The 115,343-nt window shown below is 61.1% G+C and carries 94 protein-coding genes and 3 pseudogenes (1 of these 97 running past the window's edge); 34 read left to right on the top strand and 63 right to left on the bottom strand.

Annotated features, from left to right (window positions below; translation table 11 throughout):
* The 4 genes from NZ585_10630 to NZ585_10645 form a co-directional block, all read left to right on the top strand.
* On the top strand, nucleotides 1-1,373 hold a 1,373-nt coding region (locus NZ585_10630; protein MCS7080484.1), incomplete at its 5' end, for a hypothetical protein.
* On the top strand, nucleotides 1,367-1,900 hold the full coding sequence (locus NZ585_10635) for a hypothetical protein (protein ID MCS7080485.1): 534 nt from the start codon (nucleotides 1,367-1,369) through the stop codon (nucleotides 1,898-1,900). The genes NZ585_10630 and NZ585_10635, both read left to right, overlap by 7 nt.
* Nucleotides 1,901-1,942: 42 nt before the next feature.
* A complete protein-coding gene (locus NZ585_10640) occupies nucleotides 1,943-2,719 on the top strand; it encodes a hypothetical protein (protein MCS7080486.1) in 777 nt (258 codons plus the stop codon).
* Nucleotides 2,720-2,947: 228 nt separating this feature from the next.
* On the top strand, nucleotides 2,948-3,958 hold the full coding sequence (locus NZ585_10645; protein MCS7080487.1) for a formylglycine-generating enzyme family protein: 1,011 nt from the start codon (nucleotides 2,948-2,950) through the stop codon (nucleotides 3,956-3,958).
* Nucleotides 3,959-4,228: 270 nt separating this feature from the next.
* Here NZ585_10645 and NZ585_10650 read toward each other — a convergent pair whose 3' ends face one another.
* The 4 genes from NZ585_10650 to NZ585_10665 form a co-directional block, all read right to left on the bottom strand.
* Nucleotides 4,229-6,724 carry a prolyl oligopeptidase family serine peptidase gene (locus NZ585_10650; protein ID MCS7080488.1) on the bottom strand — a complete coding sequence of 832 codons (2,496 nt, stop codon included), beginning with the start codon at nucleotides 6,722-6,724 and terminating at the stop codon, nucleotides 4,229-4,231.
* Between the two features lie 30 nt (nucleotides 6,725-6,754).
* On the bottom strand, nucleotides 6,755-7,183 hold the full coding sequence (locus NZ585_10655) for a VOC family protein (protein MCS7080489.1): 429 nt from the start codon (nucleotides 7,181-7,183) through the stop codon (nucleotides 6,755-6,757).
* A 166-nt stretch (nucleotides 7,184-7,349) separates the two neighbouring features.
* The gene (locus NZ585_10660) at nucleotides 7,350-8,129 is read right to left on the bottom strand and encodes a hypothetical protein (GenBank protein ID MCS7080490.1); all 780 of its coding nucleotides are present in this window, start codon (nucleotides 8,127-8,129) and stop codon (nucleotides 7,350-7,352) included.
* Nucleotides 8,130-8,336: 207 nt separating this feature from the next.
* A complete protein-coding gene (locus NZ585_10665; protein MCS7080491.1) occupies nucleotides 8,337-8,813 on the bottom strand; it encodes a hypothetical protein in 477 nt (158 codons plus the stop codon).
* A gap of 530 nt (nucleotides 8,814-9,343) precedes the next feature.
* On the opposite strand from NZ585_10665, the gene NZ585_10670 reads away from it, so the two are divergent.
* Genes NZ585_10670 through NZ585_10680 form a run of 3 tightly spaced genes read left to right on the top strand, consistent with a single transcriptional unit; the run spans nucleotide 9,344 to nucleotide 14,151 of the window.
* The gene (locus NZ585_10670) at nucleotides 9,344-12,334 is read left to right on the top strand and encodes a sigma 54-interacting transcriptional regulator (GenBank protein ID MCS7080492.1); all 2,991 of its coding nucleotides are present in this window, start codon (nucleotides 9,344-9,346) and stop codon (nucleotides 12,332-12,334) included.
* Nucleotides 12,335-12,361: 27 nt separating this feature from the next.
* Entirely contained in the window at nucleotides 12,362-13,150 is a 789-nt protein-coding gene (gene rfbF / locus NZ585_10675; GenBank protein ID MCS7080493.1) for a glucose-1-phosphate cytidylyltransferase, read from the top strand.
* Complete coding sequence (locus NZ585_10680; GenBank protein MCS7080494.1) at nucleotides 13,135-14,151, top strand: GDP-mannose 4,6-dehydratase; 1,017 nt, start codon at nucleotides 13,135-13,137, stop codon at nucleotides 14,149-14,151. Before rfbF ends, NZ585_10680 begins: the two co-directional genes overlap by 16 nt.
* Before the next feature lie 168 nt (nucleotides 14,152-14,319).
* Here the strand turns inward: NZ585_10680 and NZ585_10685 are convergent, their stop codons facing one another.
* From NZ585_10685 to NZ585_10700, 4 genes are read right to left on the bottom strand one after another with little or no spacing between them, the layout of a single operon-like run.
* Nucleotides 14,320-15,864, bottom strand: a complete 1,545-nt coding sequence (locus NZ585_10685) for an ATP-binding protein (protein ID MCS7080495.1) — start codon at nucleotides 15,862-15,864, stop codon at nucleotides 14,320-14,322.
* A 59-nt stretch (nucleotides 15,865-15,923) separates the two neighbouring features.
* Nucleotides 15,924-17,480 (bottom strand): OmpA family protein, encoded by a 1,557-nt coding sequence (locus tag NZ585_10690; GenBank protein ID MCS7080496.1) that lies wholly within the window; start codon nucleotides 17,478-17,480, stop codon nucleotides 15,924-15,926.
* Between the two features lie 9 nt (nucleotides 17,481-17,489).
* Nucleotides 17,490-18,494: a VWA domain-containing protein gene (locus tag NZ585_10695; GenBank protein MCS7080497.1), complete on the bottom strand. Its 1,005-nt coding sequence runs from the start codon at nucleotides 18,492-18,494 to the stop codon at nucleotides 17,490-17,492.
* Between the two features lie 12 nt (nucleotides 18,495-18,506).
* The gene (locus NZ585_10700) at nucleotides 18,507-19,118 is read right to left on the bottom strand and encodes a DUF1517 domain-containing protein (protein MCS7080498.1); all 612 of its coding nucleotides are present in this window, start codon (nucleotides 19,116-19,118) and stop codon (nucleotides 18,507-18,509) included.
* A 368-nt stretch (nucleotides 19,119-19,486) separates the two neighbouring features.
* On the opposite strand from NZ585_10700, the gene NZ585_10705 reads away from it, so the two are divergent.
* Complete coding sequence (locus tag NZ585_10705; GenBank protein MCS7080499.1) at nucleotides 19,487-21,316, top strand: DNA/RNA non-specific endonuclease; 1,830 nt, start codon at nucleotides 19,487-19,489, stop codon at nucleotides 21,314-21,316.
* Nucleotides 21,317-21,524: 208 nt separating this feature from the next.
* Here NZ585_10705 and NZ585_10710 read toward each other — a convergent pair whose 3' ends face one another.
* The 7 genes and pseudogenes from NZ585_10710 to NZ585_10740 form a co-directional block, all read right to left on the bottom strand.
* Nucleotides 21,525-22,568 (bottom strand): 2-oxoacid:ferredoxin oxidoreductase subunit beta, encoded by a 1,044-nt coding sequence (locus NZ585_10710; protein MCS7080500.1) that lies wholly within the window; start codon nucleotides 22,566-22,568, stop codon nucleotides 21,525-21,527.
* A gap of 63 nt (nucleotides 22,569-22,631) precedes the next feature.
* The gene (locus NZ585_10715) at nucleotides 22,632-24,485 is read right to left on the bottom strand and encodes a 2-oxoacid:acceptor oxidoreductase subunit alpha (GenBank protein ID MCS7080501.1); all 1,854 of its coding nucleotides are present in this window, start codon (nucleotides 24,483-24,485) and stop codon (nucleotides 22,632-22,634) included.
* Nucleotides 24,486-24,604: 119 nt separating this feature from the next.
* Nucleotides 24,605-25,072, bottom strand: a complete 468-nt coding sequence (locus tag NZ585_10720) for a CBS domain-containing protein (GenBank protein MCS7080502.1) — start codon at nucleotides 25,070-25,072, stop codon at nucleotides 24,605-24,607.
* A gap of 167 nt (nucleotides 25,073-25,239) precedes the next feature.
* The gene (locus NZ585_10725) at nucleotides 25,240-25,779 is read right to left on the bottom strand and encodes a hypothetical protein (protein MCS7080503.1); all 540 of its coding nucleotides are present in this window, start codon (nucleotides 25,777-25,779) and stop codon (nucleotides 25,240-25,242) included.
* Between the two features lie 124 nt (nucleotides 25,780-25,903).
* The gene (locus NZ585_10730; protein ID MCS7080504.1) at nucleotides 25,904-27,013 is read right to left on the bottom strand and encodes a hypothetical protein; all 1,110 of its coding nucleotides are present in this window, start codon (nucleotides 27,011-27,013) and stop codon (nucleotides 25,904-25,906) included.
* Nucleotides 27,014-27,109: 96 nt separating this feature from the next.
* Complete coding sequence (locus NZ585_10735) at nucleotides 27,110-27,559, bottom strand: hotdog fold thioesterase (GenBank protein ID MCS7080505.1); 450 nt, start codon at nucleotides 27,557-27,559, stop codon at nucleotides 27,110-27,112.
* Nucleotides 27,560-27,666: 107 nt separating this feature from the next.
* Nucleotides 27,667-28,803: pseudogene (locus NZ585_10740) on the bottom strand (hydroxymethylglutaryl-CoA reductase).
* A gap of 366 nt (nucleotides 28,804-29,169) precedes the next feature.
* On the opposite strand from NZ585_10740, the gene NZ585_10745 reads away from it, so the two are divergent.
* The 5 genes from NZ585_10745 to NZ585_10765 are packed head-to-tail and all read left to right on the top strand — an operon-like array spanning nucleotide 29,170 to nucleotide 33,823.
* Nucleotides 29,170-30,156, top strand: coding sequence for a hypothetical protein (locus NZ585_10745; protein MCS7080506.1), 987 nt, complete (start codon nucleotides 29,170-29,172; stop codon nucleotides 30,154-30,156).
* A gap of 59 nt (nucleotides 30,157-30,215) precedes the next feature.
* Entirely contained in the window at nucleotides 30,216-30,956 is a 741-nt protein-coding gene (rnc, locus tag NZ585_10750) for a ribonuclease III (GenBank protein MCS7080507.1), read from the top strand.
* Nucleotides 30,943-32,262 carry an AsmA-like C-terminal region-containing protein gene (locus NZ585_10755; protein ID MCS7080508.1) on the top strand — a complete coding sequence of 440 codons (1,320 nt, stop codon included), beginning with the start codon at nucleotides 30,943-30,945 and terminating at the stop codon, nucleotides 32,260-32,262. The genes rnc and NZ585_10755 overlap by 14 nt, the downstream gene beginning before the upstream one ends.
* 8 nt (nucleotides 32,263-32,270) lie before the next feature.
* Complete coding sequence (locus NZ585_10760; protein MCS7080509.1) at nucleotides 32,271-32,894, top strand: methyltransferase domain-containing protein; 624 nt, start codon at nucleotides 32,271-32,273, stop codon at nucleotides 32,892-32,894.
* Nucleotides 32,891-33,823: an SDR family oxidoreductase gene (locus NZ585_10765; protein ID MCS7080510.1), complete on the top strand. Its 933-nt coding sequence runs from the start codon at nucleotides 32,891-32,893 to the stop codon at nucleotides 33,821-33,823. The genes NZ585_10760 and NZ585_10765 overlap by 4 nt, the downstream gene beginning before the upstream one ends.
* On the opposite strand, the gene NZ585_10770 is transcribed toward NZ585_10765, so the two are convergent.
* The 4 genes from NZ585_10770 to NZ585_10785 all read right to left on the bottom strand — a co-directional run bounded on the left by NZ585_10770 (nucleotide 33,810) and on the right by NZ585_10785 (nucleotide 37,792).
* On the bottom strand, nucleotides 33,810-34,979 hold the full coding sequence (locus tag NZ585_10770; GenBank protein ID MCS7080511.1) for a hypothetical protein: 1,170 nt from the start codon (nucleotides 34,977-34,979) through the stop codon (nucleotides 33,810-33,812). The genes NZ585_10765 and NZ585_10770 overlap by 14 nt on opposite strands.
* A gap of 105 nt (nucleotides 34,980-35,084) precedes the next feature.
* Nucleotides 35,085-37,286, bottom strand: a complete 2,202-nt coding sequence (feoB, locus tag NZ585_10775; GenBank protein MCS7080512.1) for a ferrous iron transport protein B — start codon at nucleotides 37,284-37,286, stop codon at nucleotides 35,085-35,087.
* Nucleotides 37,287-37,295: 9 nt separating this feature from the next.
* Nucleotides 37,296-37,520, bottom strand: a complete 225-nt coding sequence (locus NZ585_10780; protein MCS7080513.1) for a ferrous iron transport protein A — start codon at nucleotides 37,518-37,520, stop codon at nucleotides 37,296-37,298.
* Nucleotides 37,517-37,792, bottom strand: a complete 276-nt coding sequence (locus NZ585_10785; protein ID MCS7080514.1) for a ferrous iron transport protein A — start codon at nucleotides 37,790-37,792, stop codon at nucleotides 37,517-37,519. Before NZ585_10785 ends, NZ585_10780 begins: the two co-directional genes overlap by 4 nt.
* Nucleotides 37,793-38,023: 231 nt before the next feature.
* Here NZ585_10785 and NZ585_10790 point away from each other — a divergent pair, with 231 nt between their 5' ends.
* Nucleotides 38,024-38,368: a DUF190 domain-containing protein gene (locus NZ585_10790; protein ID MCS7080515.1), complete on the top strand. Its 345-nt coding sequence runs from the start codon at nucleotides 38,024-38,026 to the stop codon at nucleotides 38,366-38,368.
* 5 nt (nucleotides 38,369-38,373) lie between these two features.
* Here the strand turns inward: NZ585_10790 and NZ585_10795 are convergent, their stop codons facing one another.
* The 5 genes from NZ585_10795 to NZ585_10815 all read right to left on the bottom strand — a co-directional run bounded on the left by NZ585_10795 (nucleotide 38,374) and on the right by NZ585_10815 (nucleotide 44,299).
* A complete protein-coding gene (locus NZ585_10795; GenBank protein ID MCS7080516.1) occupies nucleotides 38,374-39,753 on the bottom strand; it encodes an ATP-binding protein in 1,380 nt (459 codons plus the stop codon).
* Between the two features lie 6 nt (nucleotides 39,754-39,759).
* Nucleotides 39,760-40,467, bottom strand: a complete 708-nt coding sequence (locus tag NZ585_10800) for a response regulator transcription factor (protein ID MCS7080517.1) — start codon at nucleotides 40,465-40,467, stop codon at nucleotides 39,760-39,762.
* Between the two features lie 17 nt (nucleotides 40,468-40,484).
* Nucleotides 40,485-41,543: a ferrochelatase gene (hemH, locus tag NZ585_10805; protein MCS7080518.1), complete on the bottom strand. Its 1,059-nt coding sequence runs from the start codon at nucleotides 41,541-41,543 to the stop codon at nucleotides 40,485-40,487.
* A 114-nt stretch (nucleotides 41,544-41,657) separates the two neighbouring features.
* The gene (locus NZ585_10810) at nucleotides 41,658-43,169 is read right to left on the bottom strand and encodes an aldehyde dehydrogenase family protein (GenBank protein MCS7080519.1); all 1,512 of its coding nucleotides are present in this window, start codon (nucleotides 43,167-43,169) and stop codon (nucleotides 41,658-41,660) included.
* A gap of 98 nt (nucleotides 43,170-43,267) precedes the next feature.
* Nucleotides 43,268-44,299 carry an alpha/beta fold hydrolase gene (locus NZ585_10815; GenBank protein ID MCS7080520.1) on the bottom strand — a complete coding sequence of 344 codons (1,032 nt, stop codon included), beginning with the start codon at nucleotides 44,297-44,299 and terminating at the stop codon, nucleotides 43,268-43,270.
* Nucleotides 44,300-44,747: 448 nt separating this feature from the next.
* Here NZ585_10815 and NZ585_10820 point away from each other — a divergent pair, with 448 nt between their 5' ends.
* The 3 genes from NZ585_10820 to NZ585_10830 are packed head-to-tail and all read left to right on the top strand — an operon-like array spanning nucleotide 44,748 to nucleotide 46,569.
* Nucleotides 44,748-45,266, top strand: a complete 519-nt coding sequence (locus tag NZ585_10820; protein ID MCS7080521.1) for a hypothetical protein — start codon at nucleotides 44,748-44,750, stop codon at nucleotides 45,264-45,266.
* A 13-nt stretch (nucleotides 45,267-45,279) separates the two neighbouring features.
* Nucleotides 45,280-46,410, top strand: coding sequence for a DUF3810 domain-containing protein (locus NZ585_10825; GenBank protein ID MCS7080522.1), 1,131 nt, complete (start codon nucleotides 45,280-45,282; stop codon nucleotides 46,408-46,410).
* A gap of 36 nt (nucleotides 46,411-46,446) precedes the next feature.
* A complete protein-coding gene (locus tag NZ585_10830; protein MCS7080523.1) occupies nucleotides 46,447-46,569 on the top strand; it encodes a hypothetical protein in 123 nt (40 codons plus the stop codon).
* Between the two features lie 43 nt (nucleotides 46,570-46,612).
* On the opposite strand, the gene NZ585_10835 is transcribed toward NZ585_10830, so the two are convergent.
* From NZ585_10835 to NZ585_10885, 11 genes are all read right to left on the bottom strand, one after another.
* The gene (locus NZ585_10835; protein ID MCS7080524.1) at nucleotides 46,613-47,752 is read right to left on the bottom strand and encodes a 5-(carboxyamino)imidazole ribonucleotide synthase; all 1,140 of its coding nucleotides are present in this window, start codon (nucleotides 47,750-47,752) and stop codon (nucleotides 46,613-46,615) included.
* Between the two features lie 17 nt (nucleotides 47,753-47,769).
* On the bottom strand, nucleotides 47,770-48,399 hold the full coding sequence (locus NZ585_10840) for a metallophosphatase domain-containing protein (GenBank protein ID MCS7080525.1): 630 nt from the start codon (nucleotides 48,397-48,399) through the stop codon (nucleotides 47,770-47,772).
* 160 nt (nucleotides 48,400-48,559) lie between these two features.
* On the bottom strand, nucleotides 48,560-49,978 hold the full coding sequence (locus NZ585_10845) for a B12-binding domain-containing radical SAM protein (protein MCS7080526.1): 1,419 nt from the start codon (nucleotides 49,976-49,978) through the stop codon (nucleotides 48,560-48,562).
* Between the two features lie 63 nt (nucleotides 49,979-50,041).
* Nucleotides 50,042-51,427, bottom strand: coding sequence for a B12-binding domain-containing radical SAM protein (locus NZ585_10850; protein ID MCS7080527.1), 1,386 nt, complete (start codon nucleotides 51,425-51,427; stop codon nucleotides 50,042-50,044).
* A 53-nt stretch (nucleotides 51,428-51,480) separates the two neighbouring features.
* Complete coding sequence (locus NZ585_10855) at nucleotides 51,481-52,188, bottom strand: hypothetical protein (protein MCS7080528.1); 708 nt, start codon at nucleotides 52,186-52,188, stop codon at nucleotides 51,481-51,483.
* 20 nt (nucleotides 52,189-52,208) lie between these two features.
* Nucleotides 52,209-52,703 (bottom strand): 2-vinyl bacteriochlorophyllide hydratase, encoded by a 495-nt coding sequence (bchF, locus tag NZ585_10860; GenBank protein MCS7080529.1) that lies wholly within the window; start codon nucleotides 52,701-52,703, stop codon nucleotides 52,209-52,211.
* Between the two features lie 36 nt (nucleotides 52,704-52,739).
* A complete protein-coding gene (locus NZ585_10865) occupies nucleotides 52,740-54,032 on the bottom strand; it encodes a Coenzyme F420 hydrogenase/dehydrogenase, beta subunit C-terminal domain (protein MCS7080530.1) in 1,293 nt (430 codons plus the stop codon).
* Between the two features lie 97 nt (nucleotides 54,033-54,129).
* Nucleotides 54,130-55,008 (bottom strand): ferredoxin:protochlorophyllide reductase (ATP-dependent) iron-sulfur ATP-binding protein, encoded by an 879-nt coding sequence (bchL, locus tag NZ585_10870; protein ID MCS7080531.1) that lies wholly within the window; start codon nucleotides 55,006-55,008, stop codon nucleotides 54,130-54,132.
* Nucleotides 55,009-55,096: 88 nt separating this feature from the next.
* Entirely contained in the window at nucleotides 55,097-56,407 is a 1,311-nt protein-coding gene (hemA, locus tag NZ585_10875) for a glutamyl-tRNA reductase (protein ID MCS7080532.1), read from the bottom strand.
* 53 nt (nucleotides 56,408-56,460) lie between these two features.
* A complete protein-coding gene (locus NZ585_10880) occupies nucleotides 56,461-60,288 on the bottom strand; it encodes a magnesium chelatase subunit H (protein MCS7080533.1) in 3,828 nt (1,275 codons plus the stop codon).
* Nucleotides 60,289-60,511: 223 nt separating this feature from the next.
* Nucleotides 60,512-61,504 carry a hypothetical protein gene (locus NZ585_10885; GenBank protein MCS7080534.1) on the bottom strand — a complete coding sequence of 331 codons (993 nt, stop codon included), beginning with the start codon at nucleotides 61,502-61,504 and terminating at the stop codon, nucleotides 60,512-60,514.
* A gap of 93 nt (nucleotides 61,505-61,597) precedes the next feature.
* Here NZ585_10885 and NZ585_10890 point away from each other — a divergent pair, with 93 nt between their 5' ends.
* Complete coding sequence (locus NZ585_10890; protein ID MCS7080535.1) at nucleotides 61,598-62,044, top strand: hypothetical protein; 447 nt, start codon at nucleotides 61,598-61,600, stop codon at nucleotides 62,042-62,044.
* 30 nt (nucleotides 62,045-62,074) lie between these two features.
* Here NZ585_10890 and NZ585_10895 read toward each other — a convergent pair whose 3' ends face one another.
* A complete protein-coding gene (locus NZ585_10895; protein ID MCS7080536.1) occupies nucleotides 62,075-62,782 on the bottom strand; it encodes an SDR family oxidoreductase in 708 nt (235 codons plus the stop codon).
* 193 nt (nucleotides 62,783-62,975) lie between these two features.
* Here NZ585_10895 and NZ585_10900 point away from each other — a divergent pair, with 193 nt between their 5' ends.
* Nucleotides 62,976-63,317 carry a type B 50S ribosomal protein L31 gene (locus tag NZ585_10900; GenBank protein ID MCS7080537.1) on the top strand — a complete coding sequence of 114 codons (342 nt, stop codon included), beginning with the start codon at nucleotides 62,976-62,978 and terminating at the stop codon, nucleotides 63,315-63,317.
* A 72-nt stretch (nucleotides 63,318-63,389) separates the two neighbouring features.
* A complete protein-coding gene (rpsN, locus tag NZ585_10905; GenBank protein MCS7080538.1) occupies nucleotides 63,390-63,695 on the top strand; it encodes a 30S ribosomal protein S14 in 306 nt (101 codons plus the stop codon).
* Between the two features lie 99 nt (nucleotides 63,696-63,794).
* Here the strand turns inward: rpsN and NZ585_10910 are convergent, their stop codons facing one another.
* From NZ585_10910 to NZ585_10930, 5 genes are all read right to left on the bottom strand, one after another.
* On the bottom strand, nucleotides 63,795-65,096 hold the full coding sequence (locus NZ585_10910; protein ID MCS7080539.1) for a tetratricopeptide repeat protein: 1,302 nt from the start codon (nucleotides 65,094-65,096) through the stop codon (nucleotides 63,795-63,797).
* A 30-nt stretch (nucleotides 65,097-65,126) separates the two neighbouring features.
* Complete coding sequence (locus tag NZ585_10915; protein MCS7080540.1) at nucleotides 65,127-65,996, bottom strand: formylglycine-generating enzyme family protein; 870 nt, start codon at nucleotides 65,994-65,996, stop codon at nucleotides 65,127-65,129.
* A 74-nt stretch (nucleotides 65,997-66,070) separates the two neighbouring features.
* Nucleotides 66,071-66,718, bottom strand: a complete 648-nt coding sequence (gene sctL, locus NZ585_10920) for a type III secretion system stator protein SctL (protein ID MCS7080541.1) — start codon at nucleotides 66,716-66,718, stop codon at nucleotides 66,071-66,073.
* A gap of 15 nt (nucleotides 66,719-66,733) precedes the next feature.
* Nucleotides 66,734-67,720, bottom strand: a complete 987-nt coding sequence (locus NZ585_10925; GenBank protein MCS7080542.1) for a hypothetical protein — start codon at nucleotides 67,718-67,720, stop codon at nucleotides 66,734-66,736.
* A 180-nt stretch (nucleotides 67,721-67,900) separates the two neighbouring features.
* Nucleotides 67,901-69,205 carry a dicarboxylate/amino acid:cation symporter gene (locus NZ585_10930; GenBank protein MCS7080543.1) on the bottom strand — a complete coding sequence of 435 codons (1,305 nt, stop codon included), beginning with the start codon at nucleotides 69,203-69,205 and terminating at the stop codon, nucleotides 67,901-67,903.
* Between the two features lie 194 nt (nucleotides 69,206-69,399).
* Here NZ585_10930 and NZ585_10935 point away from each other — a divergent pair, with 194 nt between their 5' ends.
* Both NZ585_10935 and NZ585_10940 read left to right on the top strand, forming a co-directional pair.
* A complete protein-coding gene (locus NZ585_10935) occupies nucleotides 69,400-69,918 on the top strand; it encodes a tetratricopeptide repeat protein (protein ID MCS7080544.1) in 519 nt (172 codons plus the stop codon).
* Complete coding sequence (locus tag NZ585_10940) at nucleotides 69,915-70,838, top strand: flippase-like domain-containing protein (protein MCS7080545.1); 924 nt, start codon at nucleotides 69,915-69,917, stop codon at nucleotides 70,836-70,838. Before NZ585_10935 ends, NZ585_10940 begins: the two co-directional genes overlap by 4 nt.
* Nucleotides 70,839-70,876: 38 nt before the next feature.
* On the opposite strand, the gene NZ585_10945 is transcribed toward NZ585_10940, so the two are convergent.
* Complete coding sequence (locus tag NZ585_10945; GenBank protein ID MCS7080546.1) at nucleotides 70,877-71,062, bottom strand: hypothetical protein; 186 nt, start codon at nucleotides 71,060-71,062, stop codon at nucleotides 70,877-70,879.
* Between the two features lie 496 nt (nucleotides 71,063-71,558).
* On the opposite strand from NZ585_10945, the gene NZ585_10950 reads away from it, so the two are divergent.
* Nucleotides 71,559-73,358 carry a M14 family metallopeptidase gene (locus NZ585_10950; protein ID MCS7080547.1) on the top strand — a complete coding sequence of 600 codons (1,800 nt, stop codon included), beginning with the start codon at nucleotides 71,559-71,561 and terminating at the stop codon, nucleotides 73,356-73,358.
* Nucleotides 73,359-73,363: 5 nt separating this feature from the next.
* Here NZ585_10950 and NZ585_10955 read toward each other — a convergent pair whose 3' ends face one another.
* The 3 genes from NZ585_10955 to NZ585_10965 form a co-directional block, all read right to left on the bottom strand.
* Nucleotides 73,364-73,660, bottom strand: a complete 297-nt coding sequence (locus NZ585_10955) for a hypothetical protein (protein MCS7080548.1) — start codon at nucleotides 73,658-73,660, stop codon at nucleotides 73,364-73,366.
* Between the two features lie 218 nt (nucleotides 73,661-73,878).
* Nucleotides 73,879-74,754, bottom strand: a complete 876-nt coding sequence (locus NZ585_10960; GenBank protein MCS7080549.1) for a Uma2 family endonuclease — start codon at nucleotides 74,752-74,754, stop codon at nucleotides 73,879-73,881.
* Between the two features lie 593 nt (nucleotides 74,755-75,347).
* On the bottom strand, nucleotides 75,348-76,388 hold the full coding sequence (locus NZ585_10965) for an aldo/keto reductase (GenBank protein ID MCS7080550.1): 1,041 nt from the start codon (nucleotides 76,386-76,388) through the stop codon (nucleotides 75,348-75,350).
* 225 nt (nucleotides 76,389-76,613) lie between these two features.
* Between NZ585_10965 and NZ585_10970 the strand changes: the two genes are divergently transcribed.
* Nucleotides 76,614-77,570 carry a universal stress protein gene (locus NZ585_10970; GenBank protein ID MCS7080551.1) on the top strand — a complete coding sequence of 319 codons (957 nt, stop codon included), beginning with the start codon at nucleotides 76,614-76,616 and terminating at the stop codon, nucleotides 77,568-77,570.
* A gap of 9 nt (nucleotides 77,571-77,579) precedes the next feature.
* On the opposite strand, the gene tsaE is transcribed toward NZ585_10970, so the two are convergent.
* The 9 genes from tsaE to NZ585_11015 all read right to left on the bottom strand — a co-directional run bounded on the left by tsaE (nucleotide 77,580) and on the right by NZ585_11015 (nucleotide 88,902).
* A complete protein-coding gene (gene tsaE, locus NZ585_10975) occupies nucleotides 77,580-78,080 on the bottom strand; it encodes a tRNA (adenosine(37)-N6)-threonylcarbamoyltransferase complex ATPase subunit type 1 TsaE (protein ID MCS7080552.1) in 501 nt (166 codons plus the stop codon).
* Between the two features lie 86 nt (nucleotides 78,081-78,166).
* On the bottom strand, nucleotides 78,167-80,290 hold the full coding sequence (locus tag NZ585_10980) for an OmpA family protein (protein MCS7080553.1): 2,124 nt from the start codon (nucleotides 80,288-80,290) through the stop codon (nucleotides 78,167-78,169).
* A 235-nt stretch (nucleotides 80,291-80,525) separates the two neighbouring features.
* Nucleotides 80,526-81,806, bottom strand: coding sequence for a Glu/Leu/Phe/Val dehydrogenase (locus NZ585_10985; protein ID MCS7080554.1), 1,281 nt, complete (start codon nucleotides 81,804-81,806; stop codon nucleotides 80,526-80,528).
* A gap of 35 nt (nucleotides 81,807-81,841) precedes the next feature.
* Nucleotides 81,842-82,684 carry an ATP-dependent sacrificial sulfur transferase LarE gene (larE, locus tag NZ585_10990; protein MCS7080555.1) on the bottom strand — a complete coding sequence of 281 codons (843 nt, stop codon included), beginning with the start codon at nucleotides 82,682-82,684 and terminating at the stop codon, nucleotides 81,842-81,844.
* Nucleotides 82,685-82,793: 109 nt separating this feature from the next.
* A complete protein-coding gene (locus NZ585_10995) occupies nucleotides 82,794-83,891 on the bottom strand; it encodes a glycosyltransferase (protein MCS7080556.1) in 1,098 nt (365 codons plus the stop codon).
* Nucleotides 83,888-84,841, bottom strand: coding sequence for an NAD(P)-dependent oxidoreductase (locus NZ585_11000; GenBank protein MCS7080557.1), 954 nt, complete (start codon nucleotides 84,839-84,841; stop codon nucleotides 83,888-83,890). The genes NZ585_10995 and NZ585_11000 overlap by 4 nt, the downstream gene beginning before the upstream one ends.
* The gene (locus NZ585_11005) at nucleotides 84,834-85,283 is read right to left on the bottom strand and encodes a dTDP-4-dehydrorhamnose 3,5-epimerase family protein (GenBank protein ID MCS7080558.1); all 450 of its coding nucleotides are present in this window, start codon (nucleotides 85,281-85,283) and stop codon (nucleotides 84,834-84,836) included. Before NZ585_11005 ends, NZ585_11000 begins: the two co-directional genes overlap by 8 nt.
* A 238-nt stretch (nucleotides 85,284-85,521) precedes the next feature.
* Complete coding sequence (sctV, locus tag NZ585_11010; GenBank protein ID MCS7080559.1) at nucleotides 85,522-87,675, bottom strand: type III secretion system export apparatus subunit SctV; 2,154 nt, start codon at nucleotides 87,673-87,675, stop codon at nucleotides 85,522-85,524.
* 39 nt (nucleotides 87,676-87,714) lie between these two features.
* Nucleotides 87,715-88,902: an FHA domain-containing protein gene (locus NZ585_11015; GenBank protein ID MCS7080560.1), complete on the bottom strand. Its 1,188-nt coding sequence runs from the start codon at nucleotides 88,900-88,902 to the stop codon at nucleotides 87,715-87,717.
* A gap of 354 nt (nucleotides 88,903-89,256) precedes the next feature.
* Here NZ585_11015 and NZ585_11020 point away from each other — a divergent pair, with 354 nt between their 5' ends.
* The 4 genes from NZ585_11020 to NZ585_11035 are packed head-to-tail and all read left to right on the top strand — an operon-like array spanning nucleotide 89,257 to nucleotide 91,170.
* On the top strand, nucleotides 89,257-89,715 hold the full coding sequence (locus NZ585_11020; GenBank protein MCS7080561.1) for a tetratricopeptide repeat protein: 459 nt from the start codon (nucleotides 89,257-89,259) through the stop codon (nucleotides 89,713-89,715).
* Nucleotides 89,716-89,758: 43 nt separating this feature from the next.
* Nucleotides 89,759-89,977: a hypothetical protein gene (locus tag NZ585_11025; protein ID MCS7080562.1), complete on the top strand. Its 219-nt coding sequence runs from the start codon at nucleotides 89,759-89,761 to the stop codon at nucleotides 89,975-89,977.
* A 46-nt stretch (nucleotides 89,978-90,023) separates the two neighbouring features.
* A complete protein-coding gene (locus tag NZ585_11030) occupies nucleotides 90,024-90,722 on the top strand; it encodes a hypothetical protein (protein MCS7080563.1) in 699 nt (232 codons plus the stop codon).
* A 37-nt stretch (nucleotides 90,723-90,759) separates the two neighbouring features.
* The gene (locus NZ585_11035) at nucleotides 90,760-91,170 is read left to right on the top strand and encodes a hypothetical protein (protein ID MCS7080564.1); all 411 of its coding nucleotides are present in this window, start codon (nucleotides 90,760-90,762) and stop codon (nucleotides 91,168-91,170) included.
* 148 nt (nucleotides 91,171-91,318) lie between these two features.
* Here the strand turns inward: NZ585_11035 and NZ585_11040 are convergent, their stop codons facing one another.
* The gene (locus NZ585_11040; GenBank protein ID MCS7080565.1) at nucleotides 91,319-92,527 is read right to left on the bottom strand and encodes a lysine N(6)-hydroxylase/L-ornithine N(5)-oxygenase family protein; all 1,209 of its coding nucleotides are present in this window, start codon (nucleotides 92,525-92,527) and stop codon (nucleotides 91,319-91,321) included.
* A gap of 194 nt (nucleotides 92,528-92,721) precedes the next feature.
* On the opposite strand from NZ585_11040, the gene NZ585_11045 reads away from it, so the two are divergent.
* Entirely contained in the window at nucleotides 92,722-96,057 is a 3,336-nt protein-coding gene (locus tag NZ585_11045) for a TonB-dependent receptor (GenBank protein ID MCS7080566.1), read from the top strand.
* A 166-nt stretch (nucleotides 96,058-96,223) separates the two neighbouring features.
* Here the strand turns inward: NZ585_11045 and NZ585_11050 are convergent, their stop codons facing one another.
* Complete coding sequence (locus NZ585_11050; protein MCS7080567.1) at nucleotides 96,224-97,114, bottom strand: dienelactone hydrolase family protein; 891 nt, start codon at nucleotides 97,112-97,114, stop codon at nucleotides 96,224-96,226.
* 185 nt (nucleotides 97,115-97,299) lie between these two features.
* Between NZ585_11050 and NZ585_11055 the strand changes: the two are divergent.
* A pseudogene (locus tag NZ585_11055) lies at nucleotides 97,300-99,699 on the top strand (zinc-binding dehydrogenase).
* 281 nt (nucleotides 99,700-99,980) lie between these two features.
* On the opposite strand, the pseudogene NZ585_11060 reads toward NZ585_11055, so the two are convergent.
* Nucleotides 99,981-100,847, bottom strand: a pseudogene (locus NZ585_11060) (ferredoxin--NADP(+) reductase).
* A 282-nt stretch (nucleotides 100,848-101,129) separates the two neighbouring features.
* On the opposite strand from NZ585_11060, the gene NZ585_11065 reads away from it, so the two are divergent.
* Nucleotides 101,130-102,308 (top strand): hypothetical protein, encoded by a 1,179-nt coding sequence (locus tag NZ585_11065; protein MCS7080568.1) that lies wholly within the window; start codon nucleotides 101,130-101,132, stop codon nucleotides 102,306-102,308.
* Between the two features lie 85 nt (nucleotides 102,309-102,393).
* Nucleotides 102,394-105,444: a TonB-dependent receptor gene (locus NZ585_11070; protein ID MCS7080569.1), complete on the top strand. Its 3,051-nt coding sequence runs from the start codon at nucleotides 102,394-102,396 to the stop codon at nucleotides 105,442-105,444.
* Nucleotides 105,445-105,574: 130 nt separating this feature from the next.
* On the opposite strand, the gene NZ585_11075 is transcribed toward NZ585_11070, so the two are convergent.
* Genes NZ585_11075 through NZ585_11085 form a run of 3 tightly spaced genes read right to left on the bottom strand, consistent with a single transcriptional unit; the run spans nucleotide 105,575 to nucleotide 108,268 of the window.
* Nucleotides 105,575-106,423: a ParB/RepB/Spo0J family partition protein gene (locus NZ585_11075; protein ID MCS7080570.1), complete on the bottom strand. Its 849-nt coding sequence runs from the start codon at nucleotides 106,421-106,423 to the stop codon at nucleotides 105,575-105,577.
* A gap of 19 nt (nucleotides 106,424-106,442) precedes the next feature.
* On the bottom strand, nucleotides 106,443-107,231 hold the full coding sequence (locus tag NZ585_11080) for a ParA family protein (protein MCS7080571.1): 789 nt from the start codon (nucleotides 107,229-107,231) through the stop codon (nucleotides 106,443-106,445).
* On the bottom strand, nucleotides 107,231-108,268 hold the full coding sequence (locus NZ585_11085; protein MCS7080572.1) for a nicotinamidase: 1,038 nt from the start codon (nucleotides 108,266-108,268) through the stop codon (nucleotides 107,231-107,233). Before NZ585_11085 ends, NZ585_11080 begins: the two co-directional genes overlap by 1 nt.
* A 169-nt stretch (nucleotides 108,269-108,437) precedes the next feature.
* On the opposite strand from NZ585_11085, the gene NZ585_11090 reads away from it, so the two are divergent.
* The gene (locus tag NZ585_11090; GenBank protein ID MCS7080573.1) at nucleotides 108,438-111,851 is read left to right on the top strand and encodes an ATP-binding protein; all 3,414 of its coding nucleotides are present in this window, start codon (nucleotides 108,438-108,440) and stop codon (nucleotides 111,849-111,851) included.
* A gap of 79 nt (nucleotides 111,852-111,930) precedes the next feature.
* Entirely contained in the window at nucleotides 111,931-112,830 is a 900-nt protein-coding gene (locus tag NZ585_11095; protein MCS7080574.1) for an aldo/keto reductase, read from the top strand.
* A 68-nt stretch (nucleotides 112,831-112,898) separates the two neighbouring features.
* Here the strand turns inward: NZ585_11095 and NZ585_11100 are convergent, their stop codons facing one another.
* The 3 genes from NZ585_11100 to NZ585_11110 all read right to left on the bottom strand — a co-directional run.
* A complete protein-coding gene (locus NZ585_11100; GenBank protein MCS7080575.1) occupies nucleotides 112,899-113,066 on the bottom strand; it encodes a hypothetical protein in 168 nt (55 codons plus the stop codon).
* 124 nt (nucleotides 113,067-113,190) lie between these two features.
* Nucleotides 113,191-114,624 (bottom strand): AarF/UbiB family protein, encoded by a 1,434-nt coding sequence (locus NZ585_11105; GenBank protein ID MCS7080576.1) that lies wholly within the window; start codon nucleotides 114,622-114,624, stop codon nucleotides 113,191-113,193.
* Between the two features lie 27 nt (nucleotides 114,625-114,651).
* Nucleotides 114,652-115,343, bottom strand: partial view of an META domain-containing protein gene (locus NZ585_11110; protein ID MCS7080577.1) — the 3' portion only. The gene runs 292 nt beyond the window's last position; 692 of the gene's 984 nt are visible here — the last part of the coding sequence; its start codon lies beyond the right edge, outside the window; it ends in the stop codon at nucleotides 114,652-114,654.

Genomic DNA, 115,343 nt, shown 5'->3' on the forward strand with positions numbered 1-115,343 from the left:
ACCGGCGGTTGAGGGCGCTGGTCAACGAGGGGGTTGGGGGCGAGTTGCTGAGTCGGCACGAGTACACGTACGAGGCGGAGGGGAACATCACGAGCTGGACGCGGCGGCTGGGAAGCGCGCCGGCGCGGGTGGAGACGTACAGTTACGACAACGCCGACCAGTTGGTTGGGGCGGTGTTGAAGGAAGGGGCGACGACGGTCAGAGAGGTGGGGTACGGGTACGACGCGGCGGGGAATCGGACGAGCGAGACGTTGGCGGTCGGCAGCGGGAGCGGGCCGGCGACGGACTACGAGCGTGTGGAGTGGGACGCGGCGCAGCGGGTGACGGCGATCATCAAGGGCGGACGGCGGAGCGAGTTCGGCTATGACGGGCTTGGGCGGCGCGTGCGCATAGTGGAGAAGGACGGGGCGACGGTCATCAGCGACCGGCGGTACGTGTGGGATGGGGCGGAGGTGGTGGAGGAGCGGGATGGGACAAGTACGGGCGTGGTGACGAAGCGGTACTTTGGGAGCGGGGTCAGGGATGGGAATGAGACGTATTTCTACACGCGGGATCACTTGGGGAGCGTGCGGGAGGTCATTGACGGGAACGGGAATCTTGCGGCGCGGTACGACTACGACCCGTGGGGTCGGCCGACGCAAGTGGCGGGGAGTTACCGGGCGGATTGGGGGTATGCCGGGTATTGGGCGCACCGTCCGAGCGGGTTGAACCTGACGTGGTATCGGGCGTACGACGCGGAGGTGGGACGATGGCTGAGCCGTGACCCGATTGGGGAAACCGGCGGGCTGAATTTGTATGAGTATGTTGGGAACAATCCAGTAAGAAGCAAGGATAGATTAGGTCTTCAGCGATCTCCAGCAGGTCCTAGACCAAATTCTTATATTTATCCGTTTACTATGCCGGATTCTCCGTTTTATCCGCCCCCTCCCCGTCAGTCGTGGCCGCATCCCGAATGTCGTAATCTTTGCCAGGATCAAGCAGGTAGATATTGTGACTGTCATACAATGGTCACTGTTTCAATATGGAATGATGTAAGGGGAATACCGCCACACACGTATTTGCAGACTCCGTACAGAACAGTTGGTCATTATCCTTGGACTCGTGGAAATCCAATTGATAGTGGGAGATTAGTTAACGATTCAGGTCATTTTGGAGGGACTGGGCAAAGCTACAAGGTCTGTCCGCAGACGATGCAGGCTTTAGAGTTTTCAATTAACCAGCATGCAAATGATAACTATGATGTTACCAATCTGATCGGTAGGAATTGTACTGGATGGGCCTGTGAAAGACTAGCAGATGCAGGGTTGCCACCTCCTATCTGGGGGTGGTTGCCAGGCTCTTACACAAACCCGTGGAGAAATTGGCAATGGTAACGCGCTTTGTGAAAAAAAGTCTAACTGTTCCAAGAATAGTATGTTTGGCACTAATAGTAGCACTTTTATTGCTCTACATGTATAGTCAATATAACTCTAATCCATACTGGCTTGGAGAATACAGAGTTAATTTCGTTGAGAGCGCCTTAGTTTATCTGAATAACCTTGAGGATTTAGAAATCACGGTGGATGTTATAAGTGGGGATAAGGTTAATTTATGCAAGTCTTGTGATATAACTACCTTGATGGATGGAAAAATCACGAGATTAAGGGAACGAAAAATAGATACAAGAAATAAATACTTACTAGCTACGCTTGTGGATAAAGGTAGCAAAGGTCATATATGTGTATGCGATGTTTTAGTGTTAGACGGACAACTCAAAGGAAGTGTAATACATATAAGAGATGGAATGTATCCTAGCGAGGGGAATTATAGAATCTTTCAAGCAATCTACGAGATACCGGAATCAGTTGAAATAGCGGAGCAAAGATTGCCGGTGAAAATTGTTGGGTGGTTTGCGAAATAATACGGTTGGTGGTGGAGGTGACTAGCGGCATGGTGGGGCAGAGTGGAGATTGTGGAGGAGCGGGATGGGGTCAACACGGGCGTGGTGACGAAGCGGTACTTTGGGAGCGGGGTGGAAGACGGGAGCGAGAAGTATTTTTACACGCGGGATCACCTGGGGAGCATTCGGGAAGTCATTGACGGGAATGGGAATTTGGCGGCGCGGTACGACTACGACCCGTGGGGGCGGCCGACGCAAGCGGCGGGGAGTTACCGAGCCGACTTCGGCTACGGGGGCTACTGGCGACACGGGGGCAGCGGGTTGGCGCTGACGGACTATCGGGCATACGACGCGGAGGTGGGGCGGTGGCTAAGCCGCGACCCGATTGAGGAGTGGGGCGGGCTGCATCTGTATGCCTATGTGGGAAGCAATCCTGTGCGGCGGGTAGACCCGACGGGGCTGGCGTGCGGTCCGGGCGGGCTGGGAGACAAGCTGGTGCCGGATTTGGTCTTTGAGCCGTACTGCGATTTCCATGATCAGTGTTACCAGTACCATTTGTTGTCGCGTCGGGACTGCGACAAGAAGTTGTGCGAGGGGATGAAATGCCACTGCCGGCACTACCCGACGGATGTGCGCAAGGGGGCGTGCTATGTGGCGGCGTGGGTGTACTGCTGGGCGGTGCAGTGGTTTGGCGGTCGGGCGTACGACAACCGAAAAAACCAAGAGAACTGGAAGCCGGAGAACTGGCCTGACAAGTACAGAAAGCCGTCGGGAGGGTCGGACACCTGCCCGGCGCCGCCGTCCGTGCCGGAGGAATGTCGGAAGTTCTTGGATCGCTAGGGCAGTTTCCGCGCAAGTGGCGCGTACCCTGCGTGAGCCGGGTCAACGGTTTGGCAGGCTAAGTTTTCTTGGAAAGTGTACTAGCTTGTTCCACGGTCTCGGAAACCGTCTGAGCGTGGTCGCCGCCGGCGGCGCTGCCGCGTCAGGGGTGCTGGATGGCGCGTCCACTCCCAGAGGTTGAGAAGACAGGTGATAAGACGAAGGCGCGTGCGCGAAAGGAGGTGGGCAATGACAGTCCGGAACGGCGTGCGATGGGGTTGCTGGGTGGCGGTGCTGTGGCTGACCGGACCGTGGCTGTGGGTCGGCGGCGGCGCGGCGGCGGACAGTTCACCGGCTGCGCCGCGACCGATACAGCTGGAGAAGCTGACATACGAGGTGGTGACGCTGGACGACGCAGGGCGCGAGGTGCGGCGGGAGCGGAAATGGAACTGGGGGTTTCGGGAGGCGCTGGGCAACGGGGTGACGTTGGAGATGCTGCTCATACCGGGCGGAGAGTTTGTGATGGGGGATGGGATTGACACCGTGCCGTTTCCGTTTCCGTGTCACAAGGTGCGGGTGAAGGCGTTTTTTCTGGGGCGGTATGAGGTGACGGAGCGGCAGTGGCGGGAAGTGGCTGGGTGGGGGCGCGTGGAGCGTGGGTTGCCGCGTCGGCCTGGGGCGTGGTTGCCGTTTGGGAGTCGGCACGACGAGTGGCCGGTGCGGCGGGTGACGTGGGAGGAGAGTATGGAGTTTTGTGAGCGGCTGAGGCGGGCGACGGGGCGGGGATATCGGCTGCCGAGCGAGGCGGAGTGGGAGTATGCGTGTCGGGCTGGGACGACGACGGCGTTTCACTTTGGGAACAGCATCAACCATTGTGTGGCGCGGTTTAGGCTGCGGGGCTGTGGGCGGGGGGCGTACGGGGAAGGGGAGTTTGAGGCGCGGCCGGCGGCGGTGGGGAGTCACGGCGTGGCGAACGAGTGGGGGTTGGCGGACATGCACGGGAATGTGGAGGAGTGGTGTGAGGATATTGAGCACTTGGGCTACGAGGGCGCGCCGACGGATGGGCGGGCGTGGGTGGAGATTGTCCGGCCATGTAACGAGAGAAAACGGATTTCTCGGGGCGGCAGTTGGCTGTCATTGGCGATTCAGTGTCGCTCAGCGGGACGTGGGAGCGCGTACAGCAACCGTCGGGAGAAGGACACTGGGTTGCGGGTGGCGATGGACGTGCCGGTGGGTTTGGCGTTGCCGCCGCGGCCGTGAGGGGGTGTGCGCCGGCGTTGCTGTATCCGAGCGGGCAGAAGACGCAGATGAGTTACGCGGACAACGCGGGCGACCGGCGGTTGAGGGCGCTGGTCAACGTGGGGGTTGGGGCGAGTTGCTGAGTCGGCGCGAATACACGTACGAGGCGGAGGGAAACATCACGAGTTGGACGCGGCGGTTGGGAAGCGCGCCGGCGCGGCAAGCCGGGCGGCGAAGACGCGACGGCTTCGGCTTCACCGCCGCATACGCCTACACCCTCGTTGACACGCCCTACCGTTCACCCCTACGCGAGCCGGAAGCCGCCTTCTCCGCTTCAAGCGGCTTGGCGTTTTTGACGTGTTCTTCCAGCCACGTGTACGTCTCCCAGAGCATGTGCAGAATGGATTCCCGCGCCCGGTAGCTGTGGCGCTCATGCGGCAGCATCACCAACCGAACCGTCCCACCGAGACCTTTTATCGCCTGAAAGAGCCGTTCGCTCTGGATGGGAAACGTGCCGGCGTTATCGTCCGCCTCGCCATGGATGAGCAGCAACGGCGCACGAATCTGGTCGGCGTAGTTGAACGGCGACATGCGCTGGTAAACCTCGCGCGCCTGCCAGTAGGTGCGCTCCTCAGCCTGAAAGCCGAACGGCGTGAGCGTCCGATTGTAAGCGCCGCTGCGGGCGACACCGGCGCGGAACAGACGCGAATGCGCCAGCAAGTTGGCCGTCATAAACGCCCCATACGAGTGACCGCCGACGGCGACCCGGTTCGGATCGGCGACGCCGCGCCGAACACACTCGTCAATCGCCGCCTGTGCCGACGCCACCAACTGCTCAATGTAGGTGTCATTCGGCTCGCGTCCGTTTTCGCCGATGATGGGAAATGAGGGGTTGTCAAGGACGGCGTACCCCTGCGTCAACAAAAACAACGGCCCCCAGTAGCTCACCCGAACAAAGCGATACGGCGACCCCTGCACCTGTCCAGCGGCAGCCGCGCTGACAAACTCCTGTGGATACGCCCATATCATCAACGGCAGCGGCCCGTCGCGCTTGGCGTCATAACCGGGCGGCAGATAGAGCGTCGCCGTCAGGTCAACGCCGTCTGCGCGCTTGTAGCGAATCTGTTCCTTCTGGACGCCAATCAACTGCGGCGTTGGATGCGGGAAGTTCGTCAGCGCCGTCAGCTTGCCCGTCGCCAAGTCACGAATGAAGTAGTTCGGCGGTTCGGTCGGCGATTCCCGCGTCAATAACACCCGCTTAGCTTCCGAGTCGAGCAATGCTACAGGTTCTTCGTAGTAGGGCGCTTCCGATCGCCAGAGGCGAGTGGTCTGCCCCGTCCCGACATCGAAGCGATCTAGGAACGGCCGGTCACCTTCCGGCGACGCGCCTTCGCCCGCAAGATAGAGCGTCTTGCCGCCGTCAGGCGACAGAAGCCGCACCGTGCCGTCCGGCGCAACGTACGTCAGGAAGTTGCCGGGATCGCTATAGCGATCTTCCCCAGAGCGTTCGTGAACCAGCGTCGGCTGGGCGGCAGGCGCGTCAGGCTGGAAGCGCCACGTCCGCCGCATGCGCGTCTTCCGCCAGCCTTCATAAGCCAGCGCCAGCTGTCCCGTTCCCCACTGGACACCGCCGAACCGGTACGCAAAGCCGATGGACGGTTGTGGCTCGCCGGTGAACGGTGCGGACAGGAAAAAGAGCCGGTCGCGGATGTCGGCCTTGACGTTCGGATCGCCGCCGTCCTGCGCTTCCACCCAAACGAGCGTCGCCGGAGCGTCGCTCCGCCACTGGACGCTGCGCGGCCCTTTGGCTACGGCGTCAAAGCTTGTGGGGATGTCGTCGCGCAGCGGAAGGTCGGCGATCTCGCGGACGACCCGGCCGCGCTCATCCCACACCTGAATGCGGGTTGGAAAATACGTGGCCGGTAACGTGTACGAGTAGGGGCGATGCAGCGCCTGCACCAACAAGTACCGCCCGTCGGGCGATGGGGCGGCGTTCTGGATCACCGCCGGTCGGCCGATGGGCGTGGCGCGGCCGGTCAAGTCAACCTGAACGAGTTGCGCCGTAAGGTAATAATCGAACAACGCCTCGTCGTACGGATTGCGCAGGAGGTCCTGAAACGTCCGGGCGGGTGTAGCGCGACCGCGATTTTCCTGCACGATGGGGCCGTCCGGGACGGGCGGCGGCGACGGCGGAGCACCGCGTCCCGCCGGTACGACGCGGCACAGCAGCGACCGACCGGTGGGAAACCACTGGAGTGGGCGTCCGACGACGGCGTTGAGCCGCAGGTCGCCCAGTCGCCGCGCGGCGGCTTTTTCAACGTCCAGCAGCCACAACTCAATACGGTCGCCCGCCGTATGGGTGAACGCCACGTGGCGCTCATCCGGCGACCAACTCAGATCGCCCAACCGCGTCGGCGTCGGAAGGCCGGTGACAGGACGTTTGGTTCCGTCGGCAAGCCGGAGGAGCGTGAGGCCGGTGAGGTACGCCGGTTGACTGGGGCCGTTAGTCCGTGGGTTGAGGCGGACGCCGCCCAGTCGGAGTTCGGGTTGGGCGACTTCGGCGATTGGCGGCAGCGCCGGGCGCTCCGCAAGCAACAACCACGTCCGCTGCGGACTCACCAGCGCCGCCGGCGGTAGTGGAGCGTCCACCAGATCAGCGATGGGCTTCGGCGGCGTCCGATAGGAAGTTTGCGCCACAACGAACGGCGCAAGGTCGCCGCTCAACCAGATTGCTAAAAGCAAAAAGCCGATGTGGAGGCAACGACGCGAAGTTGCGCAAAAGGTCATAAGCAACGGGTGTTAGAAAACTTTACAAAGTCAGGCGTCGCCGACGGCCGCAAGTTCAGCGCAACCGAAAATGGCTTCAGGGTGGGTGTAGTGTTTGAACTCCAGCAGGTTTCCAGACGGGTCTTCAAGGAAAAACGTCCGGTGTTCGGTCGGCTCGCCGGGGAAGCGGATACGCGGTCGCTGACGGAAACGCAGTCCGTGGGCCTCGGCGCGCGCCGCCACTGCAGCCCAATCTGCCTCGTCAGCGAACACCATCCCGAAGTGACGAGGGTAAATCCCGGTCTGCGGCGGCGGCGGCTCACTCACAAGGTGGGCGACAATCTGGTGGCCGAAGAAATTCAGAATCAGTGCGCGGTTTGAGGCTCGACCGGACGTGCAACCCAACCCTTCAACATAGAACCGGCGGGTGGCGTCAAGGTCGGTGACAGGGAAAGCAAGATGAAAGCAGGAAATCGCCATAACACACGACAAAGCCGCTCAGGGCGGAACAATTTTGAGCAGCTTGCTGTGTGGGTCAAGGGACGACGCCCCAGCGACGCAGCCGTACTAGCAAGGGACTAGTGTGACCCACTTCCCTTCCAGAAACATTCAGCTCGTCGCAGGGACGGGGTTTTGAAGCGATTTCTTAGCGCCTTCCGTCGGGCTTGAAACCAAAAGTCTTGAGTGTAGCGCGGGCGATCTCACGGGCGGCGCGGCGGGTTTCCGGCGTCCCGTTGGCTTTGGCGTCGGCGTCAAAAGCGACCATCAAACCGGTAAACAGAACGCAGGTGTCATAGAGCGCAGTTTGCTCTTCGGGCGTCCGGCGGGTGACATCCGAGCCGGTGGTCAAAAATTCGTGCACTGTGTCAAGCACGTAGTAGGATTCCTCCTCGGTCAGCTCACGTCCCCGTTCAATCCCCAACGCCGCGCCGATGGCGAGGCCGACAGCGTACGTCAGGTTGTTCCGCCGGAATTCGGGACTGTTTTCCAGTTCGTTAAAGAGCGTCTGACCGAACTCCCGGAGCGGCGCACGATGGCTAGGGTCGTGCGCCAGCGCCGCAAATTGGTCGGCGACGCTCTGGCGGCGACGCGGACGAAAATCAGTGGCGGAATAATCGCGCGGCGTCGTTGCAGGTGTTGGCTGTCCAGCTCGTGGCGAGGCAGTTCCTGGCGACCGCCGCGCTGCCGGCGGCGACGTGCGCCGTCGTCTTTGCCGATTATCTAACTCCAGTGGAATATATTGAAGCGCCGCGTTCTGCTGCGCCTGCGACAAGATAAAACTGGCGTTCGCCAGCGCCATGGTGTCGTACTCCATGCCGGGCGACAGATAGTTCTGGTATTGCCCATAGGCTTCGTCAGAGCCGCCAATCATACAAAGCACAGCCAAGCCAAGATGGAACAGGAACAAGCGAAGGAAACGGCGCATGGGCATCCTCTCTGGCAACAGGATTGCGTGTCAAGTTCGTGACAGTCGCCATTCGGCATTCGTCCGATGGTGCAGCGATGGAGAACACTACACGTTGCCGCTGCCAGAGCGAAAGTCCTGCCGACCATCATTCGGCGCAGATTTGAATAGTTCTGAAAAACGACAAAAACCAGCTTCAGGAAACAGCCGTCGTGCACGCCCAACGCCCTAACGACTTGGCCCTGTCCACTCCACGACTTCGACCGCTGGCTCGGCCGGTGGAGCGAAATCACCGGGGTCGGCGATGATCACGCCGAGGCCGCCGTCGGGAAACCGCTCCATCATCTGGGCAATGTCCGGCAACGGCTCAGGGCTTTGCTCAGTGACCAGACTGGCAAGCGCATTCCCAGCCGTTTCCATCCAGACGTGAACTTCTTCGCCGTTGAGCTTCATCCGACCGACATAAGCGTAAGCCGACTTAACAGTGTAGGTTCGGCTGTACCACAGTCTTGCGGTTGCTCCATCAGCCGTCGCAGTGTAACCGGCGAAGTGATACGCCACAGCTTCGGCTACGTGGACGGCTTCAAGAAGGGGGGCAGTCAGAGCCGGCGTCTCCTGAGCCAACCCAGCGCCCTTGAGCGTTATCGCTTTTGTCTGCGCCGGATGACGTGGTGTCCGACGCTTGATGCTCCGACGCTGAACCACTCGATAACCTTTCAGCTGGCGCGCTTGGCGTCTTACCCGGTGCGCTTGACGTCGGAGACCGCGCTGAGCGGTTTTCGACTTGGAAACAGGCAGCTTGGAAGAGCGTGGCGCTTTCGCGCCATCGCCGTTTGCTGAGCCAGCGGAGCGTGACGATTCACTGCCAAAAGCAACACCGCCGAGCAGCCCCAAGCCGACCAACGTGATCAAGAGTATCAGACCGTGAAAGAAGCGCCTCATCGTGATAAGCTTTGGGACATCGGTAAGTACGTAAAATCAAACCAATGGCATCACCGGTTTATTGCGAATCAAGTCCCGTGCCAGACCTTTGCGCCACCCTCTCGGTTCCGCCGAGAAACGACAAAGCATTTGCAAGGAAGATGTTAGAAAAGGCGTAACAGGTGTTTTCACGGTGGTCGGACCGCCCTCTGCGTCTTTGGCGAGGCTGCCGGGTGACAACTTCCCCGACGAGTGACAGTCGGGCCGACATGGATTTCCTGTGTGAAACGGGCTGAGGTAGGGTGTCCGTAGCCATGCGTTACTTTGATACACAACCGGCGGATGATCTCTCCGCTATGGGGCGCGTCACTCAAAACATCGGGGATGTCTCGGGACGCGATCCGCTGGCTGCACTCAAGGAACTCGAAGATCTACTTTCCATTTCACTGCCGCCGTTGGACGCACTACGGCGCTGTCAAATCGCTGAACAGTGGGAGGTACTGGGCAACTACAGCGCCGCCGAGCAACGGCTGGCGGAAATCAACCTTGACGGGCTTCCTGACGACATCGCTGCCCAAGTCCTGCTCCGCAAAGCCAGCCTGTGCCGGTGGGTCAATGACGCGCCACAGGCGATTTATTTGGCCAAACAGGCGCTGGAGTTAGCCAAGCGGGCCAATGACGATGAGTGCGCGGGCGAAGCGGCATCCGTGATTGGTTATGCGTACTGGCTGTTGGACGAGTACGAAATGGCCTACGACGCGCTGCGGCAAGCGGTTGAAACGCTCGGCAAAACGAGAAACCTACGCGCCTTCGCGCAGGCGTGCTGGGCGCTGACCTATGTCTGCAACCTGCTGGGACGCACCGCCGAAGCGCAGGAGGTCTCAGAACGCGGGATTGTCGCCCTGACCAATTCTCCCAAAGCCGACTCCATTTTTGGGCAGACCTTGCTCGGTCATTTGCGCGCCAGTCAGGCGGTGATTGCCTTCGAGTGCGGCAATGTCGAGCTTGCTCTCCTAATCCACGAGCGGGCGTTAGACCACTGGATGTCCACCAATGACCCGCGCTTGCTGGCGAACGGCTACCGCAACGTCGCCGAGATTCACTTTGCGACCGGCAACTGGGATCAAGCGGAAGCCCTACTTGAACAAGCCGCATACTTAGTCAGCGACAGTGATCCGGCTATTCGCTGCTCCACGCTAGTGACGCTGAGCCGTTTGGCGGCGCGGCGCGGCAAGTTTTCCGACGCCCGGCTGTCCTTAGCCGACGCCAACATGCTGGCCTCGCAGTCCGGTAGCCGGAGTCTGCTCGCCGAATGCTGTGACGCGCTGGGTGAAACCGATTTCCTTGAACAGCACTATGCCGACGCGGAGCGGAACTTCGCCGAGGCGCGTGATCTGTTCATCAAGATGAACCGCCCCACACGAGTAGCGTACGCAAATCTCCGGCTGGCTGAAACCCGTCTGGCGCAGGGTGACATCGCCGGGGCGCAAGGCTTCTACGAGGTGGCGTGTGACTTGGCGGCGCGCATGTCGAATGCGCTCCTCACAGCGCATGTTGAGCGCATCAGCGGCAAAATCGCCTTGGCGCAAGGGGACATCCACACTGGTCTTTCCCTGCTCATGCGCAGCGTCAGCTGCTTCGAGTCATTGAACTTCGCCTGGCAGGCGGCGTTAGCCTACTTTGACGCGGGGACGGTCACCGACAAAGAGATTCCAGCGGCGCGTCAGCGTGAATGGCTGGAAACCGCCATCAACATCTTCCGTCACCTTGGCACGGCTCCACACCTGATGGCGGCGGAGGCGGCGCTCGTCGAGCTCAACCGCCGAACGCCGGTGACGCTGCAAGACCTACCGGGATTAAACACAGCGCAGGTCGAACGCCTGACAGCCGCCACTGTGTCAACGGAATCCGTCGCGCGGGAACTAGCTGCCATTATTGACAGCTACAAGGTGGCGGTTGCGCTTTTCGCCGAAAACGTGGATGGCGATGTGCTAGCCATTACCTCGCGCGGCCTTGAAAGTGAGACGGTCCAGGACCTCGGCATGCTGTTGCGCCGCCGCCTCCGCAACCCCGACAGTTCCCAGAGCGATACCATCCGTTTTGAGCGTCTGTGGCATGCCGAAAATCATCTGTCGCCCCACCGGCCACGCAGCCTATGGATTCACCTCGGCAGCCTCAAACCGGACATTGAGCCCCTTATCCATTCGCTGCTGCGAGTCGCCGGCATCGCGCTGGAACTGTGCCATCTGCGGGCGGCAGTTGAAGAACTCGCCACAGCCCAAAAAGCAAGCGAGGTTCGGGCGGACGACGCCGTTTTGGCTGAACTGGGACTAGTCGGGGCGTCGCCCGCCATGCGGGACATCGCAGAACGTATTCTCCGCATTCGGGACTCCTCCGTGACCGTTCTCATCACGGGTGAATCCGGTACCGGGAAGGAAGTCGTCGCCCGCGCCATTCACCGCGCTTCGAGCCGCCGCAACAAGCCTTTTGTCGCCTTCAACTGCGCGGCCGTCCCGGAAGAACTCTTGGAAAGTCAACTGTTTGGACACAAGAAGGGCGCGTTTACCGGTGCGGATAAGGACGCACTGGGTGTCATTCGCGCCGCCGACGGCGGCACGCTGTTTCTGGACGAAATCGGAGAACTGCCGCTTCACTTACAACCGAAGCTCCTGCGCTTCCTACAGGAACGCGAAGTGCATCCAGTAGGCGCGGATCGCGCCGTCACAGTTGACGTCCGTATCATTGCCGCCACCAACCGCGATTTGGCGCGCGAAGTCGCCGCCCGTAGGTTTCGCGAAGACCTGTTTCACCGGCTCAACGTGTTGAACATCAACCTGCCGCCGCTGCGCGAACGCCGGGCCGACATTCCTGTACTGGCGCAGGCTTTCCTTCAAGAAGCCATGGAGCGCAACCACAAAACCGTCACGTTGTCGGAAGCGGCGCTCACGGCGCTGACACTCCACGATTGGCCCGGCAATGTTCGGCAACTACAAAACGAGATCGAGCGCGTCGTCGCACTAGCGGACGACCAAGCCATCCTAACGCCTTCAGCCTTCAACTTCTCCGTTGAAGCTCTGAGTGCTCCCAGCGCGCGGACGGACGACGCCATTTTTCCGGAAGGTAAGATTCCACCAAAACTCGCCGACGCCGTCGCTATGCTCGAACGTCATCTCATTGCTGAAAGCCTCAAACGTCACGCTGGCAATGTCACGCGCGCGGCGCAGGAGCTTGGCATCAGCCGACCGAGCCTTTACGCCAAATGTAAAACCTACGGCATCACTATCAGCAAGGCCGTCGGCGGCTGAAAGCGCCACAACGCTACGAGGACTGTCATGAAAGTTGCCATTTTGTGCGGTGGACGGGGAACTCGGTTGCGGGAGGTCAGTGAGACCATTCCAAAACCGATGGTTCCGGTGGGCGAACATCCCATCCTTTGGCATGTCATGAAACTTTACGCTGCACATGGCCTTACGGAGTTTGTTTTGCTGCTCGGCTACAAGGGGGTGGTGATTCGGGAATACTTCCTCAACTTTGCCGCCTACGAGACCGACGTAACGGTCAACTTGGCGGCGACCGATGAACGGCGACTCACCTTTCACGGCCTGCCGACCGAACCCTGGCAGGTGACGCTGGTCAACACCGGGGAAGACACCTTGACCGGCGGGCGCATCCGCCGGGCGCGGCGGTATCTCGAAGCAGACGAACTGTTCTGCCTGACCTACGGCGACGGCGTCGGCGATATTGACATCACAGCGCTGCTGGCGTTTCACCGGCGGCATGGACGGCTGGCGACAGTCACGGCGGTGCGTCCGCCGGGCCGGTTCGGCGAACTCGTTGTTGATGACGGCCATCACGTGCGTGTGTTTAATGAAAAGCCGCAGGTGAGCGGCGGTTATATCAACGGCGGCTTCTTCGTCTTTCACCGCGATGTAATTGAACGGTACTTCCCTGACCGCGACGACCTCATGCTGGAGAAAGAACCGCTCGAAGCCCTCGCGCGCGACGGTGAACTCATGGCTTTCCGGCATGAAGGTTTCTGGCAGCCAATGGACACGCCGCGCGAGTTTCAACTCCTAAACGAGCTTTGGAGGAGCGGTCGCGCTCCATGGAAAGTCTGGTGAACTTCTGGCGCGGCAGGCGCGTGTTTGTAACAGGCGCAACGGGACTCGTCGGCGCCTGGCTCGTCAAAGCCCTCATCGCCGCCGACGCGCAAGTGGTCGCGCTGGTGCGCGACGCCGACCCGCAATCCGAGTTGTTCCGTTCCGGCGACATCCAGCGCATCGCCGTCGTCAACGGCCGGCTGGAGGACTTCTCGACCATTGAGCGCGCCGTCAACGACCACGAACCGGACACGGTGTTTCATTTGGCGGCGCAAACCATCGTCGGCGCTGCGCACCGCAACCCATTGGAGAATTTCGAGTCGAACATTCGCGGCACGTACCATGTGCTGGAAGCGTGTCGGCGCAGCCAAGCCTTTGTACAGCGGGTTGTGGTGGCGTCAAGCGACAAGGCGTACGGAACGGCGGCGACGCTGCCCTACGTCGAGACCATGCCGCTTCAGGGGCGCCATCCGTATGAAGTCGCTAAGAGCTGCGCCGACTTGATTGCGGCGGCTTATCATCACACGTATGGGTTGCCGGTCGCCGTAGCGCGGTGCGGCAACATTTACGGTGGGGGCGATTTGAACTGGAGTCGAATTGTGCCGGGCACGATTCGGTCCTTGTGGCGCGGTGAACGTCCCATCATCCGCAGTGACGGGACGTTTGTCCGCGATTACCTCTATGTTGAAGATGTCGTTGACGCCTACCTGCGGCTGGCGGTTTACCTTGACCGTCCCGGCGTCGCCGGCGAAGCGTTCAACTTCAGCCCCGAACGTCCATTGACGGTGCTGGAACTGGTGGAGCGCATTCAATCCCTAATGAATTGCCGCCATCTTTTGCCTGACATTCGGAACACGGCCGTCGGCGAAATTCATTCGCAGTATCTAGACGCCTCAAAAGCGCGCGCCCTCTTGGACTGGACGCCCCAGCGAACGCTAGACGAGGGCCTGCAAGCGACCATCGCCTGGTATTGCGCTTTCCTCGATGATAACGAAAAAACGGCGCGCAGGCCGCCATCGTAGGCGACCGTCGTAGGCTTTCCGGGAAGCGAGAAGCCGTGTGCAGCCTGAGGGCAAGTTTTCTCGCCGCCTTAAGCGATACACATACGACGTATGGACTTCCGGCGCACTTCCCGTGGATGCGACGCCGTGCCACGTCCCGTGTGTAGCTCGTTTCCATGGCTTGTTGTGTCAGTCGGCCGCACACTGCCAACCGACAACCTGCCGCCTACTGCGGCTGAACTCAACGCCAATCAGCCAAATCGTTGCTTCAGGCGCGCGATATTTCGCCGCGTAGTCGCGCGCCTGCAACTGCGCCAACGCCGCGCCGGTCGGCGCGTCGCCATCCACCACTTTGAACTCAAACAAATACACCTGTGAACCGACGCGCACCGCCAAATCACATTGGCCGTGCTGGGAAACGTCCTCAGCCGTCATGTCAAAGCCCAGCGCTGCCAAGTAACTGTAAAAAACGCCGGCGTAGTAGCCTTCGTACTGCGCAATTGGGTTGGAGCGGTACCAGTCATGCGGAATGCCTGCGTACAGACGCTCGATGTGTCGGCGCAGGGCTTCAACGTCACCCATTGCCAGCGCACGATGGAGGTTCAACCCCGACTGCATGGCGGCGGCAGCGTCCGGCAGCCACGCTGTCAGCAAGGCGCGGTTGAGCGCACTGCGGACTTCTTGGTTCGGCACGGACAGCCAGTACGCATCGCGCCCACCGACACGCTCCCGCTCCCGAATCGTTAGGTAGCCGGTTTGCCACAACAGGGCTTCCGGGCGGATCACGTCAACGTCAAAGGCCGACAGGAGTTCATCATCCCCGAACATGCGTTCCAGTTGTGGGGTAAACAAGCGCCGCGCCTTGAGCCATTCCACCAGAAACGTGGGCGTGCCGGTCTCAAACCACCACGCGCGAAAATCGCGCGTCCGAAACAGCAGCAATAGGTCATAGGGGTTGTAAACCGGCTCACCCAACCACCGATAGCCGTTGTACCAGCGCCGGATGTCGGCGCGCGCCAAACCGTCCAACTCCGGCGCAAACGTTCCCTCTACCTCGTTTTCGGTGTAGCCGCACAGCGTCGCGTAGTCCGGGTCAAGCGTCAGGTCGTAGAGGTTGTTGAGGCCCGAAAACAAGCTGACCTTGCTGAACTTCGAGACCCCGGTCAAAAACACGAACCGCAAATGCGCGTCCTGCGCCTTGAGTACGGAGTAGAAATCACGCAAGCCGTCGCGGAGCGCGCGCGCCGTCTCCGGAACGGTCAGGTTGTCAAGCATCGGCTTGTCGTACTCATCCACCAAGACCACTGCTCGTGCGCCATGCTTGGCGGCCGCCTTGGTGATCAAGTCGCCGAACCGTCCGGCAATGGTGCGCGCCGTAGCCGTAACGCCAAGGCGGGCGGCGTTGGCGTCCAGAATGTCCTGAATGCGCTCGTCAAGCTCGTCACGGGAGGCGAAGCCCCCCTCGGCGAAACTGATGCGAATGATGGGGTACGGCCGGCTCCAATCCCAGCGACAAGCGAGGTCGAGGCCCTCGAAAAGCGCGCGGTTGGCGGCGAAGGCTTCGGCCAACGTGTCTAGAAAGAGCGATTTCCCAAAGCGGCGCGGGCGGGCGAGGAAATAATACTTGCCTTCCTCAGCCAGCTTGGCGACAAAGCGGGTTTTGTCCACGTAGTAGTAGCCTTCTTCGCGGATCTCGCGGAACGTCTGGATGCCGATAGGCAGCTTCTTTCGCATGGCGCCCCGACTGTTCACGAAGGCGAAACCGTGCGCCGCCGCGTCCCACGACGGCGTTGCTACGGCGCCGCCGTCGCGCCTTCGAGGTCGGACGGTGGCGGCAAAATCAACTCGACCCGCCGGTTGGCTTGGCGTCCACGCGGCGTCGTATTTGGCTGCCGTGGGTTGGCGTTGCCCATAGCAAAGGCTTGGACGCGGTCGGCCGGAATGCCGCGCGCCGTCAGATAGCCCAACACCAACTGTCCGCGCTCACGGCAGAAATCCTGACGACTTTGCTCCGTGCCGGTATTGTCGGTGTAGGCCTCAATCCGTACCGCCGCTTCCGTCAGCCGCAAAAACTCCACCAACCGATCCAGTTTCGCCATAGCGGTCGGCGTCAGCGCCATGGGTTGGCGCGGGGTGCTAATAAAGTCCCCGTCCGGCAGCGTGAGCACTGAACCGCGCGCTTCAAAGCGGGCGTCCACAAAGAGCCGCGCCAGTTCTTCGCGCAGCGCTTTGATGCGCGCCTCGCGCGTCGCCGCCTGCGCCCGATCTAGTTCGGCGCGCAGCCGCCGGATTTCCTCGCGCAGGCTCGCCGTATTGGCGTCGCCCTGCGTCTTGTCGGCGACCAGCCGGTTGTAGTCGTCGCGGAGGCGTTCGCGTTCAGCTTCGACTTCACGGCGCAATCGGCGTTCGGTTTCTAGTTGCGCCTGGAGCGCCGGAATCCGGTTGACCTGATCCTGCAACTCGGCGATGACATCATCTTTCGCCGCCACCTCACGCCGCCGGCGTTCCGCCGCCATGCGCCCGACGGCGATGCGCCGGGCGCGTTCGGCCAGACGGATCGCCGTGTCGGCCGTTTCGGCCGCTTCGTCGCGCCGGCCGCGCCGGTAAAGGTCTTCGGCCGCCGCAAAGGCGTCGCCGGCCGCCGCCATCAACTGTGGCGCAAACGTGTCAGCTTCGTAGTAACGCGCAATGTCGCGCGCCCGCTGCGCCTGCAACAGTTCCGGCGGATAGCGCGGATCGCGGCCGGCTGCCGGCGGTTCGGGACTCACAATGCGGTTTTCCACATCGGCGTCGCCCGAAAAATCAATCTCGTTGTCGGCGATAAAGACTTGTCCAGTGCGAACTTCCGCATTCGCCGCTACAACCAGACGCGATGGCGACGCCACCAAGTAGTGTGGTTCAGCCGTGACAATCAGGCTGAAGTTGCGGTGGCGCGTCGTCGTACTGATTTCCGAGCCGAACCAGCCGTCGAGCGTATCGCTCTGCCGCTTGCGATACTCACCCAAATTGTCGCAGATACCTTCCGGCGTCACGGCCCACATTACGTAGGTCGCCGCCATTGGTCCGACCGTCGCCGGACGCGGTAGGCGCTTGAGCGTCAGGGAAATCTTCGTGATGCTGCTGCGCCGTTCAATGACCGCCTCACCGCTCACATTCGCTCCGAACCGCTCCGTACCGACCATTGGCACGCGCACTTCGCGGTCAAAGGGGTAGCGAATGGTCACGGTGCGAAAGGTGACATCGCTGCGCGGGACAGGCGGCGGTTGTTGCCCGAACGCCGTGCTGCCCCCCGCCGAACCGATCACCGCCAAACTTGCTAAAATCGCCAAAGAATCACGTACGACACGCATAGGGTTGTTCTACTCGGAAGAGTACTCGGTTTGGGAAAAGACCCGCAGACGCCGGTCGCGCGGACGTACCTCCACGGTGCGTTGTCCGGCGGCGGCGGGCGGCCCGGTCGGGCGATACAGCGCGATGTACTGCCCGCTGAGGTCGTCCACGATGCGCTTGAAGCTTTGTTCCAGTTCGGCTTCGTCGGTGGGGACGAACATTTTGCCGCCGGTCAGCGCACAGAGATGCTCTAGCGCGTCACGATCCACAGCGCCGAAGCGGAAGCGGTCGCCCATCCCCAAGGCATAGACGACGATACCGCGACGCCGCAGATTAGTCGCCACACGCTCTAGGGTTAGTTGACTGGCGGTGTCGCGTCCATCAGTCAGGACGCAGATCGCCCGCCGGATGGCGCGGCGGATGCCGCCGCTGTTGATGACGCGCCGCGCTGTCGGCCCATCGAGCGTCTCGCGCGCTGTGATGTCCAGCGCGTCGTAGAGCGCCGTCCCCAGCGGCGGCGTGGCGTTGTCTTCGTCGCGGAAGCGTTGTTCGCGCTCAATGCGGCCCAGCGCGGTTTTGAGCGACTTCAGGTGACTGGTTAACCCGTTGACCAGTTCCACTTCGCCGCCGAAGGTCAGCAGCGCGCCGTAGTCCCGGCCGGGACGGAAAAACGCATCGAAAAAGACATCCACCGCCCGCTTTTCGACCGGCAGCAGCGACGCTTGGCTGTCGCTTACGTCAATCAGGACGGCCAGCATCAACGGCAGGTCGTTGCTGGTGCGGAACAGGTCTATCGTCTGGCGGCGGCCGTCTTCGTAAATCTCGAAATCCTCCGCACGTAGGTTCGATACAATCCGACCGCGTTCATCCACAACGCTGAACACGACGCCGCGCGAATCGGCGACAATGGCAATATCGTCGCCGGCGCCGGGCAAGGTTGGCGGCGTTGTGCGCGGACGGCCGCCGTCTTGAGCAACACCAGGCGTTACCATCAGCGCCGCCGTCAGCCATGCCACAACATGCAGGCGCTTCATACCCTCATCACCTCACATAATCACCCGCAGATGACTCCACCCGCCAGTGAGCAAATCCTCCTCCGAAAGACCGTCTTCGGGGCTGCCCGGCATCACGAACACGGCGTCGGCGAGAATCGTCTCCGGGTTGACATACAGGATGCCGTTGACCAGCGACCGCAGGGTTTCCCGTTGCCAGTAGCGTCGCTCGTCGGTGACAGCCTCGCCGGGCGGGTATGGGACGCTCAATAGCAGCAAAACAGTTGCCGCTACGTAGTCCTTGCGATTGGAAAGCCGGCGCATGTAATCCACCTCATCTCCGACCTCCTCCTCTTCGGTCGCCGAGGACGCCGACAACTCCGCCGACCATTCTTCAAACATCTGTCGTGCTTCCTCACCGGCGACATACTCCCAGTAGGCATGTGTCCAGTAGGGTTCCTGTTCCAGCAACAGCGCCACGATGCGCTTGAGATACCGCTGTTTGGCGGCGGCATCCTGCAGATCGCCGTCCGGGTCAGCGACGACTGTCGCCAGTCGCCGGCGCAGTGTATCTTCACCAAAGGCTCGAATCACAAGCTGAACGCCGAACAGGTAAACTTCCTCGTCCTTGAGGAAGAGTTTGGCAAACCACGACCGACGCGACATCGGCGTTTACCTCGCCACCGAAGATTTGGCTGCGCCGCCGTCGTTTTGGCGGTCGGTTGCATATACCACACTTTGTGTTCCAATCGGCGCGCGCCTGTCGCCGTTGGCGCGGTAGTGTATCAGCCGTGTTTCAGCAAAGCTAAAACGCAACGTAGCAGGCAGCCTTCGTTAATGTCGTATTTACATCGAAAGGCCAAGGCTAACTTTTTCGAGACCAAGGCTTTATTCGGCGCAACATACTCTGAACAGACGCGATAACATGGCGTGGAAAGCCTGCTAACCAACGATGTTCTGGCGGGCGACCGGCATACGCCGGTAGGTATTTTTCTTGATATGCGAAAGGCATTTGCGCGCTTTGAAAGGATGTTATGACACGCATTGGTAATCCCTTCGCCGCTTTGATTTCCCGCCTCCAACGGGCGCGGGTGGAAGATCAATCCATCGCCCCACGAGCGCGTACACAATCACCGCCTCCTGCGCCGGTTGAGACGACCAACCAGCGCCCCTCCGCTTTCAGTTTGGCTTCACTGGACGCCGCGCACACGGCGCGTGTCGGTTTCAACCAGGCTGACCGGCTACGCGCTAGTTTGTTTGCGATGTTTCGTCAGTCCGCCACGCCGACGGCGGCGAATGCGACGATGACGGCTGCGATGGCCGGCCTGACGCAGACTGTCACCGGCTCGGCCTCCCCTAACGCCGCCATCCGGGATTTTCAGACCACCACTTCCACCATCACGATTAACGACGACTTGAAAACGACCGGCGTCCGGGTGGATGTCAACATCAGCCACACCTATGCAAGTGATCTAGTCGTCAAACTGCGTTCCCCTGAAGGCAAGGAAGTCACGCTTCGCAACCGCGAAGGGGGGCGCGGCGACGGTATGGTCAGCTTCACCGCCAATCCGGCCGACTTCAACGGCGTCTCGACCAAGGGCAACTGGACGCTTATCGTCGAGGATCGCGCCGGCGGCGATGTTGGGACGCTGCGCAACTGGTCGCTGGCCCTGACAGGAACTCGCCCGGCGCCGGAGCCGCCGCCTGCACCGCCGGCCAACGGCGTCCGCACCGTCACACAGACCGCGACACCCAACGCCGCCATTCGGGATTTCCAAACCACCACGTCAAGCATTGTCATCAACGATGACATCAAAGCGACCGGTGTGCGCGTGGATGTCAACATTGCGCACACCTACGCGAGCGACTTGGTGGTCAAACTTCGGTCGCCGCAAGGCCAGGAAGTGACGTTGCGCAACCGTGAGGGCGGACGCGGCAACGGGACAGTGAGCTTCACCGCCAATCCGGCCGACTTCAACGGCATTGACGCCAAGGGCGAATGGACGCTCATCGTCGAAGACCGTGAGCGCGCAGATGTCGGCACACTCCGCAGTTGGTCGCTTTCAGTGACGGGGACGGATCGGACGCCGCCGCCGGCCCCGCCGCGTCCGACGCCGCCGCCCGACAACAGCCCCCTCCTACTCGGCAATCCGTCGAACGCCACGCCGGATGTCCGCAATGAAAACAACTACCTTATTGTTCGCGATCAGTTCACGGCCTCGTACAACCGTGCCGACGCCAAGCCCAACTGGGTTGCGTGGCATACCGACCAGTCGCACCTAGGACGCGAAAGCCGAGGCAAGTTTGATGAAAGAAGCACGGACAACCAACTCCCTGAAGGTTGGCGACGTGTGACGGCGTTTGACTACACAGGCAGCGGCTACGACCGCGGCCACCACCTGCCGAGCGCTGACCGGACGGCCAACCGCCAAATGAACGACGGCACGTTCCTGATGACAAACGTGCTTCCGCAAGCGCCAGACAACAATCAAGGGCCGTGGGAGCGGATGGAGCGGTACGTCCGCGACCAGATTCGCCAGAACGACATGGAAGCCTATACAGTGATGGGCAGCTACGGTGAAATCGGACGTATTCCAGGCCAGGGTGGGGACGCCAACATCGCCATCCCCGAACGGGTCTGGAAGATAGTCGTCCTGATTCCACGCGGCGACAACGATCTTGCGCGCATCAACAAGGATACCCAAGTCATCGCCGTGGACATGCCCAACCGGCAGGGCATTCGCAACGACAACTGGGAAAACTACCGCGTATCGGTCGCTGACATCGAACGCGCCACCGGGCACCGCTTCTTCACCAACCTGCCGCCCGAAGTCCAAGCGGCGCTGCGTGAGAAGGGCCGGTAGGTTCGTGCGTCATCGTCAAGGGGCGGCGTTGACGCAAACGCCGGGGTCAGGCCGAGTTGACACGGCCGCGACGCCAGAGCGTACGCCGCGCTGCGCCTTGACAGAAAACGCCTCAAGAGATTCCGCTGGAAAGAATCAGAAGCCCGCCTTCCGGCGGGCTTCCAACTTTCGCTGCGCCGTCTTTTCGGCGCAACGCAAGCGCGGCCGTTTACTCAACCACCCACGTGTCGCCGCTGTTGAGGAGCTTTTCTAGGTCGCCGCGTCCACCTGCCATCGCCGTCTCGATCTGCTGCGCCATCAAGTCCTCAAACGTTGGCCTGACGACATTCCGAAACACGCCCATCGGCACGGGGAACTCCGGGAAATCCATCTGCGTCAGCAGATACGCCAGCGTTGGGTCTTCGGCATGCTCGTCGTGAACGAGCAAATCATCCACCGTGATACCGTTTTCCCCAATCGTGACGACCTCCGGCTTGATGCCGTTGAGTCGAATGCCCTTGTTCCGATCCTTGCCGAAAATCATCGGCTTGCCATGCTCCAAGTAGAGCATGTTGTCGGCGCGCACTTCCTTGTCGCTGATATGCTTGTACGCACCGTCGTTGAAGATGTTGCAGTTCTGATAAATCTCGATGAACGACACGCCCTTGTGCCGCGCCGCCCGCTCGATGGTCGCCGCAAGGTGCTTGGTGTCCACGTCAATCGAGCGCGCCACAAAAGTCGCCTCAGAGGCAATGGCAACGCAGAGCGGATTGATTGGCCGCTCAATACTGCCCATCGGACTTGACTTCGTTTTCTTGCCGAACTCCGAAGTCGGCGAGTACTGTCCCTTCGTTAGGCCGTAAATGCGGTTGTTGAACAACAGCACATTCACGTCCAAGTTGCGGCGCATGATGTGGATGAAGTGATTGCCGCCGATGGAGAGGCCGTCGCCGTCGCCAGTAATGACCCATACCGACAGATTCGGGTTGGCGACCTTGATGCCGGTGGCGATCGTCGGCGCACGGCCGTGAATGGTGTGAAAACCGTAGGTGTTCATGTAGTACGGGAAGCGGCTCGAACAACCGATGCCCGACACAAACACGAGGTTCTCACGTGGGATATTGAGCTTGGGGAGCACCGACTGCACCTGAAAGAGAATCGAGTAGTCCCCGCAGCCCGGACACCAACGAACTTCCTGATCCGAGATGAAGTCCGTCCGTTGGAGATTGAGCGGCGTCTCAGATGCGCCGGCGATTTTGAGTGGTTCGGTCATGGTTGTGTCATCCTGTCGCAGCCGCGCGGGGGCGGCGCGGCGCGTGAAATACTGTTATCAATGTCATAGCAACGCCTTGCAGTGTGCCACCAGTTCGGAAATTTTGAACGGCTTGCCGGCCACCTTGTTGATGCTCACGCTGTCCACCAAGAACTTGCCGCGAATCAGCAGGTTGAGCTGCCCAAGGTTGAGCTCGGCGACGGCGACCCGCTTGAATCGTTTGAGCACGTCGCCCAGATTGCGGGGGAAGGGATTCAAGTAGCGCAAGTGAACATTGGACACCCGATACCCCTGCCGGCGCAGCTCCTCGGTCGCCGTCGCAATTGCGCCGTACGTGCCGCCCCATCCCACCACCAGCAGATCGCCTTCTGGGTCGCCCTCTACCACAGCGTCGGGGATGAAATTCGCAATGCGGGCGATTTTTTCGGCGCGCAGCCGCACCATAAAATCGTGGTTCGCCGGATCATAGCTGACGTTCCCCGTGCGGTGTTGTTTTTCAAGACCGCCAATGCGGTGTTCAAGACCTGGTGTTCCCGGTATCGCCCAGGGACGCGCCAAGGTCTGCTCATCCCGCTCATAGGGCAGAAAGCCCTTTGGGTCCTGCCGCAGCGCCACCTTCATCGCCGGTAGCTCCGAAAGCTGCGGAATCCGCCACGGCTCGGCGCCGTTGGCAATGTAGCCGTCTGAAAGATAGAAAACCGGCGTCATAAACGTGACCGCCAGCCGGACAGCCTCCACCGCCATGTAGAAGCAATCGCTGGGTGAAGATGGGGCAACCACGGCGACAGGACACTCGCCGTTGCGGCCATAGAGCGCCTGAAGCAGGTCCGCCTGCTCGGTTTTGGTCGGCAACCCTGTGGATGGACCGCCCCGTTGAACGTTGATAATCACTACCGGCAGTTCAGTCATGACCGCCAAGCCGATAGCTTCGCTTTTGAGGCAGACGCCGGGACCGCTCGTGCCCGTCAGGCCGATATGTCCAGCAAAAGCCGCGCCAATCGCAGCCCCCATCGCGGCGATTTCATCCTCGGCCTGAAAGGATTTGATGCCGAAGTTCTTCAGCCGCGATAACTCGTGTAGAATGTCCGAGGCCGGCGTAATCGGGTAGCTGCCGTAAAACAGCGGCCGCCCCGCCAACTCCGCCGCTGTGACAAACCCCAACGCCGTCGCTTCGTTGCCGGTGATTTTGCGGTACTTACCCGGCGGCAGATTCGCCTTCCGCACCCGATAGTGCGTCGTGAAAATCTCCGTCGTGTCCGCGTAGTCGAAACCAGCCTTAAGCGCTCGCCGGTTCGCTTCGGCGATTTCCGGCTTGGCCGCAAACTTCTGCTCAATCCACCGATAGGTCGGCTCCAACGGCCGGTCAAACAACGCAAAAACAATCCCCAGCGCAAAGAAGTTCTTACAACGTTCCTTGTTGCGCTTGGTCATCTCCATGTCGGCCAGCGCGTTGTAAGTCAGGTCCGTAATCGGGATTGAAATCAGTCGGTAACCCGCCAGCGAACCGTCCGTCAGCGGGTTGGAGGTGTAGCCGGCCTTATCGAGGTTCGCCTTGGTGAACTCGTTTTCATTGACAATCAAAATGCCGCCTTCGTGCAGGTCGGGCAGATTGACCTTCAGGGCGGCTGGGTTCATCGCCACAAGGACATCCGGCTCATCGCCAGGTGTGCGGATGTCCATGCTGGAGAAGTTGACTTGGAAGCCGGAGACGCCCGGCAAACTGCCCTGCGGCGCGCGAATCTCGGCGGGAAAATCCGGCAACGTACTGATGTCGTTACCTAGTAGCGCCGCTGTGTTTGTAAACTGCGTCCCGGTCAACTGCATGCCGTCGCCGGAGTCACCGGCGAAGCGAATGGTAACAGAAGTGACTTCCTGAACTCTTTCTTCAGTGTTGCCAAGGATGGCTGTGGATGACATCGAGAGAACTCCCCATGATGGCAAACGTTGTTGTTTGACAGGCCGGCTTTCAGAAAGCGTTGCTTTCTGTAGGTGCTGCGTCGGCCGCATCGCAGGCGGCGGCGCAGCGCCCCAACCGGCTAACCGCCTTCCACCGTCAGGCTCTTCTGGTCAAGTTTGGGCGGGAGATTGACGACATCCTTGGGGAAGTGATCAACGATGAAACTGATGATGTGCCGGGTGGAAATCACACCAAGGATGCGGCCGTCCGCATCCAACACCGGCAAATGCCGGTAGTTCCCGCGATCCATCAAACGCATCGCCTCAAGGATGGTGGCGTCTTCGCGGATGGTTGTCGGGTTGGGCGTCATGAAGTGACGCACGGCGGCGTCGTACCCAACCCCAAGACCGATGACTTTGAGCAGATAATCGCGTTCCGTCACAATCCCCAGCAAACGCCCGTCCTCACAGACGAAAGCGTAACCGGCGCGCTCGGCCATCATCGCCTTGATGGCGTCCGCCAGTGAGGTTTCAGGCGCGACCACCACAGGACGCGATGGCTCTAGGTGCCGAACTTTCCATTCACGGATGACCTGTTCAAGGGGCATAGCGGTGACCAGCGGCGCGGCCCGTGCGCCACACTTTAGAGTTTAGGGTCTCACAAACCCGCCCGGCGCCGGCGGGTTCACCGACCACCACCGGCAGGCGGATGCTATGTGAGAAACGTCACGCTTGGCAATGCTCACCGCTCAAAAGACGCGCCGCCACACGATAACTAGGCTTGCGCTGGTAGGGCCGCCTCAGGAGCTGCAACTGGCTGCGTTGCTCCAGCCAAGACATCACCGAGAAGAACATGGTTGAGGTGCGTCGCCAGCGAATCCGCTTCATCAGCGTCCAGTCCCCGCAGCAGTGGCGTCTCGACTGCGCCTTGCCGAACGCCTAACACACCCCACGCCCCAAAGAAGCGCGCTGTGGACGCCTCGTAGGCTTCGCCCAAGACATACAAACGGTCGCCAATGCGTTCGACAACCAATTCCGGCAGCCCGGCAATAGCGCCCATTGCCCGCCGGAACAACAACCAAGTTGTGTACAGACCAGCTGCGCCCAGCGCGAGCCACACCACCCCGACCGGCGAAAACCCCTGCATCAGTCCAGCGGCGGCCGCCATCGTCGTCACAAATGACACCACGGCGAAGCCAACCGCCAGCAGCGACTTCAAAACATCCGCCAACTCACCTGGGCGGGTCAGCCACAGCTTCCGCTCCGTGAAGATGATGCTTCGACCATTCGACAACAAGTACGATTCACGCTTCATGATGACAACCTCACAGCGGCGTCGCAGCGCCACTGCGCGCTACAACGCATCCGGGACGTCTTAGTTGTGCGCCTGCAAACGCGCAAAGTCAATGGTTTTCAACGCACTTTCACCGTACGCCGCTTCAGCGCAGGGTCAACGCCAGATGTTCAATGTACGCTCGCGGGCCGGACACGCCGCCCGGCGGCCGGCGCAGTGTCTGGAGGCAGGTTTCAAGCGCCTGCATCACTACCGCCGAGTCCATCTCTCGTTCAACATTTTCACGATGAATTTGCCGGCACAGTGCCACACCTTCATCAATGGCTTCAAGGAGAAAGGCGACCGCCAAGGCATCGTGTTCCAGCGGAATGTCCTTTCCGTCCATCGTCGCCGCCAAGGACAACGTCAACGCCTGCTCGACGTCGGCGTCCACGATAAAGGGGTTGGGTACAGCGGCGTCCGCGATGTGGCGTTCAATAGAAAAGACCGTTCCGCGCTGGAGGTCCTGCGTCATCGCTAACCCAACGGCGTCTTCGAGCCCTTCCGGCGGGATGGCGCGTACCGGTGTGTCCCAGCCTTCTGGGCGCAGCGTCAAGCGGTCGGACTCAACAATGGCCGTCCGGTAGCGGACATGTTGCGGCAGGGCGTAACGCGGATGCCGCGCGCCCAGTTGCTTCCTCTGCGCCCGGTCGGAAAGGTAATAGCCGTCCACACCGCCGAGGGCGTTTTTCTTGATTTGTTCGGCGTAGTCATTTGGCAGCGGATCGTCGGAAACCGGACAGAAAAAGACGCCCGGCGGGAGCGACGCCGGCGGCAACTCGTCGAATCGCGCCAGAAAGTCGGCGAAATTGTCCGGCGGCGGCTTCTCAATGTAGTCGTTAATCCGCTTGCCGTAGGCAATGACGCGCGCCGCCTGTACTTTGTCGGCCGGCAGCCAGCGGAACGGCGCTTCGTCCATGCGCCGCCGGAGTTCATCAAGGGTCATCCGCTCAAAGAAAACTTTGATGACGCCGTCGCGTAGTTCATCAATGCACAGCAAGGCGACATCGTGTAGCGCCGACGCCGACTGAACATCCTCAGTGACCGGCTTCGCGTGGAGCAAAAAGCGCAAACCAAGATAGCGCCCCCAAACCATGCCAGGCGAAGTGAAACCGGATGGAGCGGGCGGCGCCGGGTGGGCAACCGTCGCTTGGCGTTGAGCAGCTGCTTGGCGCTGCTGCGCCCGAATTTTCTGTGCTTTGGTTTTTTTCGGCATAAGTTCAAGACACCCTACGCCGCCTTGACGCGCCGCCGTTGCTCCGCCTCCTTCAGCAACAGAGCGGCCGTCCGGCGACGCAAGAACTTTGTAGCGCTAAACCACCGGTGGTGGCGCAGGACGATTTAGCACGGCGATTGTCAGACGACTGACGCACACCAATCGCCCTTCGTCGTCGCGGATTTTGATGTCCCACACATGGGTGCTTGATCCGATATGCAACGCCGTCACCGTTCCGTGAACGTAGCCTTCGCGCACGGCGCGAACATGGTTGGCGTTGATTTCCAGACCGACAACCATGCGTTCCGGGGACACGAGATGCGAGGCGACGCTTCCCAGCGTCTCCGCCAAAGCGACGGAAGCGCCGCCGTGGAGCAGTCCGAAGGGCTGCTTTGTTCGGTCGTCAACGGGCATGCGCGCCCGCAAGTAGGTGGGCGTCACTTCGGTAAACTCAATCCCCAAGTGCGCTGCAAGGCCAAACCGCGCGGAGCTTAGCGCCGCTGGGTCGGCGTCAGAGGGGAAAACGGCCAGTTGGACTTCGTTCATATGAGGGTATTTTTCAACGTATCCGGTGCAGGGAGAGCCGTCGTGGCGCCAAAGCAACTTCACGGCCGCCTCTGCTCGGTATAGTCAGTTAGGGTTGGGGGGGAATCTCAGCGATTGCGTCCGTACTGTTCGTGGCTTGACACCCAATCATGCGAACTGATCGCCGAAGCCAGCGACAGTTCGCCAGCCAGGACGACGGCCGCCACGATTTCAGCAAGTTTATTGACCTTCCCAGGGCCGTCGCAGCCTAGGAGCTTCAGGCACTCTTTCTGAGTCGGCAATCCCGTGCCGCCGCCGTACGTCGCCACAATTAGCGACGGGATTGTGATGGAAATGTAAAGGGCGTCGTCCGGGGTGTGTTCGCAGTAGAGAATGGCGGCCGACGACTCCGAAACGTTGGCGACATCCTGTCCCGTGGCGATAAACATCGCCGTCACACCGTTGGCCGAGTGCGCCCCGTTGTTGTTGACGCCTGACAGAAAGCCGCCGATGGACTGGACCTGAAAGTGATAGTGCAGCGACTCCGGCGAGGTGTGCATGACCTGCCGCAACAGGTCGCCGGGGATGGTTGCTTCGGCTGTTACGCGCTTGCCGCGCGTCATAATGCTGTTGATTTGGGACGCTTTTTTGTCGGTGGCGAAGTTGGATTCCAGAAACCAGCGGACAACTTTGTTGTTGTTCTCGACAATCCACTGACAGGCAAAGTAGGTCGCACGCCCGACCATGTTCTGTCCGGCGGCGTCGCCTGTCGAATAGTTAAAGCGCGTGAAAAGAAACTTGTTCGACTGGTAGAACTCAATGCTGAGCAGCTTCCCGACCCGCGTCGTGGACTCGGCGGCGGCCTTGATCTGGCTGAAGTGCTCGCGCAACCAGTCGGCGAAATCGCGGGCGTCGCGGGCGTTTTGGAAGACGAACACCGGCGCGCGCTGCATCTGGTCAGCCGCAACCGTACACAGCACACCGCCCGCCATCGTCAGCGCCTTCATGCCGCGATTGTAGCTAGCGACGAGCGTCCCCTCAGAGGTCGCCAGCGGGATCAGAAACTCGCCCTGCGCATGCTCTCCGTGAATGAGAATCGGCCCGGCCAACCCAATCGGCACTTGCGCGACGCCGATAAAGTTCTCGATGTTGCCACGGCATACATGCGGATCAAAGGAGTAGCGATTGATGTGTTGGAGCGGTTCACCGATTCGCTCCTGAACCAGTTCCTGCCGCCGCCGAATGATTTCCTCGGTATAGTCATCTTCTTTACTGTACGGAACGCGCACGGAAGCCATAGTTGAGTTCTCCTTGGGAAGGATTACAGAGCCGGGAGCGCAAAACATGAACAGCGCGCGTTATACATCAGTGGCGTGGCGCGTCAACCCTGATTCCTCACTTGGTCGGTCGCTTGCCCACAGGGCGTAACTTTTCCACGTTGGTCGTCGTTTGACAAACCTTCGGGGGCTTGCCAGCATCATCGCTTCGGTTGAACGCTTTCTTCCAGTTGGAACTAGACAGTCTCAGCGCGTGTCCCATCCATACAGCCGCGCTCGACCAGCCGCAGTTGGTCGCCGGCCCAGTCTTAAAAACACCTTAGTTTGAACCACTTCGAGGAGAGCTGATTTGCCATGAAGACTGTTTCGATCGCCGTCCTGAGCCTCGCGCTCATCGCGGGGCCGGTTGGCTTCACCGCCGTTGCTGATGAGCTTGGGGCGGCTCGGCCGCAAGACACTGCCGCCAAGCAGCGCAAAGAGTACGACGATTACAAAAAGATTGAGGCCGAGCAGGATCCGGTCAAAAAACTTGAACTGGCCCGCGCGTTTTTTGAATCCGATCCGACGCCGACCTACGTCAAGTATGTGCAGGGGCAGGTCAACGCCGCCCGCTATGCGCTGTTTACACGCTACAAGGAAGCCGGCGATCTAGCTAACGCCGCTAAAATCGCCGCTGAGTACGTCGCGGCGGTGCCCGAGACCGATTTGTTTTTCGCCTTCCAGTTGACGACGCTGGCAGAAAGCCAAGCCCTCAAGAAAGGCGTCGTACCGGCGGCGGCCGACGCCTGGGCGGAAGCCGCTAAGTATGCCACCACGGCGCTTAAGCTTGTTGTCGAGGAAAACAAGAGCGACAGGATGCTCTATGACGAGAAAACGACGACGTGGGATAAGGTCAAGCCGGGCTTCATTGCTTACTTCCACCGCCTTCAGGCGTTCGCCCACTTTACCGCCAACCGCAACGATGAAGCCGAAAAAGCGCTGCTGGCCTCGATTGAGGCGAAGTGCGACGCTTATCCCGACGTGTACTTCCTGCTCGGCCAAATCCACAACACGCGGTATGACCAAAAAGCTGAAGCCTTCAACAAGCTGAACGGCGAACAGCAAGCCGGAGAACACGGACAGCAGCTTTTGCAGGGGGCGAAGGACGAAGCGAGAAAGGCGTCCGAGTTTTTCGCGCGCGGCATCATCGTCGCTGAAATGTCGCCGAACAAAGACGCCTACAAGACGCTCATCGCCAACGCCCGCAAAGAACTTGAGGACGCCTACGAAATTTGGAACGACGGTAAGAAAGACGGTCTGAACGAATATATGGCGAGCTTCAAATCAAGCTGCCGGCTCTAAGGTCCGAACAGCGCTCGAACCGGCGTACAACCGGCGATAATGATGGAAGCGGCGACCGCATGACGCCAAAGCATGGTAGTCAGGCTTTTGAGGCTCAGATGGCCCGGCTTGAAGCCAACTTGGGCTATCGCTTCGTTCGGCGTGAACTCTTAGTGGAGGCTGTCACCCATCGCTCTTACGCGCTGGAACATCCGCCCACCCCGCACAATGAACGGCTTGAGTTTCTAGGCGACGCCGTGTTGGGTTTTATCCTCTGCGCTTGGCTGGTTGAGCAATTTCCAACCGCCGGTGAGGGCGAGTTGGCTAAAGCCAAGGGCTACTTGGCTGCGTCAGCCCAGTTGGCCCGCGCCGCTGAACGGATCGGCATCGGCGCAACGTTGCGGTTAGGACGCAACGAGGAACAGCAGGGCGGCCGTCGCAAGCAAAACCTGCTCGAAAACGCCTTTGAAGCCGTGGTCGCCGCGCTGTACCTCGACGGCGGCGTTGCGGCCGCCACGCAAGCGGTGCGTCGAATTTTCGCCGAAGAGGTCGCTGCGCTGGATTTTGCGCGCATTGCCGCGCTTGACGCTAAGACGGCGCTGCAGGACTGGTTGCGCCTGCATCGCCGCCCGCTGCCCGTCTATCAAACCGTCGCCGTCGAAGGCCAGTCACACCAACCGACGTTTCACGTCATAGTCGAGATCGAGGGACGCCTGCTGGGTGAAGGACGCGGGCCAAGCCGCAAGGCGGCGGAGCAAGCCGCCGCCGCCATCGCCCTTGAGCGGTTGAGGGCCGCAGTGAAAACCGATGGCGGTTGCTAGCCTGCAAACGAACGGACTACGGCGTTGGCGATGGGCCGCCGCCGGGGCCGCTGTTTTGGCGCTGTCGCTGCTCCTGTTGTTTGCCGTCCCGCGTCTAATCCCCAGTGGCTGGTTGGTTCCCCATTTGGAAGGCCTTTTGGGACGGGCGCTTGGGACGCCAGTTTACATCTCCGAAGCGCAGGCGACGTCTTTTCTCCCGTTGACCATTGTCGTTCGGGAGGTCACGCTTGGGCAGAACCGACCTGCAGACCACTTGGCTGGTACGGTGCGCCGCGCCGAATTCGGCATCGGCTGGGTCAACCTTTTTCGCCGCCGCCCGGTCTTCACCCATTTGTTGGTGACGGAAGCGGACCTGCGGCTGGCGGGTCACGCGCGCACAACCGGCGCTGCGTCGGACGCGCCGCCCCCTCCCATCACGGCAGCGACGACGCTGCGGCTTCAAACCGGTGCGCCGACCGACGGCGACGGAGCGTTCACCATCGAACAGTTGACGGTGCAAAACAGCCGGTTGCAGTGGACAGAGACACCCTTTGTCTTCGAGCGTCTGGCAACGGAAGGGCGCGTGCGGGGGCGCGAAGTCGCGCTGGGACGGACGACAGCGGTCTGGTTAGGCGGCGCGTTGGACGCAAGCGCCGTCCGTCTAATCTTCGAGCCGGAGCGGCTGAGCTTCGCCATCACAGGGCGGCTGACGGACATCGCTGTGGAACAACTGACGACCCCGCCGGAGACGCCCGCCGTTACCGGCTCCGGAACGTTCCGGCTGGATGTCACAGGCCAGTACACCTACGCAACCCAAGCTTTCGAGAAGCTTGGCGGCTCCGGCGACGCCGCGTTGCGCAACGGCCGTCTCACTCGGATTCGGCCGGGGACGATCGGCCGCACCATGGCGGCGCCGGCCGTACGGATCGGTGGGTTTGACCTTGGAGCGCTTGGGGCGCTGCGCAAGCGCTGGCTCGAGACGTCGTCCGCCCCTGATGCCGCTGCACTGCCGGAGACGCCGCCAAACACAGATGGATTGGCCTTTCGGCAACTGGCGTTTCGCTTTGCTTTAGAAGGAACGACGGTCAAGCTCGACGGGCTAAACTGCGATGTTGAAGAAGGGCGACAAGTCACAGGACGCGGGACAATCTCGTTGGACGAACGGCCAGCGCAAATTGACTTCGACCTCCGTTTTCCGCTGACGTTCCTCACTGGCGGCGGCCTGCCGCCGCTGTTGGATGCGCTGGGTGAGCGCCAGATGATCCCCATCCGTGTCACAGGGACGTTTGAGCGCCCGGTTGTCGAGATTCTTGGGCTGCAAAGGTAAAGGCCGCCATGTTCGATGTCGCGCAGTTACCGCCGGAAGCGTTTCGACGCTGGGACGAAACACCGGACGCTTGGTTTTATGCTGCGCCGCGTTTTGTCACGCACATTGACGCTGGCGCAATCGCCGCCGTCACACAGCTTTACCGCGAGTTTTTCCCACCCGGCGGGGACATTCTCGACGTTTGTTCGAGCTGGGTGAGCCATTTGCCTGAAGAAGTCGCCTACCGACAGGTCGTCGGCGTCGGGATGAACGCCGCCGAACTTGCCGCCAATCCCCGGCTGACCCGCTGGTTTGTCCATGACTTGAATGCTGACCCGCGCCTGCCGCTGGACGACGCCGCGATGGATGCGGCGGGGCTGTGCGTTTCCGTGGATTATCTCATCCATCCGGTCGCCGTTTTACGCGACATCGGGCGTGTGTTGCGCCCTGGTGGGCCGCTGGTCGTCACGTTTTCCAACCGCTGTTTTCCGACCAAAGCCATCGCCATCTGGCTGACGCTTGACGACCACCAACGTTGTCAGTTGGTCGAAGGTTTCTTCCGAGCGGCCGGCGTCTGGCGCGACATACGGATTTTTGACCGCAGCCCCGGCGGGGGCGATCCGCTCTATGCCGTTGTTGGGAGGCGCACATGAGCGCCGATTGCCTTGTGACGGGCGGCGCCGGCTTCATCGGCAGCCACCTTGTGGAACAACTCGTCCGCGACGGCCGCCGGGTGCGCGTGGTGGACAACCTCTGCACCGGCTTCCGCCGCAATCTGGCGACGGTCGCACAGGACGTGGAATTCATCGAAGGCGCGCTGGAAGATCCAACGGTTGCAGAACGCGCTGTGGCGGGCGTCGAGGTGGTGTTTCATCAGGCGGCGCTGCCGAGCGTGCCGCGTTCAGTGCAGGACCCGTTCACCTCGCAGCGGTGCGGCGAAGTGGCGACGCTGACGCTGCTCCATGCGGCGGCGCGCGCCGGGGTGCGGCGTGTCATCTATGCTTCGTCGTCAAGCATCTACGGCGACACGCCGACGCTCCCGAAGGTGGAGACGATGCCGCCGCGCCCCCTGAGTCCCTATGCTGCGACCAAGCTGGCGGGCGAGGGTTATATGGCGGCCTACGCGGCGCTGTCCGGCATGGATACGCTGTGCCTACGCTATTTCAACGTCTTTGGGCCGCGTCAGGACGCGACCAGTCAGTACGCCGGCGTCATCGCCAAGTTTGTCGCCGTCATGACGCGCGGCGAACGCCCGACAATTTACGGTGACGGGACGGCAACGCGCGACTTTACGCCCGTCGCTAACGTCGTGGCGGCCAACCTGCTGGCGATGACGGCTTCGGGACGCTTTCAAGGCGACGTGTTCAACATCGCCTGCGGGCGGCGGATTTCCATTATGATGCTGGTGGAGCAGCTTAATCGGTTGCTGGGGACGAGCCTTGCACCGATTTATGCTCCGCCTCGGCCGGGCGACATCGCCCATTCACTAGCCGACATTGACAAGGCGCGGCGCGTTCTGGGCTACGACCCGACCGTGACGTTTGAAGAAGGCCTCCGTGAGTTAGTCGCTATGCATCGTTGAGCAGATCGTGCGCTGTTAGTTCCGGCGCGGCACGCTCGTTTTCAAACGCCAGCAGACCAAGCTGGGCGTAGTGTGGACGAATGCGGTCGCTAAGCAAACCGATGCGCTTTAGATTTGGAATGATGCGCCGGAACATGGTTCGCCGGAACATCGCCATCATGTCCGAGTGGAGCACGAGCCGATTCCACTGTGACCGACGAATCCGATGAGCAAAGTACTCGTCGTAGATTTCGTGCAGCAGGAAGCGGTTGCGCAGCAGGACGGCCATTTCAAAGGCCCAGTCCTCGCGGTCACGGCGTTCGCGTTCGGTGACTTCCTTCAAGTAGAACTCTCCCAGCGCAAGGACGCCAAAATGAACATGCCGGGCTTCGTCGGTAATGACCATTTTGAGCAACTCCCGCAGCAGCGGCTCGCCCGACAGTTGGCGCAGCATCGTGAACGCACCCAGCGCGAGGCCCTCGATCATGATTTGCATCCCTAAAAACTTCACATCCCAGCGCGAGTCGGTCATTAGGGCGTCAATGACGACGTAGAGGTTATCGTTGATGTCGTAGAGTTTTTCGAGCTTCGTCGTCAGGTAGGTGTGAAAGGCCTCGACGTGGCGGCTTTCGTCCATTACCTGCGTGCCGCCGTAGAGCTTAGCGTCCAACCAGGGTACGGCCGTGGTCGTCAGTGCGGCGGCGTAGAGCGCGCCTTGTTCACCGTGCAAAAACTGGCTCAGCAGCCAACTGGTCAGGGCATGAACCTGTTCGCGGCGCTCCCGTTCGGTCAGCTTTGACCACAACGGTAGCCAGTACGCCGGATGAAACCTTTCGGGCAGGAGTTCAGTACCTGGATCGTAAGGGTCAACCGGCTGGTCCCAGTTCAAGTCGGTGGCAGCGTTCCACTGGGCGATTTTGGCGGCTTCGGTCAGTCGCCGGATTTCCGGCTGGTTACGCTCATAGCGCCAGTCGAAGTTGGCCGGGTAGCCGACCGGCAGCGCGGTAGCGTCTTCGCGCTTGCCACGTTTCTGGATCAAGCCGCGATAGGCCGGGCCGAGCAATCCGGCCAGGACACGCACATTTCCGTTGGCAGTGGCTTGATAAAGCATTGCACCCTGCTGCATCAGGGCGTCCAACTCGGCAAGGACGGCTTCGCGTGTAGGCAGACGAAGCATGGTAAGACTGCCTCCTAAAACAGGCGATGGCGACGGGGGTCAACACGCTTACCCACAGGGTACGCTCTTGACGAACATCTGAAAAGCGCAAGTTGGAAGACTCCATTATTCCCCCAACCCTAGCCAACGACCGCCCTGATACACCAGTAGGCTGCCGACGTAGGCCAGCACGGTCATGTACACGAACATCACCGCCGGCCAGCGCCAACTGTTTGTTTCACGCCGTGCGACAGCCAGCGTAGACATGCACTGCATTGCCAGTACAAAAAACACCATGACCGAAACGGCGACCAGCGGCGAGAAAACAGGTCGCCCATCCGGGTGACGGTCGGCCTGCAATGCCGCGTGCAGGGCGCGCCCACTGACGGCTTCCTCGTCGTCGCCGACGCCATAGACAATGGCCAGCGTTCCCACAAACACTTCGCGCGCCGCAAACGCCGAAAGGACGCCGACGCCGATCTTCCAGTTGAAACCTAAGGGCGCAATCAGCGGCTCGATGAGCTTGCCGGCCTGCCCGATGAAGCTTTTTTCGCGTCGTTCCGCCTTCTCCAACCGTTCCAGCGTCTGAAGCTGAGCGGCAGCGTCCGCTTCCGTCACCGTTCCCTGCCGGACGGCCTCTGCGACGGCCGCGCGCTCGGCGGCGTAGTCGCGGCTGAGCGCCACCTGGCGCGGGTAGGCCGCCAGAAACCACAGGACAATAGCAATCGCCAAGATCACCGTACCGGCGCGATGGAGAAACTGCCCGGCGGCTGAGAACATCGTCAGCAGCACGGTGCGCGGCGACGGGATGCGGTAGGGCGGCAGTTCCATAATCAGCGGCGGGGACGCGCCGCGAATCAACGTCCGCTTAAACAGCCACCCGACGGCGACGGCGGCAATGACGCCCAGCGCATACATGGCGAACAACATGACGCCGGCCGTTGAAAACACGCCCCACAGCCGTTGTTCGGCCGGGAAGAATGCGCCGATCATCAAGGCATAGACCGGCAGGCGCGCGCTGCAACTCATCAGCGGCGCAATGAGAATCGTCACTAACCGGTCCTTGGCGTTCTCTATCGTGCGCGTCGCCGTGATGCCCGGAATGGCGCAGGCGAATGAACTCAGCAGCGGAATGAAGGCTTTGCCGCTCAAACCCACCCGGCGCATTAAGCGGTCCATAATGAACGCCGCCCGCGCCATGTAGCCCGTGTCTTCGAGCAGCGCGATAAAGAAGGTCAGAATGAGGATCTGCGGCAGAAATGTCATGACCGCGCCGACGCCCGCCAAGACGCCGTCCACCGCCAGATCATTGAATTCGCCAGGCGGCAGCACCTTGCGCGTCACCGCCGCCAGCTGCTCCACCGCCCAACCGATGGCGTCCATCGGAGCCTGCGCCCACGTGAAAATGCTTTGGAAAACAAAAAGCATCAAGCCAGCGAACAGTACTGGACCCCACAGCCGGTGCGTTACAACGGCGTCAATGCGGTCACTGGTTGTGCGCTGAAACGTCGCCGGCCGACCAATGGCGGATTGGCAGACGGTTTGTATCCAGCCATAGCGACCTTCGGCTTCCGCCGCCCACCATTCAATGCCCATCCCTTCCAGTCGTTCGCGGGCGGCCGTGACGGCGGCTTGGATATTCGGCGGCGGCGGCGTGTCGTCTTCCGTCACATCGTTGAGCAGCAGGCGTATGGCTTCACCTTCCGCCGCCGCATCCGCAACTCGATGGTCGGCGCGCAGTTGCTCCGCCAACGCGCCGACTTCCGCCTCGATGACTTGGGGCAACCGCCACCGCCGCACCGGGAGCGGCGGGAGCGGCCCGGCCAGTGTTTGACGGAGCGCCTCCACGCCGACGCCCTTGTTGGCGACGATGGGGATGACCGGAACGCCCAGCGCCTGCGCCAGCCGGTCAAGGTCAAAGGTCAGCCCCTTGGCCTCGGCCACATCCATCATGTTGAGCGCCAGCCAAACAGGCCGCCCCAACTCCATCGCCTGCGTCACAAGGTAAAGGTTGCGCTCCAAGTTGCTTGCGTCGGCGATGGCCAGAATGGCCTCCGGCGGCTCGGTGTCCGTTTGGCGTCCTAACACGACATCGCGCGTAATCCGTTCGTCGAGGGAGCGGGCGGAAAGGCTGTACACGCCCGGCAGATCAATGACGACGATTTCACGCTCTCCGACGGTGAAGCGCCCTTCCTTTTTCTCAACAGTGACGCCGGGGTAGTTGCCGACCTTCTGACGGAGGCCGGTCAGCGCGTTGAACAGCGTGGTCTTGCCGCAGTTAGGATTACCGACAAGCGCTAGACGGCGCGGGGCATGTGTTTCACCCACAGTCCGAACTCACAGTGCGGAAACTTCAACGGCGGCGGCTTCGTCTTTGCGCAACGACAGCCGGTAGCCGCGCAACTCCACTTCCAGCGGGTCGCCCAGCGGGGCGACGCGAATGACCTTGACCATAACGCCGGTTGTCATCCCCATCTCCTGTAGGCGCTGAACAATGGCGCGGCCGCCGCGTACGCGCTCAACGCGGGCCGTCGCTCCGACCTCCAGCGTATCGAGCGTCATGGCAAACGTTCCACAAGCACGCCCTGCGCCGTCCGGCGGTTGAGCGTCATTCGCACGCCGAGTACGGAACACACCAGCGGATCGCCGGCGGTGATGACGCGCACTTCGGCCGTCTCGCAGAGACCGCGTTCCCGCAGCGTTTCCGCGCCGGCGATGTCCAGAAGACGCGCAATTCGCACACGGTCGCCGGCGGGAACATCCGCCAGCGTCAACGGTCGGTCGGCGACCGGCGGCGAAGTGGAAGGACGTAAAGCGGCAAGCCACCGTTTCATAAGGGAATCAGCCTCAAGCCGGTCAGGTCTCACAGCCAGAAAGGCCGGCCGCCAACCGTAGGCGAATTGAAAACAGTTTTCAAGTTATTCTGTCCGGGCGCTTCGGTTGTTCCGCGCCGGGATGGTTGTCGCCGGCGTCGGAGACGCCGTGCCTTGCCTCGGCGCGCCGCGTTCGTGCCATGATGTCGCCGACGGCATACCCATCCGCCGACTTTGGGAGGAGCAACCCGCATGGCGGCGCGTAAACTCGAAGGCATGGCGCAGGCGCTTCAAATCTTTATCGGTGACGATGACATGTGGGAAACCGAACCGCTCCACCGGGCGTTGGTGCATCGCCTCCGCTTAGCTGGGGCGGCCGGTGTGACGGTGACGCGCGGACTGGCCGGCTTCGGCCTCAGCGGCCAGATTCGAGCGGCCGACCGGCTGGGCGGCGCAACCGACCTGCCGGTGGTGGTGACGGTAATTGACAAGCCGGAGCACATCTCCGGCCTGCTGCCCATTGTGGACGAAATGGTTCGAGACGGTCTTGTTGTCCGCTTCGATGTGGAGATTCTGCGCCACCGCGACGACGAGTGACGCGCTCAACCTGCCGCCGGGACGGCGACGCCGCCAAGGGTCGGCAGCGCCAATGTCACCTGAAAGCCGTCCGCCAGATTTTCGGCGGTGATGCATCCGCCATGAAGTTGAACCGCTTGCGCGGCAATCGCCAGTCCCAGACCGACGCCGCCGCTGGCTCGGTCGCGCGCCGTCTCAACCCGATAAAACGGCTTGAAAATCGCCTCCAGCGCATCGGACGGTACACCCTTGCCGTGATCCCGCACCGTGATGAGCAAGTTTCGCTCTTTGGCGTCAACCGTCACCTCAACCGACGACCCCTCCGGCGTGTGCCGAACGGCGTTGCGCATGACGTTTTCCAGCGCACGCCGGAGCAATTCCTCATCACCGAGGATGCGCTGATGGGCGGCCTCCGACGCAATCCGGCAGGTTACGGTTCGTCCAGCGGCGCGCGCTTCAAAGTCGGCGTCCGTGGCCACTTCCTGCGTCAGGGCGGCGACATCGAGCATTTTTGACTCGGCCAGCGTCGCCTCACTCTCCAAACGCGCCAGCGCCAGCAACTGCCCGACAAGCTCATCTAGCCGTTCGGCGTCGCGTTCGATACGCTCCAAGTACGGTCGGGCTTCCTCGCCGGCCTTGCGCTGAGCGAGTTCCAGCGCCACCCGCAACCGGGCCAGCGGCGACCGCAACTCGTGGGAAATATCGCCGAAAAGACGGCGTTGAGCCGTGACAAGCGACTCGATGCGTTCCGCCATAGCGTCGAAATCGCGCGCCAAGCCCCCGATTTCGTCCGTGAGACGCCCCAGTTTCGCGCCCGTTCGCGCCGCCAGATCGCCCGCCGCCAAGCGTTGCGCCGTCCGTCGCAGGCGGCCGATGGGGCGCGTCAAGTACCATGCCAACCCATAACACACCACGCCGCTACCGAGCACAAACACCACCAGCCGAATGACCCGCGCGCGCGTCCACATCGGGGGCGGCGGCAACAGATTGCGGTCAAACACGGTCGCTAGCAGGTAGCGCCGGCCGCCGGTGCCCGTCACTGGTCGCAACAAAAATGTCTTGCCGTCCACGACCGTAAAATCTTCGCGGCGCGCGCCGTCACGCCCCATCGGCCAGTCGGGCGGCGGCGCGCCGGCCAGTGGTTGGCCGCTCTCGTCAAGGAGCGCCGCTTGCAGCTTGGCCGTTTCCAGAACACGCCGCAGGTAATGCTCCACGGCCGCCGCTCCCTGTTGTTCGTACAGCAGGACGGCCGTTTCAGCGTAGAGCGTGGTCGCCGCCGTCAGTGTCCGGCGTCCGGGCCAGACGACATCCGAGGCCGTCAGCGAGCCGACCACCGTCACCAAGACAGTAAGCCCCGCCATCGCCAGCCAGAACCAGAGAAAGATTTTGATGAATAGCGTGCGCATAGGGCGCTAGGCGTGCGGACGCGGCTTGTTGGCGGACGAACACAGCGCGTAGAGATACCCGACGCCGCGCACCGACTTGATGCGCTCACTACCGTCTGCGTGTGGGCCGAGCTTTTTACGCAGGTTGCTGACGTGCATATCCACACTCCGGTCAAGCGGATGAAACGGACGTCCCAAAGCCCGCAACGACAGGTCATCGCGCGAGACGATTTGGCCGGCGTGCCGCAACAACTGCGTCAGGATGTCGAACTCCACCGAGGTGACGGCTACCGGCCGCCCGTCCTTGCGGACGCTGCGCGCGCCGCAGTCCAGTTCCAAATCGCCGACCGTCAGCTTTTCCGCCAGCAGCTCCGGCTTGGTTCGGCGCAGGATCGCCCGAATGCGGGCGACGAGTTCGCGCGGGTTGAAGGGCTTGGCGAGATAGTCATCCGCGCCGCTTTCGAGACCGATGATGCGATCGTCGTCGTCGCCGCGCGCCGTCAGCATCAGCGTCGGGACATGCGATACGGCTCGGATTCGCTTGAGGGTTTCAAAACCGTCCAGCTTTGGGAGCATGACATCGAGGATCAGCAGCGCGAACGGCTCGTTGGTCGCCCGCTTGACGCCAAGCTCGCCGTCGTGCGCCACCTCAACCGCAAAGCCTTCGGCGGCTAGATACTCCGCCACGAGTTCGCACAGTTCGGTGTCGTCGTCAACGACTAGAATCCGCTCCATAGCGTACGCGGAACACTTCAACCTCTAGCTGCTTGTTCCGCTAAGTGGTACTGGTGAACGGCCGTCAGCCGCGCCCGCGCCAGCGACGCTAACCCACGAATGAAGGCGCGGTGGCAGTTCAGCGCTGGGACGCGCCGGAAATGCGGGATGCCGACTTCACGGGCGAGCGCTTGGTACTGGATATCCAGTTCGTAGAGCGTCTCAATGTGCTCCGAGACGAAGCTGATTGGCACGGTCAAAATCTGCTCCCAGCCTTCGCGGGCAAAGCGCCGAATGGTGTCTTCCGTGGAAGGCTCTAGCCACCGCACTGGGCCAACCTTGCTCTGGAATGAAAGAAAATGCGGCGGACGGACCCCCAAGCGCCGTTCAAGCGCCGTCATCACGGCCGCGATGGTTCGTTCATGGTGGCGCAGGTAGGGATCGCCGCGCTCAACGTACTTGGTCGGAATACTGTGCGCGCTGAAAAGCAGCTGGACGGCTTCGGGACGCGGATCGGGGAAGCGCCGCATCTCGTCCACGATGAGGTCGGTCAGCGCTGCAATGTAGCCCGGCTCAGTTTCGTAGTGGGTGACGTAACTGCGCCGCATCTCGCGGACGCCGCCGTACTGATCAAAGCAGCCGATGAGTTTCTTGGCCGCCGCGCCGGTGGTCGTCACTGAAAAGTGGGGAAAAAGCGGCAGGACAACCAGATGCGTAATGCGGTCTTGAAGAATCTGCTGGAAGGTGCTTTCGATCAGCGGATGCCAGCACACCATGCCGACGTACACCCGTGCGCCGACGCCCTGCCGTGCAAGTTCGTCTTGGAGCGCCGCCGCCTGTGCCATTGTGATGCGCCGTTGCGGCGACCCGCCGCCGATCTGTTCGTACAACCGCATGGACTTCCGCCGCCGCAGCTTGGCGATGAGCCAACCGACCGGACGCTGCAACACCGGAAACGGCAGGCGGATAATAGAAGGGTCGGAGAAGAGGTTGCGCAGAAAAGGCTCGACGTCCGCCAGCTTTTCCGGGCCGCCCAGATTGAGGAGCAGCACGCCAGGGCGCGGCGGTTGGGGACGCTTGAAAGCTCGAATGTTCATGGTTGACGGCGGCTTTAGGCGATCACAGTAATGAATGGGGGCAAGCTACGCGACTATACGCGGCCGACCGCCAAACGCCAAGCCGCGCGTGCGTATGAAAGCGTACGCAGACGTTTAGAACGGACTCATCAGCACGTCGCCCAGTTCAACGTAGACGTTTTTGACCTGCGTGTAGTGGCGCAGCGCCTCGGCCCCGCCTTCGCGCGCATTGCCGCTTTGTTTGTAGCCGCCAAACGGCGCATGCGGGAAAAAGATGTTGTGGTTGTTGATCCACACCTGCCCGACGCGGAGTGATTTCATCAGGTTCAGCCCGCGTTTGATGTCGCGTGTCCAAACCGACGCCGCCAGCCCGTAGATTGAATCGTTCGCCTGAGCTACGGCGTCGTCTTCGTCCTCAAAGGGGATAACGGCGGCGACAGGGCCGAAGATTTCTTCGCGGGCGATCCGCATGTCGTTGCGAGCATCGGCGAAAACAGTTGGGCGCAGGTAGTTGCCGGTCTCCGGCAGGTTCGTCGGGCGGACGCCGCCCGTCACCAATCGCGCGCCTTCCCTGCGTCCCAGCTCAATGTAGCTCAACACTTTTTCATACTGGGCGCGGGTGACGAGCGGCCCGTTGTTGGTGGCTTCATCCAGCGGATGCCCGACCACCAGCCGGTCGGCCGCGGCTGCGAAACGGTCGAGAAATTCGTCATAGACACTGCGGTGGACAAACAAGCGGGTGCTCGCCGTACAGGTTTGGCCGGAGTTGTAAAACGTCCCCATCAGCGCGCCCGTCACAGCGAGGTCAAGATCGGCGTCCGGGCAGATGATGAAGGGCGATTTGCCGCCAAGTTCAAGCAGGACGCGCTTGAGCGTCCCAGCAGCGGCTCGGCTGACCAACTTACCGGTCTCTGTCCCGCCAGTGAGTGAAATCAAATCTACGTCGGGATGTTCCAGCAGGTAGGCGGCTACGTCGTGTCCGGGTTCGGTGATGATGTTGAGAACACCGTCGGGAAGGCCGGCCGCTGTACATAGTTCGCCCAGCTTTAGCGCCGTCAACGGCGTCGCCGGCGAGGGCTTGAGCACCATGCTGTTGCCGGCGGCGAGCGCCGGTGCGATTTTGAAGGCGGCCAGCGCCAGCGGGTAGTTGTTCGGCGCAAAGCCGACGCAGACGCCGATTGGCTCGCGGAGCGTAAAATCCAAGCCGGCGGCCGGCACGGGAATCGTCTCGCCGTAGATTTTGTCGGCCCAGCCGGCGAAGTGCCGAAAGGTGTCAATGACGACTGGGATTTCAAGGGCGCGCGCGTAACCAGCCGGTTTTCCCTGATCGCTTGCTTCGAGTTGGGCGAAGTCTTCCAAATGCGCTTCAAGCAAGTCGGCGATGCGGTTGAGCACTTTGGCGCGCATTGAGCCGTCGGCGTTGCGCCACGTTCCAAGTTCAAACGCGGCGCGCGCTGCCTGCACGGCGCGTTCGGCGTCGGCGATGGAAGCGTGCGGAACGGCGGCGAGAGGGCGGCCGTCAGCGGGCGACAGCGTATGAAACACACGGCCACCTTCGGCGGCGACAAGTTGGCCGTCAATGAGCATGCGGTAGGTCGGGACGGCGTCGGTCGCCGTCGCCGACGCGACGGTGGATGAAGTGGACATAACCAGGACATCCCCTTGGGTTGAGTTGGAAGTCGAAGGGTACGCTGTGCGTATCGGTCGAGCAAGCCGAACGGCCGCGGATAGCGCCTAAGCCGACCTCATTCGCCTTCACGCCACCGCCGTTTGACCCACTTGGCAATGCTCGGCCAGACGACCTCGACGGCGCTTTTCCCGATGGACAACCCATGATGCCCGCCGTTGACAGCCAACAGCTCTTTTTCCCGACTTCCCACCAGCGACATCAGCGCTTCCGATGACGCGCGCGGCACGACATCATCGTGGTTGGCGACGACATTCAACAGCGGTACGGTAATCTGTTCCAACTTAACCGTTCGCCGTCCGAGCTTGAGCCGTCCCTGCACCAGTTGGTTTTCCTGATAGCACCACTTCACAAACTGCCGAAACGTCTCACCCGGCAGCGACACCACGTCGTTGACCCAGTAATCAAAGGCCAGAAAGGTTTCAACGAAATCCTCGTTGTCGGCGTGCTGAAGCAAGTCCACGTACTTGGTGATGTTCTTCGTGGGCTTCATCATCATAAAGGTGGACTGCAAAAGCCGTTCTGGCGGATTGCCGAAGGTGTCCACGAGTTTGTCCACGTCAAAGTATTCGCGGCGCGTCCATAGGTTGAGGATGGCGTCGTTGTTGAAGTCCACGGGCGTCGCCAGCAGCACCAGTCCCCGGACACGCGCCGGATGCAACGCTGTGTACATCAGCGAGAGTGTTCCGCCCATGCAGTAGCCGAGCAGGATGACTTGCTCCGCGCTGGCGTCGGCGCAGACAGCCTCAACCGCGTGCTGTAAATACTGGTTGACGTGGTGAGCGAGTGTGAGCCGCGCGTCGCCAGCATCAGGAACGCCCCAGTCAATCATGTAGACTGGAACGCCTTCGCCAGCGAGATAGGCGACGAAACTTTTTCCCGGCGTCAGGTCAAGAATGTAGTACTTGTTGATGAGCGAGTTGACAATCAGAACCGGCCCTGGCCGCCGCCGCAACCGTTTGGGCGCAGGCGGGTAGCCAAGAACGCGCATTTTGTTTTCCTGATACACCGTCTGCGATGGCGTTGGAGCAATGTTAGGTTTTTGCCCAAGGCGGCTTAGCAAGCGCGTGATGTGCGCCAGTTGCGTCATGGTCAAGGGGGCGTTTTTCGTTTTTGGTTGGGTTTTGTAAAGGCTAATCGGCTTTGGTTTTGCGATGCAAGACGCATCGCCTTAGGCACACACGCTCCCAGCTGAAAGCTTGGAAAGCGCGTACGGATCAGCGCTCACGAATCAGCGCAGCTACGGCACGGAGACGGGCGGTGGTTTGGGCTGTCCGTCCCAGTTCCCAATCAACGGCATGTCCCCCGGCACGCCATAGTTCACCGAATGTCCGGCGGCCACCCGTGCGCGACGTCCGCAACTGAGGCCGCATCGTCAAGCCAAGGCTTACAAAGGTTCATAGAAGATTCTGACCGGTATGACGGCGTAAGCGACATCCGTACCCTAAAAACGACCAGTTTTCCTAGGGGGCCAACAGGCATAAGGTGACTGGAAGCGGCCAGTGTGTGGTTCGGTTGGCGTCTGTGGGAATCGTGCTATGTTTGCTTTGCGCCGGCGCGCCGAACGCCGTGACTTTCCGGTGACCGAGGCCCCTCTCGTGAGCAAACACAAAGCCAAAGACGAAAAACCCAAAGAAGAAAAACTCAAGGGCAAACGTCGTAAAAGCGCTGCGCCGACGATCTTTGAAAACGTCGTCGAGCAGGCGACCGAACGGTGGGAGCAACTTGTTCACAACCCAAGGTTCGCCGCCGCGCTGGCGACGGCGCTCGAACAGCCTGTGAACCTTGCCCACCGGGTACAGGAGTTGGTCAGCGTTAGTTTGCGCACGATGAACATCCCAACCCGTGAGGATTACAAGAAACTGAGTCGGCAGCTTGACGCTATCGCCGATCAACTGGATGCTATCCGTGACCGCCTTGAGGCGTTGACCGAACAAACGCCTACGTCGGTACCGCCAGCGTACGGCGCCGAGAAGGCGCGCTCTAAGGGAGGCGGACATTCGCGCAAGAAGAAAGGGCTATCTGCACCGGCTGGCAGCGCCGACGCCGATGCCTGATCAAGGCCGCTAGATGAGCATGCGTCCTCTGTGTCGTCCACCCGCGCTGACGTGGACTCTCTGGCTGCTAGCGATTGGAGTAAGCGGCAGCGCTTACGGGTTGCGTGCGCTGGCGGAACGTCAACCAGTATGGGTCGAGACAATTTACGCCCGGCGGCTGTATCCACGGCTGGCGTCTTGGGTCTCTGCCCCAGCCCGGCTGGTTTCGTTTTCCCTCGCCGAATGTCTGCTGAGCATGCTGTTAGCGGGCGGCTGTGGGCTTCTTCTGTGGGCGCTCTGGAAAGGGCGTCGCCGGCGGCCGCGACTGACCATTCTGCTAGGACGCGGCGTGCCGGTCATGATTTTGGCCTGCGGACTGGGGACACACATCTTTTTACTGCTGTTCGGCTACCACTACGCCCGGCCTGCTGTCCAGAACACTTTTGGGTTGACGCCGCCGCCGCCCAATCCGGTTGCTCTAGAACAGTTCGCGCGCCTCTGCATTGAGCGGGCTAACGCCGAACTGGCCGCCGCCGCGCCGGAGATGGATGCCGAACAAGGCAGCCGTCTCCCTTTGTCGCCAACGCAGCTTGCCGACTTGCTGACGGAAAGTTTTCGCCGCTGCCCTGAATTGGCCTATCTAGCCGACCTTCAGTTGGCGCCGCCCAAAGCGCCGTGGTCATCGCGACTGATGGCGCGCGCCGGCATCGCCGGCATTTTCATTCCCTTCACGGGTGAGCCGCACTACGACGCCAACCAGCCGGCCGCGAGCTTGCCGTTCACTATCGCGCATGAAATGGCTCATCAGCGCGGTTTCGCTTTCGAAAGCGAGGCTAACTTCGTCGCCGCCGTCGTGTGCATTCGGTCAAACCACCCATATGTTCGATATAGCGGCTGGGCCGGAGCTGCCCGCTACGCCTTGCGCGACTTGGCGCGGACGCCGGAGCGATACCGGACGGTTGCGGCGCTGGCCAGCGATGGACTCCGCGCCGATTGGCGGGCGCAGGAGCGCTACTGGTTGCGTCATGCTTCGGGGCGACTAGCCCGCGTGTCGGCGCGCATCAACCACGCCTACCTTCAAGTGAACGGTGTAGCGTCCGGCCTTGCCAACTACGGTGAAGTCACCGGCTGGCTGCTAGCCTGGCAAGCGGCTGAAAAGACGTAGTTCGTCAACGTGTTCCTCGCAAGGCGTCACCTTGGCTTGAGGTTTGGCGTTGGCGCAGCGACACCTGTGGAGCAGTTTGCCTTGCAGGTCGCTGCTGAAGCCAACCCACCGGCGTTCGTCGCACTCGCCGCCTGCCAAACCGTTGACGCGATTCACTAGGGCGTCGCTCCACTTACTCGGAAACTGGTTCTAAACAAACGGTCTAAATCGTAATCGCGCGCGCCGCCCGCAAAGCGCGTTCACGGGTCTCTGCGAGGTCATCCCCCAGCGCTGTGACATGACCCATCTTACGGCCTGGACGCGACGCCTTCTTGCCGTACAGATGAACCGTCACGCCCGGCACTTGCAGTGCAGTTTCCAGTCCGATAGGACGCGCCGGCGCATCGAACCCGCCCAGCAAATTGACCATGACCGCCACCGGCGACCGCATACGCGGTGAACCCAGCGGTAAGTCGAGCCCAGCCCGAACGTGATTTTCAAACTGCGACGTTTCACACGCCTCAATCGTGTAGTGACCTGAATTATGTGGACGCGGCGCAATCTCGTTGATGAGCACCTCTCCGTCGTTGAGCAAGAACAGTTCAATGCCGAAGATGCCGACGCCCGCAATTGCTTCCAGCACTCGCCGGGCTAACGCCGTGACAGACGCCGCTGTCGCCTCCGATATGGCGGCCGGCGCCAACACCGTATGGCACACATGCGCATGCTGGATGGTTTCAACCACTGGATAGATCACCTCTTCGCCGCGTCGGTTGCGTACGGCCATGACGGCGAGTTCCTTGGTGAAGGGGACAAACTCTTCAGCCATCAGAGAACTCCCGCGCTTGCGCAGTTTCTCAAAAGCCGGCGCAATATCGGCCGCGCTGCGAATGAGTTCGTTCCCGTAGCCGTCATAACCGTTTGTCCGGCACTTGAGCACTAACGGCAGGCCAAACCGCCGGCTGACTTCCAGCACTTCGTCCGGGGAATCAGTCGCCGCAAAGCGTGGGACGGGCAATCCTGCCTGCGCTAGCGCCGTTTTTTGGGCAAATTTGTCCTGAACCAGCGCAATCGTGTGCGAAGACGGCGCGACCCGCGGCTTCCCCGTCGCCTCCAAGTAGCGCAAAATGTCGGGCGCAATAAACTCGTTCTCAAGTAAGACAGCGTCGGCGTAGGCTGCAACTGTGTCAAGCAGTTCTAGGGATGACCAATCCCCGATGAAGCGTTCAGTCGCCGTTAGTAGGGCAGGGCTATCGTCCCCCGGCCGCGCGACAATTCCCACTTCACATCCTAGCCGGTACGCCGCATAAGCCGACATCCGCGCCAGTTGGCCGCCGCCCAAAATGGCGATCCGCTGCGTCATACTGCGCGCTGCTCCGCTCACACATCAAGATCAACCACTACGGGCGCGTTGACGAGGCGGTAACGCAGATTGCAAAGCGCCGCGTTGACGAACTCCGTGGTGCCGCGTCGGACGCGCCCGTAGGCTTCGTGAATGTGCCCGAAAACATGCAGGCGCGGCGCGATGCGCTCTACCACGGCGCGTAGTTCCCCACACCCCACCCGCCAACCAAACTGCGTCCGGTCAAGGATGTCATAGGGCGGTGTGTGCGTAATGAGTACGTCCGTGTCTTCGGGAATCAACTCCCACTTCTCACGCAGCGCCGACTTCTTCCAGAGATTGAACGCGCCGTTCATAAACCACGGCTGCCACGGACTGCCGTAGAACTTCAAACCACAGACCGTCGCCGCGCTGTCCATGAGGTACACGGCGTTTTCTAACAACGCCGCCGGCCCGTTCCCGTTTTCCTGCGCGCAATGGTCATGGTTGCCGGCTATGACAAACTTGTATGGATGCGGTTGCCGCTTCAGAAAAGCGTCAAACAAATGCAGTTCGTCCATGGTACCACGGCGGGTGAAGTCACCGGCGTGGATGAGAACGTCCCCCTCCGGCACTTTGAAGTCGTGGTTGCCGTGGGTATCGCTGATGACAACGATGCGCACAGACATAGCCTTTCACCTCAAGCTGCGGCCGCCCGGCTTGGCGGCGCGGGCGACCAAAGGTGTATAAGGCCACAATACCGCACTGCCGCTGGCGGATGAACGCGAAAAAAATCCCGTCCGCATCACCGACGCGGACGGGAGAGCCAACGCGCCAAGCCGCCGCCCCTTAGGCGTAAGCCGGTCGAAACTGCCGGGCGCTGCGCAGGAAGTCCGGCGGCAGTGGCTCTGGGAAACGGTGTTTGATGATGCTGCGGAAGCGCAGATTGGAAATAGTCGCCAGCAGCTTGCGTTGGGCATGCGAACGCGGCGACAAAACCCGCTTGTAGATGGACGACACCGAATAAAATCGCTCGAAAGCGAACTGGAGCAGTCGCCGGGTTTCTTCAGGGTCCGCCCCCTCCCGCACCCAGACGACTTCCTCGCCGGTGTACCGATCCCAATCCGTATGCAGGAGCTTGTCCTTCGTTCTTTGGTATAGAGCCGTGCCGGGAAAAGGCGTCATCACCGAGAAAATCGCCGTCTCGACATTGCAGCGTTCGAGTTCCCTGATGGTCTCCAACGTACTTTCAATCGTCTCCTCCTCAAAACCAAAGAGAATGCCAACATCCACGGCGATGCCGTTCCGATGGAAGAGACGAATGAGTTCCTCGTACTTCTCCGGCCGGTTGAACTTCTTGTTGACGGAGGCAAGTTCATTCGGGTGGATGCTCTCAATGCCAATGAACGCGCGCCGACAGCCCGATTTGGCCGCCAACTCGACTAACTCCGGGCGTTTGATGGTCTGGGTGTCAAAAAACCCGAACCAGCTCAACTTCCGTTTTGCTAGCGTCTTGAACAGGGTCGCCGCCGCATCGGGATTGACAATGAGGTTATCGTCGGCGATGGAGAAAAACTCTGCTCCGTAAGCGTCAATTTCACGCAACAAATGCGCCGGATCGCGGTAGCGCATCTTGCCGCCTGCGAACACTGGAACGGTGCAGAAATCGCACTTGTGCGGGCAGCCGCGCGAAGTCTGAATGCTCATAATCGGCATCTTCAACGTTGGAATCGGCTTGAAATAGCGATCCAGCTTAAGCAAATCCCAGCGCGGCACCGGCAGTTCGTTGAGATCTTGCGAGTGTCCGCCGTAATAAACGGGTTTGAGGTCGTCATTCTGCACATCATCGAGAATCGTCGGCCAGAGCGCCTCACCCTCGCCCGACACCACAGCGTCGCAGTGCTGAAGCGCCTCTTCGATCATGAAACTGACGTGAATGCCGCCCATCACCACCCGAATTCCCCGCGCGCGACACTCGTCCGCAATTTGGTATCCGCGCTGAACATTGCGTGTGTAAGTCGTCATAGCCACCAGGTCGGTATCATCCGGAATGTGGAGCGGCTCGACGTTTTCATCCACAATCGTCACCTTGTGCGGTGCCGGCGTCAGTGCGGCCAGCGTCGGTAAGACGATATTTGGAAAAATCATAAATGGCTTGTGCTGCTGCCCCTTCTCCGGGTTGTAGTAGCGCGGCAACACCAAAAGAATGTTTAACGGACGATGCCGACCAAGTTTCTTGCGACGCCTGATTTGAACGACGACGGACATAGCAACGAGGGGTCTCCTTGGCGAATTTTTGAAAGTCTGGTGTTTAACCCAGTTCAATAATCATCAACAGGCCGCAGCCTTCAAAACCGGTGTGGGCGTTTTGCTGAAAAACAAACGCGGCAGGTTCTCTAAGAGATACTTCGGGCGCGCATAGTACATTGCGGTCATCACCTTCCGCGTCAGCTCAATTTCCCATGCCTCTAGATAATCCAGTTTGAAGGTGACATGGGAAATGTCATAGTCCTCCCAAGAAAGGTTCGGTAATAACCTTCCTGATTGAATGAACTCGCGGCGCAGATTCGTCCCAACATAGGGCGTCAGGATGTTGATCCACAGCATTTCTGGGTTAAGATCGCACATGTACTTCATTGTCGCCTGTAGCGACTCACGGGTCTCTTTTGGATGACCGATGATGATAGACGCCATAGAGGCGATACCGTGCTTTTTCAGCAGTTGGATGCACTTTGCATTGTCATCAGCAGTCGCCGTTTTGTTGTAATCCTTGAGCGTCTCTGGGTCCATAGACTCGATCCCCATAATAACGCCCATACAACCGGCGGCAGCCATAATTTCTACCACTTCGGGGAATTTGACGAAAATATTGGTTACGCACTGCGCCGTCCACTTAATCTTATCGGCGAGGCCGGCATCAATAATAGCCTGTGAAATCTCCATAGCCCGTTTTGGGCTGGCGTTGAAAATATCGTCTGTAAAGAAGAAGTTGCGGTACTTGTACTTGTAGTACCCTTCTTCGATCTCCTGCATGATGGAGTTCACGGAACGATAACGCCACTTCGCACCGTAGTTAGCCGTCACAATGCAAAACGAGCAGTCATATGGACAACCGCGTGATCCTGAAATGTTGTACACTGGGTCAGCAAACTTCCCTAGCCAGGAGCGGGTTTGCTTCCAGTAACGCGGTACATCTAGAAGCTCACGATTTGGAATTGGCAGGCTGTCCAAATCCTTGATAAACGGCATCGGCGGATTGCGGACAAACTCATCACCGTTGAGCCAAGCAACACCTTTGATCGTCGAAGGATCAACTTTACCCTTCTCCTCAAACTGCCGGACGATTTCTAACATCTGAAGCTCACCTTCACTGCGCACCACAATATCCACATAACCGGAGCGCAGTGTCGCTTCGTCGTCAAAGGTCGGATGCGTCCCTCCCATCACGACATATTTGCCGGCCGCTTTAGCGGCTTTGGCTACCCGCATGCCGACGGTGTACTTCACCGTATCGCAGGAAATGCCGACAATATCAATGTCGTCGCCGAACACTGGCTCTTGTCCAGCGTTCATGTCGCAGAGTTCAACTTCATAGCCATGTGACTGAATGAAAGTGCCAATATAAAGAATAGCTAGCGGCATACTGATGAAGCTGAACCGCTCGGCCACCTTCTCAATCACTGGGGGGTTAATAAACAGGCATTTGGGCTTTTTCATGGCGACGCTTTTCTCCTAATAAAGGTTTTATCATTCGGCATTAAGACAGAATCTTAGCCGGCAGCACCAGATACACCCGACACAAAACGGAAGATCCGCGGGCGTACTCGAATCATCAGTACGGCATCCACCACGGCGTGGAAAATTACGACACTCCAGAAGTCTTTGAAAACGTAAAAGACTAAACACCAAGAGAAAGAAAGAGCGCTCTCTGACCACAAGCGGAATTTACGAATTTTCAGCGCTCTTTCATCTTCACGAAAGTGCGGTGGAAAAATACGCATCCAGAAAAGACCGTGAATCATGCCACCGTAGATGAGAAAAATGAAAAAACCACTGCTGAAAATGATCAGATGCGAAAAAATGCCGGTCAGATCAATAAGTCTGGAAAGGAGATTCCCGGCAAATAGTCCGAACTTAAAGACCAGTAAGAACGCTAGTGTTTCACCGAGGCTGTTGCCGATGATGAAAATCGGCGTCCCAAGCCAGTTGAACGGACGATCCTCATGAACGGCAACCTGCGTATAAAGCCACTGAGAAAAACCAAGCGTTGCGATAAGGAGTCCAATTCCCCAAATCGAGGCTACGGTTTGGGGAATGTTGAAGGTAAATGGCTCTGGCAGACGAAAGAGTAAGGCAAGCGCCAGTGCACCTAGCCAGTAAAGGACAATCGCCCCTTCTCGTCGCCAGCTCGGGGTATCCGTATCCTCACCCCCAGGCGCATAACGTTCCAGTTTCTCAACAGCTTGCAGAACTGGCATATTGAAGGTCTCTCTCAATCCTAGTTAGAACGAGAAGCCCATGGGATGTCACCTGCAATAGTGTAGCCATGGCTTTTGAGCTTCTGACGATTGATGACATACTTGCGGACAAACTGGTATGCATTAATGCAATAGGTTAGATAAGCAACAAGGGCGACATAAGCTAGTGTCATTTCCTCCCACTTAAGGAAAAAGCCGACAACATAGATCGTATGAGAGATCAGGACAAAAGTAGAGAAAAAGTCCTCCCACCAAAATTCCTTAGCGAAGGCATAGCAACCAAAAACATCCTTTTCCCAGAAGGCTCCGGTGATCGCCATAACCCACAAAATAAAAACTTTAACCATGACGCTAATGTTGGCAATCCAGAAGCCGCGACCGGTGACCATAAAGTAGATGATGAGCGCTAGACTGATAAAGAAAATAATGAACTGCACTGGGGCCAGAAACGCCTGTACTGGCATCCACTTGCTTTTCTGACGGCGAAGCATCTGCTCCGGGGTGTAGGTTGACACGGCTACCTCCAAGTCAGATTTCGTCTCATCCGCCCGTCAGCCGACGCTGACCGGGCGGGTGGTGGTTTGGCGAACTCGTTGTTCAGTTGCTTTCCGTGGCCTGACGCGCCCGGCGGCAGGCGGGGGTGTCGGTGGCTGCGTCTCACCCGGCAGGACGTACTTGGCGAGCGGCGCATAGGCGTAACGCGGTACCAGCAGCGACTCACGATGGCTGGCCTTTTGGCGGACGGTGAACAACCCTTCCGCCAGCTTCATCTCCACCCGCGTCCGGGCGAACTCTAACCCGCGCGGCCCCAGCCGCCGCTGCATAAACGCAATCAGCTTTTTGACTGGGCGCGGCGCACCCTTTGTGTACGGCTTGCCGAGCTGCGCCATAAAACCCTTCATCGCCAGCGCCCGACTGCCGCCCTCCGTTGGCTCTTCCAAATCCACGTCGTCGCGGATGAGGTCCAGCAAACGCCACCCCTTGGCGTTGCGCACCAACAGCCACTGCACGTCTGGCATGCCGCCGCCCATGTAGCCCACCGATAAATCGGCCAGCGAGTTCGTGTAGTTGAAACACACACGGCACGATGGCGCGATGAGGTCGGGGCCGATTTCGTGCATGGGAATCTCGACAAAGTTGAGCTTTTCGATGTCGCCGTTGACGTGCCGCATCCAGAGACGGAAATCCGGCATAAACTCCATCTGGACAACTGTTTCCGGCGACCGGCTCACCGACTTGAGAAACTTCTGATAGTTCTCGTGCGTCGTGTTGTCGCTGCACAGAATCCCCAAGCACCATAGCTCGTCAAACGGCAGGGTCGGCTCAATGACGCGCAGGGCATGGAACTGACACGGCGTACCCACAACCATGACGCGCTTGAGACCAGCGGCGACAGCGTCGTCAATCTTTTCCAGCGTCGGCGACAGGCCGAACTTATTCCCCCGACAGGCGAAGACTTCTTCCGGCGTCTGCGCCAGCACCGGCATCGGTTTGTTGAGCGTGCCCGGCTCGGTGCCCGTTAGAATCACGCCTTCGACCAAGCCGCGCTCCAACGCGCGCATGGCAACCGTCGTCACTACGCCTGTCCACTGCGCCCCGGCGAGCGGTCGCCGGCGGCGGACGCGAAAGATTTTTTCGTACGGCCCAAAGTACAACTCGTCCGTCGCGGCGCGGCGCGCATGGCCCTGCACGGCGACTTCCAACTCGTCGTACTTCTGCACCAAAAATGCGCAGGCTTCCTTGACGTGCGGGCGCAGGCTTGACGTACAAATGCCGCAATCGCTGCAAATCCGCGAAAAGCGTTCTGTGGGAGCAGGTTTCACAACAGGCAGTGGGGTTGCCATAGGGGGCTTCCTGAAAAAGACAGCCGAACTGGTGCGCTAACTCAAGCGTCGTCGCCCCATTGCCGCGCTTTGGCGGCATGGGGCGCACACGCCATCCCTAGTTCAAAGCCAGACACGAGGGATCTTCCAGCAGCTCCAAGTCTTCCGCATTGAAACGCTGGATGTTGATGTTGATGTATTCGCTGCGCAGGTGCTCAAACACTTCACGGTCGGTCAGTGGTTTGACTTTCAACGCTTCCGGCCCGGACAGCAGGTAGTCGGCAATTTCAAGGTACCGATCCTGCGCCAAGGCAATGCCGCCAATGCGCTTCATCTCGAAGATGGAAACGCCCGCCAGCCGCGACCGCCGGATTTCATCAATCTGCGGCACGTGACCGATGATGCGCGCGCCGGTGCGGTCGCAATACCGTTCAACGTGGTCGGTGTCAGGGCAGCGATTGACAATCAGACCGGCGATATAGATGGGATAGTTCTTCGTCTTAGCCATGACCGCCGCGCAGATGCGATTGGCGGCAAAGAGGGAATCAAAATCATTCGCCGTGACAATGCAGGCGAAGTCTGAGTGATTGAGGGGCGTCGCAAAACCACCGCAGACCACGTCGCCCAACACGTCGAAGATCACTACGTCGTATTCATCCATGAGCTTGTGGTCGCGTAGGAACTTCACGGCCTCGCCCGTGACATAGCCGCCGCAGCCTGCGCCAGCCGCTGGGCCTCCGGACTCCATCGCGTCCACCCCCATCTTGCCCTTGAAGATGACTTCCGAGGGCTCAATCTCCTCGTGGTGGTAGTCGTACTGCTCCAAGATTTCAACCAGTGTGGGAATCATCCGTTTGGTGATGGTGAAAGTCGAGTCATGCTTGGGATCGCAGCCGACTTGGAGAACACGCGCGCCACGCTTGGCCATGGCAATGGCAATGTTGGATGACGTGGTAGATTTGCCGATGCCGCCTTTACCGTAGATGGAAACGATCATGCCTAAGTACCTCACCTGTGGGTTGGAATAGTCAAAAAACTTTGGGGACGAAGGGCCGGTTCCAACCCTCCATCGCCGTCGAAAGTTCCTAAGCCGAGCGCGCCAAGCGCGCCTTGACTTGAAAGTCGCTGACGCGGAGTTCGAGCCCAAAGGCTTCACACAGACGGCTCTGCTCGCCCTGCGCCGCCGATTCACGGATGTTCTCGATGAGCGGATGGGCAAACTTGCGCAGAATCGAAGTAATGATGACTTCGCGGACGTAACGTTCGACTTCCGGCGGCATACCACCCAACCGCTCTATGCGTTTGCGGTGGCGTTCGTACTCCGCTTGGGCAAGCTCTTCTAAGTGTGCGTTGAGCGCCGCAATGAAGGGGGCGGCGCTCAGCGCGCGCCACTCCGCCAGAAAGGCGGCGACTTCTTCTTCGACAATGCGGCTGGCGCGTTCAGCCTCGGCTTTCCGCTCACGCAAGTTGCTTTCAACCACAGCTTGCAGGTCGTCCACGTCATAGACGAACACCTGCTCTATGTCGTTAATGGACGGGTCCACGTTGCGCGGCACGGAAATGTCAATGATGAACATCGGGCGGTGACGACGACGCTCCATAGCGGCCGCTACGTCGGCAACGCGCACCACAAAGTGCGGTGCAGCCGTGGCGAAGATAAGAATGTCAGCTTCAGGCAGCCGCTCGCGGAATCGGTCGAAAGCCACCGCCGAACCATTGAACTTGGTCGCCAACTGCACAGCTTTGTCGTACGACCGGCTTGCCACAATGATGTGACTGGCGCCGGCGCTCATCAGGTGGGTCGCCGCCAGCTCGGCCATCTCCCCTGCCCCGACTAGCATGACGGTGTGCCCTTCGAGGCTGGTGAAAATGCGCCGCGCCAGTTCGACGGCGGCGTAGCTGACGGAAATCGCGTTGGCGCCGATTTTCGTTTCAGTGCGGACGCGCTTGGCCACGCTGAACGCCTTGTGCATGAGTTTGTTGAGTAGCGTGCCGGTTTTGTTGAGGGACTGCGCCGTGGCGTAGGCTTCCTTGACCTGACCGAGAATCTGCGGCTCACCGATGATCATGGAATCTAAGCTCGACGCCACCCGAAACACATGCCGAACGACATCCTGATCGGTGTAGTGGTACAGGTATTCGTCGTAACTGTCGCACTTCTGGTGGATGGCCTTGAGAAAATTTTTGACGCAGTTGACCGCCTCCGGCTCTTCGTGGGGCGTGACGGCGAGCAGTTCAACGCGGTTGCAGGTGGAAAGAATCATGCCTTCGACAATATTTTGACCATCCACAAAGAGGTTGAGCGCCTCTGGTAGATAGTGCTTGCTGAAAGCGAAGCGTTCGCGCACCGCGATGGGGGCGGTGTGGTGATTGAGTCCGACAAGTACAAACTTCATGGCGGTCCGTTCCACTGGGGGGTTGAGGGCGTCCGTCGGCGGACGGACGCGCGTCACAAAGTCACATTCTCCAAGGCGTCTTCCATCCGGGCGTAGGCTTCGCGCAACTGTTCGAGCGTCGCCTCGTCCGTTTTCCACAGGCCCCGCCCGTTGGCTTCGAGCAACCGGCGGGTCAACTTCGCCAGACTGCTGGGGTTGAGGCGCTGCAAGCGGGCGCGCATCGCCTCGTCCAAGACATAGGTTTGCGCCACGCCGTCGTACACCCAATCGTCCACGGCTCGGCAGGTGGCGCTCCACCCGAAAGTATTTGAGACTTGGCGTTCAATCTGGCTGACGCCGGCGTAGCCGCTCGCCAGCATGGCTTCATACCACTTGGGGTTGAGCAGCTTGGTGCGCGCTTCAAGCCGTACCGCTTCTTCAAGGCTGCGCACCTTGGCCTCCGGGCCGGTGGCGTCCGCCAGCAACACCGCCGGCGCAGACCCGTCGCGCCGCAGATGCTTGACGGCGCTCGCAATGCCGCCCAAGTACTCGTAGTAGTGGTCAATATCGGTGATGTTCATCTCGGTGGAGTCCACGTTCTGGAACGCAAGCGTGACGCCACTCAAAACACGCTCGTAATCCGCTCGCGCCTCAACGAACTGCCCGTCGGCGTCATAGGCAAAGCCCTTGCGCGACAGGAAGGTTTGCGCGATTTCGCCGTCAGCTTCCCACGTCGCGGAATCCACCAGATGGTTGACGTTGGCGCCGTAGCTGCCGGGCGCGTTGGAGAAAATCCGCCGTACGGCGTCCTCAAAGGCGACGCCCTGCCGCAGCAGCTCTTGGACGTGGGCGCGAACGAAGTTTTGCTCCGGCGGCTCGTCCGCCTGCGCCGCCAGTCGTACGGCGCGGTCAAGTAATCGGGTCTGCTGGGGCAGGACATCGCGGAAGATGCCGGACAACGTCAGCACTACGTCAATGCGCGGCCGGCCCAACTCGGCGAGCGGCACGAGCTCAACGTTTGCAATCCGACCCATTTCATCCGCCGTTGCACGCGCGCCCAGCAGCCACAGCGCCTGTGCGACGCCGACGCCGCCGCTTTTCAGGTTGTCCGTCCCCCATAAGACAAGCGCGACGCTGCGCGGGAGCGCTCCGCCGTGTTCGCAGGCGTAGCGGTCGAGCAACCGCTGGACGGCGGCCTGCGCCTCGCGTGTCGCCGCATAGGTTGGCATTCGGTAGGGATCAATCGCGTGCAGGTTGCGTCCAGTCGGTAGGATGCTTGGATCGCGGATGAGGTCTCCGCCGGCGACCGGCGGAATGTAGCGGCCATCCAACGCGCGCAGGATGGCGTCGAGTTCGGCGTTGGCGCGCAGCTTCTCATGCAGGTCAAACAAGAACTCAAAGTGCGGCTCAAAGAGGCTGCGCTTCGCCTGACAGAGCTTCGCCAGCAGCGCCGCACCCGCCTTCGCCGACCGCTTCTGGTGCATCTCCGTGATGGCTTCGCCGATGAAGTGTTTGGCTTGCCGTTCCAGTTCGACGGTTCGGGAAAACGCCGCCAAGCCGTCGCCAGCCGGCGCAGCGAATGCGCCCGGCGTCTGTTCAGCCCAGTGCGCCAGCACGGTTTTTGTAAGACTGGGCAAACGGCGCTCGGCGACAGGGAAATCGGCCACGATGCGCAGCATGCCGACCAATTCGTGGTCGTCGAGGCCGTCGTCCATCGTGTGCAGCCCCGTCGGAATGAGGCTGTATTCCAACTCCAGCAAGTCAGTGTAGAGCTTCTGGAATCGCTCCGTCGTCAGTTCGTCGTCCTGAAAGTCGTGATCGAGCAGATTGAGCGCCTTGGCCTTCTCAACAATGGCCGGGACGTAGGCTTCGCGCCGCGTCGGCTCGTTGCGGAAGCCGTCCATGGTTTCCTTGAGCGTGACGAAGTCTTTGTACAGTCCCGCCGCTTCAATCGGCGGGCTGAGGTAGCTGACGAGCGTCGCGTAGCCCCGCCGCTTGGCGATAAGCCCCTCCGATGGATTGTTGGCGCAGTAGGCGTAAATGTTCGGCGTATCCCCGATGAGGCGGTCGCTCCAGCAGCGTTGGCTGAGGCCGACTTGCTTGCCGGGCATAAACTCCGTCGCGCCGTGCGTCCCGAAGTGCAGCAGCGCGTCCGCGCCCCAGACGCGATTGAGGTAGGCGTAAAATGCGGCGAAGCCGTGGTTCGGTGTGGCGTCCTGTGAAAACAGCAGCCGCATTGGATCGTCCTCGAAACCAAAACTCGGCTGAACAAACACCCCAACGTTGCCGAAGACGCGGCCCATAATGGCGAAGTCCCCGCCGTACACGTTTTTGTCGCCGGGCGATGGTCCCCATTCGCGTTCGATTTCGCGGTAGGTCGGCACAAGTTGTTCGTACTCGCGACGTGAAAAGAGGTCGCAAACGTTGGCGGGCTGGCCGTACTGGGCGGCGTTGCCGTGAACAATCCCGTCGCGTAGTTCGTCCACCGTCGCCGGGACGCCTTCCACGGCGTAGCCGGCCTGTTTCATTTTGCCGAGCAGACGATGCAGGCTTGTCCAGACATCAAGGTAGGCGGCCGTGCCGACATTCCCCTGACTGGGCGGGAAGTTGAACAAGACAATGCCGATGCGCCGTTTGGCCGGCGGCAGGCGGCGCAGGCGTACCCGCGCCAGCAGGCGTCCCGTGAGACGCTCCACGCGGTCGGGGATAGGTTCGAGTAGGCGCGAATTGCCCGACTTGCCGGCGAACACAATCTGGTCGGTTGCGCCGTCCAGTTCAGGGATGGAGACCATGAGCGTCGCTTGCAGGCGGTTAAGGCCCTGTGTGTCGGCTAACCACTCTTCAATAGTCTGAAACTCCAGCGACGGCGCGCAGAGATAAGGCACATCAAGTTGCTTGAGCAGGCGCTCGGCGGCTTGAGCGTCGTTGTAGGCGGGGCCGCCGACAAGCGAAAAGCCGGTCAGCGACACGATGGCGTCCACAATGGGGCGGCCGCGCTCAAGGAAGTACTTTTCCACCGCCGGGCGGCCGTCTAGTCCGAAGGCGTAGGCCGGGATGACGTTTGCGCCGCGTTCCTCAAGCGCCTCAATCACGGCCGCGTAGTGGGCGCGATTGCCGGACAGCAGGTACGACCGCAACATCAGCACGCCGATGGTCGGTGCATCGGGGCGGAACGGCGTGTGGGCGCGGAGTTCGCGCAGCGACTCGACAATGCGCCCTTCGCGCGGATGAAATAGTCCCACGTCGGGATACTCGATCGGCGGTTTCGGGTTGAAGCGCCCCTTGTAGGCGTCGGTGTAGCGCGTCAGCAGGAAGAGAAGGAACTGTTCGAGGTTGTCCGCCGAGGCGTTGAGCCAGTACTGGATGCTCAGCATGTAGGCGTGAATGTCCTGCGCCGTGCCGGGGATGTACTTCATAATCCTCCCGGCGTTCTTGAGCATCGTGAGCATGGCGCGGCCTGGGGGCTGGGCGGCTTTCGGTTCGGCCTCCGGGTCGTCGGCTTTTTTGAAGGAATCCTTGACGGCGCGGATCATGCGCAGCGGCGAGTACCACGGCGTTTCGCCTTCGTCTTTTTTGGCGAGGACAAACCGGCCAAGGCGCGTTTCGCGGATGAGCGATGGCGCACACATGACGCAAATGACGGCCTGATAGCGGGCGGCATGCTGGCGCAGCAGTGCTCGAATAAGGGCGATTTTCTCCTCGTCGAACTGGTGAACGACAAATACGAGATCGGCGTCAGCGGCGTCGGCGCGGAGTTTTTCTACAGCTTCGGCGCGGTCAAGTTCGGCGGCGATGTGGAAAGCGACATGGAGGTTGACGCCGTGGTGTTCACGAACCCGCGCCGCCGCGACGGTAAGGGCCAGATCGGCCTGTCCATCGAGTGCAATGAAAAGAAACTTCATACCCGAAAACGCTCTTTGCAATCCACGGTGTCCCCGCTCAAGGCGGCTTCATTGGAACAAACCGGGATGGGACTCACGCGATTCGGGGACGCACACCTTCCGTCAGGCAGGCGGGGGGAAGGCTGTGAGGGGTAAGTGAGTCTGAAACCAAGCTATAGAACGACTTGAGGGAGCCGCAAAGGAATTCTTCGGAGTTTTTCCGTATTTTGCCGGCGGCGGCGCTTTATGCAGGCGGCGGCGTTTCCGGCCGCCAGCGTCCACGCCTCGGAGGCGACTGCGCTGCGACGCGCAGTGTAAGAAAACCAACTGTCCACCGGGCGTTGATTTCAAGCAGGAGTCGCTGCCCATGGGTATGTTCGAGCGTGTCACAGCCCCACGGACCGCGATAGCCTTCCGCCGCCAGCCGTGTGCCAACTTGCTCTCCGATCCAGCGCACCGACTCTGGGATAGGCGTCGGCGTCAAGTCGTACTCCACGAGTACGCCGGCCTTGTTGGTGATGGGGCGACTGACGCCCAGCAGCGTTGTGTTCCCCGCGTCATCAATGAAACCGCAGACGCCGTACTCCCGCACGGCGGCGTGCCATGGCTCAAACAACAAGATGTCACCGTCAGCGAACCGCCGCCGACACCAAATGGCCGCCGCCGGCGGGATGGTCGGCCCCCGCCCTAGCACCCGCTCGCGGGCGGCGACGCCGTAGGGATGCTTGACTACCCAGAGGTGGTCCCCGTGCGGGCAGGCCCGCGCAACGTGCGCTGTCAGTTCGGCTTCTGAGGCGACGAGTTTGGCGCGGGCGTCGGCGACGCCCAGTTCGCGCTCAAGCTCATGACTAAAGACCTTTGAGTTGACGCGCGCCACAATCTCCAGCGGCGGCGGTGAAAGCGCCGCCCCCGTACGCGCGCCGACCGCCAGAGCCGTCGGCGTCCAGCCCCACGGAGTGAACAGCCGCCCTGACTGGTCGCCGGGGCGATCAAGCGAGACCAAATCAACACCGGACGCCGCCGCCTGCGTCTCGAGACATGGCCGCCAAGCGCGCGGCGTCAGCAGAGCGTCACCAGGGCGGAGCCAGTATTTCAGCAGGTTGTAGGCCACAATGAGGTTTCGGCTGGTAAACCGACCTTTCGGCGTGTGGTGGCGGCCGTGCGCCATAGCTGCCAGTTCAGCTTCAAAGTCTGTGTTGACGTACCACAGGCGCGGCCCGCCCAGAACCTCAACCATTACCTTGCTTGGTATGGAACATGATGTGAAGATGGCGGGGGTGGACTGCGCGTCACCTTTCCCCCCGACTTCGTATGGCTTCAAAGAAACACGATGATTAAGTTCTATTCCAAGGAATGGCTTGATGAAATGGCGCGGCGGATGGAGACCGACCCGCGTTTTCTGGCCGAAGGTAAAAAGTTGAATGGGACGTTTGTTTTCCGCGTTTACGACGGTCCTGACGGCAAGGATCGGCGGACGCAGTGGACGTTCAAGCAGGGCAAGGCGTTGGAGTGGAAGTACGAAGACCACCCCGCCCCGTGGCAGGCGCTGCGGGAAGAACCCTTCAGCGCCAACTTTGTCTCGCGGACGACCATGACGTTTGAGAAGGCGGCGCGCCTGAATCGTGGCGAGATCACCGTGCAGCGGGCATTGTCATCGCCGGACTATAAGATTGAAGGCAACATGAGCCTGATTATGGCAATGATGAAGTCGCTTCAGGTGTGGAATCTCGTCGCGTCGGAAATTCCAGTTGTCTACGACTTCACCGCCGAAAACTGAGTTCGCAAGGTTAAGGAGTAAAGCTCACATCTACCCACCAACTGGAAGACTTGCGCCGTTGACGCCCTGCGCGGCGTCAGACAGCAGGAAGACCAACACAGCGGCGATAGCTTCAGGCGCAACCCACGTTGAGCGATCAGCGTCTGGCATGGCGGCGCGGTTGGCCGGGGTGTCAATCATACCGGGCAGGACAACATTGACGCGCACGCCGTACGGGGCGGCTTCGGCGGCCATGGTTTCAGTCAGCCGAATGACGGCTGCTTTAGAGGCGGCGTAACCGGCATGGCCGGCTGTTCCACGAAGAGCGCCAAGGGATGAAACATTGACGATGCTCCCGCGCTGGCGCGGGAGCATCGCGCGCAGTGCGGCCCGACTGCCGAGAAAAGCCGTCCGCAGGTTGAGCGTGAACATAGCCTCAAAGTCGGCGAGGGACAAATCCGTCACTGGCGTCCCACCCGCGTAGCCGCCGACCAGATTGAGCCAGCCGTCCAGCCGGCTGTACTGTTGCAGGACGGTTTGCGCAAGGGCGTCCACACTCGCCTCATTGGTGAGATCGGCGGCGACCAACTGGAGTCGGTTGGCGTCTGGGCCGAACGCGGCGGCGAAGGTTTCTTGGTGAAGATTGCCGCGATGAGACGTCACCACCTGCGCGCCGGCCTGCAAACAGGCGCGCACGACGGCCTGCCCCAGTCCGCCGGTTCCACCAGTAATAACAACGACTTGGTCTTTGAGCGGCATAACCACTCCCCCGCCGCCGACGGTTCGCCGGTGGCGAATTCAAGAAATTTGCGCTTGGCGAATGTTGGACTCCAGTGTATGCTCACTGTTTCGTTTGAGGTTCGCCCTGTGCGCAGCGTCAGGGAAAGTTTTGTTCAAATGAGGCGGGTCGTCCAGCGGAACGCGCGGCGGTCGGCCGGGAGGCAAGTCAACCGTGAAGAAAGGCATCCATCCTGAGAACTACCGTCCCGTCGTGTTTCGGGATGAGTCGGCTGACGTAAACTACATCATCCGTTCAACGGTCAAAACCAACAAGACGATTACGATTGACGGGCAGGAGTATCCGCTGGTGCTGCTTGATATTTCGGCGGCGTCGCATCCGTTCTTCACCGGGAAGCAGAAGTTGGTGGATACTGCCGGGCGTGTGGATCGCTTCAATCGGCGCTACGGCAAGAATGCTGTCGGCGCTTCTGTCGCAAAACCAGCCGCCGGCGCAGCGGAAAGCAAGGTTGAAAACAAAACCAACACCGACAAGACGAAGACCAAGAAGCGTTGACTGTCGCCGGCGGTCAACCGCAGCGGACGCGCCGCCGGGGCGTTAACGTGGAGACGAAGGCGTAGAGCAGGTATGGCCAAGAAAAGTAGCATTGCCAAAGCTGAAAAGATTAAGCGTCTGGTCGCCAAGTACGCTGAAAAGCGTGCAAAGCTAAAGGAGATCATCCGCAACCCGAACTCGACTTACGAAGAGCGGGAAGAGGCGCTTTACAAGCTTCAGGATTTGCCGCGCAACTCATCGCCGGTACGAATTCGCAACCGCTGTGCTATTACAGGACGCGCACGGGGTTACCTGCGCAAGTTTGGGTTGTCGCGCATCAAGTTCCGTGAACTGGCGCTGCGGGGCGAGATTCCGGGCGTCAAAAAAGCGAGTTGGTAGCCGGTAAGGGCGCTTTTTGGAGTTGTCGTCCGCGCCTTTGCCGCCCCAGGCAAGTTTTACGTCAAGCTGCGCAACGCCTGCGCCTGAGGTCGGTTGCAGCTACTTTCCTTTCCCTAGCGTTTTTCGCAGCATTGTCCGCAGTTCGGTGGTGTTAACTAGTCGTCCATCCGGGTCGAGTTCCACCGCCTGCTGAAGATAGTGGCGTGCCTCTTTGTACTGCTTGGCGCGGAACAGCATCTCACCCAACCGCGCCAGCGGCAGCGGCGAAGCTGGGTCGCGCAGCATCGCCGTTTCATAAGCTTCACGCGCAGCGGTGTTTTTCTTCTGTCCGGCGTAGGCGTCGCCCAACGTCACAAGAACCTCAACCGACGGCGACAGCATCAGCGGTTGAAGGCGAGCAATCGCTGCGCTGTACGACCGCTGGGCGACCAATGCGCGCGCTATTTGCAACGCCAACTCCGGCGGTGCGTAGCCCAACGCTTCCGCCCGTTCCAAGCTTGCCACCGCCTCGCGTGGTTGCCCCTGCCGCAGCCGAGCCACACCTAGCCCGTAGTGGGCCATCGCCAGTACAGGGTTCGTCGCAATAGCCCGTTGGAAGGCCGCCGCCGCTTCGGCGATTTGGCCGGCGGCGAGGTACGCTTGACCGAGAGCGTAGTTGGCGACGGACGAGGTTGGGACAAGGCGCGTCGCCTCCAACAGACGCGGAATGGCGCTCGCCGTATCGCCTACTCGCAACGCCAACTGTCCCTGACCCAACAAACCCAGCGCGCGGTACTCAATTCGCAAATCACCCGACTCAATATGGCGATTGGCGGTGGCGACGACGGCTTCCCAATCTTCGGCAGTGACAAGGTTTGTCGTACGCGGGTTTTCATAGCGCGCAAACAGCGCCCCAATGTCATAGTCAAGCGTGATTTCTAAACGCTTCGTATCGGGAACGATTTCGACTTCCTGCGAAAACGGCAGGTAGTTGTCGCTAAAGGCGCTTAGGCGGATGACGCCCGGCGGCAACTGGAGTTTGAGCGGCTGGTCGCGCCGCGCGACGCCGACGACCTTTTCCCCAACCAAAATCTCAGCCTGCGCAACGTTGACCGTTACGAGGATGTCCATTGGCTTTGGGGGCGCTTCAGCGGTCGGCGGCTTGGGAAGCGGAACCGGGCTAGCGGCTGGAATAACCTTCTTGCGTGGCGGGGTGGCGCGTGGACGACCGGACGTTTTCTTGTCGCTGGGCGGCGATTCCACCTCCTCCGGCGGCTCCGCCTGCTTCGGCTCACTTTTCGACTCGCCTTTCATCCGGCGCTCGATGTTGGACTCCTGCGCCCAGACTGTCTCCGCTAACCATCCTCCCCCAACCAGCAGGACGCCGAGTACTACCAACACAAAGCCGTTCCTTCCAGCCATTGCCCGCACCTCTCTGAGAACGAACCTAACCTACTGCGCCGGAGCGCCCGGCGCCGCACTCGCCGCCGTCGCCCCGACCGCCGGTGGTGAGTTTGGCACAACGATGTAACGAAAACCGAGCATCGGGTCAGCGTAGGTCGGTGGGACCGCCTTCCGTACCGATACGCTCAGCGTCCGCGGCTCTTCGTCGGCCGAACCACCCTTGATGATGCGCCGGGTTTGTCCGTTTTCGTCGGTTTTGGGCGCTCCCTGCGCATCAAGCTCCACATCATTTGTCCATTCCCACACATTGCCGGCTAGGTCATAAACCCCGTACGGGCTGCGTCCAGCCGGAAAACTCTTGACCGGAAAAATTTTGCCGCCGGTTTGTTTGGAGGCGGCTAGGTTGTCCCGCCATTCACGGCCCCACGGATACGGTAGATTGTTGTCGCCCTGCGCCGCGCGCATCCACTCAGCCTCGGTCGGCAGGCGTACCGTTGCGCCGATTTTCGCGCCATACCACGTGCAGAAGTCATTGGCGTCATGCCAGGAAACGTTCGTGACTGGTTGCATCGCTGCGCCAACCGGGAAGGTACCATTCGTCCAGTCCTTTGGCGCAGCGTGGCGGGTGGCGGTGACAAACTCGTGGTACTGCTGATTGGTGACTTCCGTTTCCGACATCCAGAAACTCCCAACTGCCACTTTGCGCGGCGGCAGACCGTCCACGCCGCCTAAAGCAACCACCCCGGCCGGAATCAGCACCAAGCCAATGACCGGGGGCGACAGGGGGGCAGGCGGTGGGGGCGGCGTGGGCGGCGCAGCCGCCGGCGGCGGTGGCGGCGTAGGACGCGCAACTGGGGGCGGCGGTGACTGCCCGCCGAAGAAAAACCACATTCCGCCCCCAAGGAGGATCGACAGCATCAAGCAAACAGCCGCCGCGACGCCCAACGCGATCAGCCGCGCGCTTTCCGACGGTTTTTGGCGTGTCCGAAAGTTCATTCAAGCGAAGTTTGACGCGCGTCACGCCGCTGGGTCTCATGCAGGTCGAGAAGCGCCTGTTCAATGACGCGCAACTGGGTGTCAAGTTGAGCGTCCACAATACCCGACTCGCTCTCGAGGATACAGCCCCCAACTGAAACGCGAGTGTCGGGCACAATGTTGACGAACTGCCCCCGTCGGAGTGTTTCGATCGCTTCGCGGTGACGCTCCAGCTTTGGTACGTCAGCCGGATTGACACAAATCGTAATGGCGCTCGCGTGTCGAATGTTGCGCATCGCCGTCCGTACAATGTCGAGCAGGGTAGCGTCATGGGTTTCCAGTTCGCGCCCGACGATTTTTTCTGCAATCCGCAGAGCCAACCGCAGCACTTCTCGTTCGGCGTCGGCGAGCATCATCTCGCGGCGGCGCTGGAGTTCAAGCAGGCGCGTTGTGAATTCCTTAAGTCCGGCTTCATAGCCGGCGGCGTACGCCTCGGCGCGAATACGCTCGACCTCGCCTTTCGCTTCGGCGACCAGTCGTTCGGCTTCGGCGCGCGCTTCACTGAGCAGCCGCCGCGCCTCAGCGCGCGCCTCAATGACCGGACGCTTGACGACGCCGCCAGTCAGGGGAAGAAGTTGCAGCACGGAGGGTTTGACGACTTGCATAGGGGCTAGAGGGCATTACTCCGACGCCGGATTCCTTCTCGGCAAGTCGGACACAGTTCCGTTACGGTGATGTTGCGCCAGCCGGAGCACGTCTTGAAACAACTGCTGCCGGAGTTCTGGTCGGACGGCGACGGGCGGCGCATCCAGCCACTCTTGAAGGCGGCGGACGAGTTTGGGCGCCAGCTTTTGAAACAGGAACGTCAAGCGGTCGCCGTCGCAGCCGGCCGGCGCGGCGGTCATCACCACTTGCCAACCAAGAGTTGTTACTAGCTCCGGGTCGCGCTTACGCTGCGTCATCGCCGACTGGACAATTCGGCGGGCAAACTCACGGCGCGGCGCAGGCGGCGCTTTTGGCAGCGCGCGAAAGGCGGCGATTTGCTCAGCGATGGCGTGCGCGTCGGCTTCGGGAAAACGTCGGAGCAGCGCCGTTACGGCCTCGGTCGTCGGCAGGTCATAGCCAGCCAGGCCAATCTCCGCAACGCCGACCGCATGCGCTACGCGCTGTAACTCCGCCTCCGTTAGTTCGTCAAAAGGCGTTAGCGGGGCGATCTGGTCGGCGCTTACAAACTGCGCCAGGAATCGTCGCCGAACGGCGTTGAGGACTGGCGCGACCGGCGCAAGGTCATCCAAGCTCAGGTGTGTCTGGCTCTGGCGCAGCGCGCGCGCCACGGCCGTCCCCAGCGGAGCCGGCAGGGACGCCAGCAACAGCCGCTGGATATAGGCCGGCTCATCCCGCAGCGCGGCCGCAATGTGGGACGGATGAATACGTGGGTCGAGCGTCAAAGGTTGCTGCCGAATACGCCGCCGGAGTTCATCTAACGTCTGCGCCAACCAGGTTGTGAGCTTGCTTTCCTCCTGCGCACGCAGTTCTTGGTGGCGCTGCTCAAGTTTTCGGCGGTCGTCGTCCGGCGACAGCGCAAAGAGTTCGGACGGCGGGATTGGATTTTGTGTCGTGTTGCGTTCGTAGGCGAGGGCAAGCGCCAGAAGCCAGTCAGTTTGCATGAAACGGGAAACAGTCTTTTACCTTGGCGGAATTCATCACGCCGCCGGCATGCTATGCGCCAAGCGCGTCGGCCGATGCAAGCTTTTTTTGCCTCAGCGACCGGCGTTTCTGGTTCTTTGACCGGCTTTTCCATCCCTGCTGAATCCACTTGATGAGGCCGCGACACACCGGGGCGCGCCCTAACGCCGGGGATAGAAATCATCCAAGCGGCGCTCATGCGGCTCGCCCAACAAGCCCATGTTCTGCGCCACCAGCATGGCGACGCAGGCGTCGCTGGTGACGTTCGCCACCGTACGGCACATATCCAGCGGGCGATCAATGGCGAAAATCAACGCCAAACCTTCCTGCGGGATGCCGGCGGCGCCCAGCACGATGACGAGAACGATCAGGCCGGCGCTCGGCACGGCGGCCGCCCCAATCGAAGCCAGCGTCGCCGTCAGCAGGATGCTCAACTGATCGCCTAGATCGAGCGCAATGCCCAACACTTGCGCGATGAACACCGCCGCGACGCCTTGGTACAGCGCCGTGCCGTCCATATTCATCGTCGCCCCGATGGGCAAGACGAAACCAGCGACCTCTTCGTGAACGCCCAAATGCTCCTGCACGCGCTCCATTGTGACCGGCAATGTCGCGGCGCTTGAGCTGGTTGAAAAAGCTACCAACTGCGCCGGCAGTACGCCGCGCATGAAGAAGCGATAAGATTTTCCGGTTACAAGCCACACCAACACTGGATAGAAGGCGAAAATTAGGACGGCAAGGCCGGCGACGACGCAGAGGGCGTATCGCAGGAGGCTGACGAGGATGTCAGCACTTGGCGATTCGGTAATCAGCGTCGCCAGCAGCGCCATGACGCCCACTGGCGCGGTCAGCATGACGAGATCAACCAGCCTAAGAATGACCTCGTTCAGCCCGTCGAAGATATCTCTGATAGGCTTAGCTTTCTCCTCAGCGATGAGAATCAGCCCGACGCCGATCAGGAGGGCGAAAAAGATCACTTGCAGCATCCGGCGGTTGTCAGTCGTCGCAGCGAACACGTTGTCGGGGACAATATCCACAAGCGGCTGGAGCGGCCCTTTGTCTTGCTCCGACTTCGCCGTAGAAATGCGCCCCTTGGCTTCGTCGGCGTAGGCGCTTAGAAGTTTTTCACGGGTCGCTGGCGCCACGCCCGTGCCCGGTTTGACGAAATTAACGATGAGCAAACCAATAGCCACGGCCACAGCTGTCGTCAGCAAGTAGAGTGCCAGCGAACGCCCGCCCATCCGCGACAACTGGCTCAAGTCTTTCATGTCTGAGACGCCCTTGATGAGCGAGGCGATGATGAGTGGCACGGCGATCATCTTGAGCAAGTTCATGAAGATCGTCCCAAAAGGCTTGATCCAGTACTTGACGAACTGCTGCGCACCGAGCCAGTCAGCGGCAAAGCCAACAATGAGTCCAGCGAGCATCCCGACCAAGATTTGCCAGTGCAGCGGGAATTTTTTCAGCATATGGGCGCGGTGATTAATCCGGCGTGTGATGTCGAAGTTGCAGACCAGTTGAGGGCATCGTTTTTCTCAGAGCGAGGCCGAAAAGTAAAGCCACGCCGTGTACCGACAAGGCTTTCCAGCTTGCGGTCACGGACTTCCATCGGTAGCGTTTGACAAACGGATGCCTTCTGCTTGCGCGTGGACCCCAGCTCATGCTCACCAAGCAGGATCACGAATGGTTACAGGGCGGTTTGTCGCTTGCCGCCGCCACTGGTTGGACGCCGGAAGAAGTTCGGCTGGTGACTGACTTGGGCTACAACTTGGCCGAGCAGGGGCGTCACGCAGAAGCTATTACGATTTTTGAAGGTCTGGCGGCGCTTGCGCCGGCGACTTTGTATTTTCAATCGGCGCTGGGTGCGCTCAAACTGCGCATCAAGGACTACGCCGGGGCGCTGCCGCATCTGAATCGCGTGCTGGCGGCGACCCCGGACGACGCTGTGGCGCTGGTCAATCGTGGTGAAACACTGCTGCACTTGGGTGACTTGTCGAGCGCCCGCGCCGACTTGCAGCGGGCGGTGGCGTTGGTTCCCGACGCCGACCCGCCGCCGTACATTACGCGCGCCAAGGCGCTGTTGCTGGCGCTGGAACGAGGCTGGCAGCCGCTGGCGCGCGGGTTGCCTGACCCAGGTCGGCCCGAGAGTCGTCAGCTTGGCGACGGCTTCCAGTTGTGACAACGACGCGCAGACGTTCCCTTCGGCCATGGTGGACAGCCGCCAAATGGTTGGCCCTACTCGTATTGCTGGCGCTGGCGGCGCACGCCGGCCATCTTCGTGCAGTCATCGCCGCCCTTGGCCGCGCTGACCGAAGCTGGATTGCAGCAGCGTTTGGGCTGGGCGCGGTCATGCTGGTTCTCCGGACGGCCAAGTGGCGGTGGTTGTTGGTACGGGTTCACCCGCAAACATCGTGGCTGACGGCGGCACGGTCGCTACTGGGAGGGATGGCGCTGGGACTTGTTACACCCGGTCGCGTTGGCGAGGTTGGACGCGCCGCTTTCTTACCGCCGGGCGTACGTCTGACGGCGGCTGGGTTGTTCATCATTGACCGCGCCGCCGACCTTGCGGCGCTTGGCGCAGCCGCCTGTTTGGGGACGCTGGGGGTTGCGCCCACCACTTGGCGCTGGCCGCTGGCGTTGGCAGGCGTAGGTTGTGTTGGGATGGTCTTTGTGTTGCCGGTTGTGTTGTCGGCTGTCTTGGCGGCGCGGCGTCTTCCAGGTCGGCTGCGGGAAAAGCTTTGTCCGGCGGCGACGGCGTTGGCGCAGCTGCGCCGGCGGGACATCGCCGCCAACATCGCTGCCGGTCTAGCATTGACGGCGTTGGATATCGTCTCGCTTTACGCGCTGGCGCGGGCATTCGAGCCGGTGCGCTTCGCTGTCGTCGCGTTTGCATTCCCTTGGATTGTGCTGACGAATCTCGTCCCCGTTACCCCGGCCGGCGTCGGCGTTCGTGAAGGCGCAGCGGCGGGCATTCTCCAAGCTTACGGTGTCGCTCTCCCAACCGCCGTCAATGCGGCGCTATTGCTGTTTGCGATCAATACGCTGGCGCCGGCGCTGGTCGGGCTGGTCTGGATTGGTAAACGCTCCAGCGCAGCGTGATACGCGGTATGCGCAATTGCAGACGGAGGCAAGCGCTTTTACACCCCAAAGTGAAAGTCGTGTGCCGCCAACGCCTCGGCAATCGGCCAGAGTCTGGCATAGCGGCGTGCGTCGCCAGTCAAACGGCGTGGCTTTGAGGCCGCAGGCACGATGGTTTCCACCACCAGCGCCTCCGCCTGTTCCCATAACAACCGCTCCCCTGCGCTGCAATATCCTGGCGGCACGTTGTGGTTGTGCCGCCAGCCCAAGAATTTATCGCTTGCCAACGTACATTGGCAGCGACAGAGCGGATGGCGTCGCTGCGAACGTCGGCGTTGCGCGCTCGCCTAAAACCTCGGCGACGAGCTTGCCCTGCGGGTCGCGCCGAATTTCTTCGTGGTTTTTTCTTCCGGCGAGTCGTTGCGCTAATAGGTGATTGTGCTCGGCGCGAGGCTGGGTTGCTGCGAATCAGAAATCTCACTCACCCCCACAAGCGCAAAATCGCTGTCATCCACACCAAGCAGGGCTGAACAATTTCGACGACAAGCCGCTTGCGTTTGCCGCCGCAACCGGCGACGATGGCGTATCTTGTCCAATCCCCCTGACCGACCCCAACCAATGGATTTCCCGACACGAGCCGCCAGGTTGCCGTGGCGCGGCCTCTTTCCAATCCTGTGGTTTGGCTTGACGCTGCTCGCTCACGGTCAAGCGCCGAATCCCGACGCCGAAGCCTCCGCGCCTATGCCCATCAAACTCGAACCTATGCCGCCCCGGTCGGGCTATGAGCCGCCCGCCGCCGCTGCCGCGCGTTCACTGACCGACAGCACCACTGCCGCGCCAAAAGCTTTTCTGACGCGCTGCGAGAAGACCGACTACGTTGAAACCGGCGACTACGCTGAGACGGTCGCGCTTTGGAAGAAAATGGCCGCTGCCTCGCCTTTCGCCGAGTTGCTTCCCATCGGCGACACGGCGCAGGGGCGGACGCTCTACGTACTGGTCGCCTCCAAAGACAAAGCCTTTACGCCACACCGCGCCGCCAAAACCCGAAAGCCCGTGGTGTTTATCCAAAACGGCATTCATCCGGGCGAAATTTCGGGCAAGGACGCGACCTCGATGCTCCTGCGCGACATTCTCATCACGAAGCGCCACGCCGCGCTGCTTGACTCGGTGATCATTCTGGCGATGCCGGTTTTCAACGCCGACGGTCACGAAAACACCAGCCCTTGGCATCGCGTCAACCAGAACGGCCCGCGCGAGATGGGCTTTCGCGCGACGGCGACGCGCCTCAACCTCAACCGCGACTACATGAAGGCTGATGCGCCCGAAATGCGCGCTTGGCTGCGGTTTTTCACCACCTGGAAGCCCGACTTCTTCATAGACAACCACGTGACGGACGGCATGGATCACCAGTACGACGTAACGCTTGACATGCCGACCGAGCAGAACACGTGGCCGACAATCGGCGCGTGGACGAAGGAGACGTTTCTGCCGAAGCTCTATGCGCGCTTGGAAGCTGACGGGCACGTGGTCGGCCCGTACGCCGAGCCGCGCGATCCGGCCGACTGGTCAAAGGGCTTTGATGTCGGCGTGATTGAGCCGCGTTACTCAACCGGCTACGTAGCGTTGTGGCATCGCCCGGCGCTGCTGGTGGAGACGCACAGCCTCAAGTCGTACCGGACGCAAGTGTGGGCGCACTACGACCTCATGACGCATACGCTGGCGCTGGTCGGCGCGGAGGGCGCGCATTTGCGCGAGATGATTCGCGCCGCCGAAGCGGGCATGGCGGAACTCGCCGCCGCCGCCAAGCCGCTGTTTCTCGCCGGAACGCACGGCGACGCCGGGACGACCTTCACGTACAAGGGCGTCGCTTGGCGTGAGGAAACCAGCCTTGTCACCGGGCGTCCCGTCCGCGCGTACGAAAGCCGGCTCGTGGACATCCCGACCAAGCTTTTCACCAAGCTCAAAACGACGGCGGCACCGACCGTCCCGGCAGGCTACCTCATTCCAGCGGAATGGACGGCGGTAGTGGACGTGCTCGCCGCGCATGGCGTCGAGATGAAGCGGTTAAAAAAGGTCACCACTGTGGATTGTGAAACCTATTGTCTGCGCGATCCTAAGTGGGCGACGCGCCCGTTCGAGGGCCGCGTGATGCTGACCAGTTTCACCATCCAGCGCGCCCGGACGACGAAAACCTTTCCTGCTGGGACGGTCTACGTGCCGATGACGCAACCGGCGGCGCGCGTCGCGTTCAACTGGCTGGAGCCTGAAGGGCCGGATTCGGCCGTCCGGTGGGGCTTGTTCAACACGATTTTCGAGCAGAAGGAGTACGCGGCGGATTACGTTTTTGAGCCGATTGCGCGCGAAATGCTTAAGCGGAATCCAAAACTGCGCGCCGAGTTCGAGCGCAAGCTGGCGGAGGACGCCGATTTCGCGGCCAGTCCGCGGGCGCGCTTTCAGTTCCTCTACGAGCGGTCGCCCTACTACGAAACCGACAAAGACGCTTACCCGGTCGTCAGGGTTTTCGAGCCGCCGCTGCGGTGAGCTTTTCACTTTCCTGTGCCCGCGCACAGTCGTGGGTGCTCTGAACCGGCGGTTGGGGCGGCGCGTGACGCCGGTCGAGGAGCAAGCGCGCGATCCGGCGCTGGAGCAGTAGGGGTTGAGTTGGTGGTGGGAACAACGGCGGACGCCGCCCAACGCGCCTTCGTGTGGTTGCCGGAGTGGTGGGTAATGGAGCGAAGTTCGGCGCGGATGGCGTGCTTGCGGCAGTTGGCGCGTGTGTCAAGCGTTACTGGATTTTGGGTAGCCGGCACATTGTCATGTTGGTGATCCGATGCTGCGGGCATGGGTGAAAATAGCGGTTCAGCGGGGCAAGGTGCATAACACGCGCTGGATGCCGCTCACGAATCGGGTCGGCCCCGTCACCATGAAAGGTGTTCACCGAGAGCAAGAGAACAACCACCGCCAAATCTTGTTCGTGCGCCACGGGCTTGCCACGCCGCCGGATTACTTGGATAGGTTCTGACTGACCCCACCCACACAAGTCTGTACAAGGATGCTTTTATCACTCCGGCGGCAGTCCCAACTGGGCGCGCAGGCGGGCGAGTTCTTCCAGCAGGGTCTCTTTCGCTTGTCGCTCCGCTGCAGCGCGAGCCTCGGCCTCTTGCGCGCGGGCTTCGGCTTCGAGCTTGGCCTGCCGTTCCGCTTCAGCACGGGCTTCGGCTTCGAATTTGGCCTGCCGTTCCGCTTCAGCACGCGCCTCCGCTTCCTTCAACCGCGCCTCCGCCGCCTCCTTCGCCGCCTGCTCCGCCAACAACCGCTCCAACTCCGCCCGCTGCAAATCCTCCGCAAACACCCCCGCCAACACCTCGCTCACCGGCAACCGACACCCACCCAGCGCCTCCAACTCCACGACCTCGCCCTCGATATATGTCCGCTCCTCCAAGTACCGCCCCGTCGCCACATCCGGTTGCCCGTACCCCACTATGCACCGCCGCCGCCGATCCACCACCACGTACACTTCCACCCCGCGCCGCGCATACGCCTCCCGCTTCTTCCCATAGTCGTCCCGCCAGTTCTCACTCGCCACCTCCACCACTAACACCACCGACACACCTACCCGCAGCACCCCGGCTTCCTCCTCATCCGCCCCCAGCGCCGCATCCTCCCGCCGACACACCACCAAGTCCGGAATCAGCGCCATATACTCGTCAATCTGCACCCCCAACAGCGTCACCACGTACGGCAGCCTCTTCTCGCTGATGGCGCGCGTCAGGTAGGCCGCCAAGGCCAACACGATGAGTTGGTGGGCTTTGTTCGGTTGGGGCATCTCGACGGGGACACCTTCGATGAGTTCATAGCGCACATCGGGTTCGCCGTAGTCTAAGAACTCCTCGAAGGTCATCAAGCGGGGCGGGGTGGCGGTCAACGGGGTGGACATCGCTTGTGTACCTCCAAGGTCTGCGCGTGGTCTGCATGTGTGGGCGGCATCGCCCGTTTGGGGCGTGAGAAACATACCACGGACACGGTGGGTTGGTCGCTTCGGTGCCGGTTGTCTCAGCTTGGGAGAACTGAAAACATTTGGCGCGCTAGTACGAAGCGCCAGCGCGCGGCTGAGCGCCCTGTTCGAGGAACGGCAGTCCGGCGGCCAAGGCGTGGGACGGCCGGGCGCGTCAAGTTCACTTGACGGCCCCTTCGCAGTATGCGCCTTGCGCGCTCCTTGAAAAGCTGTCGCCTCGGCCGTGTGCCTCGACGTTAGGACAACGCCACCCTACACAGCAGAAAAGCCAAGCTATTCTCTGCCCACCATAGGCGAGGATGCGCTGTGTTGTCCTGTGTTGTCCACTGCGCGGGTTTGAAGGCTGTCACTGCCGCCGACTGCCAAGCCAGCGTTTGGCATAGAAGACAGCGCTAATCCCCACTGCATTGTCTTGGCAGTGACTAACCCGCTGTTTGCGTGTGGCGGCGTTCACACTCTCCAGCCGTTGACGCGGTTCACGAAGCAGCATTACGCCGCCTAAGGCTGAAGATGTTTCATGACCGGTTGCGGACTCGATGATTGTCTATCTTCTCAAGCGCTCCGCCGAAGGCAAACTGTCGTACAGTTTCTCCCTGAAGAAACCGATGTGGAAAGCCCAACTCAATGTCGCTCGCCTGCGTCAACTGCGCTAGGTGTTCATCGCTCAACGTAAAGTCGAGACAGCCAAGGTTGTCTTTGAGTTGCGGCAGTGTCCGCGCACCGATGATCGGAATGATGGTTTGTGGGCGCTGACGCAGCCAGTTGATAGCGACCTGTGCTGGGGAACGTCCAATCTCTTCGGCAATACTCATCACTAGTTGGGCCAGTTCACGGTCGCGGTCTTTGGTGGTTTTGAGGCGTCCGGGCGGCGGGTCGCCTTCCTTGAGCGTGTTGTACTTACCGGTCAGCACACCCCCTCCCAACGGACTCCATGCCGTCACCCCAATGTCGAAGTGCGCGGCCATCGGCAATAGTTCGCGCTCCGGCGTCCGTTCCCGCAGCGAGTATTCAATCTGCAAACCAACAAATGGCGTCCAGCCGCGCAGCGTCGCCAGCGTGTTGGCTGACGCCACAATCCAGGCCGGCGTGTCGGAAATCCCCGCGTAGAGAATCTTCCCCTGCCGGACAAGGTCGTCAAACCCGCGCATGATTTCCTCAATCGGCGTCGTGAAATCCCACACATGAAGCCAGAGCAGGTCAATGTAGTCGGTTTGCAGGCGGCGCAGGCTGGCTTCAACCGCCTGCATCATATTTTTACGGTGGTTGCCGGAGGCGTTGACTTCTCCACAGCCGCTGGTATCGAGGCTGTACTTGGTGGCGATCACCCAGTGGTCGCGTTCGCCTTGGATGAACTCGCCAATAAAAGTTTCACTTTCGCCTTTGGTGTAAAAGTTGGCGGTGTCAATGAAGTTTCCCCCCGCCTCGGCGTAGGCGTCAAACATAGCGCGGCTTTCCGCCTTGGAAGCGCCAGTTCCCCACGCTTCACCGAAGGTCATCGCGCCCAAGCAAAGCTCAGAAACCCGCAGTCCGCTTGCGCCAAGCAGTTTGTAACGCATCATTCGGATCTTCCTCTGTTCAAGCGTTGGTAAGCCGCCGCTGGTGGCTCGGACGGCGGCGCTTGGCTTCATAGACGAAACCGGCGACGCTGGAAATCCGCTCTCACTGAAAAAAAACCAGACAAACGGCCGTCACGTTGTAGATTCATGAGAGAAACCTGTCCCCCGGTGGGCTGACTCGTGAGACCGACCCGGAGCGGACAACCACCCAGAAGGAGACGATTTATGCCTGCCGATTATGTCGTTCGCAAGGTTTTGGTTGCTACAGATGGGTCGCCAGCGAGTTTCGCAGCGATTTCCGACCTCATTCACGCCGGACTCCCCCCGGAGGGCGAGGCGGTAGTTCTCTCGGTCGCCGACCGCGTTCCCCTGTTCCCGCCTCGAACGCCCGAAGAAATGCTTTACCTTGAAGACGCACGGCTGGCCGTCCCACGCCACTGGGCGCGAAGTGCGGCCGACATTCTGCGGCGTCGGTTCCCGCACTGGACGGTGCGCGAGGAAACCCGCGCCGGTGCGCCGGCTCGCGAAATTCTCAAATTCGCCAATGAATGGTCGCCGGATTTGATTGTCCTTGGCTCGCACGGGCGCTCGACGCTCGGACGGCTGTTTTTCGGCAGTGTCTCGCGCAAGGTCATGTTGGAAGCGCGAACCTCGGTGCGGATCGGCCGACGACTGGAGCGGCCGGAGGGAACCCCGCTGCGGTTGCTGGTCGGGGTGGATGAAACGCCAGCGTCAGAGGTGGTGATTGCCGCCCTTGCTGCGCGGCATTTTTCGCCGGATACACAAGTCAAAGTCGTAACGGCCACCGGCGTCTTCGAGTACTTTAGCAGCGACATTCTCGGCAGCAGCGTCGCCGTTGTTCCGTCGGACACAATTGACGAACTACGCCGCGCCGCCGCTGATGCGGCGACAGCCGTTCAGGAGAAACTATTGGCGGCTTATCCGGATTTGAAGGTTGAGGTCTCACGGGAAGTCATCGAGGGCGATCCAAAGAGTGTTTTGCTTGACATCGCCGAGAAGTGGCCGGCTGACGCAATTTTGCTTGGTACGCGCGATTTGTCCGGTCCAGAGCGTTTCTTTATCGGGAGCGTATCGTCGGCGATTGTGGCGCATGCACCGTGTACGGTGGAGATTGTGCGCCGCCGTGCGGCTGAAGCGCCGACCGAACAGCCGGCCAGCTAGAGCAACTCCTCAAACCAAACTACCCTGACATAGGCTGGTTAGGTCAGTCGAGCGGCGGATTGTGACCCGCCGCCTACCCTCGTCAACTTCCTCTATCCGCACCTGCCAAACGAGATGCGGCGTGCCGACAAGAGCTTCAAGCTCATCACCGAGGCGTTCTGGCCACTCGATAGCGACCACGCCGGGTTGCCCTAGTAAGTCTTCCAAGCCAATTGCCTCTGCAATTGGCGCGCCGGCCGGCAAGCGGTACAAGTCTACGTGCCACAGCGTCCCTCCCTGAAACGGATGGGCGTGGACAAGAGCAAAGGTTGGACTTGTGACCTCTTCGGGAACAATACCCAATGCCGCCGCCAGCCCTTTGATAAAGCATGTTTTGCCGGCTCCTAACTCGCCCTGAAGGAGAACAATACGCGCCGGCGCGGCGACATCCGGCTTGAGTTCATGTCCCAACGCCCGCCCAAGGGCGAGCGTTTCCTCCGAGCTGTGACTGAGGTAGGTTTGCTCGGTCATTGAGATCAACGTAAGGTCAACATAAGAAAAAGGGGCGGCCCCTCACGGAGCCACCCCACGTCGTCGTTTGACGCACTAAGCGCTGGCTACTCAGGCCGTTGCGCGCCTTCCGGAACAACCGTCACCACCACGCGGCGGTTGTTGCCGCCTGGCGCTTGGGCTGCCCGCTGATCGTCGAAGATGCGCAGTTCGATTCGGTTCGGATCTACGCCTTTACCGACGAGGTAAGCCCGGACATTGTCTGCACGCTTCCGCGCCGTACCGCGTTTTTCACCCCGGTCGGCGTGGCCGTCAATGATGACCTGCGCAGTTGGGTCACTCTGCAGCCGCGTCACAACTTGGTCAAGCAACGCCTTGCACTGGTTGTCTACGCGAGCCACGTTACGGCGGAACGGCGGATTCGCCAGCGTACCGTCGCAAGCGACCGTGTAGGACTGCGGCGGCGGCGGCGGCGACAGAATTTCAATCGCCGTTGAAGCTTCACCTGTACACTTACCGTCGTCCACCGTCACAGTGACGACTACCCGACCGGCTGACAGCCCTGTCGTGTTAAGCGTCACGTTCGCGCCGCTACCCTCAATCCGGCCGGCGGTCGTCGTCCAGCGGTAGGTCAGCGGATCATCGTCGGCATCACGCCCAACCGCCGAGAGACTGATCGGCGCATCCGAACCCTCTTTGATCTGCGTCGGCGAAGCCGTCACCGTCACCGTCGGGCAAGTGTTTTTCTCAATGGTCAACTCAACAGAAGCCGTCGCCGTCGCACAGCAGAGGTCGGACACCGTCACCGTAACGGTCGCCACGCCGGCCCGGTCAGTCGGTGGGACGTAGGTGACGTTCGGCCCCGTGCCTTCAATGCGGCCGACGCTAGCTGTCCAGTTGTAGGTCAGGTTGGTGTCGGAAGGATCGGGATCGCTTGCCACAGCCGTCAGCCGCGCTCGCTCGGTGGTCTTGAGCTTTGTCCGGTCGGAGGAAAGCGTAACCGTCGGCGGGCGGTTGTTAGTACACGGGTCGGGCGCTTCCACCGTCTGGACGCGCCGCCGGTAGCCGATGACTGCGTTGACCACAAAACCATTGACATCGCCGCGATTTGAACCGCGTTCCGTGTTTGCATTGTTGAGCAGACGGCGGTAGCCGCCGCCAAAGCTAAAATGAACCGCCTTATCGTTGCCGGTTGGCGTAAACCGCGCGCCCACCGTCAAATCCAAGGGATTGACCGGGTTGAGATTAGGCGTGCCGCTGCCGTAATAAACGTTCGAGGTCAGCTCCCCAATTGCTTGGAAGTATTTGTTTACGGCTACGTCCACGGCCGCTGAAGCAATCAGGATGTTCCGGCGGTCGAGATAGCGGATGTTGCCCGCCTCCGGGTCGCCAGCTTTTGCAGCGCCGATATTGCCGGTGAAGGTGAAGCGTCCAGCGCGTACAGCTGGAACGAGGATCACGCCGTAATCCACCGCGCCGGGGCCGCTGCCGCGCACAACACCGTTGCCCGTACCACGGAAGATGCCATTGGCGAATGCAGTCGGAATGTTGACAAAACCGACAATCGCCAAGCCAAACGGACTTTCAGAGTTGGTAAAGCGGAACTTTGCGCCCAAGGTCGTGTTCCCGCTGGTGTATTCGCTGCTCGCCAGAAATGGAAAATCATTCAGGTAGCCCGGCAACCGACCCACCAGACGCTGGTTTGCGCCCGTACCAACAATGCGCGTCCCGCTCTGGACGAGACCCGGCAGGACGCCGCCGACGGCCGCGCCCGCGTTGGAAATGTTTGTCGTGCTGGGACCAATCAGGCCGACAAACGGCGCCCCAGCGGAACTGCCCGGACCCAGCGGCACGGGTCCAGCCTGGACGCCGGGAAAGCGCACGTTCGGCAGGAAGAAGCCACTAAGCTCAAGTCGCTGGTCGGCGACCAGTTGCTGCCGAAAAACGGAGGCGGCGAAGAACTCCAGCCGGTCGGTCAGGCCAACAGCCCCACTCACAATTTGCTGGCTGATGTCCACGTTGCCCGGCTCACGATCAAAGTTATTGTAATAAGCCGCGATATTGAACTCGCCTCGCTTGAGCGTCGAGGCGTCATAGACCGTAAACAAGCCCGTTCCGCCGGTGACAGTTGGGTTGAGCGGGCGGTCTTGCTCGCGCGCTGATTGCGCCAGACCCGTCGCGCTGCCCAAAAACACGCAGGCAAATAGCGCAAGCCAAGTACGGTGTTTCATTCTTTGTTCCCTCCTGGTCGCGTGACCAGTTGATATTGTTCCTACCTTGTCGCATCCGCACGATGACAAAAAAGCGAACCAATACTTCCATACAAAACCCTTTCCAAGTTGGCTCGCTCCGTGCAACAACACGTTTGATGACAAAACTTGCGAGAGGCTATCACAGAGAGATTCCAGAAACCAAGCCTCTCTACAGCCCGCCCTTAAGACCGACGAACTGAAACGCTCATTTGACTTAGGCGTAGATGCCGCGCATTTTGGTTTCGTACGCCACGCGGTCAATGGCCAACATGTAAGCCGCCGTCCGCATGTTGACCTTGTGCTTCTCGGCGTAGCTCAACACATCGTTGAAGCTCGAAACCATCGTGTCCTGTAGGCGCTCGTTGACGAAGTCTTCTTTCCAGAAGAAGCCCATGCGGTTTTGTACCCACTCAAAATAGGAAACCGTCACACCGCCAGCGTTGGCCAGAATGTCCGGGATGACGAAAACGCCTTTGCGTTCGAGTACTTCGTCCGCCGCCGCCGTCGTTGGGCCATTGGCGCCTTCACACAGAATGCGGCATTTAATGCGCTCGACGTTCTGGGTCGTAATTTGATTTTCTGTCGCCGCCGGTATCAGTACTTCACAGTCGAGTTCGAGCAGTTCGGCGTTGGTGATGAGTTCACCGCCGCCAAAGCCTTCAAAGGTTTTGTGCTTGCGTAGGTGCGCCAGCGCCGCCGGGATGTCGAGGCCGTTGGGGTTATAGAGGCCGTGCCGAATTTCCGAAATGCCGATGACCTTGAAACCGGCTTCGTGCAGCAAGGTGGCCCCAATGCCTCCAACATTACCCGCGCCTTGGACGACGACGCGCGTTTCCTGAGGCTTGAGACCGAACTTCTTACACGCCTCCTGCGTGACGAAAAGCAGCCCGCGACCAGTCGCCTCCCGTCGCCCCCGCGAGCCGCCGAGTTCAACTGGTTTGCCGGTGACAACCGCGTTGACCGTATGCCGGGCATGCATGGAGTAGGTGTCCATGACCCACGCCATAATCTGTTCGTTGGTGTTCATGTCAGGCGCAGGTACGTCGCGTTCCGGACCGATGATGTCCAGAATCTCTGAGGTATAGCGCCGGGTGAGCCGCTCCAGCTCGGTTAGCGACATCTTTTGCGGGTCGCACACAATGCCGCCCTTGCCGCCGCCGTACGGAATGTTGACCACGGCGCACTTCCACGTCATCCATGCCGCCAGTGCGCGTATTTCATCCAGCGTTACATCAGGCGCGTAACGAATGCCGCCTTTGGCCGGGCCACGGGCAAAGTTGTGTTGCACCCGGTAGCCGACAAAGACCTCATAGTGGCCGTCATCCATCAGGGTTGGGATGTAAACGGTCATTTCGCGCGTCGGATGGCGCAGAATGCGGTAAATGTTCGGGTCTAAGTCGAGCAGCTTCGCCGCGTTGTCAAAACGCGACATCATAGACTCAAATGGGTTGTCCTCTTTGAAACTGCGGGCGTCATCAACGAAGGCGTTGGGCATGGCTGATTCCTCACGAAAGATGGCGTCGGGATGGTTCACAGATCGGACCGCTCGGCTTCCGTGCCGTTGAGTGAGCCGCTGCGGAAGCCCTCAAGGTCCAAGGTAATGAAGGTAAACCCAAGCGGTTTGAGCGCCGCAACAAGGCGCGCAGCCATAGCTGGGTCAAGTGCGCGCGGCAGTTCCTCCGGTGCAATCTCAATGCGCGCTAACCGGTCATGATGACGCAGACGAACTTCACGGAACCCCAGCGCGCGCAGCGCCTCTTCGCCCCGTTCAATCGTTGTCAGCTTGCCAATGGTCACTGGCTGTCCGTAGGGAATACGCGACGCCAGACACGGCGACGCTGGCTTGTCGGCGGTCGGCAGTCCCCAGTACCGCGACCGCTCCCGAATATCGGCCTTGGTGAAGCCAAACCGCGCTAGTGGACTGGCGACGCCCGCTTCGGCGGCGGCGCGGCGGCCGGGACGCACATCCTTCAGATCATCGGCGTTGGTTCCGTCGCATATGACGGTTGCGCCATACTGCGTCGCCAAGGCGCACAACCGTGTGAAGAGTTCCTGTTTGCAGAAATAGCACCGGTCGGGCGGATTGGCGGCGTAGGCGGGATTGTCAAGTTCGTGCGTGTCCAGAAAGACATGACGCAACCTATAGCGCGTCACAAACTGCGTTACGGCAGATTGCTCGGTAGCTGCGAGACTTGGACTTCGCCCAGTCACAGTTAGCGCGCGCTCGCCAAGCTCTTGTCCGGCGACAAAGGCCAGATAACTACTGTCCACACCGCCCGAAAATGCGATCAGCACGGAGCGCGCCTCACGCAGCCAGGCGCGCAAAGCGTTTTCCTTGTCGGCGGCTGTGGTTGAAAGCGGCAGAGATGACAAATTGGGGTCCACGAAAAGCCCGGCCTCATTGGTTGAGGATGCGTCAAGCGTGCGAAATCATACGCCCGCCTCTGATTGGCGTTCAAGCCTTGGTCTGTCCGCTGTTCGGCTAGAGCCAGCGCGCCAGCAGGCTTGTCAAGCGCCGAGCGCCGACGCGCACGTCACCCCGCGCCGCCGACGCGCGCGCATGCGCCCGCATCACCTGTACGACTTCTGGCTGGTCAAGACACAAAGCCAACGCTCGGTGAATGTCCGCCGGGCGCGGCTCGACCAGCAACCCGTTGACGCCGGCCTCGACATAGTAGCGCGCCGCCTCGACGCCGCGCGTTGTAATGACCGGCATCCCCGAACCCAACGCTTCGGGAATGACCAGCCCCCAACCGGCGTGGAAGCTTGGCAGCACAAGGACGTCGGAGGCCGCAAACGGCCGCAGTCGCTCGTTCCACGTCGCAAATTCCCGATCAAAACTGATGGCCTGCGCCAGCGCCGGCGAGCGCGCCATTGCCCGCCGAATCCAATGCTCTTCTGCGCCCGTACCGGAGACGCACCAGTGAAAGCGGCCCGGGTGCGTCCGGGCCAGTTTTTCAAACGCCGCCGCAAGACCGCGGATGCCGTGCTGCGCCGCCAGCCGGCCGGAAAATAGGAAGTGCAGTTTCTCCCGCTTTGGGCGGTCGGGAATCGCCAGCACCGGACGCAAATCCTGATAGTACGGGAAAAACATCACCGCCTCTGGTTCGCGCAGCAGTCGCTGATAGAACCGTACGGCGCGGTCGCCGACCGCCAGTACAAACGCCGGCGGCATCCGTCGCCAGAGCGCCAGGTAGTAGGCCGTCCGCGCCAGATGCTTGAGCCGGCCGTCGCGCATTGGCTGCTCGGCGAAGACGCCGAACACAGCGCCGAACGCCCGGCACAGGTTGAAGGTCGTTTCGTAAACCCGCCCCCGCCCATAGCCGCAAATGACCACCCGAGGCTGATGCGCGGCGAACAGCTCGCGCAAGAATGCTTCGACCGACACCGCCTCCGTCCGCCGGTGTGTATCGGGCCGGTTAGCGGCTGTATCCCAGTGTGCGCCGTGGTTGGCGAACTGCGTGGTTTCTACGTAAGCGGCGTGGAATTCGACCTCGTCCAGCTCGTTCACCGCCGCCGTCAGTTCGGTCATAAACGGCGAGACATAGCTGGTGACGAACAGGACAACCGGCCGGCTCATAGGCTCTGGGTGAAACGGGCAAGCGTTGCGGCGATTTCGGCGTCAAAGGCTGCGTCGGTCGGTGGTCGCCAGCCGAGCGCCCACAGGCGGGTGGTTTCCACCTCAAAGGGCCGGCGGAAAGCGTCGGCGCGGTCGCCGACAGTGAGCGTCACCTCCCAACCAAACTGTTGACGTGCAACCCGTTGAATGCGCCGGGCCAAGTCGAGCAGCGACATGGCGCATCCCATCGCCAAGTGACACCGTAGCGGCGGTTGCGCCGCCGCCAGTAGCCTTTCTAGCGCATCCAAGGCGGAAGCCATTGGCAGAAAATCCCGATAAGCTAAGCCGTCGGTCAGCAACGTTAGCGCGCGCCGCTCGACGACCTGCCGGCAGAGGTCGAGGAAAACAAGCCGCCACTGTGGTCCCAAGTCTAAATGCGTCGGCGGGCCGATGAGGTTAGTTGGGCGGATAATAACAATCTCCGACAAACCTGCCGCAGCCAGCCGACGCTCGCAGGCGGCGTGGACAACACCGTATGGGTGCGTCGGCGTTGGCGTGTCGTCTTCGCCGTACCGCGGGCGCGGCGCATTGGCCGCCGGGTCACCGTAGACGTGAAAGGTTGAGAAGTGGATGAGCCGCCGCGCTTTTTCGGCAGCGAGCAATGCGAGCGCCGCCTCAACCGTGGCCAGCGCCTGTCGCTCGGCGACTTCCGGTTGCGCGGCGGCTTCCGCTGCGCTCGGCGTCGCCAGATTGAACACAGCTTCGTAGCGCGACTCGTCGGGTAGCTTGTCGACGGCGGCGTCGTAGGCTACCCACTGTAAGCGGTTGCGGTTGGTCGCCAACCAGCGGTCGCGTTCCGGCGAGCGGCGGCGGCCGGTGACGATGACCGTGCCGTGCCGGGCAAGGTGTTCGGCCAACCGCGCGCCGACGTAACCCGTTCCGCCGATGACAAGGAAAAGCCGCTTAGCCATGCCGGATGTCCCAGTTGTAGGGAATGCGGTCAGTGAAGGGATCCAGGCGCTCAATTTCGGCTGGGTCATGCGGCAGCGTCGCACAGTTGGCGACAATCGCAGTTTCCGTCCCAACGCCCTTAAAGCCGTTCCAAACTAGCGGCGGTACAGTGACCAGGGCGTAGTTGCCGTCGCCGATGAAGAGTTCCATGAGTTCGCCGCGTGTGGGCGACCCATCGCGGTCGTCGTACAGGACAAGTTTGATGCGACCAACAATGACGGCGTAGTTGAGCGTCATCGCCTTGTGGATGTGCCACGCCTTGATGGCGCCGGGATAAACGCAGGAGAAGTAAATTTCGCCGAACCGCTCGAAGTGGGGGTCGTCGGCGCGCAACATATGCATGATCTTGCCGCGTTCGTCGGGAATTTGCCGTAGCGGCCGCACGGCGACGCCTTCAATCATCAGGCTTCTCGCTTGCAGAAGGATTCAAGCAAACTGCCCCGGCATCTGCCGCCGCGAGGGTTTATCTCGGCTGCGGAAGCCACCGAGGACATTTGTCGGTTGCGCATCATACCGTTGCTTGGCGTTTCAAAACCACCACGCTGGGGCGTCCAGTAGGAGCTTGAAGGGTGGCTTTGAGAGAGAGGCGCAAACATGTGAGCGGCTCACCAACGCCGCCGCAGGGACAGCAAGGCAACACTTACGCCGCCAAACGGCTGCCGCCCTGCGGTAGGGCAATCCGTCCGATGGGTTGGATGGTGAGGTCCGGCGAGAGTTCTTGGTAGGACAACACGGAAACATTCGGAAACTCGACTTCGACCAGTTTCCGCACGAAGCGCCGAATGTCCATATCCGTTACAATGACCGGTTTTTGCGCCGTCGGCGGCAACGCACCGACTTCCTCGCGCAGCGCCGCCAGAATGTCATTGCTGATGGTCGGGTCAAGCGCCAGAAATGCAGCCGTCGAGGTGCGTCGGATCGAACCCCGGATGATGTCTTCAATTTCCGGATCTAGCAGGTAAACAAACAGCGTCCCTTTGCCGCCCGAAGCCCGGAACGAAATGACCCGCTTTAGCGACGCCCGGACGTATTCCGTCAACTGCGCCGGGTCCTTCTCGATGCGCCCCCATTCCGCCAGGGCGTCCAGTATGGATTTCACATCCCGAATCGAGACGCCCTCTTGGACAAGCCGCTGTAACACGTCCGTGAACAGGTGCAGTGAGACGATCTTGGGGACGACTTCCTCGACCAGTTTTGGTGCTCCGCGTCCGACAAAATCCAGCAGCGCCTGCGCTTCCTGAATACCGATATATTCGTGCGCGTGCCGGCGCAGAATGTGCGAAACGTGCAGTAGCAGAAAATCGCTCGGCTCCCAAATCTTCAGACCGGCGGCCATCGCCAGCATGCGGTAGTCTTCCGGCACCCACGCGCCGGGACGCAAATCCGCCGGATTGCGAACCTCCTCGCCCTCAATGCCGAAGACTTTGATGTTTTCAACGGAGTCGTTGACGTAGAAGTGAAACGGCTTGATGACGCCTTGCGCAACTGGGATTTCTTTGACGGCAAAGATGTAGTGGAACGGTTCGAGGGGCGCGTTGCCAGTGACGTAAATCTGCGGCATCAGTACGCCTGTGTCGTAATACATTGAGTTGCGCAGCGCCGTCAGGCCCTCCCGGAATTTCGCCCCGGCTGGGAACTGCGGGTCAATGTAGGGCGCTAGGTCGGCGCTGGCGACAAGCGCCATCGGAACGGTGTAAGACGGCTGGACTTCATCGCTTTCAGCCGCCGCTGGACTTGCCGTTGCGGTACCGTCGGCGGCCTTTGCCGCCAACATTTGCTGTCGCTTCCGGAGGCTCAGCGCCACAGGCGCAGCGACAGCCGCGACAATCAGCACCGGCACGGCAACGCTGCTGCCGGCCAAAACAGCAAGTACTGCCAGCGAGCCCAACAGGCCGGAAACCACTAGCAACGGTTTGGGATTCGCCAGCATCTGGGCGCTCATGTCCGAGCCGACATTGCTGCTTGCGTCGGCGTCGTCGCCGGCGACGCGCGTCACTACCAAACCGGCTGAGATGGCGATGAAGATGGAGGCAAAGATGGCCCCCAAACCGTCGCCAATTGTGAGAATCAGGTATTTTTTCGCCGCCGCCGCCGGAGACAACCCCTTGTACAACACACCCACTGCAATACCGGCGACGATATTGACGACGGCGATGATGATCGTGGCGATGGAGTCGCCCTTGACGAATTTCATCGCTCCGTCCATCGCGCCGTACAGGCGGGACTCCTTGGCCAAGTCGGAGCGGAGCTTCTTGGCGACATCCATCGTGATGAGGCCTGACCGCATATCGGCGTCAATGGCCATTTGCTTGCCTGGTAGAGCGTCGAGGGTAAACCGGGCGGCGACTTCCGCAACGCGCTCCGCGCCTTTCGCCACGACCAGAAACTGCACTACCAGCAGGATGATGAACATCACGAAGCCGACGACTAGATTGCCCTGCGCTGTGATCTCACCCAACGCCTTGATCACATCGCCTGCGTCGCCTTTGGTGAGGATGCTACGCGTACACGAAATGCTCAGCGCCAGCCGAAACAGCGTCGTCAGCAACAAGATGGTCGGGTAGGTCGAAAGTTGCAGCGGACTTGAAATGTAAAGCGACACCATCATCACGGCGAGCGAAATGGTGATGTTGACCACAATGAGCACCGAGATGATGAAGGTCGGTACCGGCACGATGATCGTCCCGATGAGAACGAGCATGCCAGCGGCGATCAGGAGGTCGCTGTTTTTTGATAGGGCGGCAGCGAAGTCAATCCCGCTAAGGTTCTTTACGCTTTCCGTCAGCGAGGCCATAAGCGTCTGCGGCTACCTAATAGAGCGGTTTTAGACAGGTCAAAGGTTTTCCAAAAGCACGTAGACAACTAGCGCGCCGAGCAACGTTCCCACAGCCATCACTAGCAGTTCAAGACCGGTGAAATACCCAAGGTAATAGACTGTCTCGGAGCCGCCCGGCGCAGGCTGAGATGTAGCGTCCGCCGCTTGCTCTGGTGTTGCGGAGCGGAGGTCCGCTTCCGTTAGGGCAGGCATCTCCACAACCTGGCGAAGCGGCGTCTCAACCTCCGACGCCACAGCCGGCGATGTGGAAGCTTTGGAGGTGGATTGGTGTTGAGCCTCGTCTGTCGGTTCGACCGCCGGCGGCGGGGCGGCGGCTACCGCCTTATTGAGGATAGCGAGCGTCGGCGGCGTCCGAAACACCAACGTAGGCAGGGGACGGTCCAACGGACGGGAAAGTGGCGAAGCGAAGCGGATGCGGTCGCCGTCGGCGAGGACGCGCGGCGTCGTCACCGGTTCGTCATTCACAGTGAGCCGATGTTCAGCGGTGACGGGGTGCAGCGTCACCTGGTCGCCGACCTTGCGCACAAGGGCGCAGTAAGTCGCCAACTCCTGCTGGTTCATCGTGATGCGCAGCCCAGAGGCTTCCCAGCCAAGAGAGGTTTCTGCATCGCCGGTCGGCAAGAGCAACAACACGTTCGATTGATAGCCGCCCTCGATGACGAAGCGGAATCTATCTTCCGGCGTCACAAGCGCGTCCAAAATCTGGGCAAAGCTAGCGTTTTCAGGGATTTCCAGCGACTTTCGTTGGCCTGGAGACCGAAACGCCGCCGGGAAAACGGCGTCGAGGTCAAACCTTAGGCCGCTGGTAAAGAGTTCGCGCGTCGCCGCCTGCAATAGGCTGGTCGCTCGAGGGTCATCTAACCGCGCCGCCGGCGAGTTGCCATCCAGCACCGTCACGACATAGTCGCCGATGTGGATGCGGTCGCCGAAGGTAATAGCTCGCCGGTCGCCGATGCGCACCGGTAAGCCATTTAGACGAGTGCCGTCGCCGTGATTTGCCATGGCGACGTGGCCATTCTCCTCGAAGAGCACCACATGTTCGGCTGCAATGCCTGAGCCAGTTAGCCGCAGGGTCGCTTGAGGGCTGCTTCCAATACTGATGATGGTCGTGCGCCAAGTGTCCTCCAACAAAGGTTTGGCGGCCGGCGGGGCGCCGACCTCGCGCACGATCAGTTTGACTTCCATCCAACTTACTCCTCCGGTTTGGAACCAGCACAGCGGCGACCCTGTTTAGCGAGTATTTCTTGAGAGGCCATGACGCAGTTTACCGCTTGCCTTCCCAACCGACGTTCGGCCATGCTAGGGAGCACATGTAAACTTTACGTTAGGTCACGGCCAATGTTACGCTGCTGTAACCCGCTTGTGCATCATGCAGCGTCAAGCGTCGCTCAAGACGCAGTTCGGAAAATTTTTCAACTTTTCCTCCGACTTGGACGCAACACTGCAACGCGCCTTCCGATAACAAGGGTGCAAGCGGGAAACGCTTCGTCGTTGCATCCGAAATAGATGATTCACGAACGAGCTACAGGAGACACCCCGATGAGCGCCAACGAAAACCAGACGCCGCGTCAGCAGCTTGGCATCACCGATGAGGACTTCCAGCGTATGGGTGAAATCGGCGCGATGTACTATGAGCAGGGTGACCTCAAGCGCGCCCGAATCATCTTTGAAGGGTTGGTTGAGGTTGACCCCACCAGCGCAGCAGCGCATGCGGCGCTAGGCGCGCTATACACCCGAACGCAGGAAGACGAGTTGGCGCTTGCCAGTCTGGAGAAAGCCATTGCGCTTGATCCGCAAATGATTGCCCCCTACGTCAACCGCGCGGAAGTTTTTCTGCGGATGGAGCGTTACGAAGAGGCGATCGCCGATTTGCAACGCGCCATTGATCTTGACCCGAATGAGCAAGATCCCGGCGCCAATCGGGCGCGGGCGATTGCTCTGGGTATCCACCAAATCGTACAGGAAGCCGCTGAACAAGGCGGCGGCAACGTCCAGTAACTGCCTTACTATTCTCATTCTACAGAAAGGAACTCGAACCGCCATGTCTGTTGGTCAGCCGATTGCAATTCCACCCGCTCCGCCACGTCCTGGTCAGAATGCTACTCCGGAAGAGCGTCTCGCCTACCAAGAAGCCATGCAAAACCGCCACTTTGCGATTCAGATGGAACTGAATCGTATTACGCAGGAAGGCGCTATGAAGTCAAATCTTCAGAAAGCCGCCCATGACGCCCTTATGGCGATGATCAATAACTTGCGCTAGTGGATAGGCCTGGATTTTCCAGGCCTAACTTACGAGGAGACCTGTTATGCCGATTGGAAAGATTTTTAGAGGCATTGCCCGCATTGCCACGCCGCTGCTGAGTACGATTGCTGGCGCTAACCCGTTGCTGAGGATAGCAACTTCGTTCCTGCAGAGCGGCATCCAGCGTGCATTAGGGGCGTTGGTGCAACGCATCAGCAGTTCATTCATCAACGGTGGCAACCTCAATATTGCCAAGAATCCCCCCCTTGGCCCGTTTGGGCGCGCCACCGATTTTCTTGACCGCACCGCCCAAACGCTGAGCAACTTCGCCCAGCGGTTACAGCAGATCAGCCAGCGGTTGCAAAACATCTCGTCGGCGCTAACGAAGTTCAATGAAGCCCTCAAGACATTGATAGAGGCCGTCACTGGGCGTTCCTCGATGGAGGACAAGGTCAGGCAGGCGCAAGTTTCGTCGCCTTCGACAGGGCAACCGGCCGCTACGGGACCTCCGGCTTCCTCGTCGCCCACAACGGCGGTCGCGCCGCGTGCAAACAGCAACCCATACGGCATCCCGCCGATGCCAGAAAGACCTGGCCCCAATGCGACGCCTGAAGAGCGGCTGCGCTATCAGGAGCTAATGCAGGAGCGCAACTTCGCCATCCAGATGGCCTTGAACAGCATCCAGCAGGAAGGCGTGATGAAGGCGAACCTGCAGAAGGTGATGAACGACGCCACAATGCAGATTCTCAACACCCTGCGCTAACACAACTCATACCTAGCACATTCGGAGGTATCCCACCATGCCACTCCCACTCGTTGCCGGTCTTGCCAAAATCGCCCTTCCGATGCTCAAGGGCGTTGCGATGAACGCCGTCAAGGGCCTTGCCGTGTCGCTAATCAGCGAGGGCATTAGAGGCGCTCTGACAAACCTTGTGCAGCGCATTGGTACGTCGTTGCTCAACGGTAATAACACCAACATCGCTAAGAACCCGCCGCTTGGGCCCTTTGGCCGTACAACGGACTTCCTTGGCCGCACCGCCGATTTCTTGGGTAACTTTGCTCAGCGGCTGCAGAGCATCGCGGATCGGTTGCAGCGAATCTCTTCCGCCTTGACGAAGTTTAATGAAGCTCTCAAGACCTTGATGGATGCTGTGGCGGGCCGCGACGTGGTCGCTGACAAAATTCGCCAAGCCAATATCGCTAGCTGCTAAGTTCCGCTTAGGTTTTCGCCGTTCATTTTGTCCGCCGCCGTTGGGCGGCGTCATTGTTTCGCTAGCGCGCCGAAAAAGGCGCGCTTTGTTTTTGCTGGACGTTCGCGAGCCACTCGCCACCAGTCCAGAAGCCTTCAGAGGCGATGGATCAAACGACGCCGACTTGGTGCTTGGCATGTCGCCGTTCGACAACCTGTGCCAATCGGTCAGCCGCTTTGCGCGCGCCGGCGATGTTGCGCGCTGTTGGTCCGAGTTCAAGTTCGGCTAGCGGGCCCATCACATACAACCCCCGCGCCCACCGCAGCGCTTTGGAAACAACCGGGTAGCCGCACGGCGCGGTCGGAAGGCCCCACTGCGCTATGGCGGCGTCCAGCCACGCCCCGCCAGGCCGCCGCGCGTCAAAGCCAGTCGCCAACAGCAAACAGTCCGTTTTCAGATTATCGCCGTTGTCGAGATCAAGCACGACGTTCCCGCCAGCAACAACGGCCTTTGCAACGCGCGCTTCCAACAGTGTGATTTCTCCGTGCCGTACTGCGCGTCGCAGGTCGCGGTGTACATCGGGCGGAATAGAGCCCCGATGCCGCGCTTCTCGAATCATCCGTCGCCGGGCGACCAGTGACGGCTCGGCCTCAAACGCACGCATGTACTTCGGTCCGAGCCAACCAGGGTCACTGTCGAACTGATGAATCCGCGCTGGGTGCGGCATGAGCAACGTTACCGTTCCGGGTTGCCGGGTGCTCAATGCCAGCGCCAACTGCGCCGCCGTAATGCCGCCGCCAAAGACAACGGCCTTTCGCCACGCCGGAAGCGCCGCCGTATGGAAGTCACCGTCAAACACATGCCATACTGAGCCACCAGCAACCTTCAACTGCTGCGCCCAGTCCGGCCATGCTGGTTGCTCGCTTAGCCCCAGCGCCAGCAAGACGCGCCGCGCCTCAAGGCTTCCCTCCGGCGTCTCCACTCGCCAGCCGCGTTCCGCAATCGGGGAGAGACCAACAGCGCGTTGTCGAAGATGCCGCCGTTCCAGTTCGGCGTCCGCCACCAATCGCCGACAGTGCGCTTGAAACAAAGCGTAGCCGGGTCGGTCGTAGGGCGCAGCAAACGCCGCCAAGGGGCGACCTTCCGGCGTACGCGCAAACGTTAGCAAATCAAACGCCCCCAGCCCAAGGTGGTGCACAAGCGGCGAGCGCAAAAACGCCATGCCGACGTTTTTGGTGCACTGTGTCCACCGCCCCAGCAAGCTAGGCTGCGGATCGAGGATGCACAGCCGGTCAGCCGGCGTATCCGCCCGCTGCGTCAGAACCAGCGCTGCATGGACGCCGTGAATGCCGCCGCCGACGATCAGCCAATCAAGCATTATCTATACCTACTCCTGGTTTACACTGATTCGTAATAATATTACTTACTTTGAATCAAGATAACTTCGCAAACTCAACTTAATCAAGGGTTTTTCTTAGTCGCTAGGACGACACGAAGCGCCCTAGACGACTTGGCGACAATTTGTGTAGATAAGAACCTTCTCTATCTTGATCGCCTCTCCAGGAGCACGTTATGGCAATGCCACTCACCCGTTGGGTCAATTGCGCCACTTGGTTGGTTGCGGTGATGGTGTTCGGCTTTGGTTTTGCGGCGGCTGCGCCGACTGGGACGATCACCGGCATTGTCCGCGACAGCAGCGGCGCATTTGTCGGCGGCGCGGAAGTCACCGCCACCAACCTCGCCACAAACTTCACCCGGACGGCGACGACGAACGCTTCCGGGCGCTATGTCATCGCCGAGCTGTCGCCGGGGGAATATCGCCTTGAAGTCAAGCGCGACGGCTTCCAAACGGCGGTTGAAACGCGCGTCGTCGTCAACGTCGAAGCCATTGTCTCCAAGGATTTTACGTTGGTTGCCGGCCCTATTAGTGAAACGATGACGGTGGAAAGCGGCGGCGATCTTATCAACCGCGAGTCAGGCGCGTTGGGGACGGTCGTTGAACGCAAGTTTGTTGAAAATCTGCCGCTCAACGGACGCAGCTTTCAGGCGCTCATTGAGTTGACGCCCGGCACGGTGCTTGCAGCGGCGAGCATCACCTCTACGGGACAATTCAGCATCAACGGGCAGCGTACCAACGCCAACTACTTCATGGTGGACGGTGTGAGCGCCAACTTTGGCGCAGCCGTCACAGCGCAGTCGTTCCAGCAGGGCGCAGGAACGCAACCGGCGCTGACGATTCTGGGCGGCACGAACAGCCTCGTGCCGGCCGACGCCATGCAGGAGTTTCGCGTTCAGACTTCAAGCTTCGCGGCGGAATACGGACGGACACCCGGCGGACAGATTTCGATCTCCACGCGCAGCGGGTCGAATGCGTTTACCGGCTCGCTATTCCATTACCTGCGCAATGAGAAGCTTGACGCCAACGACTGGTTCAACAACCGCGACGGCCGCCCGCGCCTGCCGCTGCGTTTGAATCAGTTCGGCGGCACGCTCGGCGGTCCTATCCGTATTCCGGGACTGTATGACGGACGTAATCGGTCGTTTTTCTTTGCGACGTACGAGGGCCTGCGGTTGCTCGTACCGGGGACGATTTTTGTCGCCCGCGTACCGTCGTTGGCGGCGCGGCAGGCGGCGCCGGAGCCGTTTCGCGCCGTCCTCAATGCATTCCCCCTGCCGAACGCCCCGGCGCAGCCGGGCGACCCGCCCGACGCAGCGCGCTACATCACAGGGATCTCTGACCCCTCTGAAGTGGACACCCTCAGCCTGCGTTTTGACCAGAAGCTTGGTCAGACGGCCAGCGCCTTCTTCACCTTTCTCAACTCGCCATCGGGCAGCCGGTTTCGGTCCTTCCCCAGTCAGGAGAACGCCTTTGAGCGGAACAACCGCAGCCTGACCGGCGGCGTGACGTGGGCGATCCGCCCGAATCTGGTGCTGGATACGCGGGTGAACTTCGGTCGTTCACGCGGCAACTTCGACTTCCGGGGCGTCGAACGGGACGGCGCGGTGTTGCCGCCGGACTCGCTGATTTTCCCGTCGTTTGCGCCGCGCGCAACCACGGCCGTTAGTCTTCAAACAATTCCGGGCATATCGGGCGTTTCCGCCGCCAACCTCACGCAGGGGCGAACGTTGGGCCAGCTTCAGCGCCAGTTCAATCTCGTCGGCAGCGTAACCTATGTGGTCGGCAATCACGAACTCAAAGCTGGCGCGGATTACCGCCTGCTGCGCCCGATTCAAGACACGCGGGCGCTTTCCATTAGTTATGTCTTTGCAACGCCGGCCAGCCGCGCCACCGGTGTGCCGACCTCGATTTCCATTCAGGCGTTTGCGCCGGTTACGGGCTTCCGCATCCACAATTTTTCGTCCTTCATTCAGGACACATGGCGCGTGCTGCCGCGTCTGACGTTGACCTTTGGACTGCGGCACGAACTCAACCCGCCGCTGGACGGTGAACGGCTGCCGTTTTCAATTGACGGGTTGGAAAACCCGCTGACGGCGCGGCTGGCCCCGGCCGGCGTGCGCCAGTGGCGGACGCGCTACACGGATTTTGCGCCGCGCTTTGGGATCGCGTATCAGTTCGCCGAACGCACTGGCTCAGCGCTCAATGAACTGCTTGGCGGCTGGATTCTACGCGGTGGCTACGGCCTGTTTTACGACCTCGGTACAGGAACGGCGCTGCGTGGCTTCAACAGTTTTCCCTACAACACCTTTCGAACCATCACCAACCCGGCGCAGTTGCGTTTTCCGGCGAATGAGGCCGACATCCAGCCGCCACCGTTTCTTGAACCTAACAACCTGCCCATCAGCTCCAGCTTTTTCGTTTTCGACCGCAACCTGCGGCTGCCATACACACACCACTGGAACGTCACGCTTGAACGCGCCATCGGGCGCAACAACGCCGTGACGATTTCCTACGTCGGCGCAGCCGGTCGGCGTCTGCTGCGGAGTGAGCAACTGCGCAACTACAACGAGGCGTTTGCGCGGCAGAATTTTGGTCTTGACCGCCCCGTGATTGTCATCAACCCGGCGGTGTTTGGGCCGGCGCCATCGGCGTCGCCGGCAGCCGGGTCACCGGTCGTTGTGACGCGCAACGCGACTTCCTCAAACTACAACGCGCTGCAAATGCAGTACCGGCGGCGGCTCGCGCGCGGCGTACAAGCGTTGGCGTCCTATACGTGGTCGAAATCCATTGACGACGTATCCGATGAGGCTTTTCAGGGCATTCCGCTGGAAGGTTTCAACCAACGATTGGAGCGCGGGCCGTCCGACTTCGACATCCGGCATACGTTCACGATGGCGGTGACGTACGACATCCCGACTTTCTCCGACAACCCTGTTGTCCGGGCGCTGCTGGGCGGCTGGTCGGTCAACGGCATTTTCCGGGCGCGTTCGGGACAACCGCTCAACGTCATCTCACAGTCTTTCGACGTGTTCAACATTGGGAGTACGCGGCGGGTTGACCTTGTACCGGGGCAGCCGACGTTTATCCGCGACGGCAACGCGCCCGGCGGCCGCCGGCTCAACGCGGCCGCCTTTGCTGAGCCGGCGCGCAACCGGCAGGGTACGCTTGGACGCAATAGCTTGCGCTGGATTGGAGCCAACCAATTGGACTTCTCGGTACGGCGAACATTCACGCTGTACGAACAACTGCGGCTTCAGTTTGCAGCTGAGTTTTTCAACATTTTCAACACACCCAACTTTGCGATTCCGGGCGCGCCCGGCGGTCCGGCGCGGCTGCCGAATGGGAACATCGGCTTCAACAATGGAGAGTCGTCAAGCATGCTCGGGCGGGCGCTGGCGGGCGTATCGGGAACAGCGACGCGGCAAACGAGTCCGGCAAGCGGCTTCAACCAACTTTTCCAGTTCGGCGGTCCGCGTTCAATACAGTTTTCACTGCGGTTGGCGTTTTAGCGCCTTTTCCGCAACGCCGTGGCGAATACTGTTTGCGGCGCATCGAGCGGTCGGCGTGCAGCGGCGTTCACGGCACGCCGACCATTGCGCGGACTGCGTAGGCGTTGCCCCATGACGCAGAAACTGCCCTAGCGTTATTCGCATAGGCTCCCGGCGCGCATACCTGTCAACCCACACCGTGCCGCTTGAACCACGCCAGCATTTCTTGCCACGCAGCTTGGGCATCCTCCTTTCGGTAGGACGGGCGGTAGTCAGCGTGAAAACCATGCGGCGCTTCAGGGTACACAATGATTTTTGAGCCGGACTTCCCCTTGGCGAGCGCCTCGCGCATCCGTTCCACCGTTTCCAACGGGATGCCCTGATCCTTGCCGCCATACAGCCCCAGCACGGGCGTTTTCAGCTCCGGGGCGATATCAATTGGGAAGACCAACCGCATCGGGTCAGGTTTGAAATCTGGGTTGTTGCGAGGGTTGGCAACCAGTGCGCCGTACCAAGCGACGGCGGCTCGGATTTTGGGTTCAAAGGCGGCAAACAACCACGTCATGCGCCCACCCCAACAGAAGCCGGTGATCCCCAACCGTTCGATGTCGCCCCTGCCGGTCTTAGCGGCGTAGGCAATGCAGCTAGCCAAGTCCGACAGGACCTGCGCGTCCGGTACCTTGGACACCACCTTTGAGATGATGTCGCCGATGCTTTCCAGCTTCGAGACATCACCCTGCCGCGCAAAGAGTTCCGGGGCGATCGCCATGTAGCCGACCTTTGCTAGTCGCCGGCAGATGTCCTTGATATACTCGTGGACACCAAAAATCTCGTGGATGACAATCACGACCGGGAAAGCCTTGCCGCGTTCAGGCATAGCCTGATAGGCGGGAAACTTGATGTCAGCGTTCGGAATAGCCACCTCGCCGGTTGTAATCCCCTTCGTGTCAGTGATGATGGTTTGGGCGCTGATAGGCTGTGCAGCTAAGGCGAAACCGGCCGCCAGTGAAGTTAGCACAAAGTGGCGCCGGGTTAGTTCGGTGTCGGGCAACAAACTCTTCTCATGCTGTTCAAACATAGGTTCGTGAAAGGCGCGGAGCGTCGCAGCGGAGGGATCTCACCAAAGCGCCCTCAACATAGCGCAGCAACGTGAACCCATGCGATACTGAGAAACACGGTACGCTTTGTGAAAGGTCGGTTTCAGCTATGTCGAATCCTTCCGCCTCCGCTGCGGCCGCTGCTCCGACGGCCGTACCTGACACCTTGCTTGACGCCATTGAAATCCTTGTCGGCGGGCGCAACCTTGACGCTCAGACAGCCCAGTCGCTCGGCTTAGTGGATGAACTGGCGATGGACGCCCATTCGGCGGTTGAGGTTGCGGCGCGGCTGGCGCGTGAGTACATCCTGACCGGCGGCGGGCCGCTCGCCGAAGCGTTTGCGCGGCGGCGGGCGGCATTGGAACGGTGGGCTGCACCACAAACCGGCCTTTCCCGCACCGAGGTCGAGGCCCATCCCCGCGTGGCGCGCTTGCTGGCGCAGGCGCGTGCTGTTGGACGTGAAAAAGCCGTCCGGCGTGTACTCGATTGCCTATTTTTCGGTCTTGAGCACGGGTATGCAGCCGGGCTGAAACACGAAGCCCAAGTGTTCGCTGAAGCCGTCGCCGACCCGGAGGGCGGTCAGGCGGGAATTCAGGCGTTTCTAGACAAAAAGAGCGCGCCGCTGCCGCCGCGCCCGCTCATTATGGTTGGATCGCCGGAAGAAAAGGCCTTGTTGGAACGCGGCGAACTCCTACCAATCGGAACGCCGTTCTATCCGGGTCTCACTCCCATCCCCAAGTACCAATACGCCCAAGGTCTCATCAAAGACCCTGTGACCGGCGCGGCAGTGCACGGCGACCCCAAAGATGTTGAGAAGCACTTTATCGTCCCCGTTCCAGAGCCGCGTCCCGCCGAGGCGCTCGTTTACGTGCTGGCTAGCGAGGTCAACTTCAACGACATCTGGGCGCTGACCGGCATTCCGATTTCCGTCATGGACGACCACGACCAGGATTTTCACATCACGGGTTCGGGCGGCGTCGGTTTAATCGTAGCGCTGGGCAGCGAGGTCAAGCGCGAAGGTCGTCTACAAGTGGGCGATTTGGTTTCCATCTACTCGGGTCAGAACGACCTGTTCTCGCCGCTGGTCGGATTAGACCCGATGTTCGCCGACTTTGGCATTCAGGGCTACCAAGAGCCGAACGGTTCGCACGGGCAGTTTCTCCTTGTGCAGCCCCCCCAACTGCACCACAAGCTGGAAGACCTGACGCTGGAGGCGGCAGGCAGTTACATGCTCAATCTGGGAACCATCTACCGGGCGCTGTTTACAACCCTCAAGATTGAGCCGGGGAAGCGCATGTTTGTCGAAGGCGCAGCGACCGGGACAGGTTTCGAAGCGGTCAAGGTCGGCGTCCGCAACAACGTCAAGGTGACGGGACTGGTGTCCAGCACAGAGCGGGCTGCGTTTGTCAAACGTCACGGCGCAACAGGCGTCATCAATCGGCGCGCGCCAGAACTAGCCGACTGCTTTACGAAAGTCCCGGAGGATCCTGCGCAGTGGGCGGACTGGGAAGCCGCCGGAAAACCACTACTGGATGCTTTCCGCGCCCAGAACGACGGCCAACTCGCCGATTACGTGATTTCACACGCTGGCGAACGCGCGTTCCCACGGAGTTTCCAACTGCTGGGTCCGGGCGGGACGCTGACCTTCTATGGCGCGTCGTCCGGCTATCACTTCACGTTCATGGGCAAGCCGGGTGCAGCCGCGCCTGCCGAGATGCTTCAGCGCGTCGGGTTGCGCGCTGGGCAGTCGGTGCTCGTCTACTACGGCGTCGGCGAGGACCTGGTGGATGAAACCGGCATTGAAATCATCGAGGCCGTCCGTGAAGCGCACGCGCGGGTGGTTGTCGCCACCCGGACGGACGGCCAAAAGGAGTTTGTCGCCAGCCTTGGCTTCGGCGACGCCGTCCGCGGGATTGTGAGCATTGAAGACATTCAGCGGCGCTATGGTGCAGACTTCGTCTGGCCCGAAACCATGCCGGCGTTGCCCGACCCCAAGGCCCAAACAGCGGCCTTCAAGGAAGCCGTCCGTCTTTTTACCGAAATCACATTCAAGCCCTTTGCTGCGTCTGTCGGACGACTGCTGGCTGCGCCGGACAACCCGCGCGGCTACCCTGATATGATTGTCGAGCGCGCCGGACAGGACACCCTTGGCGTCAGCACGATGCTGGTCAAGCCCTACACTGGGCGAGTGGTGTACACCGAAGAGATGGCTGGGCGACGGTACAGCTTCTATGCGCCGCAGGTCTGGATGCGGCAACGCCGGATTGACATGCCGACGGCGAACATCTGGGGGACGCACCTCAACAACGCCTACGAGATTGTAGCGATGAACGACGCCGTCGCCGCTGGCTTGCTGGATGTGACGCCGCCGGTCGTCGTCGCATGGGATGAACTGCCGGAAGCCCACCAAGCAATGTGGGACAACCGCCATGCCGGAGTGACGTACGTCGTCAACCATGCTCTGCCCCGCTTGGGCTTGAAAACCAAAGAAGAGCTCTTTGAGGCCTGGGCCGCACAGTCAGCCGGAGCAACGGCGGCGGATGACGCCTCAGCGATTTTCCGCTGAGGTGTCAGAGCCTAGATCAGCGGCTTGAGAGCGACGGATTATTGTTGGGCGGCGTTCGGGCGACGCCGGTGGAGACGCCTTTCTGCACTTCAAGGCAGGTATCTTCCGGCGGTCAGTTTGTTTTCGGGCGGTTTGCAAGAAGGTAATGGCGCCATAACCCTAGCTGGGGCGTGAGCGTTGCAGGCAACGGCCGCCCAGTCGGCGGAGCGAGCCGTTTTGTCTAACGCGCCATGAGCGCTTCTTGCCCCTGCGCCGACCGGCGGGGTTGCCTTACTGTGGCGTTAGTAGGTCTCAACGTGCCAGCGGTGAGACTTTTCAAGATGCTCGCGGTACTCTGCCCACTGTACGCCGCACTGCGCCGCATATCCAGCGAAGGCGGCGTCAATGCCGTCTTCCATGCCACGCAGTCCACAAATGAACACATGTGTGTTGTCCCGCTGAAGCAGCTCCCATAGCTCGGCGACGTGTTCGGCGACGCGATCCTGAATATACATTCGCCCGCCGCGCGCGTTTTTCTGCTCGCGGCTGATGGCGTAGGTCAAACGGAAGTTCGCGTGCCGCTGGAAATCCTCCAGTTCGTCGCGGTACAGAATGTTCGCCGTTGTCGGAATACCGAAAATCAGCCACGCCAAGCCGCGAAATTCATAGTCGGGATTGCGCTCCCGGAACATACGCCACAGATATGCTCGAAATGGCGCAATGCCAGTGCCCGTCGCCAGCATGATGATGGTCGCGGTAGGGTCATCCGGCAGGAGCATGGCTTTGCCGGTTGGACCGGTCATCTTGACTTCTGCGCCAACCTCCAGCCCGCACAAATAGCTCGAACAAACGCCGTAAACGATTTCTCCTGTCTCTGGATGCGGATACTCCAACCGCCGGACGCACAGCGAAAGCGTCTTGCCGTCGCCCCGGTCGCCATGGCGCGTTGAAGCAATGGAATACAGCCGAAGCTTGTGCGGCTTGCCGTTGGCGTCCACGCCGGGCGGAATGACACCGGCGCTCTGCCCTTCCAAGAAGGGATAAGGGCCGGCCGAGGTGTCGAACACCAAGTGGCGGACGGTACCAATGCCGCCCGGGCCGACCAGTTCACGGTTTTCGAGGCAAACGGCCGTCAGCGGGGCGTTTTGCCGAAAGATGTTCATTGGAATGGCGCGTTTGACGGCCGTTTCAGTGACGGAGCTATGTGTTGCAATGGTCATCGAGCGGAAATCCACACAAACTGTACGATTTCAAACGAAACGCACTCTAGCACGACTGCGCTGCGTTTGGGCAGTCGTTTTCACCGCCGAGGTGCGCACGTAAAGAATCGTCAAACGTTGCTCCCGGCACATACTTGAGCGGAACTTAGCGTCACAACCGGCGTACGAGTCGCACAGACGCGACCGAGACATTCCTGCGCCGTTTCGGCGCGGCAGGTGGTAGAGAACGCCATGCGAACACTCATCATGACCGGATTCCTGATCGGAAGCTTCAGCGCGTCTGGCGTCGCTGGATCAGTGCAGGAGACGGCGACGCAAGCGCCGACCAGCGTCACCATCATCGGCACTGTTACTGAGCTGGACATTGAAACAGCAACCATCACGGTCAAAAGCGACACCGGCGAAGTCGTGATGTTTCCCTACACCGACCAGTCGCAGTTCAAGCGTTTGCCGCTTGGCAAGACCGCACTGGCCGACGCCGTGCCCATTACGCTGGCCGACATCGAAATCGGCGACCGCGTTACGGCTAAGAAGCGCCTGACCCCCGACGGTAAGGTTGCGCCCATCACACTCATGATCGTGATGAGCAAGGGCGACATCGCCAAAAAACAAGAACTTGAACGCGCCGCTTGGCGTGAGCGTGGGACGTTCGGCAAGGTCACGGCCGTAGACGCCGCAAAGCGGACGATTACGGTCGCCCAGCGTACCCGTGAAGGACTTAAGGAACTCACCATCGTCACCACCGACAAGACGACGTTTCGACGGTACACACCAGACTCGGTCAAGTTCAGCGACGCCAAGCCGAGCGACTTCGGCGCGGTGCGCGTCGGCGATCAGTTGCGCGCCCTTGGCAAACGTAGCGAGGACGGTGCGAGCTACGACGCCGAACAGGTTGTTTTCGGCACATTCAAAACGCTGTTGGTCACAGTGGTCGCTGTGGACGCCGACAAGAAGGAAATCATCGTCAAGGACGATGGCGGCGCACTGCTTACGCTCCTCATCACCCCTGATTCCAACCTCAAGCAGGTTCCCGAAGGCGGATTCTTCGGATCCGGCGGCAGGCCGCGTCCCGGTGGGCCGCCGACCGGCGAAGGTGCGCAGCCGGCGGGATCACCAACCAGCGGGCCGCCGGGCGGAGGCTTCAGCGGTGGGCCGGGTCGTTTCATGGGTGGCGGCTTTGATCCGGCGGCGCTTATTGAGTTCCTACCGCCGCTTCAACTCAGCGACCTTAAACCAGAAACCAAGCTTCTGGTCCTCACGACGGAAGGCGCAACCCCCAACCGCGCCACTGCTGTTACGGTCGTCAAGGGGCTTGATGCCCTCTTTGCCCGCTTTGCGCGTCAGGCGGCGGGCGCCGGCGGCGTAGGCTTCGGCGCGGGCGGACTCGAACTCGGCATCGGTCTGCCTTAGTGAAGCGGCCGAAAGGGACAAACCCCCGGCGTCCCAGCAAGAGGACGGTTAGCAATAAAAAACGGCAAGGAAAGAGCAGAGACCAATGAAAAGCATCAAGACCTGGCAATTAGTAGGCTGCGCACTGACCCTTGGCGCAAGCTGGGCGGCGATTGACGCCGTGGCTGCGGCGCAAGAGCGAAGACCATCGGCGGCGGTTGAGGCGGCGCAGACCACCGGTGTTGTTCGCGGCCAAGTTGCGGATGAAACCGGCGCCGTCATCGGCGGCGCCGCCGTCACGTTGACCGACAAAAACGGTAAAACACTGACGACGACCAGCGACGACCTTGGCAACTTCACCTTCGGCAACGTTCCGCCGGGCGACTACACGCTGCACGTTGAGATGGAAGGCTTCAAGCCCTATGACGACAGGACCGTGACCGTAACGGCGGGACGACGGGAAACGGTTTCCATCAAACTGGCGGTGGAAGTCGCCGAACAGGTTCAGGTGAACTCAGAAGCGCCCGTTTCCACGGCGCCGGACAACAACGCCGGGGCGATTGTCCTGCGCGGCAAAGACCTTGAAGCCTTGCCGGACGACCCCGATGACCTGCAAAGCGCGCTGCAGGCGCTGGCCGGGCCGTCCGCCGGGCCGAACGGCGGGCAAATCTTCGTGGATGGCTTTTCCGGCGGCCGGCTGCCTTCCAAGAACGCCATTCGGGAAATTCGCATCAACTCAAACCCCTTCGCGGCCGAGTTTGACCAGATCGGCTTTGGACGGATTGAAATTCTCACTAAGCCGGGCAGCGACGACTTTCGCGGCTCAGCGTTTTTCAACGCCGGCGACGCCATTTTCAACTCGCGCAACCCGTTTACGCCGCAGCGCGCAGCGTTTCAGCAGCGACTGTACGGCGTCAACCTCGGCGGTCCCGTCAAGAAAGGCAAGGCGTCGTTCGCCTTTGACTTTGAGCGCCGCGAAACCGACGACAACGCCAACATTAACGCGACGATTCTTGACGCCAATCTTAACCCAGCGGTTTTTGCGCGCGCGGTTGTCGTGCCGCGCCGCCAGTGGGAGATCACGCCGCGCTTTGACGTGCAGTTGAGCGAGAAACACACCTTAGTCGGGCGCTACAGCTTCAACAGCAGCCGCGTGAGCAACGGCGGGTTGTCGTCGTTCACACTGCCGGAACAGGCGTTGACGAACGAACTGCGCGACCATCGGTTTCAACTGACCGAAACGGCGATTCTGTCCCCTTCGGCGGTTAACGAAACGCGCTTTCAGTTCACCCGCACCACCACCGCCGTTATTCCGGCGCTTGACGCCCCGGCGCTCAACGTTCAGGGAGCGTTCAGCGGCGGCGGCGCGCAGACAGGCAACGCGCGCACCACGTCGGATCGCTTTGAAGTCAACAACTTCACGACATGGACGACTGGCAACCACACCCTCAAGTTCGGCGGACGCTACCGCTACGTCGGTAACGAGGACATCTCACCCAACAACTTCGGCGGGACATATATCTTCGCCGGCGGCGTCGTGCCCGAACTCAACGCCAACAACCAGCCGATTCCTGGCTCGTTTGTTCAGATTACGAGTCTGGAACGCTACCGCCGGACGCTACTGGGACAACGGTTGGGCTTGACGCCCGCGCAAATCCGCGCCATCGGCGGTGGGGCGAATCAGCTCACGCTGGCGGCCGGCGACCCGCGCGCGACGGTTGAACAGCACGATGTCGGGCTGTTTGTGCAGGATGATTGGAAAGTCCGCCCCAACCTGACGTTGAGCTACGGTTTGCGCTACGAAAACCAGACTAACATTTCAAGCAACTTCAACTTCGCGCCGCGCGTCGGGCTGGCGTGGGGACTTGACGGGCGCAACGGCGGGCAAACGAAGACCGTTCTGCGCTTTGGAGCCGGCGTTTTTTATGACCGGGTGAATGAGTCATTGACGCTGCAAGCCCGGCGGTTTGACGGGCGGACGCAGCAGCAGTTTGTCGTGACCGATCCGACGATTCTCGATGTGTTTCCGGCCATCCCGTCGCTTGATCTGTTGGCGCCGTTCCGGCGGGCGCAAAACATTCGTCGCTTGAACGCCGACATTCGCGCGCCCTACTCCATCCAGGCCAACATCGGGATTGAGCGGCAGTTGCCCAAGGGATTGACGGCTTCGGCCAACTACGTTTTCAACCGGACGTTGCATGGCCTGCGGACACGCAACGTCAACGCGCCGCTGCCGGGAACGTTTGATCCGCGCGTACCAGGCAGCGGCGTCTTCCCGCTTGGTCCTATTGGAAACGTGTTTGAGACGGAGTCCACCGGCAAGTTCACGCAGCACCAGCTCATCATCGGCGTGCGGACAGGCTTCAACAGTCGCTTCTCGCTTGGCGCATTTTACCGGCTCTCGAAGGCGGAAAGCGACACGGACGGCGTGTTTAGCCAGCCGGCCGACCCCTACGACCTGCGCGCCGAGTTCGGGCGCTCCTCGCTCGACATTCGGCACAATCTGTTTATGTTCTCCAACTTCAACCTGCCGTTCGGCGTGGCGCTCGCGCCCTTTGTCATTGTTCGCAGCGGCGCGCCCTTCAACATTACGATCGGGCGCGACCTCAATGGCGATACAGTCTTCAATGACCGCCCAGCGTTGGCGACCGACCTCAGTCGACCGAGCGTCGTCGTGACGCGCTTCGGCGCGTTCGACACTGACCCGCTGCCGGGACAGCGCATTATCCCGCGCAACTTCGCTGAAGGGCCGGGCTTTTTTACGATCAATCTCCGGTTGGCAAAAACCTTTGGTTTCGGCGCGGTGCGGGAAGGTGGGAATCGGGCGGACGACAGTGGGCGCGGCGGCTGGCGCGGAGGAGGAGGCGGCGGACGCGGCGGCGGTTTCGGGGGCTTTGGTGGTTTTGGCGGCTTCGGAGGTTTTGGCGGTTTCGGTGGGGGCGGCGGCTCCGACCGCCGCTTCAGCCTAACCTTCAGCGTCCAGATTCAAAACCTCCTCAACCGCGTCAATCCAGGGCCGCCGGTCGGCAATTTGGCGTCGCCGTTTTTCGGAACTTCGACTAATACGGCGGGCTTTTTCGGTGGGCGCTTCGGCGGCGGCGAACCCGTGGATGCTGGTAACCGGCGCGTCGTGCTGAGCCTGCGATTCAACTTCTAGTCATTATCGGAACTTCCGTAGGGAAAAGGCGCGACGCACTGGCTGCGTCCTGCCTAGCTCACATCAAGGCTTCTGTTTTCAGGACTTTGCGGCGTTGTCAACGTGTTGACAACGCCGCCTGACGACGCGCCTATTCCGCTTCGTTCAGGCGGTCAAGCGCGGCTTCCAGCGCCGCCCGGAGGTCGGCTCGCGTCGTCGCCGCCCGCCGCGCCGTCGTCGTCACTATCACCCGCAGCGTCGCCTGCCGACCCGGTACACGGTAGGTGAACTGAAACACCCGCCCGCCAACTTCGCCTAATGACCCAGCGGCAGACGAAGGCGCAGGGGTAACAGGCGGCGCCATAACTAACCGCTTTGCGGCCGTTAGGCGGCGCGCGGGCGCCAGCGCTAACAAATCCAACAGCATTCGCAGGGAACAGTTCGGATGCGTCGCGCACACGTCCAGAACTTCGTCGCCCAGATCAAGCACGCGCAGCCACATCGCTAGCGCCGATCGCTTCATCCCCAACGCTTCGGCCGCCTCCGCCTGCGTCCGAAAACGGCGTGCGACTGCGCCCAGCGCCCGCGCCTTCTCAACCGGATGGAGGTCTTCGCGCTGAAGGTTTTCCACCAGCGCCAACACCTGCAAATCGGCGTCCGAAACGTCGCGCCGCAGGATAACCGGCGCGTGCGTCAAGCCGGCCGCCGCCGCCGCCCGCCATCGGCGATGACCGGCAATGAGTGTCACTCGGCCATCTGGCTCGCGCCGTCCGATGAGCGGTTGCAAGACGCCGTGCCGCCGGATGGAGTCGGTTAGGTCACGCAGCGCCTCGGCGTCAAACGTCCGGCGTGGTTGGTAGGGATTTTCCCGCAAATCCGCGAGCGGCGTTTCAACGACGCCGGCGTCCGTGCCGAGTTCGGCCGCCACATGGTCGGCCAGCGCCGACAATCGCGCCGGCGACAACGTCGGCGCGTCGGAAAAACGCTTGACCTTTGACATAAAACGCTCCTTTCCAGCCCTACCGCTCCCCTTCCACGCCAGCTAGCAGCGCCGCCGCCAGCGCCGCCACGTCCGCCGCCGCTGGACACTTCGGCGCATACCGCTGCAGCGGTTGACGGCGTGTTCCGGCCTCGGAAACAGCCACGTAGTCCCGAATCGGCGCAAACACCTGGTAGCCGAACGACGGACAGATGCGCCGCGTCAACTCCTCATAATGGTGGCGGTGCAGCACCAGACGCGGATTGTAAAGCGTCGGCACGACGCCCAGCACGCGCAGCGGCGTAAGACGCATGTTTTTCCGCCGTCGCTGCGCCTTGACGATTTCAAGCTGCACCTCGGCGAAGCTCTCAACGGACTTCGCCTCGGTCTGCACTGGCGCGAGCAGCGCATCCGCTGCCAGCAAAATCTGGAGCGTGATTTCGGAAATCTTCGGCGGACAGTCGAACAACACCCAGTCATAGTCGGTTAGGTGCGTTTCCGCTGCCGCCAGCAGCCGCGCCGGATCGCTTTGCTGCATGAGCGCCAGTTCGTCACCGATAAGAAACCGGTTCGCCAACCCCACGGTCAGGTCAAAGGACGTCGGATGGACGACCGGCGGCCTGTCGTCGCCGTCGCATATGGTCGCCCAGAAGGTGTCGGCGCGCGGTCGGACAGCGGGCTCTAGCCCCAGAAAACTCCCCAACGTCCCCTGCGGATCGGCGTCAATGAGCAACACGCGCCGGCCGCGCATTGCTAGTTCATACCCCAGATCGCGCGTCAGCGAGGTTTTGCCGACGCCGCCTGACTGATTGAACACCGCCAATCGCATCAGCCCCACCACTGTTCCACCGGATCAGTCGTCGTTAGGACGCGCGCCCCGGCCGCTTGAAACTCGGCTAACGCCGCCTCGGCCGCGTCAGTGAAATCCGCGCCGGGCGCGACGACCGGTGCCATGGCGTCCCGCAGCAGGACAATCCGGTGCGCTAAGTATGGATTGCGTTCCCGAACGAAAGCCAGTAGATCGGCAACGCTCGCTGCTACGCAGTGACTCGACGCCAACCCGGCGACCAAGACCGCGTCTGCTGTTAGCAACCGCTCCAGCAACGCCATATTGCGCGTCGCGCGCGGCAGCGGCCGTCCGTCCCAACTTGTCGCCACCTCTGGCGCAAACACCGAGTAGTGTTCTGTCAGGGGGCTGTCGCCCTTGAGTTCCGGCGCGTTCGCCGCGCCGCGCGCAAAAGCGTGGAAGAGGCGCGCGTCGTCCAGCGCTCCGGCCAGCCGGTGTCCAGCCGTTCCTATCAGACAGTGATAGGGCCAGATGTGTAGCGCGTACTTGCCGGACGCCTCCAACCGCGTGCAATAGTCGGTGAATTGGTGAGTCAACCACTCGACCGTCACCCCCAGTTGCGCCGCCAGCGCCGGGTTAGGCCGGTAGCGACCGGCGCGGTAGTCTGCAGCCGTAATGGTTGTGTACGGCGCGACAAAATCCCCATCTTTGGTCAGATGCGCGCCGGGGAAAAACACCTGATGGGGTAGGTGGCTGTCAAGCGTACAGGTAATCTCCGAAATGACGCCTAGGCGCCGGTAAATGAACTCCACCACGCGCCGCAGCGCATCCGTCCCGCCAGTTCCCGACCGGCCGGCAACGTAGAGCGCCCCCGACGGAAAGCAAAAGTCCACCTGCATATCAATGACGAGCAGGTGCGCACGGCGGGTGTCCGCAGCCGCCGGCGGCAATCGGTGGGTTTCGCGCCACCGGTCGGCGGCGGCGAAGAGCGCGTCCGGCCCGGCACCAAGGTAGTCAGCCTGCAGGGTCTGGAAGGCGCTGTAATGGGGCGGAAGCGGTAAGTCCGGCGCAACAGACATATGGGACGACGACCCCCGACAGCAAGCAAGTATGGCACGACGACCTAACGTGCTAGGTGGGACTTTGGGTGGCGACGCCCTGTGCGTCAAGCGGATTGGACGGTCTAGGACAAGGCGGGTTACTATAGCGGCCGGCTCGGTGGTTTTCATAACCAATGATCCGGATGTCATGCTCGCGCTGCTTCGCTCGCTGTTGTGTTTTCTTGCGCTGTGGCCGGCTCTTGCGTTGCCGGCGTTCGCACAGGCTGCCACGTGGTCAAATGCGCTGCGCTTCCAGCGTTTTGAGCGCAATCAGGAGCTTTCCAACCTAGCCGTCCGGTGCATCGTGCAGGACAAACATGGCTTTCTCTGGATTGGCACGGAAGACGGCCTCAACCGCTACGACGGGCGGCGCATTTTCTCGTACCGCCACAACCCCGATGACCCGCACAGCCTTCCCTCCAACATGGTGATTGGCCTGTGCGCCGCCCGCGACGGCGCGCTCTGGATTCTGCCTAGCAGCGGGGAGTTGTGCCGCTATGATCCAACCACAGACCGCTTCATTCGCGCCTCGCTGCCCAAGCTGGAAAGCAAGAGACGGCGGTACACCAGCGCGCTTTACGAAGACGCACAGGGCAATTTGTGGATTGGCGGCGACGGTTATCTCATCCGCTACCGTCTGAAGTCCGAGCAAGCCAAGCTGTTTCCGCTGCCGAACGTGGAACGGCCGGGGCTGCCGCCGCTGACTTACCAGTACGTGCAGAGCCTCACCGCGTCGCCGGATGGTCGCGTATGGCTGACGTTCGCCGACCGGCTCTGGCGCTTCGACCAACAAACGGAGCGGTTTGTCCAACTGCTGTCGGACGAAGACCGACAGCAGTATGCCGTCGCTTACCATCCAAACGGGCGGCTGTACATCAGCACAGGGAAGGTTGGGTCGGATGATTGGGGCTTGACGGAGTATGACGCGCAGGACGAACGGGTGATCACTTTCCACCGATTCAATCTACCGCCGGGCGGTTCGCGATACGTTTCCAACCTGACCGCCGACGGCGACTTTCTCTGGGCAGGCGTCGTCGGCTACGGCGTCGTCCGCTTTGATGTCCGGTCTAACGCCTGCCAACTCGCTCCTTATGCGCCGACCAATCTACGCAGCCCGGTTGGCGACCTGCCGTTGGTCGTTTACCGCGATCGGTCGGGCGTCATCTGGGTCGGCGACGGACGGTTCGGACTGTCCAAGCTCACGCCCTACGCCGCCTATTTTAAAACCTATCGCACCGACCCGGAGCGTCCCAACACGTTGAGCGACGGGTACATCCGTGGGATGTGCGAAGACAAGGAAGGCGACTGGTGGGTCGGCACGTACGGCGGACTCAACCACTTGAGCCGCACACAGCGCACAATTCGCGCCTACCAGCATCGTCCGGGTGACGCGCAATCGCTGGCGCACGACAAAGTCTGGGCGGTGCTGGAAGACCGAGCAGGACAGCTCTGGGTCGGGACAGACGCCGGATTGCAAACCTTCGACCGTCGGACTGAGCGGTTTCGTCCGTTTCCGATGCCGCCGAACGAAAACAGCCGCCCGCAGGCAATCCGGGTCATCTACGAAGACCGCGACGGCGCGCTACTCGTTGGCTCCGAGAGCGGGTTGTTCACCATCTCGCCCGACCGCCGCAGCGTCAAGCCGACGTTGGAGGGCGTGGCGCTGCCGTCGCCCTTTGACAAGGAAGCGTTGGCGGTTGAGGCGCTGGAGCGCACACCTGACGGCGCATTGTGGATTGGCCATCGGCTGGGTGTATTGCGGCTGGCGCCGGACGGCAAGGAACTGCGCGGCTGGCAGTCGGCGTTGGGGCGGCCCACGTCAGGCGTGCCGACCGTGTGCGCCTTTCTCACCGACAGCCGGGGACGTTTCTGGTTGGCGACCAAAGGCATGGGGCTGCTGCGCTACGACGCCGCGCAAGACCGCTTTTACGCGCTGACCGAACGGCAGGGGCTGCCGCACGACAACGTTTACGCCGTCCTTGAAGACAAGCGTGGGCGACTGTGGATCAGCACCGACAACGGTCTGGCCCGCTACGAGCCTGACACGGGCAAGATTCGGCACTACCGCGCGGAAGAAGGGCTTCAGGGCAGAGAGTTCAACCGCCGGGCGTATCTCAAGACGCGCGCCGGAATCATGGTTTTCGGCGGGACGCAGGGACTGACCGCTTTTCCGCCTGACGAATTGGAGGACAACCCCCACCCGCCGCCAGTCGCCGCGTTGGTCAAAGCCACCGGCAAAACCTTTCTGGCAACGCCGGACAATGCCGCCGTGACGCTCAACTATGAGGACGGCGGCGTGACGCTCCTTTTGGCGGCGCTGGATTTCAACGCGCCGGACGCCAACCAGTTCGCCTATCGCATCGTGGGCCGCGACCGCGACTGGCGGCCGCTCGGAACCCGAGATGAGATCACCTTAGCCGACTTATCACCGGGCAGTTGGATTATTGCCGTCAAAGCCGCCAACAATGACGGTCTGTGGAACGAGAATGGTCTCCAGCTCAAGCTTTTCATTCGTCCGCCGTGGTGGCGCTCGTGGTGGGCGTACGCCGTCTATGCGCTGCTCGCCGTCGGCGCGCTGGGCGGGCTGTATCAGGCTCGTCTGTACCGCGCGCGGCTGCTGACGAAGACGCGCGTCGCGCAGGCGAAGCTGGCCGCCAAGAACCGCGCCGTCCGCAAGCGGGCGAAAGTGTCGCGGCTGCTGGCTGCTAAAAACCTCGAATTGGCGGAAGCCAACGACCGGCTGCGCGAACTTGACGCCGTCAAGCAGCGGTTTACAGCCATGCTCGTCCACGACCTCAAAGCGCCGCTGGCTTCGGTGCGCATGCTACTGGACTTACTGGAAACGCTCATTGTGGACAAGATTGATGCGGAAATCCGGGAAATCATGCACAACACGGCGCTGAGCGCCGACCGGACGCTCCAACTCATCAATGAGATGCTCGAAGTGATGCGCGCCGAAACGACGACGCTCCAGCTCAACATACAGCCCGTGTCGCCGAAGGTCTTCCTGGAAGCGGCGCTGGCGACGGCGCGCCCGTTGGCGGCGGCAAAAGGACAAACCTTGACGGGTCTGATTCCCGACGACCTGCCGACGATGTCAGCCGACGCCGGCAAACTGGAGCGCGCCGTGACAAACCTGCTTTCCAACGCGGTGAAGTTTACGCCGGAAGGCGGGGAAATTACGCTGGAGGTGTCGGTCGTCGCCGGGAAGGGCGTCGAACGGGGGCGTGAACTGCTGCTGATTCAGGTGATTGACACCGGTCCCGGCATTCCTGAAAAGGACGTACCGTACATCTTCGACCCGTACCGACAGGCGACCGCGCAGCGCGCGGTGGGCGTCGGGCTGGGGTTGGCGATTGTTCGCAACATTGTCGCGGCGCATGGCGGCAATGTAAACGTACGGAGTCAGGTCGGCGTTGGGACGAACTTCATCATTACGTTGCCGACCGGCCGGCGCATCGAGCGGATGACTGTGGGCGGTGATGAGTCCGCATCCGGGCAGCCTGGCCGCCGCCGCTGCTCCGTAGCGAGTGTGCTTCCACCAAACGCAAGTTCTGTATAGCACACGCTTTCAGATGCCTTGGGCAGGCCGATCACGCCAAACCACATCAACGCAACATTAGCGATGTGGGGAGTGCGCAATGGAATACCGCCGACTTGGACAAACCGACATGCACGTAAGCGCGCTGGGGTTCGGCGGCGCGGAAATCGGCTTTACGCCCGGCGTCACCCAAGGGCAGGTCACAGCGCTCATCGGCGCGGCCATTGACGCCGGCCTCAATGTTATTGATACAGCCGCAGCCTACCAGTCCAGTGAAGCCATGCTTGGCGTAGCCCTCGCCGGACGGAGGCAAAACGTCTTCCTGTTTACAAAGTGCGGCGCGACGGATGGCTTCACGCGCTACGACTGGTCGGAAGCAGGCGTGCTGGAACACATCGCGGAAAGCCTGCGCCGCCTGCGAACCGATTACCTCGATCTGGTCCAACTGCACTCCTGCGACGCGGAAACTCTCCGGCGAGGCGAGTGCATCACCGGACTGCAACGGGCGCGGGAACGCGGCATGACGCGCTACATTGGCTACAGCGGCGACGGTGAGGCGGCGAAATTCGCGGTTGAACTCGGCGTCTTCGACACACTGCAAACCTCGATCAACATTGCCGATCAGGAGGCGATTGATCTGACACTGCCCCTGGCGCGGGCGCGCAACATGGGCGTTATCGCCAAGCGTCCCATCGCCAATGCCGCATGGCGTACGGGACGGCGGCCAGACAATCCCTACCACCACACCTACTGGGAGCGCCTCCAAAAACTCAACTACGATTTCCTCAAATGGGACGTGGACGCCGCCGTTGGCTACGCGCTGCGCTTTACCCTCTCGCAGCCCGGCGTACACACGGCGATTGTCGGAACGACGCAGGCCGGCCGCTGGGAAGCCAATGCGCGCCACGTCGCCGCCGGCCCGTTGCCGGAAAGCGACATCGCGGCGATTCGCGCCCGCTGGCGGGAAGTCGCCGACGCGACGTGGGTCGGACAAATCTGACGTCCGGCGCGGCGGCCGTTCGGTCGCCGCTCACGTCTCGCCCAACAGGCGCAGCAGGTTCTCGCGGGTCAGCAGAGGGCGTACAACCCGCGACGCAGTTGGTAGAGGCGGCCGGCCGTCGTCCAGCGCGAGAGTTGACGCCGCACGTCGTTCGGGTCAACCGCGCCGGCTAGGAGCAATCCGGTCTCGAAGACCGGCTCGTTGCCGACCAGTCGGAGGAGTTCTGCAAATTCCATGGCTGGATTTTGCCGCGCATGGCAAGTTCCTGCGATGAAAACTTGCCACGTTTTCCGCCCAATGTAGCGCCCTCTGACGAGACCTCCGATGAGCGAGCGCCGTCATGCTTGCGCGGGAACGGCGCTAACGCGCCAAGACGCGCACCAAGATGCCCAAACGGTCGGCCAGCGTCCGCGCCGCCGTCCCAAAACCGAAACGCAACGTATCCACTAGCCGATCAAACGGCGAGGCGGTTCCGGCAGGCGGGCCGTCCAGCACAAACGCCGCAAACGCCGCCGCAAGGCCGTCGCCGCCGTCGGCGACGACATTCCAACCGGGACGAAAATTCGACGCCACGCCCTCCAGCATCTGCACCAGCCGAAAGGCGTAGAGCAAATCGGGCGGAATGACGAATTTGAGGTTCGAGTGTCGCCGGAGGAGGTCTTCCAGCGCCGCAACGCGCTCACGGGTGTTGTTGTTGAAGGCGACGCTCAGCCGCGCAAACGCCGCCACAAACCGCTCCGCTTCAGCGCGGGGCGACTCCGGCGACAGCATGCCCGATGCGTAAAGACAATCCACCACCCGCCCCATGTCGCCGCTGAGCGCCGCCCGCGCCGCATCGTAGAGCGTTCGGCGCGTCGCCTCCGACAGTTCGCGCACCAACCCGAAGTCAAGCAGCACCAGCGTACCGTCAGGCTGGACGAGAAAATTCCCCGGATGCGGATCGGCGTGGTAGTAGCCGTCCAGCAGCATCATCCGGGCGTACAACTCCACCAAGCGGTTGAGCAGCGCGTCGGTGTCCACGCCCCATGCGCGCAACCGGGCGACATCGGCGATGCGCGCGCCGGGGCAGAACTCCAGCGTCAGGACGTTCGGCGTGCAACGCGCCGGAACGGTGTACGGCACGTAAACGCCCGGCATGCCCGCCAGTTGCTCGCGCAGGCGTTCGGCGTGCTCGCGTTCGGCGGCGAAGTCGGCTTCCTCGAAAAAGCCCGACTCGATGGCGTCCAGAATGTCGTCAATCAGCTTCCACTGGCGGCGCGGGTCAATCCGGCGACCCAGATACGCCCACCAGCGCAGCAGACGCAGATCAAGCGCCAAACGCTCGCGCGTGTCGGGACGCAGAAACTTCACCACCACGTCCCGTCCGGCGTAGCGCGCGCGATGCACCTGCCCGATGCTCGCCGTCGCCAGTGGCGTCTCGTCAAAGGCGTCAAACGCCAAGGCGAGGGGCATGCCGAATTCGCGTTCAAGCGCCGCCCGAACGTAGCGAAAATCCACCGGCGTAACGTCATCCTGCAAACGGCTGAGTTCAGCGACATAGGGCGGCGGGAGAAAATCCGCGCGCACGCCAAGCAGTTGCCCCAACTTGACGAAGATGACACCCAACCGCTCGCAGGCTTCGCGCAGCCGCCGCGCCGCACGGGCATCAAGCGCGTCCAGGTGGGGCGACGCCGGGCGCAGCGTCGCCCAAACTAAGCGCCGCGCCACCAGCCAGAGCACCGGCGTCAGCATTGTCAGGATGACACAGGTCCTCCGCAGCAAAGCGAACGGACGCGCCGGTTGAACGGGAGTCACAGAACTTGCCTCACGCGGACGCCGAGTCTACTTCGCCGTCAAGGTCATCAACAGTTGGCGGCCATTGTAGAGCAGAAGCTGGTTGTCGCGCACTACAAACCGGTTGACCTTCGGCAGCGCACGATTGAAACGCATTTCAAGCTTGCGAACGGCTTCGTCCAGACAAGCGCGCTTCGTACCGGCAAGCTGAAAAAACTTGATTCGGTCGCCGCGTATGTCGTAGCGCCCTGCAAAGCGATTACAGCCGTCAGAGCCGGTGACGCGCAGCGTGGAAGCGTCAAACTCAAGGAAGGGTTCGGCGGTGTTGACCGGCTTGCCTTCAAGCTTGGTGAGCGTCCAGCGGCGGCCGCTCAGCGTCGTGTCAGTAGGTGGTTCAGGGTTGGCCGGCGGTTCAGATCCCGCGTCCGGGCAGGCCGGACGGTGCCGGACGTTCGTCGCCACAACTACCGGCAAGTCGTCGTGGTGGAGCGTATAGGTCACAACCGCCCGCCGTGATGGACAGCAAGCCGGGTCGCCGGCGGCGTAGCGGTCAAACTCAGCGACAAGTTCGGTGGGCGTCACCAGCGTGACATCCGCCAGTGCGCCGTCGGTTCGGGCGTTCATTGCGACCGGCGCGAGCGTTCCAGCGTAACGACCGTCCCAATAAACGAACGCCTGGTAGCCCACCGGACGACACATGCCGTCCCAGCCCGTTGTCGCCAGGATCACCTGCGTTGCGT

This window comes from Chloracidobacterium sp. (genome assembly GCA_025057975.1).
Classification (GTDB): Bacteria; Acidobacteriota; Blastocatellia; order Chloracidobacteriales; family Chloracidobacteriaceae; genus Chloracidobacterium.

Excerpts from the sequence above, each read along its gene's own strand:
- NZ585_10635 (MCS7080485.1), top strand. The coding sequence starts at position 1,367 with ATGGTAACGCGCTTTGTGAAAAAAAGTCTAACTGTTCCAAGAATAGTA.
- NZ585_10645 (MCS7080487.1), top strand. The coding sequence starts at position 2,948 with ATGACAGTCCGGAACGGCGTGCGATGGGGTTGCTGGGTGGCGGTGCTG.
- NZ585_10650 (MCS7080488.1), bottom strand. The coding sequence starts at position 6,724 with ATGACCTTTTGCGCAACTTCGCGTCGTTGCCTCCACATCGGCTTTTTG.
- NZ585_10655 (MCS7080489.1), bottom strand. The coding sequence starts at position 7,183 with ATGGCGATTTCCTGCTTTCATCTTGCTTTCCCTGTCACCGACCTTGAC.
- NZ585_10660 (MCS7080490.1), bottom strand. The coding sequence starts at position 8,129 with ATGCGCCGTTTCCTTCGCTTGTTCCTGTTCCATCTTGGCTTGGCTGTG.
- NZ585_10670 (MCS7080492.1), top strand. The coding sequence starts at position 9,344 with ATGCGTTACTTTGATACACAACCGGCGGATGATCTCTCCGCTATGGGG.
- rfbF (MCS7080493.1), top strand. The coding sequence starts at position 12,362 with ATGAAAGTTGCCATTTTGTGCGGTGGACGGGGAACTCGGTTGCGGGAG.
- NZ585_10680 (MCS7080494.1), top strand. The coding sequence starts at position 13,135 with ATGGAAAGTCTGGTGAACTTCTGGCGCGGCAGGCGCGTGTTTGTAACA.
- NZ585_10685 (MCS7080495.1), bottom strand. The coding sequence starts at position 15,864 with ATGCGAAAGAAGCTGCCTATCGGCATCCAGACGTTCCGCGAGATCCGC.
- NZ585_10690 (MCS7080496.1), bottom strand. The coding sequence starts at position 17,480 with ATGCGTGTCGTACGTGATTCTTTGGCGATTTTAGCAAGTTTGGCGGTG.
- NZ585_10695 (MCS7080497.1), bottom strand. The coding sequence starts at position 18,494 with ATGAAGCGCCTGCATGTTGTGGCATGGCTGACGGCGGCGCTGATGGTA.
- NZ585_10700 (MCS7080498.1), bottom strand. The coding sequence starts at position 19,118 with ATGTCGCGTCGGTCGTGGTTTGCCAAACTCTTCCTCAAGGACGAGGAA.
- NZ585_10705 (MCS7080499.1), top strand. The coding sequence starts at position 19,487 with ATGACACGCATTGGTAATCCCTTCGCCGCTTTGATTTCCCGCCTCCAA.
- NZ585_10710 (MCS7080500.1), bottom strand. The coding sequence starts at position 22,568 with ATGACCGAACCACTCAAAATCGCCGGCGCATCTGAGACGCCGCTCAAT.
- NZ585_10715 (MCS7080501.1), bottom strand. The coding sequence starts at position 24,485 with ATGTCATCCACAGCCATCCTTGGCAACACTGAAGAAAGAGTTCAGGAA.
- NZ585_10720 (MCS7080502.1), bottom strand. The coding sequence starts at position 25,072 with ATGCCCCTTGAACAGGTCATCCGTGAATGGAAAGTTCGGCACCTAGAG.
- NZ585_10725 (MCS7080503.1), bottom strand. The coding sequence starts at position 25,779 with ATGAAGCGTGAATCGTACTTGTTGTCGAATGGTCGAAGCATCATCTTC.
- NZ585_10730 (MCS7080504.1), bottom strand. The coding sequence starts at position 27,013 with ATGCCGAAAAAAACCAAAGCACAGAAAATTCGGGCGCAGCAGCGCCAA.
- NZ585_10735 (MCS7080505.1), bottom strand. The coding sequence starts at position 27,559 with ATGAACGAAGTCCAACTGGCCGTTTTCCCCTCTGACGCCGACCCAGCG.
- NZ585_10745 (MCS7080506.1), top strand. The coding sequence starts at position 29,170 with ATGAAGACTGTTTCGATCGCCGTCCTGAGCCTCGCGCTCATCGCGGGG.
- rnc (MCS7080507.1), top strand. The coding sequence starts at position 30,216 with ATGACGCCAAAGCATGGTAGTCAGGCTTTTGAGGCTCAGATGGCCCGG.
- NZ585_10755 (MCS7080508.1), top strand. The coding sequence starts at position 30,943 with ATGGCGGTTGCTAGCCTGCAAACGAACGGACTACGGCGTTGGCGATGG.
- NZ585_10760 (MCS7080509.1), top strand. The coding sequence starts at position 32,271 with ATGTTCGATGTCGCGCAGTTACCGCCGGAAGCGTTTCGACGCTGGGAC.
- NZ585_10765 (MCS7080510.1), top strand. The coding sequence starts at position 32,891 with ATGAGCGCCGATTGCCTTGTGACGGGCGGCGCCGGCTTCATCGGCAGC.
- NZ585_10770 (MCS7080511.1), bottom strand. The coding sequence starts at position 34,979 with ATGCTTCGTCTGCCTACACGCGAAGCCGTCCTTGCCGAGTTGGACGCC.
- NZ585_10780 (MCS7080513.1), bottom strand. The coding sequence starts at position 37,520 with ATGACGCTCGATACGCTGGAGGTCGGAGCGACGGCCCGCGTTGAGCGC.
- NZ585_10785 (MCS7080514.1), bottom strand. The coding sequence starts at position 37,792 with ATGAAACGGTGGCTTGCCGCTTTACGTCCTTCCACTTCGCCGCCGGTC.
- NZ585_10790 (MCS7080515.1), top strand. The coding sequence starts at position 38,024 with ATGGCGGCGCGTAAACTCGAAGGCATGGCGCAGGCGCTTCAAATCTTT.
- NZ585_10795 (MCS7080516.1), bottom strand. The coding sequence starts at position 39,753 with ATGCGCACGCTATTCATCAAAATCTTTCTCTGGTTCTGGCTGGCGATG.
- NZ585_10800 (MCS7080517.1), bottom strand. The coding sequence starts at position 40,467 with ATGGAGCGGATTCTAGTCGTTGACGACGACACCGAACTGTGCGAACTC.
- hemH (MCS7080518.1), bottom strand. The coding sequence starts at position 41,543 with ATGAACATTCGAGCTTTCAAGCGTCCCCAACCGCCGCGCCCTGGCGTG.
- NZ585_10810 (MCS7080519.1), bottom strand. The coding sequence starts at position 43,169 with ATGTCCACTTCATCCACCGTCGCGTCGGCGACGGCGACCGACGCCGTC.
- NZ585_10815 (MCS7080520.1), bottom strand. The coding sequence starts at position 44,299 with ATGACGCAACTGGCGCACATCACGCGCTTGCTAAGCCGCCTTGGGCAA.
- NZ585_10820 (MCS7080521.1), top strand. The coding sequence starts at position 44,748 with ATGTTTGCTTTGCGCCGGCGCGCCGAACGCCGTGACTTTCCGGTGACC.
- NZ585_10825 (MCS7080522.1), top strand. The coding sequence starts at position 45,280 with ATGAGCATGCGTCCTCTGTGTCGTCCACCCGCGCTGACGTGGACTCTC.
- NZ585_10835 (MCS7080524.1), bottom strand. The coding sequence starts at position 47,752 with ATGACGCAGCGGATCGCCATTTTGGGCGGCGGCCAACTGGCGCGGATG.
- NZ585_10840 (MCS7080525.1), bottom strand. The coding sequence starts at position 48,399 with ATGTCTGTGCGCATCGTTGTCATCAGCGATACCCACGGCAACCACGAC.
- NZ585_10845 (MCS7080526.1), bottom strand. The coding sequence starts at position 49,978 with ATGTCCGTCGTCGTTCAAATCAGGCGTCGCAAGAAACTTGGTCGGCAT.
- NZ585_10850 (MCS7080527.1), bottom strand. The coding sequence starts at position 51,427 with ATGAAAAAGCCCAAATGCCTGTTTATTAACCCCCCAGTGATTGAGAAG.
- NZ585_10855 (MCS7080528.1), bottom strand. The coding sequence starts at position 52,188 with ATGCCAGTTCTGCAAGCTGTTGAGAAACTGGAACGTTATGCGCCTGGG.
- NZ585_10865 (MCS7080530.1), bottom strand. The coding sequence starts at position 54,032 with ATGGCAACCCCACTGCCTGTTGTGAAACCTGCTCCCACAGAACGCTTT.
- bchL (MCS7080531.1), bottom strand. The coding sequence starts at position 55,008 with ATGATCGTTTCCATCTACGGTAAAGGCGGCATCGGCAAATCTACCACG.
- hemA (MCS7080532.1), bottom strand. The coding sequence starts at position 56,407 with ATGAAGTTTGTACTTGTCGGACTCAATCACCACACCGCCCCCATCGCG.
- NZ585_10880 (MCS7080533.1), bottom strand. The coding sequence starts at position 60,288 with ATGAAGTTTCTTTTCATTGCACTCGATGGACAGGCCGATCTGGCCCTT.
- NZ585_10885 (MCS7080534.1), bottom strand. The coding sequence starts at position 61,504 with ATGGTTGAGGTTCTGGGCGGGCCGCGCCTGTGGTACGTCAACACAGAC.
- NZ585_10890 (MCS7080535.1), top strand. The coding sequence starts at position 61,598 with ATGATTAAGTTCTATTCCAAGGAATGGCTTGATGAAATGGCGCGGCGG.
- NZ585_10895 (MCS7080536.1), bottom strand. The coding sequence starts at position 62,782 with ATGCCGCTCAAAGACCAAGTCGTTGTTATTACTGGTGGAACCGGCGGA.
- rpsN (MCS7080538.1), top strand. The coding sequence starts at position 63,390 with ATGGCCAAGAAAAGTAGCATTGCCAAAGCTGAAAAGATTAAGCGTCTG.
- NZ585_10910 (MCS7080539.1), bottom strand. The coding sequence starts at position 65,096 with ATGGCTGGAAGGAACGGCTTTGTGTTGGTAGTACTCGGCGTCCTGCTG.
- NZ585_10915 (MCS7080540.1), bottom strand. The coding sequence starts at position 65,996 with ATGCTGTCGATCCTCCTTGGGGGCGGAATGTGGTTTTTCTTCGGCGGG.
- sctL (MCS7080541.1), bottom strand. The coding sequence starts at position 66,718 with ATGCAAGTCGTCAAACCCTCCGTGCTGCAACTTCTTCCCCTGACTGGC.
- NZ585_10925 (MCS7080542.1), bottom strand. The coding sequence starts at position 67,720 with ATGCAAACTGACTGGCTTCTGGCGCTTGCCCTCGCCTACGAACGCAAC.
- NZ585_10935 (MCS7080544.1), top strand. The coding sequence starts at position 69,400 with ATGCTCACCAAGCAGGATCACGAATGGTTACAGGGCGGTTTGTCGCTT.
- NZ585_10950 (MCS7080547.1), top strand. The coding sequence starts at position 71,559 with ATGCCCATCAAACTCGAACCTATGCCGCCCCGGTCGGGCTATGAGCCG.
- NZ585_10955 (MCS7080548.1), bottom strand. The coding sequence starts at position 73,660 with ATGCCCGCAGCATCGGATCACCAACATGACAATGTGCCGGCTACCCAA.
- NZ585_10960 (MCS7080549.1), bottom strand. The coding sequence starts at position 74,754 with ATGTCCACCCCGTTGACCGCCACCCCGCCCCGCTTGATGACCTTCGAG.
- NZ585_10965 (MCS7080550.1), bottom strand. The coding sequence starts at position 76,388 with ATGCGTTACAAACTGCTTGGCGCAAGCGGACTGCGGGTTTCTGAGCTT.
- NZ585_10970 (MCS7080551.1), top strand. The coding sequence starts at position 76,614 with ATGCCTGCCGATTATGTCGTTCGCAAGGTTTTGGTTGCTACAGATGGG.
- tsaE (MCS7080552.1), bottom strand. The coding sequence starts at position 78,080 with ATGACCGAGCAAACCTACCTCAGTCACAGCTCGGAGGAAACGCTCGCC.
- NZ585_10980 (MCS7080553.1), bottom strand. The coding sequence starts at position 80,290 with ATGAAACACCGTACTTGGCTTGCGCTATTTGCCTGCGTGTTTTTGGGC.
- NZ585_10985 (MCS7080554.1), bottom strand. The coding sequence starts at position 81,806 with ATGCCCAACGCCTTCGTTGATGACGCCCGCAGTTTCAAAGAGGACAAC.
- NZ585_10995 (MCS7080556.1), bottom strand. The coding sequence starts at position 83,891 with ATGAGCCGGCCGGTTGTCCTGTTCGTCACCAGCTATGTCTCGCCGTTT.
- NZ585_11000 (MCS7080557.1), bottom strand. The coding sequence starts at position 84,841 with ATGGCTAAGCGGCTTTTCCTTGTCATCGGCGGAACGGGTTACGTCGGC.
- NZ585_11005 (MCS7080558.1), bottom strand. The coding sequence starts at position 85,283 with ATGATTGAAGGCGTCGCCGTGCGGCCGCTACGGCAAATTCCCGACGAA.
- sctV (MCS7080559.1), bottom strand. The coding sequence starts at position 87,675 with ATGGCCTCGCTGACGGAAAGCGTAAAGAACCTTAGCGGGATTGACTTC.
- NZ585_11015 (MCS7080560.1), bottom strand. The coding sequence starts at position 88,902 with ATGGAAGTCAAACTGATCGTGCGCGAGGTCGGCGCCCCGCCGGCCGCC.
- NZ585_11020 (MCS7080561.1), top strand. The coding sequence starts at position 89,257 with ATGAGCGCCAACGAAAACCAGACGCCGCGTCAGCAGCTTGGCATCACC.
- NZ585_11025 (MCS7080562.1), top strand. The coding sequence starts at position 89,759 with ATGTCTGTTGGTCAGCCGATTGCAATTCCACCCGCTCCGCCACGTCCT.
- NZ585_11030 (MCS7080563.1), top strand. The coding sequence starts at position 90,024 with ATGCCGATTGGAAAGATTTTTAGAGGCATTGCCCGCATTGCCACGCCG.
- NZ585_11035 (MCS7080564.1), top strand. The coding sequence starts at position 90,760 with ATGCCACTCCCACTCGTTGCCGGTCTTGCCAAAATCGCCCTTCCGATG.
- NZ585_11040 (MCS7080565.1), bottom strand. The coding sequence starts at position 92,527 with ATGCTTGATTGGCTGATCGTCGGCGGCGGCATTCACGGCGTCCATGCA.
- NZ585_11045 (MCS7080566.1), top strand. The coding sequence starts at position 92,722 with ATGGCAATGCCACTCACCCGTTGGGTCAATTGCGCCACTTGGTTGGTT.
- NZ585_11050 (MCS7080567.1), bottom strand. The coding sequence starts at position 97,114 with ATGTTTGAACAGCATGAGAAGAGTTTGTTGCCCGACACCGAACTAACC.
- NZ585_11065 (MCS7080568.1), top strand. The coding sequence starts at position 101,130 with ATGCGAACACTCATCATGACCGGATTCCTGATCGGAAGCTTCAGCGCG.
- NZ585_11070 (MCS7080569.1), top strand. The coding sequence starts at position 102,394 with ATGAAAAGCATCAAGACCTGGCAATTAGTAGGCTGCGCACTGACCCTT.
- NZ585_11075 (MCS7080570.1), bottom strand. The coding sequence starts at position 106,423 with ATGTCAAAGGTCAAGCGTTTTTCCGACGCGCCGACGTTGTCGCCGGCG.
- NZ585_11080 (MCS7080571.1), bottom strand. The coding sequence starts at position 107,231 with ATGCGATTGGCGGTGTTCAATCAGTCAGGCGGCGTCGGCAAAACCTCG.
- NZ585_11085 (MCS7080572.1), bottom strand. The coding sequence starts at position 108,268 with ATGTCTGTTGCGCCGGACTTACCGCTTCCGCCCCATTACAGCGCCTTC.
- NZ585_11090 (MCS7080573.1), top strand. The coding sequence starts at position 108,438 with ATGCTCGCGCTGCTTCGCTCGCTGTTGTGTTTTCTTGCGCTGTGGCCG.
- NZ585_11095 (MCS7080574.1), top strand. The coding sequence starts at position 111,931 with ATGGAATACCGCCGACTTGGACAAACCGACATGCACGTAAGCGCGCTG.
- NZ585_11100 (MCS7080575.1), bottom strand. The coding sequence starts at position 113,066 with ATGGAATTTGCAGAACTCCTCCGACTGGTCGGCAACGAGCCGGTCTTC.